99 protein-coding genes (1 of these 99 cut by a window edge) are annotated in these 101,106 nt (G+C 71.6%); 21 read left to right on the top strand and 78 right to left on the bottom strand.

The window, feature by feature from the left end:
* The coding region (locus tag E6R62_RS11795; RefSeq protein WP_136213295.1) for a DUF6350 family protein at window positions 1-1,875 on the bottom strand (1,875 nt) is incomplete at its 3' end.
* Between the two features lie 119 nt (window positions 1,876-1,994).
* Here E6R62_RS11795 and E6R62_RS11790 point away from each other — a divergent pair.
* Complete coding sequence (locus E6R62_RS11790) at window positions 1,995-3,518, top strand: transcriptional regulator (RefSeq protein WP_136213294.1); 1,524 nt, start codon at window positions 1,995-1,997, stop codon at window positions 3,516-3,518.
* A 77-nt stretch (window positions 3,519-3,595) separates the two neighbouring features.
* On the opposite strand, the gene sucD is transcribed toward E6R62_RS11790, so the two are convergent.
* The 5 genes from sucD to E6R62_RS11765 form a co-directional block, all read right to left on the bottom strand.
* Entirely contained in the window at window positions 3,596-4,486 is an 891-nt protein-coding gene (sucD, locus tag E6R62_RS11785) for a succinate--CoA ligase subunit alpha (protein ID WP_136213293.1), read from the bottom strand.
* A 21-nt stretch (window positions 4,487-4,507) separates the two neighbouring features.
* Complete coding sequence (gene sucC, locus E6R62_RS11780; protein ID WP_136213292.1) at window positions 4,508-5,686, bottom strand: ADP-forming succinate--CoA ligase subunit beta; 1,179 nt, start codon at window positions 5,684-5,686, stop codon at window positions 4,508-4,510.
* Window positions 5,687-5,962: 276 nt separating this feature from the next.
* Complete coding sequence (locus E6R62_RS11775; RefSeq protein ID WP_136213316.1) at window positions 5,963-7,072, bottom strand: VWA domain-containing protein; 1,110 nt, start codon at window positions 7,070-7,072, stop codon at window positions 5,963-5,965.
* A gap of 162 nt (window positions 7,073-7,234) precedes the next feature.
* Window positions 7,235-9,562 carry a DUF5682 family protein gene (locus tag E6R62_RS11770; RefSeq protein WP_136213291.1) on the bottom strand — a complete coding sequence of 776 codons (2,328 nt, stop codon included), beginning with the start codon at window positions 9,560-9,562 and terminating at the stop codon, window positions 7,235-7,237.
* The gene (locus E6R62_RS11765; protein WP_136213290.1) at window positions 9,559-10,665 is read right to left on the bottom strand and encodes an AAA family ATPase; all 1,107 of its coding nucleotides are present in this window, start codon (window positions 10,663-10,665) and stop codon (window positions 9,559-9,561) included. The genes E6R62_RS11770 and E6R62_RS11765 overlap by 4 nt, the downstream gene beginning before the upstream one ends.
* A gap of 134 nt (window positions 10,666-10,799) precedes the next feature.
* On the opposite strand from E6R62_RS11765, the gene E6R62_RS11760 reads away from it, so the two are divergent.
* Both E6R62_RS11760 and E6R62_RS11755 read left to right on the top strand, forming a co-directional pair.
* Window positions 10,800-12,137 carry an SWIM zinc finger family protein gene (locus tag E6R62_RS11760; RefSeq protein ID WP_136213289.1) on the top strand — a complete coding sequence of 446 codons (1,338 nt, stop codon included), beginning with the start codon at window positions 10,800-10,802 and terminating at the stop codon, window positions 12,135-12,137.
* A 266-nt stretch (window positions 12,138-12,403) separates the two neighbouring features.
* On the top strand, window positions 12,404-14,053 hold the full coding sequence (locus E6R62_RS11755; protein ID WP_240801618.1) for a DUF5691 domain-containing protein: 1,650 nt from the start codon (window positions 12,404-12,406) through the stop codon (window positions 14,051-14,053).
* A gap of 245 nt (window positions 14,054-14,298) precedes the next feature.
* Here the strand turns inward: E6R62_RS11755 and E6R62_RS11745 are convergent, their stop codons facing one another.
* Window positions 14,299-14,703 carry a cobalamin B12-binding domain-containing protein gene (locus E6R62_RS11745; protein ID WP_136213288.1) on the bottom strand — a complete coding sequence of 135 codons (405 nt, stop codon included), beginning with the start codon at window positions 14,701-14,703 and terminating at the stop codon, window positions 14,299-14,301.
* Between the two features lie 243 nt (window positions 14,704-14,946).
* On the opposite strand from E6R62_RS11745, the gene E6R62_RS11740 reads away from it, so the two are divergent.
* The 3 genes from E6R62_RS11740 to E6R62_RS11730 all read left to right on the top strand — a co-directional run bounded on the left by E6R62_RS11740 (window position 14,947) and on the right by E6R62_RS11730 (window position 18,781).
* On the top strand, window positions 14,947-15,777 hold the full coding sequence (locus E6R62_RS11740; protein WP_136213287.1) for a triacylglycerol lipase: 831 nt from the start codon (window positions 14,947-14,949) through the stop codon (window positions 15,775-15,777).
* Between the two features lie 88 nt (window positions 15,778-15,865).
* Window positions 15,866-17,575 (top strand): M23 family metallopeptidase, encoded by a 1,710-nt coding sequence (locus tag E6R62_RS11735; RefSeq protein WP_136213286.1) that lies wholly within the window; start codon window positions 15,866-15,868, stop codon window positions 17,573-17,575.
* Window positions 17,576-17,689: 114 nt separating this feature from the next.
* The gene (locus E6R62_RS11730) at window positions 17,690-18,781 is read left to right on the top strand and encodes a MerR family transcriptional regulator (RefSeq protein WP_168714025.1); all 1,092 of its coding nucleotides are present in this window, start codon (window positions 17,690-17,692) and stop codon (window positions 18,779-18,781) included.
* A gap of 64 nt (window positions 18,782-18,845) precedes the next feature.
* Here the strand turns inward: E6R62_RS11730 and pcrA are convergent, their stop codons facing one another.
* Together pcrA and E6R62_RS11720 are read right to left on the bottom strand one after the other, a co-directional pair.
* Window positions 18,846-21,338, bottom strand: coding sequence for a DNA helicase PcrA (gene pcrA / locus E6R62_RS11725; RefSeq protein WP_136213285.1), 2,493 nt, complete (start codon window positions 21,336-21,338; stop codon window positions 18,846-18,848).
* A gap of 87 nt (window positions 21,339-21,425) precedes the next feature.
* A complete protein-coding gene (locus tag E6R62_RS11720; RefSeq protein ID WP_136213284.1) occupies window positions 21,426-21,764 on the bottom strand; it encodes a helix-turn-helix transcriptional regulator in 339 nt (112 codons plus the stop codon).
* Window positions 21,765-21,886: 122 nt separating this feature from the next.
* Between E6R62_RS11720 and E6R62_RS11715 the strand changes: the two genes are divergently transcribed.
* The 3 genes from E6R62_RS11715 to E6R62_RS11705 all read left to right on the top strand — a co-directional run bounded on the left by E6R62_RS11715 (window position 21,887) and on the right by E6R62_RS11705 (window position 24,334).
* Window positions 21,887-22,777: an alpha/beta fold hydrolase gene (locus E6R62_RS11715; protein WP_136213283.1), complete on the top strand. Its 891-nt coding sequence runs from the start codon at window positions 21,887-21,889 to the stop codon at window positions 22,775-22,777.
* A gap of 50 nt (window positions 22,778-22,827) precedes the next feature.
* The gene (locus tag E6R62_RS11710) at window positions 22,828-23,181 is read left to right on the top strand and encodes a hypothetical protein (protein WP_136213282.1); all 354 of its coding nucleotides are present in this window, start codon (window positions 22,828-22,830) and stop codon (window positions 23,179-23,181) included.
* A gap of 115 nt (window positions 23,182-23,296) precedes the next feature.
* Complete coding sequence (locus E6R62_RS11705; RefSeq protein WP_136213281.1) at window positions 23,297-24,334, top strand: C40 family peptidase; 1,038 nt, start codon at window positions 23,297-23,299, stop codon at window positions 24,332-24,334.
* 4 nt (window positions 24,335-24,338) lie between these two features.
* Here E6R62_RS11705 and E6R62_RS11700 read toward each other — a convergent pair whose 3' ends face one another.
* The 3 genes from E6R62_RS11700 to E6R62_RS11690 all read right to left on the bottom strand — a co-directional run bounded on the left by E6R62_RS11700 (window position 24,339) and on the right by E6R62_RS11690 (window position 27,504).
* The gene (locus E6R62_RS11700; protein ID WP_240801617.1) at window positions 24,339-25,442 is read right to left on the bottom strand and encodes an esterase family protein; all 1,104 of its coding nucleotides are present in this window, start codon (window positions 25,440-25,442) and stop codon (window positions 24,339-24,341) included.
* A gap of 86 nt (window positions 25,443-25,528) precedes the next feature.
* Window positions 25,529-26,218, bottom strand: a complete 690-nt coding sequence (locus E6R62_RS11695) for a response regulator transcription factor (RefSeq protein WP_136213279.1) — start codon at window positions 26,216-26,218, stop codon at window positions 25,529-25,531.
* Window positions 26,215-27,504 (bottom strand): ATP-binding protein, encoded by a 1,290-nt coding sequence (locus tag E6R62_RS11690; protein WP_136213278.1) that lies wholly within the window; start codon window positions 27,502-27,504, stop codon window positions 26,215-26,217. The genes E6R62_RS11695 and E6R62_RS11690 overlap by 4 nt, the downstream gene beginning before the upstream one ends.
* Before the next feature lie 131 nt (window positions 27,505-27,635).
* Between E6R62_RS11690 and E6R62_RS11685 the strand changes: the two genes are divergently transcribed.
* Together E6R62_RS11685 and E6R62_RS11680 are read left to right on the top strand one after the other, a co-directional pair.
* Window positions 27,636-28,940 (top strand): PspC domain-containing protein, encoded by a 1,305-nt coding sequence (locus E6R62_RS11685; protein WP_240801616.1) that lies wholly within the window; start codon window positions 27,636-27,638, stop codon window positions 28,938-28,940.
* Complete coding sequence (locus E6R62_RS11680) at window positions 28,927-29,151, top strand: hypothetical protein (protein ID WP_168714024.1); 225 nt, start codon at window positions 28,927-28,929, stop codon at window positions 29,149-29,151. The genes E6R62_RS11685 and E6R62_RS11680 overlap by 14 nt, the downstream gene beginning before the upstream one ends.
* Here the strand turns inward: E6R62_RS11680 and E6R62_RS11675 are convergent.
* From E6R62_RS11675 to guaA, 4 genes are all read right to left on the bottom strand, one after another.
* The gene (locus E6R62_RS11675; protein ID WP_136213313.1) at window positions 29,097-29,561 is read right to left on the bottom strand and encodes a DoxX family protein; all 465 of its coding nucleotides are present in this window, start codon (window positions 29,559-29,561) and stop codon (window positions 29,097-29,099) included. The genes E6R62_RS11680 and E6R62_RS11675 overlap by 55 nt on opposite strands.
* Before the next feature lie 72 nt (window positions 29,562-29,633).
* A complete protein-coding gene (locus E6R62_RS11670; RefSeq protein ID WP_136213275.1) occupies window positions 29,634-30,899 on the bottom strand; it encodes a hypothetical protein in 1,266 nt (421 codons plus the stop codon).
* A gap of 96 nt (window positions 30,900-30,995) precedes the next feature.
* On the bottom strand, window positions 30,996-31,859 hold the full coding sequence (locus tag E6R62_RS11665; protein ID WP_136213274.1) for a class II aldolase/adducin family protein: 864 nt from the start codon (window positions 31,857-31,859) through the stop codon (window positions 30,996-30,998).
* A 136-nt stretch (window positions 31,860-31,995) separates the two neighbouring features.
* On the bottom strand, window positions 31,996-33,582 hold the full coding sequence (gene guaA, locus E6R62_RS11660; RefSeq protein WP_136213273.1) for a glutamine-hydrolyzing GMP synthase: 1,587 nt from the start codon (window positions 33,580-33,582) through the stop codon (window positions 31,996-31,998).
* Between the two features lie 368 nt (window positions 33,583-33,950).
* On the opposite strand from guaA, the gene E6R62_RS11655 reads away from it, so the two are divergent.
* A complete protein-coding gene (locus E6R62_RS11655; protein ID WP_136213272.1) occupies window positions 33,951-34,253 on the top strand; it encodes a chorismate mutase in 303 nt (100 codons plus the stop codon).
* A gap of 280 nt (window positions 34,254-34,533) precedes the next feature.
* On the opposite strand, the gene E6R62_RS11650 is transcribed toward E6R62_RS11655, so the two are convergent.
* The 7 genes from E6R62_RS11650 to E6R62_RS11620 all read right to left on the bottom strand — a co-directional run bounded on the left by E6R62_RS11650 (window position 34,534) and on the right by E6R62_RS11620 (window position 48,816).
* A complete protein-coding gene (locus E6R62_RS11650; protein WP_136213271.1) occupies window positions 34,534-36,171 on the bottom strand; it encodes a peptidase in 1,638 nt (545 codons plus the stop codon).
* A 188-nt stretch (window positions 36,172-36,359) separates the two neighbouring features.
* On the bottom strand, window positions 36,360-38,186 hold the full coding sequence (locus tag E6R62_RS11645) for a GMC oxidoreductase (protein ID WP_136213270.1): 1,827 nt from the start codon (window positions 38,184-38,186) through the stop codon (window positions 36,360-36,362).
* A gap of 24 nt (window positions 38,187-38,210) precedes the next feature.
* On the bottom strand, window positions 38,211-39,842 hold the full coding sequence (locus E6R62_RS11640) for a succinic semialdehyde dehydrogenase (protein ID WP_136213269.1): 1,632 nt from the start codon (window positions 39,840-39,842) through the stop codon (window positions 38,211-38,213).
* A gap of 103 nt (window positions 39,843-39,945) precedes the next feature.
* Window positions 39,946-41,577 carry a serine/threonine-protein kinase gene (locus tag E6R62_RS11635; RefSeq protein WP_136213268.1) on the bottom strand — a complete coding sequence of 544 codons (1,632 nt, stop codon included), beginning with the start codon at window positions 41,575-41,577 and terminating at the stop codon, window positions 39,946-39,948.
* A gap of 124 nt (window positions 41,578-41,701) precedes the next feature.
* On the bottom strand, window positions 41,702-44,221 hold the full coding sequence (locus tag E6R62_RS11630) for a protein kinase (RefSeq protein ID WP_136213267.1): 2,520 nt from the start codon (window positions 44,219-44,221) through the stop codon (window positions 41,702-41,704).
* 126 nt (window positions 44,222-44,347) lie between these two features.
* The gene (locus tag E6R62_RS11625) at window positions 44,348-46,753 is read right to left on the bottom strand and encodes a protein kinase (protein ID WP_240801615.1); all 2,406 of its coding nucleotides are present in this window, start codon (window positions 46,751-46,753) and stop codon (window positions 44,348-44,350) included.
* Between the two features lie 356 nt (window positions 46,754-47,109).
* Window positions 47,110-48,816 carry a glycerol-3-phosphate dehydrogenase/oxidase gene (locus E6R62_RS11620; protein ID WP_136213265.1) on the bottom strand — a complete coding sequence of 569 codons (1,707 nt, stop codon included), beginning with the start codon at window positions 48,814-48,816 and terminating at the stop codon, window positions 47,110-47,112.
* A gap of 283 nt (window positions 48,817-49,099) precedes the next feature.
* On the opposite strand from E6R62_RS11620, the gene E6R62_RS11615 reads away from it, so the two are divergent.
* Complete coding sequence (locus tag E6R62_RS11615; RefSeq protein WP_136213264.1) at window positions 49,100-50,329, top strand: nucleotide sugar dehydrogenase; 1,230 nt, start codon at window positions 49,100-49,102, stop codon at window positions 50,327-50,329.
* Window positions 50,330-50,450: 121 nt separating this feature from the next.
* Here the strand turns inward: E6R62_RS11615 and E6R62_RS11610 are convergent, their stop codons facing one another.
* The 4 genes from E6R62_RS11610 to E6R62_RS11595 form a co-directional block, all read right to left on the bottom strand.
* Complete coding sequence (locus tag E6R62_RS11610) at window positions 50,451-51,575, bottom strand: GuaB3 family IMP dehydrogenase-related protein (protein WP_136213263.1); 1,125 nt, start codon at window positions 51,573-51,575, stop codon at window positions 50,451-50,453.
* 155 nt (window positions 51,576-51,730) lie between these two features.
* Window positions 51,731-53,230: an IMP dehydrogenase gene (gene guaB / locus E6R62_RS11605; protein WP_136213262.1), complete on the bottom strand. Its 1,500-nt coding sequence runs from the start codon at window positions 53,228-53,230 to the stop codon at window positions 51,731-51,733.
* A gap of 202 nt (window positions 53,231-53,432) precedes the next feature.
* Window positions 53,433-54,062, bottom strand: a complete 630-nt coding sequence (locus tag E6R62_RS11600; RefSeq protein WP_136213261.1) for a sigma-70 family RNA polymerase sigma factor — start codon at window positions 54,060-54,062, stop codon at window positions 53,433-53,435.
* 264 nt (window positions 54,063-54,326) lie between these two features.
* The gene (locus E6R62_RS11595) at window positions 54,327-54,938 is read right to left on the bottom strand and encodes a response regulator transcription factor (protein WP_003948568.1); all 612 of its coding nucleotides are present in this window, start codon (window positions 54,936-54,938) and stop codon (window positions 54,327-54,329) included.
* 376 nt (window positions 54,939-55,314) lie between these two features.
* Here E6R62_RS11595 and E6R62_RS11590 point away from each other — a divergent pair, with 376 nt between their 5' ends.
* Window positions 55,315-55,641 carry a WhiB family transcriptional regulator gene (locus E6R62_RS11590; protein WP_136213260.1) on the top strand — a complete coding sequence of 109 codons (327 nt, stop codon included), beginning with the start codon at window positions 55,315-55,317 and terminating at the stop codon, window positions 55,639-55,641.
* Between the two features lie 178 nt (window positions 55,642-55,819).
* Here E6R62_RS11590 and E6R62_RS11585 read toward each other — a convergent pair whose 3' ends face one another.
* On the bottom strand, window positions 55,820-56,728 hold the full coding sequence (locus E6R62_RS11585; protein ID WP_136213259.1) for a LysR family transcriptional regulator: 909 nt from the start codon (window positions 56,726-56,728) through the stop codon (window positions 55,820-55,822).
* A 119-nt stretch (window positions 56,729-56,847) separates the two neighbouring features.
* On the opposite strand from E6R62_RS11585, the gene E6R62_RS11580 reads away from it, so the two are divergent.
* Both E6R62_RS11580 and E6R62_RS11575 read left to right on the top strand, forming a co-directional pair.
* Window positions 56,848-57,621 carry an SDR family oxidoreductase gene (locus E6R62_RS11580; protein WP_136213258.1) on the top strand — a complete coding sequence of 258 codons (774 nt, stop codon included), beginning with the start codon at window positions 56,848-56,850 and terminating at the stop codon, window positions 57,619-57,621.
* Window positions 57,622-57,714: 93 nt separating this feature from the next.
* The gene (locus tag E6R62_RS11575; protein WP_306432424.1) at window positions 57,715-58,482 is read left to right on the top strand and encodes an ester cyclase; all 768 of its coding nucleotides are present in this window, start codon (window positions 57,715-57,717) and stop codon (window positions 58,480-58,482) included.
* A 110-nt stretch (window positions 58,483-58,592) separates the two neighbouring features.
* Here the strand turns inward: E6R62_RS11575 and groL are convergent, their stop codons facing one another.
* Together groL and groES are read right to left on the bottom strand one after the other, a co-directional pair.
* On the bottom strand, window positions 58,593-60,221 hold the full coding sequence (gene groL, locus E6R62_RS11570) for a chaperonin GroEL (RefSeq protein ID WP_136213256.1): 1,629 nt from the start codon (window positions 60,219-60,221) through the stop codon (window positions 58,593-58,595).
* Window positions 60,222-60,359: 138 nt separating this feature from the next.
* Entirely contained in the window at window positions 60,360-60,668 is a 309-nt protein-coding gene (groES, locus tag E6R62_RS11565; RefSeq protein ID WP_030230757.1) for a co-chaperone GroES, read from the bottom strand.
* Window positions 60,669-60,972: 304 nt separating this feature from the next.
* Here groES and E6R62_RS11560 point away from each other — a divergent pair, with 304 nt between their 5' ends.
* Window positions 60,973-62,376, top strand: coding sequence for an FtsW/RodA/SpoVE family cell cycle protein (locus E6R62_RS11560; RefSeq protein WP_136213255.1), 1,404 nt, complete (start codon window positions 60,973-60,975; stop codon window positions 62,374-62,376).
* A 74-nt stretch (window positions 62,377-62,450) separates the two neighbouring features.
* On the opposite strand, the gene E6R62_RS11555 is transcribed toward E6R62_RS11560, so the two are convergent.
* The 3 genes from E6R62_RS11555 to E6R62_RS11545 all read right to left on the bottom strand — a co-directional run bounded on the left by E6R62_RS11555 (window position 62,451) and on the right by E6R62_RS11545 (window position 64,750).
* The gene (locus E6R62_RS11555; RefSeq protein WP_136213254.1) at window positions 62,451-62,825 is read right to left on the bottom strand and encodes a VOC family protein; all 375 of its coding nucleotides are present in this window, start codon (window positions 62,823-62,825) and stop codon (window positions 62,451-62,453) included.
* Window positions 62,826-63,008: 183 nt separating this feature from the next.
* On the bottom strand, window positions 63,009-63,887 hold the full coding sequence (locus E6R62_RS11550) for a polysaccharide deacetylase family protein (protein ID WP_240801614.1): 879 nt from the start codon (window positions 63,885-63,887) through the stop codon (window positions 63,009-63,011).
* On the bottom strand, window positions 63,884-64,750 hold the full coding sequence (locus E6R62_RS11545) for a polysaccharide deacetylase family protein (RefSeq protein WP_240801620.1): 867 nt from the start codon (window positions 64,748-64,750) through the stop codon (window positions 63,884-63,886). Before E6R62_RS11545 ends, E6R62_RS11550 begins: the two co-directional genes overlap by 4 nt.
* Window positions 64,751-64,930: 180 nt before the next feature.
* Here E6R62_RS11545 and E6R62_RS11540 point away from each other — a divergent pair, with 180 nt between their 5' ends.
* Window positions 64,931-66,109, top strand: a complete 1,179-nt coding sequence (locus E6R62_RS11540; protein WP_240801613.1) for a methyltransferase domain-containing protein — start codon at window positions 64,931-64,933, stop codon at window positions 66,107-66,109.
* Between the two features lie 42 nt (window positions 66,110-66,151).
* On the opposite strand, the gene E6R62_RS11535 is transcribed toward E6R62_RS11540, so the two are convergent.
* Genes E6R62_RS11535 through tsaB form a run of 5 tightly spaced genes read right to left on the bottom strand, consistent with a single transcriptional unit; the run spans window position 66,152 to window position 69,487 of the window.
* Entirely contained in the window at window positions 66,152-66,784 is a 633-nt protein-coding gene (locus E6R62_RS11535; RefSeq protein ID WP_240801612.1) for a hypothetical protein, read from the bottom strand.
* Window positions 66,785-66,830: 46 nt separating this feature from the next.
* The gene (locus E6R62_RS11530; protein ID WP_240801611.1) at window positions 66,831-67,103 is read right to left on the bottom strand and encodes a hypothetical protein; all 273 of its coding nucleotides are present in this window, start codon (window positions 67,101-67,103) and stop codon (window positions 66,831-66,833) included.
* Entirely contained in the window at window positions 67,100-68,242 is a 1,143-nt protein-coding gene (tsaD, locus tag E6R62_RS11525) for a tRNA (adenosine(37)-N6)-threonylcarbamoyltransferase complex transferase subunit TsaD (protein WP_136213251.1), read from the bottom strand. The genes E6R62_RS11530 and tsaD overlap by 4 nt, the downstream gene beginning before the upstream one ends.
* Window positions 68,235-68,792 (bottom strand): ribosomal protein S18-alanine N-acetyltransferase, encoded by a 558-nt coding sequence (gene rimI / locus E6R62_RS11520; protein WP_136213309.1) that lies wholly within the window; start codon window positions 68,790-68,792, stop codon window positions 68,235-68,237. The genes tsaD and rimI overlap by 8 nt, the downstream gene beginning before the upstream one ends.
* 17 nt (window positions 68,793-68,809) lie before the next feature.
* Window positions 68,810-69,487, bottom strand: a complete 678-nt coding sequence (gene tsaB / locus E6R62_RS11515) for a tRNA (adenosine(37)-N6)-threonylcarbamoyltransferase complex dimerization subunit type 1 TsaB (protein ID WP_136213250.1) — start codon at window positions 69,485-69,487, stop codon at window positions 68,810-68,812.
* A 221-nt stretch (window positions 69,488-69,708) separates the two neighbouring features.
* On the opposite strand from tsaB, the gene E6R62_RS11510 reads away from it, so the two are divergent.
* Window positions 69,709-70,260 carry a hypothetical protein gene (locus tag E6R62_RS11510; RefSeq protein ID WP_136213249.1) on the top strand — a complete coding sequence of 184 codons (552 nt, stop codon included), beginning with the start codon at window positions 69,709-69,711 and terminating at the stop codon, window positions 70,258-70,260.
* A 79-nt stretch (window positions 70,261-70,339) separates the two neighbouring features.
* Here the strand turns inward: E6R62_RS11510 and E6R62_RS11505 are convergent, their stop codons facing one another.
* The 8 genes from E6R62_RS11505 to E6R62_RS11470 all read right to left on the bottom strand — a co-directional run bounded on the left by E6R62_RS11505 (window position 70,340) and on the right by E6R62_RS11470 (window position 78,685).
* Entirely contained in the window at window positions 70,340-70,540 is a 201-nt protein-coding gene (locus E6R62_RS11505) for a hypothetical protein (protein ID WP_136213248.1), read from the bottom strand.
* 138 nt (window positions 70,541-70,678) lie between these two features.
* A complete protein-coding gene (gene tsaE / locus E6R62_RS11500) occupies window positions 70,679-71,263 on the bottom strand; it encodes a tRNA (adenosine(37)-N6)-threonylcarbamoyltransferase complex ATPase subunit type 1 TsaE (RefSeq protein WP_136213247.1) in 585 nt (194 codons plus the stop codon).
* On the bottom strand, window positions 71,220-72,467 hold the full coding sequence (locus tag E6R62_RS11495) for an alpha/beta fold hydrolase (RefSeq protein WP_136213246.1): 1,248 nt from the start codon (window positions 72,465-72,467) through the stop codon (window positions 71,220-71,222). Before E6R62_RS11495 ends, tsaE begins: the two co-directional genes overlap by 44 nt.
* Window positions 72,468-72,517: 50 nt before the next feature.
* Window positions 72,518-73,654 carry an alanine racemase gene (gene alr, locus E6R62_RS11490; RefSeq protein ID WP_136213245.1) on the bottom strand — a complete coding sequence of 379 codons (1,137 nt, stop codon included), beginning with the start codon at window positions 73,652-73,654 and terminating at the stop codon, window positions 72,518-72,520.
* Window positions 73,655-74,002: 348 nt separating this feature from the next.
* On the bottom strand, window positions 74,003-75,391 hold the full coding sequence (locus tag E6R62_RS11485; protein ID WP_136213244.1) for an NAD(P)H-hydrate dehydratase: 1,389 nt from the start codon (window positions 75,389-75,391) through the stop codon (window positions 74,003-74,005).
* A gap of 103 nt (window positions 75,392-75,494) precedes the next feature.
* On the bottom strand, window positions 75,495-75,866 hold the full coding sequence (locus tag E6R62_RS11480; RefSeq protein ID WP_136213243.1) for a holo-ACP synthase: 372 nt from the start codon (window positions 75,864-75,866) through the stop codon (window positions 75,495-75,497).
* Window positions 75,867-75,875: 9 nt separating this feature from the next.
* The gene (glmS, locus tag E6R62_RS11475; protein WP_136213242.1) at window positions 75,876-77,726 is read right to left on the bottom strand and encodes a glutamine--fructose-6-phosphate transaminase (isomerizing); all 1,851 of its coding nucleotides are present in this window, start codon (window positions 77,724-77,726) and stop codon (window positions 75,876-75,878) included.
* A gap of 167 nt (window positions 77,727-77,893) precedes the next feature.
* Window positions 77,894-78,685 carry a hypothetical protein gene (locus E6R62_RS11470; protein WP_136213241.1) on the bottom strand — a complete coding sequence of 264 codons (792 nt, stop codon included), beginning with the start codon at window positions 78,683-78,685 and terminating at the stop codon, window positions 77,894-77,896.
* A gap of 281 nt (window positions 78,686-78,966) precedes the next feature.
* Between E6R62_RS11470 and coaA the strand changes: the two genes are divergently transcribed.
* Entirely contained in the window at window positions 78,967-79,986 is a 1,020-nt protein-coding gene (gene coaA / locus E6R62_RS11465) for a type I pantothenate kinase (protein ID WP_136213240.1), read from the top strand.
* A 16-nt stretch (window positions 79,987-80,002) separates the two neighbouring features.
* The gene (locus tag E6R62_RS11460) at window positions 80,003-80,956 is read left to right on the top strand and encodes a DUF389 domain-containing protein (protein ID WP_136213239.1); all 954 of its coding nucleotides are present in this window, start codon (window positions 80,003-80,005) and stop codon (window positions 80,954-80,956) included.
* A gap of 49 nt (window positions 80,957-81,005) precedes the next feature.
* On the opposite strand, the gene glmM is transcribed toward E6R62_RS11460, so the two are convergent.
* The 32 genes from glmM to rplB all read right to left on the bottom strand — a co-directional run.
* Complete coding sequence (glmM, locus tag E6R62_RS11455) at window positions 81,006-82,364, bottom strand: phosphoglucosamine mutase (protein ID WP_136213238.1); 1,359 nt, start codon at window positions 82,362-82,364, stop codon at window positions 81,006-81,008.
* 136 nt (window positions 82,365-82,500) lie between these two features.
* Window positions 82,501-83,022, bottom strand: a complete 522-nt coding sequence (gene rpsI / locus E6R62_RS11450; RefSeq protein WP_053682604.1) for a 30S ribosomal protein S9 — start codon at window positions 83,020-83,022, stop codon at window positions 82,501-82,503.
* Between the two features lie 42 nt (window positions 83,023-83,064).
* The gene (gene rplM / locus E6R62_RS11445; RefSeq protein ID WP_136213237.1) at window positions 83,065-83,508 is read right to left on the bottom strand and encodes a 50S ribosomal protein L13; all 444 of its coding nucleotides are present in this window, start codon (window positions 83,506-83,508) and stop codon (window positions 83,065-83,067) included.
* Window positions 83,509-83,743: 235 nt separating this feature from the next.
* Complete coding sequence (locus E6R62_RS11440; RefSeq protein WP_240801610.1) at window positions 83,744-85,042, bottom strand: glycosyltransferase family 87 protein; 1,299 nt, start codon at window positions 85,040-85,042, stop codon at window positions 83,744-83,746.
* Window positions 85,043-85,078: 36 nt separating this feature from the next.
* Window positions 85,079-86,707 carry an ABC-F family ATP-binding cassette domain-containing protein gene (locus E6R62_RS11435; protein WP_136213236.1) on the bottom strand — a complete coding sequence of 543 codons (1,629 nt, stop codon included), beginning with the start codon at window positions 86,705-86,707 and terminating at the stop codon, window positions 85,079-85,081.
* 44 nt (window positions 86,708-86,751) lie between these two features.
* On the bottom strand, window positions 86,752-87,603 hold the full coding sequence (truA, locus tag E6R62_RS11430; protein ID WP_136213235.1) for a tRNA pseudouridine(38-40) synthase TruA: 852 nt from the start codon (window positions 87,601-87,603) through the stop codon (window positions 86,752-86,754).
* A 109-nt stretch (window positions 87,604-87,712) separates the two neighbouring features.
* Window positions 87,713-88,180: a 50S ribosomal protein L17 gene (gene rplQ / locus E6R62_RS11425; protein WP_030298228.1), complete on the bottom strand. Its 468-nt coding sequence runs from the start codon at window positions 88,178-88,180 to the stop codon at window positions 87,713-87,715.
* 89 nt (window positions 88,181-88,269) lie between these two features.
* Window positions 88,270-89,292, bottom strand: a complete 1,023-nt coding sequence (locus E6R62_RS11420; protein ID WP_007265920.1) for a DNA-directed RNA polymerase subunit alpha — start codon at window positions 89,290-89,292, stop codon at window positions 88,270-88,272.
* Window positions 89,293-89,487: 195 nt separating this feature from the next.
* Complete coding sequence (gene rpsK / locus E6R62_RS11415) at window positions 89,488-89,892, bottom strand: 30S ribosomal protein S11 (protein ID WP_003956432.1); 405 nt, start codon at window positions 89,890-89,892, stop codon at window positions 89,488-89,490.
* 54 nt (window positions 89,893-89,946) lie between these two features.
* Entirely contained in the window at window positions 89,947-90,327 is a 381-nt protein-coding gene (gene rpsM, locus E6R62_RS11410; protein ID WP_030710357.1) for a 30S ribosomal protein S13, read from the bottom strand.
* A gap of 199 nt (window positions 90,328-90,526) precedes the next feature.
* Window positions 90,527-90,640 carry a 50S ribosomal protein L36 gene (rpmJ, locus tag E6R62_RS11405; RefSeq protein WP_003956441.1) on the bottom strand — a complete coding sequence of 38 codons (114 nt, stop codon included), beginning with the start codon at window positions 90,638-90,640 and terminating at the stop codon, window positions 90,527-90,529.
* Window positions 90,641-90,713: 73 nt separating this feature from the next.
* Entirely contained in the window at window positions 90,714-90,935 is a 222-nt protein-coding gene (infA, locus tag E6R62_RS11400) for a translation initiation factor IF-1 (protein WP_003956442.1), read from the bottom strand.
* A gap of 179 nt (window positions 90,936-91,114) precedes the next feature.
* A complete protein-coding gene (map, locus tag E6R62_RS11395) occupies window positions 91,115-91,951 on the bottom strand; it encodes a type I methionyl aminopeptidase (protein ID WP_136213234.1) in 837 nt (278 codons plus the stop codon).
* Between the two features lie 91 nt (window positions 91,952-92,042).
* Window positions 92,043-92,690 (bottom strand): adenylate kinase, encoded by a 648-nt coding sequence (locus tag E6R62_RS11390; RefSeq protein WP_136213233.1) that lies wholly within the window; start codon window positions 92,688-92,690, stop codon window positions 92,043-92,045.
* Window positions 92,690-94,003 (bottom strand): preprotein translocase subunit SecY, encoded by a 1,314-nt coding sequence (gene secY, locus E6R62_RS11385; RefSeq protein WP_136213232.1) that lies wholly within the window; start codon window positions 94,001-94,003, stop codon window positions 92,690-92,692. Before secY ends, E6R62_RS11390 begins: the two co-directional genes overlap by 1 nt.
* Window positions 94,004-94,188: 185 nt before the next feature.
* On the bottom strand, window positions 94,189-94,644 hold the full coding sequence (rplO, locus tag E6R62_RS11380) for a 50S ribosomal protein L15 (protein WP_030154704.1): 456 nt from the start codon (window positions 94,642-94,644) through the stop codon (window positions 94,189-94,191).
* A gap of 2 nt (window positions 94,645-94,646) precedes the next feature.
* Entirely contained in the window at window positions 94,647-94,829 is a 183-nt protein-coding gene (gene rpmD / locus E6R62_RS11375; RefSeq protein WP_053682614.1) for a 50S ribosomal protein L30, read from the bottom strand.
* On the bottom strand, window positions 94,829-95,431 hold the full coding sequence (gene rpsE, locus E6R62_RS11370) for a 30S ribosomal protein S5 (protein ID WP_136213231.1): 603 nt from the start codon (window positions 95,429-95,431) through the stop codon (window positions 94,829-94,831). Before rpsE ends, rpmD begins: the two co-directional genes overlap by 1 nt.
* 45 nt (window positions 95,432-95,476) lie before the next feature.
* Complete coding sequence (gene rplR / locus E6R62_RS11365; RefSeq protein ID WP_030026334.1) at window positions 95,477-95,860, bottom strand: 50S ribosomal protein L18; 384 nt, start codon at window positions 95,858-95,860, stop codon at window positions 95,477-95,479.
* Between the two features lie 2 nt (window positions 95,861-95,862).
* The gene (gene rplF / locus E6R62_RS11360; protein WP_136213230.1) at window positions 95,863-96,402 is read right to left on the bottom strand and encodes a 50S ribosomal protein L6; all 540 of its coding nucleotides are present in this window, start codon (window positions 96,400-96,402) and stop codon (window positions 95,863-95,865) included.
* A gap of 20 nt (window positions 96,403-96,422) precedes the next feature.
* Window positions 96,423-96,821, bottom strand: coding sequence for a 30S ribosomal protein S8 (rpsH, locus tag E6R62_RS11355; RefSeq protein ID WP_007265911.1), 399 nt, complete (start codon window positions 96,819-96,821; stop codon window positions 96,423-96,425).
* Between the two features lie 222 nt (window positions 96,822-97,043).
* Complete coding sequence (locus E6R62_RS11345; RefSeq protein ID WP_003956452.1) at window positions 97,044-97,229, bottom strand: type Z 30S ribosomal protein S14; 186 nt, start codon at window positions 97,227-97,229, stop codon at window positions 97,044-97,046.
* 5 nt (window positions 97,230-97,234) lie between these two features.
* Window positions 97,235-97,786, bottom strand: coding sequence for a 50S ribosomal protein L5 (gene rplE / locus E6R62_RS11340; protein WP_030298216.1), 552 nt, complete (start codon window positions 97,784-97,786; stop codon window positions 97,235-97,237).
* Window positions 97,786-98,109 (bottom strand): 50S ribosomal protein L24, encoded by a 324-nt coding sequence (gene rplX / locus E6R62_RS11335; RefSeq protein WP_136213229.1) that lies wholly within the window; start codon window positions 98,107-98,109, stop codon window positions 97,786-97,788. Before rplX ends, rplE begins: the two co-directional genes overlap by 1 nt.
* A gap of 2 nt (window positions 98,110-98,111) precedes the next feature.
* Window positions 98,112-98,480 carry a 50S ribosomal protein L14 gene (rplN, locus tag E6R62_RS11330; protein ID WP_003956455.1) on the bottom strand — a complete coding sequence of 123 codons (369 nt, stop codon included), beginning with the start codon at window positions 98,478-98,480 and terminating at the stop codon, window positions 98,112-98,114.
* Between the two features lie 130 nt (window positions 98,481-98,610).
* The gene (gene rpsQ, locus E6R62_RS11325) at window positions 98,611-98,892 is read right to left on the bottom strand and encodes a 30S ribosomal protein S17 (protein WP_053682619.1); all 282 of its coding nucleotides are present in this window, start codon (window positions 98,890-98,892) and stop codon (window positions 98,611-98,613) included.
* On the bottom strand, window positions 98,892-99,116 hold the full coding sequence (rpmC, locus tag E6R62_RS11320) for a 50S ribosomal protein L29 (RefSeq protein WP_008739703.1): 225 nt from the start codon (window positions 99,114-99,116) through the stop codon (window positions 98,892-98,894). The genes rpsQ and rpmC overlap by 1 nt, the downstream gene beginning before the upstream one ends.
* The gene (gene rplP, locus E6R62_RS11315; protein WP_030026326.1) at window positions 99,116-99,535 is read right to left on the bottom strand and encodes a 50S ribosomal protein L16; all 420 of its coding nucleotides are present in this window, start codon (window positions 99,533-99,535) and stop codon (window positions 99,116-99,118) included. Before rplP ends, rpmC begins: the two co-directional genes overlap by 1 nt.
* A gap of 5 nt (window positions 99,536-99,540) precedes the next feature.
* Window positions 99,541-100,380: a 30S ribosomal protein S3 gene (gene rpsC / locus E6R62_RS11310; protein ID WP_007265905.1), complete on the bottom strand. Its 840-nt coding sequence runs from the start codon at window positions 100,378-100,380 to the stop codon at window positions 99,541-99,543.
* Window positions 100,380-100,727: a 50S ribosomal protein L22 gene (rplV, locus tag E6R62_RS11305; RefSeq protein ID WP_136213228.1), complete on the bottom strand. Its 348-nt coding sequence runs from the start codon at window positions 100,725-100,727 to the stop codon at window positions 100,380-100,382. Before rplV ends, rpsC begins: the two co-directional genes overlap by 1 nt.
* Window positions 100,728-100,770: 43 nt before the next feature.
* Window positions 100,771-101,052 carry a 30S ribosomal protein S19 gene (rpsS, locus tag E6R62_RS11300; RefSeq protein ID WP_043230274.1) on the bottom strand — a complete coding sequence of 94 codons (282 nt, stop codon included), beginning with the start codon at window positions 101,050-101,052 and terminating at the stop codon, window positions 100,771-100,773.
* A gap of 12 nt (window positions 101,053-101,064) precedes the next feature.
* Window positions 101,065-101,106 carry the final stretch of a 50S ribosomal protein L2 gene (gene rplB / locus E6R62_RS11295; RefSeq protein WP_136213227.1) on the bottom strand. Its footprint extends 795 nt past the window's final position, so the window shows 42 of its 837 coding nt (coding positions 796-837); its start codon lies beyond the right edge, outside the window; its stop codon occupies window positions 101,065-101,067.

The raw sequence follows: 101,106 nt of genomic DNA, 5'->3' as shown, positions 1-101,106 counted from the left end.
GGGAAGCACAACCGGCCCCGGGACGACCGCCTGCGACGCCCCCGGCACCAGCTCCGCCGCCACGACCGGCACGCCGGACACCACCGACACGCCGGACCCACCGGGAACGGCCGCCACGGGTGGCTCCGACGGAGCGTCGGGGATGGGAAGCACAACCGGCCCCGGGACGACCGCCTGCGACGCCCCCGGCACCAGCTCCGCCGCCACGACCGGCACGCCGGACACCACCGACACGCCGGACCCACCGGGAACGGCCGCCACGGGTGGCTCCGACGGAGCGTCGGGGACGGGAAGCACAACCGGCCCCGGGACGACCGCCTGCGACGCCCCGTCAGCGACCGCGCCCGGCTCGACGGCATCGGGCTCGACGGCACCCGGCCCGGGGGCACCCGGCCCGCCGACACCCGGCTCCGCCAAGGGGGGCCCGGCCTCCCCCGGCTCCGCCCCACGCGACTCGGCCGCGACCGGCTCGACCGCACCCGCGCCCCCCGTCGGCGAAGCCACCATCGGGACGGCCGCCTCCTTCAACACCGCCCACCGCAGCTCCCGTACGCCCGAGTCGTGCCACTCGTCCGCCACGTGCACCGCCCGCGCCCCCCTCACCGGCCGGACCCGCCACCCGTGCACCGCCACGGCCACCGGGACCGCCAGCACCGCCGCCCACACCACCGCCGCGCCCCCCACCTGCCACCACACCGGCCCGAACCGCACCAGCTCCCGCGACCCCAGCGGCCCGGCCGACACCGCGGTGAGCCCCGCCATCAGCACCCCGCACACCACCGCCCCCAGCGCCGCGGTCCACGCCGTCTCCCCGTACGAGACCTCCCGCGCCCGCCGCACCGCGAACCATCCCACCGCCAGCCCCGCCACCACCGGCACGGCAAGGGCCGCCCACGTCAGCGGAGTCCCCGGCCCCACCCCCGGCATGGCCTCCAGCAGCGGGAACCTCGGCAGCGCCGCGTGTGATCCGACGGAGCCGAGCGGTGTCACCGTCGCCCCCGCGCCCAGCGCGAAGCCCGGCCCCAGACCGTACGCGGCGCCCCACACCATCGCGTTCGGCACGAGCGTCACCGCCAACAGCAGCACCGCGAACCTCCCCGACCACACCCCGGTCAGCCCCAGGAACGACCCCCGCACCTCCGCCCCGTGCCACACCAGCGACGCCCCGACCAGCAGCACGCCGCCGCCCAGCAACACCAGCGCTCCCGCCGCGCCCGAGCGCAGCGCCAGCTCGTAGCGGGGGCGCGCGATGGCCCTCCGCACGCCCCCCGCCAGCCGCGCCGGCACCCATCCGGGGAACTCCCCGAGCGGCCTCCCCCGTGCCGCCCACACCCCGCCGGCGGCGGCCAGTACGGCGACCAGCGGCACGTGCCACGCCGCGCTCAGCGGGTCGGCCGGCATCGGGCCGCCTGAGGCGTACACCGTCGCCAGCGCCCCGACGCCGAGGTACCCGCAGGTCACGGCCGAGAACACGACACCGGCCGGCAACACCTCGTCATCGCCTTGTCCGTCACCCTGGGCGCTGCCCAACCGCGCGGCCCGCCGCACCAACAGCACCGGCAGCGCCACCAAGAGGAGCGGCGTCACCCCGACGGGCGAGGGCACTCCCGACAGCGTCTCGTAGCGCACGAGTTCGGTCCCGTGGGCGAGCAGCCACAACCCCGCCGCGAGGTGCAGCGCACCACCGGGGCCGCTGTCGGGATAGGGGGAGCTGATCCACAGCACGATCACGAGCACGGCCAGGAAGCCGAGCCCCAGTCCTGCGGCCACCGCGCCGCCGAACACACACGCGGCGGCCGCGGGCGAGCGGCGGCGCCGTACGGCGGCAGGCGGGACGGTCGGCAACGAGGTACCGCGTTCGGTCACTTGGGTCACCCCGCCATGGTGCCAACGACACGCGCTATGGGCGGGTAACAGGCGAATGTCCGTGGTGTCGCTCAATATACGTTTATGTACTTTTTCGCGCAGAGCTACCGGGTCGCGGGGAGAGTGGCATGACACAAGGCGACGGAACGACCTCCTCCCCGGACGAGGCCGACCTCCCCTCCCCCCAGGAACGCCGAAGGCTGCGCGAATCCGCCGAACTGACGCACGGTGAGGTGGCGGCGGCGGTGGGGGTCAGTCCTGCCACGGTCCGCTCGTGGGAGTCGGGCCGGACGCAGCCGCGCGGCCGCAAACGCAAGGCGTACGCCCGGTTCATCACCCGGCTCGCGGCGGCCGGACCCACCGACGGGCCCGAGGACGGAGCCGAGGCGTCCGAGGGCGCGAAGGCCGCCGCTCCCGCCGCCGTACGGGTCTCCCCCGCGCCCGCGCGGCCGATCAGCTCACGCAAACGGCCCAAGGCGGCGGCGAAACGGGCCGCGAAGCCGCCGGCCGACTCCTCGCGCCACGAGAGCAGGACCGGCGGCGGGACCGGCGCGGACCACACCCCGCCTCCCCCGGAACACGAAGCCGACCCGCAGCCGCGACCCGAGCCGCAACCCGAACCGGCGGCCGATCCCGCGCCCGTCGCCGGCACCGACACCGACACCGACACCGACGCGCCGACCGTAGAGGCCGATACGCCGACCGCCGCAGCCGACGCACCCCCCGCCGAGCCGCCCGCCCCGGACCCGCCCGCCCCGGACCCAGCCGGCGCCGAAGCCGCAGCCGAAGCCCCGGCCGAGGCTCCGGCCGAGGTGGAAGACCCCGTCGACCCGGGTCCTTTGACTCCCGCTCAGGCCTTCGACGCCCTGCACTCCTACGCCGCCCCGGCCCTCGTCCGTCAGGCGTACCTCCTCACCGGCCGCCGCTCCCTCGCCCTGGAGGCCGTCGACAAGGCGTTCCTCCAGGCCTGGGCACGCTGGCCCGAGGTCGCCACCGACCCGGACCCGGTGGGGTGGGTGCGCGCGGTCGCGTACGAGTACGCCCTCTCGCCCTGGCACCGGTTCCGCAGGGCCTTCCGCCACCCCGACAAGGCCCCCGCCGAACCCGCCGACCGGATCACGATGGACGCGCTGCTCGCGCTGCCCACCGCGTACCGCCGTGCCGTCCTGCTCTACGACGGCGTCGGCCTCGACCTGCCCGACACGGCCGCGGAGATCGAGGCGTCGACCCCCACGACCGGGCTGCGCCTCCTGAACGCGCACGCCGAGCTCACCGCCCGACTCCCCGAACTGGACGGTCTGCCGCCCGCCCGCCGCTCGGCCCGGCTGCGCGAACGCATGGGCTCGGTCCGCCCGGCCGTCTGCCTCGACCCCCGCCCGGCAGCGGCCGTACGCACCTCCTGTGAGCGCCGCTCCCGGGCGCTGAGCCGGGCGGCGCTCGGGCTGACGGCGGTGATCGCGGTCGCGACGGCGTACACGGCGACCACGTCCCCGAGCCAGTACATCGCCCCGATCGCACCGGGTACGAGCGTGTCTGGGGTGCCCCCGCTCAGCGGACCACAACGGTTCACCGAGCGGAGCAAGGAACTGCACGACCGGCTCCATTCGGACCCGGCGGCCGGTCCGGCCCGCCTCGCCCCGAAGATCGAGTGACGCGGCGGCGGACACGGACAACGGGCGTGGCCCGCACCCCGGAGGGTGCGGGCCACGCCCGTGCTTACGGTGACTGCCTACTGCGCGGCGTTCAGGATCTCGCGCGCCAGCTTGGCCGTCTCGGTCGGCGTCTTGCCGACCTTCACGCCCGCGGCCTCAAGGGCCTCCTTCTTGGCCTGTGCGGTGCCGGAAGAACCGGAGACGATGGCGCCGGCGTGACCCATGGTCTTGCCCTCGGGGGCGGTGAAGCCCGCGACGTAGCCGACGACCGGCTTGGTGACGTTCTTCGCGATGAAGTCCGCCGCACGCTCCTCGGCGTCGCCGCCGATCTCGCCGATCATGACGATGAGGTCGGTCTCGGGGTCCGCCTCGAACGCCGCGAGGGCGTCGATGTGCGTGGTGCCGATGACCGGGTCGCCACCGATGCCGACGGCGGAGGAGAAGCCGATGTCACGGAGCTCGTACATCATCTGGTAGGTCAGCGTGCCGGACTTCGACACCAGACCGATGCGTCCGGGCTTGGTGATGTCGCCCGGGATGATGCCGGCGTTGGACTGGCCGGGGGTGATCAGACCCGGGCAGTTCGGGCCGATGATGCGGGTCTTGTTGCCCTTGGCGGTCGCGTACGCCCAGAAGGCGGCGGAGTCGTGCACCGCGATGCCCTCGGTGATGACGACGGCCAGCGGGATCTCGGCGTCGATGGCCTCGACGACGGCGGCCTTGGCGAAGGCCGGCGGGACGAAGAGGACGGAGACGTTGGCGCCCGTCTTCTCCATCGCCTCGGCGACCGAGCCGAAGACCGGGACCTCGGTGCCGTCGAAGTCGACGGTGGTGCCGGCCTTGCGCGGGTTCACGCCGCCGACGATGTTGGTGCCGTCAGCCAGCATCAGCTTGGTGTGCTTCATGCCCGTGGCACCGGTCATGCCCTGGACGATGACCTTGCTGTCCTTGTTGAGGAAGATAGCCATGTGAGTCTTTGACCTCTGCCCTTACTTCGCAGCCGCGAGCTCGGCGGCCTTGTCGGCCGCGCCGTCCATGGTGTCCACGCGCTGCACCAGCGGGTGGTTGGCGTCCGAGAGGATCTTGCGACCCAGCTCGGCGTTGTTGCCGTCGAGACGGACGACGAGCGGCTTGGTGACCGCCTCGCCCTTCTCCTCCAGCAGGGCCAGCGCCTGGACGATGCCGTTGGCGACCTCGTCGCACGCGGTGATGCCACCGAAGACGTTGACGAAGACGGACTTGACGTCCGGGTCGCCGAGGATGATCTCGAGACCGTTGGCCATGACGGCGGCGGAGGCGCCACCGCCGATGTCCAGGAAGTTGGCGGGCTTGACGCCGCCGCGGTTCTCGCCGGCGTAGGCGACGACGTCGAGGGTGCTCATGACGAGACCCGCGCCGTTGCCGATGATGCCGACCTCACCGTCGAGCTTGACGTAGTTGAGGTTCTTCGCCTTGGCGGCGGCCTCCAGCGGGTTCGCGGCCGCGTGGTCCACGAACTCCTCGTGGCCCGGCTGGCGGAACTCGGCGTTCTCGTCGAGCGAGACCTTGCCGTCGAGCGCGATGACGTCGCCGTTGGCGACCTTCGCGAGCGGGTTGACCTCGACGAGGAGCGCGTCCTCGGCGATGAAGGTCTGCCACAGGGTCACGAGGACCTCGGCGACCTTCTCGGCGACCTCGGACGGGAACTTCGCCTGGGCGACGATCTCGCGGGCCTTCTCGATGGTCACGCCCTCGTTGGCGTTGACCGGGACCTTCGCGAGGGCCTCGGGGGTCTTCTCCGCGACCTCCTCGATGTCCATGCCGCCCTGCACCGAGGCCATGGCCAGGAAGGTGCGGTTGGTGCGGTCGAGGAGGTACGAGACGTAGTACTCCTCCAGGATCTCGGGAGCGGTCTCGGCGATCATCACCTTGTGGACCGTGTGGCCCTTGATGTCCATGCCGAGGATGTCCGTCGCCCGGGCGACTGCCTCGTCCGGGGTGGCGGCGAGCTTGACGCCGCCGGCCTTGCCTCGGCCGCCGACCTTCACCTGCGCCTTGACGACCGACTTGCCGCCCAGCCGCTCGGTGGCCTCGCGAGCCGCCTCAGGCGTGTCGATCACTTCACCGGCCAGCACCGGTACACCGTGCTTGGCGAAGAGGTCCCTCGCCTGGTACTCGAACAGGTCCACGCGCGTCCGTCCCTTGTCTTCAAAGATTCGCAGTGATTCGCGGTTGTCTGCTATCTGCGTGGGCGTGCCGCGGAGGGCAACGTGACGGCGCTGTCACAAGGAAGGCGCACACGGTGACCGTGGACGCGGCATGTCCGTCTCGCAGGTTATCCCCGTGGGACGTGCGTCCCTAAATCGCGGCTCCCACCTGAGCGGTGATACCTGTCACAGATCGCCTCACGGTTGAGCTGCGCGTTCGTACGATCCGCCGAGTTCCGGTCGGGGCCGGCGGGGCGCTCACGGCACGGGCAGCGGCCTCTTCTCCAGCGCCGCCGCCATCACGTCGGGGAAGAGGTCCGGGGTGCAGGCGAAGGCGGGCGCGCCGAGCGCGGCCAGGGCCGCGGCGTGTTCCCGGTCGTAGGCGGGGGCGCCTTCGTCGGAGAGGGCGAGCAGGGTCACGAACTCGACTCCGGCGCCCTTCATCGCGGCCACCCGCTTGAGCATCCCCTCGCGTATGCCGCCCTCGTAGAGATCACTGATCAGGACCACGACGGTGTCGGCCGGTCGGGTGATCTTGGACTGGCAGTAGGCGAGGGCCCGGTTGATGTCGGTGCCGCCGCCGAGTTGGGTGCCGAAGAGCACGTCGACGGGGTCGTCGAGCTGGTCGGTGAGGTCGACCACCGCCGTGTCGAACACCACGAGCCGGGTGGCGATCGCGCGCATCGAGGCGAGGACCGCGCCGAAGACGGAGGCGTAGACGACGGAGGCCGCCATCGAACCCGACTGGTCGATGCAGAGGATGACCTCCTTCTTCACCGACTGCGCCGCCCGGCCGTATCCGATCAGCCGCTCGGGGACGACCGTGCGGTACTCGGGCAGGTAGTTCTTGAGGTTGGCGCGGATGGTGCGGTCCCAGTCGATGTCCCGGTGGCGGGGGCGGCTCACCCGGGCGGAGCGGTCGAGGGCTCCGGTGAGGGTGGCGCGGGTTCGGGCGGCGAGGCGCTTCTCCAACTGTTCGACGACCTTCGCCACCACGACGCGGGCGGTCTCGCGGGTCGTCTGCGGCATGGCCTTGTTGAGGGAGAGCAGGGTGCCGACGAGATGGACGTCCGGTTCCACCGCCTCCAGCATCTCCGGCTCCAGCAGCAGGGCGGACAGGCCGAGCCGCTCGATGGCGTCGCGCTGCATGACCTGCACCACGGAGCCGGGGAAGTACGTCCTGATGTCGCCGAGCCAGCGGGCGACCTGCGGCGCGGACCCGCCGAGCCCGGCCGAGCGCTCCCCCGCCTTCCTGCGCGCACCGCCGCCGCTGCGGCCGTAGAGCGCCGTGAGCGCGGCGTCCATCTCCGCGTCCCGCCCGGAGAGCGCGTGTCCGGTGCCCTCGCCGTCTCCTCCGCCTAGCACCATCCGCCACCGCCGCAGCCGCTCCCCCGCGTCCGCCGGCCGCCCCGCACTGATCTCCACCTGTCCGTCCCCCTCGTTCCTTGTCCCGTGCCGTGTGTCCCGTTGTCGCACTGCCCCACCCCTCGGCTCTCACCGCCGACCCCCTCCGTCCGGCGGCGCCGGGCGTCAGCCGGCGCCCACCGCCGCCCCGATCGCCCCGGTCGCCTCCGCCGCCCTGGCGAGCAGCACGCGGACCAGGTCCGCCGCCGCGTCCGCGCGGACGGGGTCCAGCTCCGGCCCGAAACCCTCGGGCGCCGAGCCGGGTCCGGTCGGCCGGCGCGCCCCATCGGACGGTCCCCGCCGGACCAGTTCGCCGAGGGCACGCTTCACGCCCGGCTCGTACGCCCCGAACGTCCGGCGCAGCAGGGGCAGTACGTCGATGAAGGCGTTCGCCGGCACCGACACCAGCCAGGTGTCGATCAGGCCCAGCAGCCGTTCGTCGTGGACCAGCAGGGTGCCGCCGCCCGCGCTGCCGCCGACGAAGCCCTCGATCCAGCCGGCCGCGTCGGCGGGAATGGCCGCCGGGGACAGCGCGAGCCCCATCAGCCGGGCGGTCTCCTCGGGCGGGAGGCGGCCGTCGTCCAGCAGCAGGCGGGCGGACCGACCCCGGATCAGCCCGGGCACGGTGTCCCGGCCGGCCAGCGTCCGCAGCACCGCCGACCAGCGCTCGCGCAGCCCCTCGTCGGCGTCGGCCAGCAGGGCGATCGCCCCGTGGACGGCGTCGACGTGCCCGCGCAGCTCCGCCGCGGCGTCGGCGTCCAGCCCGGCCGCACAGGCGGCCGGCAGGGCCACGCATATCCGCTCCGCGAGCCCGGCGGCGACAGTGCCGAGCGCCTCGGCGTCGGTGCCGCGTACGTCCCCGTACCGCAGCGAGCGGGCCAGCGCCGGCAGCGCTTTGGCGAGGCGCGCCACATCGGTGTCCAGAGCGGCACGGTCGGCGAGGGCGCGCAGTACGGCGGGCAACGCCTCGGACAGCCCGGCGAGCAGGCACCGTTCGGCGAGGGCGGTGACCTCGCCCAGTTCCCCGGCGTCCGCTGCGAGGGCCTCGGCGCGGGCGGTGGCCGCCCCCAGGACGGTCGTGCCCCAGATCCCGGCCTCCGCGACCCGCACGGACAGCTCCGGTTCCCAGCGCAGCCGCCAGGTCTCGCGGAAGGTGCCGGTGCCGGCGCGGGAGGCGGCGGGTATCCCCCAGTCGATGCCGAGCAGCCGCAGCCGGTGCAGGAGCAGGGACTTGGCCCCGTCGGTGTCCTTGCGCAGGTCCAGCTCCAGCTCGCGTTCCTGCGCCTCGACCTTGAGGCGCAGGGACCGCTGTCTGCGGGTGAGGTCCCGTTGGAGGGGTACCACGGGCGCCGCGTCGGGGACTTCGCCCAGCACGTCCCCGACCACCAGACGGTCGTGGATGAGGGCGAGCGGTACGTCGGAGCCGTCGCACATGACCGCCCGGACCGCCTCCAGGGTTTCGGTGAGGCCGGCAACGGGTCGCCCCCGCACGGCGGCGAGGGTCTGCGCCAGCCGGACCGCCTCGATGACGTGGGCGGAGGAGACCTGTCGGTCCTCCTCCCGGAGCAGGCCCGCGACCTTCGTCAGCCAGCGCTCGACGGGCCGGTCGCGGGCGGTGAAGAGGTGCGCGTACCAGCCGGGCGAGGTGATGCCGGCGCCGTAGCCCGCGGCGCGGGTGAGCCGGCGGTGGGTCCAGGGCACCCAGGTGGTCTCCACCTTGATCCTGGGCAGTCCGCCGAGCAGCGCCTTGTCGGCGGTGGCCGTGGTCGGGGCGCGCAGGGCCGGGACGTGCCATGCCCCGCAGACCACGGCGTAGTCGTCGCCGAACTCGCGGCGCGCGGCCCGCATGCGCTGCCGCATGTACGCCTCGCGCACCAGGTCGCGGTGGTTGGCGCAGCCGTACTCCTCGCGCAGCGCCCCCATCGCCTCGCCGAGTGCGCCGAACACGGCCAGGGGGTCTTCCCGTACGGCGTCCCGGTGCTCGACGGCGTCCTCCCACCAGCGCTCGGGGTCGTCGTACCCGGCGCTCTCGGCCAGCACGGCGAGCGGGTCGATCCGGACGGCTTCGTCCCGCGCCCCCTCGTCCCGCGCCTCCTCGTCGCGCGCCCCCTCGTCAGGCGTCGCGGCCAGCGAGTGCGCGGCGGGGAGGTCGATGAACCGGACGGGTACCCCCCGGTCCTGGGCCCAACGGATGGCGACCCATTCGGGGGAGAACCCGGCCAGCGGCCAGAAGGCGGCCCGGCCCGGATCGTCGGCCGCGTGGGCGAGCAGGGCGACGGGCGGCCGCATGCTCGGGTCGGCGGTGAGCGGCAACAGCGCGTCGCCTTCCGGCGGCCCTTCTATGAGCACCGCCGACGGCCCGGCTTCGTCCAAAGCGGCCCGCACGGCGCGGGCGGAGCCCGGTCCGTGGTGCCGGACCCCCAGCAGGAGGGGGCCCTCGGCCCGGGGGTTCATACCGTCACCTCCCGGCAGGCGCGGTAGAAGTCCTTCCAACCCTCCCGCTCGCGGACGACGGCTTCGAGGTACTCCTGCCAGACCACCCGGTCGGCGGCCGGGTCGCGGACGACTGCGCCGAGGATGCCGGCTGCCACGTCGGAGGGGCGCAGGACGCCGTCCCCGAAGTGGGCGGCCAGGGCCAGGCCGCCGGTGACCACCGAGATGGCCTCGGCGGTGGACAGCGTGCCGCTGGGCGACTTGACCTTGGTGCGACCGTCGCCGGTGACGCCGTCGCGCAGCTCGCGGAAGACGGTGACGACGCGGCGGATCTCCTCCAGCCCCTCGGGCGCGGCTGGCAGGTCGAGGGCGCGCCCCAACTGGTCGACGCGGCGGGCGACGATGTCGACCTCGGCGTCGGCGGTGGCGGGCAGCGGCAGCACCACGGTGTTGAAGCGGCGGCGCAGCGCGCTGGAGAGCTCGTTGACCCCGCGGTCGCGGTCGTTGGCGGTGGCGATGAGGTTGAAGCCGCGCACGGCCTGCACCTCCTGCCCGAGCTCCGGTATGGGGAGCGTCTTCTCGGACAGGACGGTGATGAGGGTGTCCTGGACATCGGCGGGGATGCGGGTGAGTTCCTCGACGCGGGCGGTCATGCCGTCGGCCATGGCGCGCATGACGGGGCTGGGGACGAGCGCATCACGGCTCGGGCCGTGGGCGAGGAGGCGGGCGTAGTCCCAGCCGTAGCGGATGGCCTCCTCGGGTGTGCCGGCGGTGCCTTGGACGAGGAGGGTGGAGTCCCCGCTGACCGCTGCGGCGAGGTGTTCGGACACCCAGGTCTTGGCGGTGCCGGGGACTCCGAGGAGGAGGAGGGCGCGGTCGGTGGCCAGGGTGGTGACGGCGACCTCGACGATGCGGCGCGGTCCGACGTACTTGGGTGTGATCACCGTGCCGTCGTCCAGCGTGCCGCCGAGCAGGTAGGTGGCGACGGCCCACGGGGAGAGCTTCCAGCGGGTGGGGCGGGGCCGGTCGTCGGCGGCCGCCAAGGCTTTCAGTTCGTGCGCGAAGGCGTCTTCGGCATGCGGTCGCAGTGCCTCTGCGCGGTGTTCGGTCCCGGTCGTGACCATGGTCCCCCTCCAATGCTCGGCAGCCGCTCCCGACTGCTGACACCACGGTGCACCACGGCACTGACAACGCCCCTAGCTCACAACGTCGTTGCAGGTCAGAGCGATTGTCAGTGGGGGTCTCTACGGTGGGACACATGACTGAGCAGGGGGTTCGCTGGACGGTGGAACAGGTGCTGGCCCTGGCTCCTGACGAAGCGTCGCGCAAGGCGGGAGGCAAGCTGGGTGGGGCGGGTCCGTGGTCGCAGACCGGAGGTTCCGCTTCCGGTGCGGTGTGGGGGTTGTGCAAGGGCAGCGGCAGGACGCCGTACCGGACGGTCGTGGACCTGAGGGGCCCGGCGTACAAGTGCTCCTGCCCGAGCCGGAAGTTCCCGTGCAAGCACGCGCTGGGGCTGCTGTTGCTCTGGGCGGTGGAAGGGGTGGGCGATCCGGCGCGGGCGCCGGAGTGGGCCGGCGAGTGGCTGGCCGAGCGGGCGGCGAAGGCGGCCCGGCCGGCGGTCGCGAAGCCGGTGGACGAGGAGGCGGCGAGGAAGCGCGCCGAGCGACGGGCGGCCCGCATCGCGGCGGGGGTCGGCGAGCTGGAACAGCGGCTGGCGGATCTGCTGCGGGGCGGACTGGCCGGCCAGGAGCAGGCGGGGTACGCGCCGTGGGAGGAGACGGCGGCCCGCATGGTCGACGCGCAGGCACCGGGACTGGCCTCCCGGGTAAGGGAGTTGGGGACAATACCCGGTTGCGGCCCCGGCTGGCCCGCCCGGATGCTTGAGGAGTTCGCGCTGCTGCACCTGCTCGACCGGGCCTGGCTGGGGGTTTCGGGACTGCCGGAGCAGTTGGCCGCGACGGTACGGACCCGGGTGGGACTCCCGCCTTCGGCGGAGGGCGAAGCCGTACGGGACCGCTGGCTCGTACTGGCCCAGTACGACTCGGTGTCCCCGGACGGCCGGCTCACCACCCGCCGGGTGTGGCTGCGCGGGCTGGTGAGCGGGCGGCCGGCCCTGGTGCTGGACTTCGGACCGCCCGGGCGGCTTCCGGGGCCGGCGCTGCCGGTCGGACTGGTCCTGGAGGCGGAAGCCCGCTTCCGGCCCGGTTCGGCGGGGCTGCGGGCGGATCTCGGAGACCGGGGCGCGGCCGCGGTGCCGGACGGTCGGGCACCGGTCGGGGTGAGTCCGCAGGCGGCTCTGGAGGCGTACGGGGCCGCCCTGCGGGAGGACCCCTGGCTGGAGTCGTGGCCAGTGGTGCTGGGGCCGGTGGTGCCGATACCCGGTGAGCAGGGTTGGCGGTTGGCGGACCCGGAGGGGACGGCGGCGCTTCCGGTACCGCTCGCGGGGCCGGGGAGCAGATCCCGATCGGGGTTGTGGCAGCTCGCCGCGCTCTCGGGCGGGGGTCCGGTGACGGTGTTCGGGGAGGTCGGCCACCGGGGGTTCAAGCCCCTGACGGTCTGGCATCCGGACTCCGCGGAACCGGTGGCCCTGGTCTGACGGGGCCGGCGGACTGCGGGCTGCGGGCTGCGGGCTGCGGGCTGCGAGGAGGCAAGGGGCGATCGACGCGGGGGAGCGTCGGCGCCGGGGAGGGACCGGCGGCGCGGGGGCGCCGTCGTGCGGGATCGAGAAAGCCGGGGGGCTTTGATGAACGACAACCACGCCAGCTGACAAGCGTTTTGAGGCGACATTTCACCATACTGCTCCGGTCCCGTGGAGGGGGCGGGACCGGAGCACCGCACGGCACACCACGAGGGAGGGGTCCGATGAAGACGGCTGGGGCGGCGCACGCCGCACACCCGGCGCCGGCGGGAGACACGGCGGAGGGGACGGCGTACGCCGACTGGGACGAACTGGTGGCCACGGCGCTGCTCGGCACCGAGCGGCGCCGGGGCGGCTCGCCGGAGGCGTTGCTGGACGAGGCGGCCGTACAGACCCTGCGGCGCCGGGCCGGTCTGCGGCCGGCGCCCGTACGGGCCGGGGAGCGCCCGGAGTCGGCGCCGCGCGATCCGCGTCCGGAGCCGCCGGAAGCGGCCCGGCGGCGCCTCGCGCAACTCTTGGCGGGCCGTGCGCGGGCGGGTGGGTCGGGCGGGCGGCGGGCGGCCGCTCCGGACCTGACGGAGCTGCTCCCGCAGTGGCTGGCCGCGGCCGTCCGGCACGGGTACCGCGCTCCGGCGGCGCTGGTCCCGGCACTGCTGGACGCGGCGAAGGCCCGCACCGATCTGCGACCGCTCGCGCTGACCTTGGCCGGGAGCCGGGGGCTGTGGCTGGCCCGGCTGAACCCGGACTGGCGGTTCGCGCTGCGCGGTGGGACCGGCGGCAGCCTGGAGCTGCCCGACCCGCAGGACCGCGAAGGGGTGGAACGACTGTGGGAGGAGGGCTTGTTCGCCGAGCGGGTGGCTCTCCTGGGCGCCGTCCGGGCCCACGATCCGGCCGCCGCGACCCGGCTGCTCGAAACGACCTGGAGCACCGAACGGGCCGAGGACCGGCTGATGTTCCTGGACTCGTTGAGAGTGGGGCTGTCGGACGCGGACGAGCCGTTCCTGGAGACGGCCCTGGGCGACCGCAGCCGCAACGTCCGGGCGACGGCCGCCGAACTGCTGTCGGCCCTGACCGGTTCGGCGTTGGCGGGGCGGATGGCGGAGCGGGCGTTGGCCTGTGTCGGTCCGGAGGGGATCGTCCCCCCGGCGGAGTGCGACGCGGGGATGCTGCGGGACGGCGTGGTGAAACGGCCCCCCGCGGGGCGCGGTGAGCGGGCCTGGTGGCTGGGGCAGCTGGTGGAGGCGGCTCCGCTGTCCTGTTGGCGGGAGCGGTTCGGGGGGCTCGACCCGGCCGGGATCGTGGCCCGGCCCGTCGGTGACGGCTGGGCGAAGGAACTGCATGCCGCGTGGTGCCGGGCCGCGGTGCGACAGCGTGACGCGCGGTGGTCGAAGGCACTGCTCGGCTCGGCCTCCGCCCCGCCGGCGGCCGGACCGGGCACCGCGTCCCTCGCGGAACGGGCCAAGCTGCTGTCCGTACTGCCGGACGGGGAGCGGGCGCGGTGGGTGGCGGAGTTCGTACGGGCGCACGGGCTGTCGGAGGCGTTCCAACTGCTCGGGGTGTGCGTCGTGCCGTGGGCGGGGGTGCTGGGCCGGGCGGTGGTGGACGCGTTGGCCGCGGCCCGGGAGGCGGGCGGCTACCCGTGGAGCTTCAGCGGGGTGATGGGCCTGGCGGAACGCTGCCTCGACCCGGCGGACGCGGGGCGGCTGGAAGCCCTGACCAGAGCCCCGGCGGACCACGCGGCCCCCTCGACCCCATCGAACCCCGTCGAGCCGGCAGCGGGCGCGGGGGCGTACTGGGAGGAAGCCTTCCAGCGCCTGGCCTCCACCCTCCACCTCCGCGCCGCCATGCTCGCGGAGCTCATACCGCCCGCCTGAGCGGCCGACCACCGGGCCGAGGCCCCCTGCCGACCACCGGGCCGGGGCCCCCTGCCGGCCACGGGGGCGGTCGGGGGCGTCCGGGGCTCCGGGATCAGGGCTCCAGGGCCAGGGAGCATGGCTCCGGGGCGCGGGGGCGCGGGGGCTCCGGGGCGCGGGGGCGCGGGGGCGCCGGGGCGCGGGGGCGCGGGGGCGCGGGGGCGCCGGGGATCAGGGCGCCAGGGCCAGGGGTCGGGGCTCCGGGGTCAGGGGCGGCGGATGTTCGCGTTGACCCAGTCCACGATGGCCGTGGTCGTGGCACCCGGGGTGAAGATCTCCGCCACGCCCTTCTCCTTGAGCGGGGCGATGTCGTCCTCCGGGATGATGCCCCCGCCGAAGACCTTGATGTCCTCCGCGTCCCGGTCCCTCAACAGTTCCAGCACGCGCACGAACAGCGTGTTGTGGGCGCCCGACAGGATCGAGAGGCCGATCGCGTCCGCGTCCTCCTGGATCGCGGTGTCCACGATCTGCTCGGGGGTCTGGTGCAGTCCCGTGTAGATGACTTCCATGCCCGCGTCCCGCAGCGCACGGGCGATCACCTTGGCCCCGCGGTCGTGGCCGTCGAGACCCGGCTTGGCCACCACCACACGGATCGGACCGGTCACACCCATCGCACTGCCTCCCGAGTGAACGAACGTTAAGTACAGCATCGCGCACCAGCCCGTTTCGCGGTCAAGCAGGAGGGGGAAATCACACGTGGGAGCGTGGAGCCACCGCCAATGGTTCACCGCCCCCGCCAGTGATTCACGGGGGAGCGACACCGAGTCGTCCCGCCACCGTGCCGCCAGCCGCACGGCACGGAGGCGGGGCACGTCGGCAATACGGCCGCATTCCCAAGAGGCCCGGAGGCCGCCATGGGGCTGTCGATCACGCCGATTTCCACACCCTTACCGCTCTCCGTCTCGCAGTCGGCGGCGGCCCTTCGGGCGGCCGTCCTCGAGGCGGTGGTACTGACCGGGCACCTGTTCCTGTACCCCACCGGGGTGCTCGCGGAACGGCTCGCCGTCGATCCGGCCGCCGGGGCGACGGGGCAGCGCCCGCCGGTGCTGCTGCTGCACGGCTTCACCGACAACCGTTCCGTCTTCGTCCTCCTGCGCCGCGCACTCGCGGCGGACGGCATGCGGCGGGTGGAGACGTACAACTACTCGCCCTTCACCCGCGACCTCCGCGCCACCGCCGGGCACCTGGCCCGCCGCGTCGAGGAGCTGTGCGAGCGCAGCGGACAGGAGCGAATCGACCTCGTCGGGCACAGCCTCGGCGGCCTGGTCGCCCGGTACTACCTCCAGCGGCTCGGCGGTGACGCCCGGGTGCGCACCCTCGTCACGCTCGGCACCCCGCACTCCGGCACCAGCGTGGCGCCCTTCATGGACGCCCACCCGCTGGTCCGCCAGATGCGGCCGGGCTCCGAGGTGATGCGGGAATTGGACGCACCGGCACCGGGCTGCCGCACCCGCTGCGTGGCCTTCTGGAGCGAATTCGACGCGCTGATGACGCCGCCGGGGACGGCCCGCCTCGACCACCCCGACCTGATCGCCGAGAACGTGCTGGTCACCGGCATCGGCCACCTCGCGCTCCCCGTCCATCCCACGGTTATCGGCGCCATCCGACGCACCCTGGACGGACCTCTCGCGCGGCCGTCGCAGTCCCCCGCCCAGGAAACCGAAGTGCGCCGCCTCGCCCTCTGAGGTAGTGGCAACCCCGGACGACCAAGAGTCGAACGAATATCGAACTCAAGGCCAAGGCTCGGTGTGTACGGGACCGAAAGACAGCCGAATGCCCGGTTCCCCAGAGGTCGAAACCCTCCGAAGATTGTCGTCTCCAGTAACCGCCGGGTACAGTCGCGCCACTGCTCTCCTCCGGGGAACCTCCGATTCCCCGGCCACCCAGGCCCCCACTGCCGAGGCGAAAGAGAAGTTGGTGAACGACCGCCCCACGTCGGGCCAGTACCCCGAAAACGGGTACGACGGCCTCTCCACCACCACTTTCGCTGGTGACCAGGCCTACGTTTCCTATGAAACGCAGGGCCAGGGTTACAACTACGCCGACTCCGCCGGGTACGACACCTACGGCGGGTACCAGTCGACCGGCACTTACGACGCCACCGCCTGGGCCGGACAGGAGAGTTACCTCTCCTCGGTCCCCCACCAGGCCGTGTCCGAGGACACCACGGGCCAGTGGGACGCGAGCGCCTGGACCGACGCCAACTCCGCCGCGTACCAGCAGACTTCCTTCGGCTACGACGCGACGGGCGCCGAACAGCCCGCCGACCGGACCGCGCAGTGGAACACCTTCCCCGCGTACGGACAGCAGGACACCGGCACGTACGACGCCACCGCCTGGAACACGGGCCACTCGGACGGCGGTTACGACACCACCTCGCACCAGGACTCGGCGCACACCGGTTACGAGAGCTACGCGTACGAGCCGACCAGCGTCGTCCCGATGGTCGTGCCGCATGACGCCCCCTCGGGCGCCCCCGACCTCCACGCCGCCGACCTCCACGCCGCCGAGACCGCCGTCTTCGAGACCATTTCGGACGACGACATTCCGGAACCCCCGGCCACGGTGCACGCCATGGCCACCCAGACGATGCCGGTCGTGCCCGCGGAGCCGCGCGCCTCACGCCGCGCCGGCAGCACCAAGCCCGGCAACACGGCCAACTCGAAGACTTCCACCTCCAAGACCTCCGACTCCAAGGGGTCCAACTCCAAGACCTCCGGCGGCAAGACGGCCGGCGGCAGCAGCCGGCGCCGCACCCCTGCGAAGCGTTCCGCCCTCCTGACCGTCGCCGTGCCCTCGGCTTGCGTCATGGGCGTCGCCGGAGTCGCGGCCGCCTCGGTCGGCGGGCTCGGCGGCACCGACAAGCCGGCCAACGACACCACGACGATGGCCGCCGCCGACCCGGCCTCGGTGAAACCCGTCGCGGCGAACAACAAGTTGGACACCCAGCTCACCGCCCTGAGCGCGGACGCCGGTGACTTCGCGGACCGCGCGAGCCGCACCCAGGAACGCCTCGACCTGAAGCAGCGCCAGGAAGACGAGAAGAAGAAGCGCGCCGAGGAGGCGGCGGCCAAGGAGGCCGCCCGCCCCAAATTCGCGCTCCCTGTCGCGCAGCACGGTCTCAGCGCCGGTTTCGGGCAGGCCGGCGGCATGTGGATGTCCGTGCACACCGGCATCGACTTCCCGGTCTCCTACGGCACCCCGGTCATGTCCGCCACCGACGGCACCGTCCGCACACAGTGGAACAGCGCCTACGGGAACATGGCCATAGTGACCTCCCCCGACGGCACCGAGACCTGGTACTGCCACCTCAGCAGCACCAAGATCCGCTCCGGCAAGGTCAAGGCCGGTGACGTCATCGCCTACTCCGGCAACTCCGGCAACTCCACCGGCCCGCACCTGCACTTCGAGGTACGCCCCGGAGCCGGCTCCCCGATCGACCCCCAGGCGTGGCTGCGCAACCACGGCCTCGACCCGACGTAGGCCCGTCCGTCCCGGCCTCCCGCGCCCTCCCGTTCCCCACCCGGCCCGCCGTCGGCATGCGCTGTTGACCCTCGACTTGGTGGAGGGCCCAGAGTGACGGGTGTGGAGAGCGAGATGCGCAGTATCGGCGAGATGGCCCGGGACAGTGGACTGGGCGTGAGCGCCCTGCGGTTCTACGACAGGGCCGGCGTACTGGTCCCGGCCTGGGTGGATCCGGCGAGCGGATACCGCTGGTACGGCCCGCGGCAGCTGGAGGAGGCCGGATTGCTGGCCCTGCTGCGCCGGACCGGTATGCCGTTGGCGGACATCCGTCTGGTGCTGGCCGGATGGTCCGGCAGGGACACCGGGTTGGTCCGGCAGTTGCTCCAAGCGCATCTGCGCCGTCTCGAACTGGGGCTGTCCGATGCCCGCGGCGCGTTCTCCACGATCCGAGCGCTACTTGAGGACAGGGAGAATCCCATGGCAGTACCGCGCACGACGGCCGTCCGACTGACCGTCTCCGCACCGGACCTGGCCGCCGCGCTCGACGCGGTCCGTTTCGCCGCGGGCGCCGACCCGGAGCTGCCGATGCTCGGCGGCGTCCTGTTCGACATCGAGGGCGACGAGCTCCGTGTCGTGGCCACCGACCGGTACCGGATGGCTGTCGCGCGAGCCGCCACCGTCGGACACGGCGGGCCCAGGGCGCAGGTCACGGTGCCGTCCCCGCTCGTCGACGCGATGCGGGCACTGCTCGGTGACGACGCGCCCGCCCGGCTCACGGTGGACGGCGACCGCGCGCTCCTGGAGACGGAGGGCCGTGAGGCGGCCGGGCAGTGCCTCGGTCACGACTTCCCCGACTACCGTCGCCTGGTTCGACTGCCGGCGGGGCGCCGCGCCCTCGTCGATGTCGCGGCCCTCCGGGAGGCGGTGGTGAGCGGACCGGTCCGGTCGGACGCCGTGCGGGAGCAGGACGGCGTGCCGTGTGACCTGAGTGTGCTCAAGGTGTCCGCCGACGGTGCCGTGACCGTCTGCGAGGACGGCGAGGACGGTCACGACGACTGCGACCACGTCGCCGTCAACCGCGATTTCCTCCTGGACGCCCTCGCCGCCGGAGCCCGGGACCGGTTGGTTCTGGAGTTCGGCGCCCCGACGGCGCCCGTGGCGATCCGCCGGACCGACAGCGAGGACACCTTCTCGCTCCTGATGCCCGTCCGACTGGAGAACTGACCCCTCGGGGGGGCTCGGGCGGCCGCGGTCCCCGGGTCCGGGGTCCGGGGTCCGGGGTCCGGGACTACAGCTTCTGCACCGGCGCGTAGCGCAGGAGCAGCCGCTTCGGCTTGTCGTCCCCGAAGTCGATGGTGGCCTGCGCGTCCGCGCCCGCCCCCCGGACCTCCATGACGGTGCCCAGACCGAACTGGTCGTGGGTGACCCGGTCGCCGACGGTCAGCGCGATGACCGGCTTGTCGGCGGCCCGGCGCGTCGCGAAGCCCGACGGGCCCGACCTCGTGCGCGACGAGGACAAGAACGCCTCGGGCGAGGTCCCGAACGCGGCCTTGCCGCCGCCCGAACCGCGCATGGGACCGGCCGGCTTCTGGGACGCGCCCGTCCGCTTCCACTGCAGGTACTCCGCCGGGATCTCCTCCAGGAAGCGTGACGGCGGGTTGTACGAGGGGGTGCCCCACGCGCTGCGCATCGAGGAGCGGGTCAGGTAGAGCCGCTCGCGCGCTCGGGTGATGCCGACGTACGCGAGGCGCCGCTCCTCCTCCAGTTCCTTGGTCTGCCCGAGCGCGCGCATGTGCGGGAAGACCCCGTCCTCCATGCCGGTCAGGAAGACGACCGGGAACTCCAGGCCCTTCGCCGTGTGCAGGGTCATCAGCGTGATGACCCCGCTGCCTTCGGTGTCCTCGTCCGGGATCTGGTCGGAGTCGGCGACGAGCGCGACCTGCTCCAGGAACTCGGCCAGGGTGCCGGGGCTCTCCTCGTCCCGGGCCTGCTCGAATTCGAGTGCCACTGCCGCGAGTTCCTGGAGGTTCTCGATCCGCGTCTCGTCCTGCGGGTCGGTGGAGGCCTGGAGTTCGGCGAGGTAGCCCGTGCGCTCCAGGACCGCTTCCAGCACCACCGCGGGGCCCGCGCCGGATTCGACGATCGTGCGCAGTTCCTCCATCAGCGCGTTGAACCGCTTGACGGCGTTGGTGGAGCGGGCGGCCATGCCGAAGGCCTCGTCGACCCGGCGCAACGCCTGTGGGAAGGTGATCTTCTCGCGCATCGCGAGGGCGTCGATCATCGCTTCCGCCCGCTCGCCGATACCGCGCTTGGGGACGTTGAGGATGCGCCGCAGGGGGACGTTGTCCTCGGGGTTCGCCAGTACGCGCAGGTACGCGAGGACGTCGCGGACCTCCTTGCGCTCGTAGAAGCGGACGCCGCCGACCACCTTGTAGGGGAGGCCGACGCGGATGAAGATCTCCTCGAACACGCGGGACTGCGCGTTGGTCCGGTAGAAGATCGCGACATCACCCGCCTTGGCGTCGCCGGCGTCCGTCAACCGGTCGATCTCGTCGGCGACGAACTGGGCCTCGTCGTGCTCGGTGTCCGCGACGTACCCGGTGATCACCGCGCCGGTGCCGGCCTCGGTCCACAGGTTCTTGGCGCGGCGGTTCTCGTTGCGCTCGATGACCGCGTTGGCCGCGGAGAGGATCGTCTGGGTGGAGCGGTAGTTCTGCTCCAGCAGGATCGTCGTCGCGTCGGGGTAGTCCTCCTCGAACTGGAGGATGTTGCGGATCGTCGCGCCGCGGAAGGCGTAGATCGACTGGTCGGCGTCGCCCACGACACACAGCTCGGCGGGCGCCAGGTCCGGGTAGCCGGTGCCGACCAGTTCGCGCACCAGCGTGTACTGGGCGTGGTTGGTGTCCTGGTACTCGTCCACCAGCACGTGGCGGAAGCGGCGCCGGTAGTGCTCGGCGACGTCCGGGAACGCCTGGAGCAGGTGCACGGTGGTCATGATGATGTCGTCGAAGTCGAGCGCGTTGGCCTCGCGCAGCCGTCCCTGGTACATGGCGTACGCCTGCGCGAGCGTCTTCTCGAAACCTCCCCCGGACTCCGTCTGGGAGGTGCCCCCAGTGGCCTGGGCGGCGAAGGCCTCCTCGTCGATGAGCTCGTTCTTCAGGTTCGAGATCTTCGCGTTGAACGCCTTCGGCGGGAACTTCTTCGGGTCGAGGTCCAGGTCCCGGCAGACGAGCGCCATCAGGCGCTTGGAGTCGGCCGCGTCGTAGATCGAGAACGAGGAGGTGAATCCGAGCCGTTTCGACTCGCGGCGCAGGATGCGGACGCACGCGCTGTGGAAGGTGGAGACCCACATGGCGTTGGCGCGCGGGCCGACGAGGCCTTCGACGCGCTCCTTCATCTCGCCGGCGGCCTTGTTGGTGAAGGTGATCGCCAGGATCTGGCCGGGGTGGACGCCGCGGGCGGCCAGCAGGTGGCCGATGCGGTGGGTCAGCACCCGGGTCTTGCCGGAGCCGGCGCCGGCCACGATGAGCAGCGGCGAGCCCGCGTGCACCACGGCGGCGCGCTGCTCCGTGTTCAGCCCGTCCAGGAGCGCCGCCGGGTCGATGACGGGCTTGGGCGCCCCGTTGCGGTAGTAGGCGTCCCCGCTCATGGGTGCGTCGAACCGGCCGCCGAAGAGGTCGTCCGCGCCCGGCTCGGGGGCGGGGTGGTCCTCGGGCGGCGGGGGAACCTCGTCGGAGGGGGAGAGGTCCGCCAGGAAGCTGTCGTCAAAGAGGCTGCTCATCGCTTTCCGAGTCTAGGGGGCGGGACCGACAGCCGGTCCCGGCCCGGGAAATATCACAGACCCCGCCCATGGCCGACGGGCGGCGCCTCAGCGCAGTACGAGCGCCAGCAACCCCGGGAAGCGCCGTTCGAGGTCGTCGCGGCGCAGCGTGAGGTACTGGCGCCGGCCCTCGGGGCGCTGGCAGATCACGCCGCTCTCGCGCAGCGTCCGCAGGTGGTGGGTGACGGAGGAGCGGGGCAGGTCCGGGACGACCTCGCCGCAGAACGCCTCCTCGCCGGAGGCGAGCTTGCGGACGATCTCCAGTCGGGCGGGGTGCCCGAGTGCCGCGAGGACCTCGGCCAGGTCGAGGGCGTCGGTGTCGCCGCGGGAGGCGTCGGCGTCGCAGGAGGGGTCGGCGTCGGGGTGGGCGGGTTCGGCTGCGGCCATGGCCCCACTGTACGCAAATCCGGTACGGACATTGACCGACCGTACGAAGATCCCGTACGGTCGCCGACACAGCGGTCGTACGAAATGTTCGTACGGAGCCGTTCCGACCGGAGGACTCCCCCATGCCCACCCCCGCACCCCTGGACGACGCCGCCCTCGCCGCCTCCCTCGACGGCGGGTTCACCAGCCACCACGCCGACGTCAACGGCACCCGGCTGCACTACGTCGACGGCGGCGCGGGCCGGCCCCTCGTGCTCCTCGGCGGCTGGCCGCAGACCTGGTGGCAGTGGCACAAGGTGATGCCCGCCCTCGCCCGCACCCACCGCGTCATCGCGGTGGACCTGCGCGGGATGGGCGGCTCCGCCAAGCCCGAGGGCGGCTACGACAAGAAGACGCTCGCCGCCGACGTCCACGCCCTGCTCGCCCACCTCGGGATCGGGCGCGCCCACCTCGTGGGCCACGACATCGGCGCGATGGTCGCGTACGCCCACGCCGCCAACCACCCCGGCGCGACCGACCGGATCGCCCTGCTCGACGTCTCCCACCCCGACCCCGGCTGGTACGAGGGCACGCTCCTCCCCCGGCCCGGCCGGTTCCACAAGTGGTGGTTCGCCTTCAACCAGGTCGAGGACCTGCCCGAACAGCTCCTCGCCGGCCGCTACCACCACCTGCTCGACTGGCTCTTCGCCCGCGCCACCGCGGACCCCGCCGCCGTCGACGCCCACTCCCGGGCGGTCTACGCCCGCGCGTACGACTCCCCCGAGGCGATCCGGGCGTCCAACGACTGGTACCGCGCCTTCCCCCAGGACATCGAGGACCTCGCCGGCTACCCGCCCGTGACCGCCCCGCTGCTCGCCCTCGGCGGCGAGTTCAGCAACTACGACCTGCTGACGGAGGCGGTGCCGCCGCTGGGCACCGACACCCGGGTGGTCCGCGTCGACAAGAGCGGCCACTACCTCCCCGAGGAGCGGCCGGAGGTCGTCGTCGAGGAGCTGCTCCGCTTCCTCGGCTGACGCCCGACCTGGCCACGGGCCGCCGCCGGCCGCCCCGTACGCTCGACGCCATGGACGTACTGATCAGCGTTTTCCTCGGCCTGCACATCATCGGCATAGCCTCGCTCCTCGGCGGCTTCCTCACCCAGATGAAGGCGATGGGCGCCGGCACCGCCCGCTTCGTGCCGGCGATGCTGCACGGCGCGCTGACGATGCTGGTCACCGGTGTGCTGCTGGTGGGATTCCGCGAGATGGACGGCGGCACCGTCGACAACATCAAGATCGGTGTGAAGCTCGCGGTCCTCTTCGTCGTCCTGGCGCTCGTCTACGTCAAGCGGGACGAGGAGCGGGTGGACAAGGCGCTGTTCGGCGCGGTCGGCGGTCTGACCATGGCCAATATCTTTATCGCCGTCCTCTGGCACTGATCGTTCAGCACCACTGATCGTTCAACAACGGTCAGTTGGGGGCATCTCGTCATCTCCCCGTTACCTCCAGGCTTAGCGTCCTCCCCCAAGACCGACGGAAGGACGTGAGGCCCCCGTGGCCAGTCATCGAAAGCCCAGGCAGCGCCCGTTCTCGGGCGGCCCCGCACGCGCCGCCGCCACCACCCTCGCCCTCGCGGGCGCTGCCACCGCCACCGCCTTCGAAGGCACCTCCCAGGCCGAACCCCGCCAGACGCCCGCGCAGGTCAAGGCCGAGGTGGACCGGCTCTACCAGGACGCCGAAGCGGCCACCGAGCGGTACAACGGGGCGAAGGAGAAGGCCGACGAGGCCGAGCGCGCGCTGTCCGGCCTGCGCGACGAGGCCGCCCGCAGGGCCGACCGGCTGGGCGCGGCCCGCAGCACGCTCGGCGCGCTCGCGGCGAGCCAGTACCGCAGCGGTGGGCTGGGTCCCGCCGTCCAACTGGCGATGTCGGGCAACCCGCAGGAGTACCTGGAACGGGCCGCGTTCCTCACCCGGACCGGGGACCGCACGGCCTCTCAGGTGGCCGCCGTGCGCCGGGGGCTCGACGAGGCCGACCGGCTGCGGGACCGGGCGTCGGGGACGCTCACGGAGCTGCGGGCGCGGCAGGACGAACTCGCCGCCGCCAAGGCAGCCGTCGAGGGCAAGCTGAGCGCCGCCAAGCGCCTGCTGGACAAGCTCACCGCCGAGGAACGGGCCGCCTACGAGGCGCAGTCACCGGCCGGGACCGGCACACGGGGCCCGGTGCCGGCCCCGGCCGGGGACGGGAGCCGCGCCGCCCGCGCGGTGGCGTTCGCGTACGGGGCGATCGGCAAGCCGTACGTGTGGGGCGCCACCGGGCCGGGCTCCTTCGACTGCTCCGGCCTGGCCCAGGCCGCCTGGGGCGCGGCCGGCGTCTCGCTGCCCCGCACCACCTACACCCAGATCAACGCCGGACAGCGGGTCTCCCGCGACGGGCTGGCCCCGGGCGACCTGGTGTTCTTCTACTCCGGCATCACGCACGTCGGCCTCTACATCGGCGACGGCAAGATGATCCACGCCCCCCACCCCGGGGCGACGGTCCGCATCGCGCCGATCGACTCGATGCCCTGGGCCGGCGCCGCCCGCCCCGCCTGAGGCGCTACGGCGCCTTGACCGTCTTGCTCAACCAGTCGAAGGTCTGCGGGATCTGCTTGGACCACGAGTCGAGGTTGTGCCCGCCGGTCACCCGCTCCGCGTGCACCACGGTCGGGCTCTTCGCGATCGCCTTGAGGTCCATGCCGGACAGGTAGCCGTCCTGTTCGGCCCCCGACAGCCACAGGGAGACCGGCGGCGGCGCGGGCGCGGCCGTCAGCACGTTCTTCAGGTTGTGGGTGCGGCGCAGCTCCGGGTCCTTCGCGACCAGCGACGAGGGTTCCTGGCCGGGGTCGTTGTAGCCGGACAGGGAGACGGCCGCGCTGTACCGGTCGGGGTGGTTGATCGCCAGCTTGGCGGCGCAGTACGCGCCGGCCGAGTACCCGGCCACTCCCCAGGTGCGGGCCTCCGGCGTGACCCGGAAGTTGTCGGTGACCATCTTGCGGACGTCCACGCTGAACCAGCTGTCGGCGTTGACCTTGCCGGGGATGTTCGCGCAGCCGGTGTCGGCGTTGCCGAGCAGCATGGCGCGCGGCGAGACCAGGACGAACGGCTTTACCTTGCCGCTCTTCATCAGCGGTTCCAGCACCTCGTGCGCCTTCAGGCCCTGGAACCAGGACTTGCCCGTCCCGGGTATGCCCGGGATCAGCTCGACCACGGGGAACTTCTTGTCCTTGAAGGCGGGGTCGTCGTACTGCGGCGGCAGCCACACCATGACGTCGCCCTTGACCCCGGAGACCTTGCCGTCGAGCTCGGTCTTCCTGACCCGGCCGCCGAGTCCCTCGACCGGCTGGAAGTCCTGGCGCACCTTCGGCTCGGCTTCGACCTTCTTGCCGCCGAGTCCGTCCGCCCCGAGGTCGGGGGCGGCGGTGACATAACTTCCGGTGCCGAGCAGATCGCCCCACGAGGCGTAGAAGGTCTCCTGCCGGTTCACCGCGACGAACACCAACGCGACCGCCGTGACCTGGGCGAAGGCCACCATCAGGGCGCGCGTGGCGACGCGTACGACGAGCGGGCCGCGCGCCCTGCCCCACAGGAGCAGCGGCAGCAGTACGGCGAGGACGGTCAGGGCGATCGCCGTGGCGAACAGGGGGGTGCCGGTCAAGCTCATCACGTGTGCCAAGAGGCACGGCGGACGCACCGGGGTTCCCGTCCCCCGGTGCGTCGTTGATCACAGCCGGTGCGGCGGGGAGCCCGTCACACCAGGCGGCGGGCCGTCGCCCAGCGGGTCAGCTCGTGCCGGTTGGAGAGCTGGAGCTTGCGCAGGACGGCGGAGACGTGCGACTCGACCGTCTTGACGGAGATGAACAGCTGCTTGGCGATCTCCTTGTAGGCGTAGCCGCGCGCGATCAGCCGCAGCACCTCGCGCTCGCGCTGGGTGAGCCGGTCCAGGTCCTCGTCAACCGGCGGCGCGTCCGTCGAGGCGAACGCGTCGAGCACGAATCCCGCCAGCCGGGGGGAGAACACCGCGTCGCCGTCCTGCACCCGGAACACGGAGTCGACGAGGTCGCCGCCGGTGATGGTCTTGGTGACGTAACCGCGGGCGCCACCCCGGATGACGCCGATGACGTCCTCGGCGGCGTCCGACACCGACAGGGCGAGGAAGCGGACCGGGTTCTCGGCCGCCGCCATCAGCGGGGCGCAGCGCCGCAGCACCTCCACCCCGCCGCCGCCGGGCAGGTGCACGTCGAGGAGGACCACCTCGGGGCGGGTCGCGGTGATGACGGTGACGGCCTGGTCCACGTCGGCCGCCTCGCCGACGACCTCCACCCCGGTCCGGGCGGTGTCGCCGATCTCGGCCTGTACGCCGGTGCGGAACATCCGGTGGTCGTCGACGAGCACCACCCGGACGTTCCTGCTCTGCCGCGCCCCACTGTCCTCGGTCATGCCGCCCTCTCCATCTCCAGCTCGACTTCCGTGCCGCCGTCGGGCGCGGACCGCAGCCGCGCGGTCCCGCCGTTGCGCCGCATCCGGCCGATGATCGATTCTCGTACGCCCATGCGGTCGTCCGGTACCGCGTCGATGTCGAAGCCCGGTCCGCGGTCGCGGACGGACACGAACACCGTGCGGCCCTCGACTTCCGCGTAGACCTGTACGGGCCCGCCGTCGCCACCGTACTTGGCGGCGTTGACCATCGCCTCGCGCGCGGCCTGGATCTGGGCGGCCAGCTTCTCGTCGAGGGGGCAGTCGCCGACGACGACGACCTCGATGGGCACGCCGTGGTGGTCCTCCACGTCGGCGGCGGTCTTCTTCACGGCCTCCGCGAGGGTGGTGGGTTCCTCGGCCTCGTCCTTGCCGGTCCCCTCGGGCTTGTACAGCCAGTTCCGCAGCTCGCGTTCCTGGGCGCGCGCGAGGCGGCGCACCTCCCCCACGTCCTCTGCGTTGCGCTGGATCAGGGTCAGGGTGTGCAGCACCGAGTCGTGGACGTGCGCGGCGACTTCGGCCCGTTCCTGGGCCCGGATGCGCATCAGGCGCTCCTCGGAGAGGTCCTGGGTCAGCCGGATCAGCCAGGGGCCGGCGAGCAGGGCGACGCCGACGAGGACGGCGAGCGTGGCCGTGAGGACGTTGCCCAGCTGGGCGGCGGAGCCCCGTACGACGATGAAGACGGTCAGGCCGACCCCGACCAGCACGACCCCGGCGAGCGCCCGGCCGACTTGGAGCAGACGCCTTTGGCGTCCGGCGGCGGCGCTCCAGTGGGCGCGCCGGGCGTTGTCGGCCTGCCGCCACACCAGGACGACGCCGGCGCCGACCAGCAGGGTGGGCCAGACGTAGCGGCCGTTGGAGCCGCCGACCCGGAGCTGGGAGAAGTAGATGGCGGCGCCGACGCACAGCGCGATCAGGGCGGTGATCTGCCCCTTGTCCGGTTTGCGCAGCCGCCGGGTGCCGTCCGCCAGGGTCTCGAAGTAGGAGCGGTGGCCGGTGCGGCCGCCCACGCCGAGCGGTACGAACACCCAGAACGCGGCGTACAGCAGCACGCCGAGACCGTCGCCCCACATGAACATGGCGAGGAACACGAGCCGGACCCAGATCACGGGCAGCCCGAGGTGCCCGGCGAGTCCGCGTGCGACGCCGCCGAGCATCCGGCCGTCGGCGCTGCGGTAGAGCTTGCGGTGCGGGGCGTCCTCGGGGTCCTTCGGCGCGTTGGGGAGGCGGGGGACGGCGGCTACGGGCATGTCACCGATGGTCACACGCCCGGCGGCCCGGGGTCATCAGGGCGTTCCCCCAGTTCGATGCGGGGGATATCAGGGTTGTCCCAGGGTCGGGCCGGATGTCACGGGCCCGGACGGCCCGTCACCATGGACGCATGACCGAAGTGCACGACTCCCCGCCGGCAGCTTCCGGGGCCCCCGCCCCGGAGGGCCGCCCGGCGCTGCGCCGCAGCAAGCGCGACAAGGTCCTCGCGGGCGTGTGCGGCGGTCTCGGCCGGTATTTCGACCTGGACCCGGTGGTCTTCCGCATCGTCCTCGGCGTCCTCGCGGTCACCGGGGGCGTCGGCCTGATCTTCTACGGGTTCGCCTGGCTGTTGCTCCCGGCGGAGGGCGAGGAGGACTCCGAGGCGAAGAAGCTGCTCACGGGCCGGGTGGAGGGGGCGACCCTGGCGGCGCTGTTCGCGGCGCTGGTGGGCTGCGCGCTGTTCCTGTCGATGCTGGACAACGGCGGCCTGGGCGTCTTCTCCATCCTGGTCGTCCTGGCGCTCGGCGGGGCCGCGTACTGGTCCCGGCGGCACCGCGCCTCTGCCCCGCCGGAGCCGGCTTCGCCCGAGGCTCCGCGCAGCGCCGCGCACCGGCCGGTGCCGCCGCCGGAGACGCAGGCGCCGCCCGTGCCCGGCAGCCCTTCGTGGTGGCGGGACCCGCTGGTCAAGGACGGCACCACCGGCCCCGTCGGGTCGACGGGCTATCTGTGGGGGCCGGACGACGGCGCCGGCCCGAGCGGCCCGACCCCGGTGGCCCCGGCGCCCGCCGCCAAGGCGGCGCCCTCGGGCGGGATCGGCGGCAGGGTGTTCGTCCTGGCCCTGCTGGTGGGCGGCAGCGCCTGTGCGTCGGTGTGGCGGGGAAGCACCCTCTCGCACGCCCTCCAGGTCGGTCTGGCCGCCGCGCTGGTGGTCTTCGGGCTGGGCCTCGCCGTCAGCTCCGTCAAGGGCCGCACCGGCTTCGGCACGATCCTGCTGTCCCTGCTCACGGCCGGGCTGCTGGCGGGGGCGGCGGTACTGCCCCGTGACGTCGGCACGGACTGGCACGACGTGCTGTGGCGGCCGGCGGCGGTTACCGACGTACGGCCGCGGTACTCCTCGGGGACGGGGCTCGCCACCTTGGACCTGAGCCGGCTGGACGTCACGAAGGGCAGCACCCTGACCGTCCGGGCGTCGATCGAGGCGGGCCGGCTCAAGGTGGTCGTGCCCCGCGAGGTCACCGCGCGGACCGACGTCTCGATCCGGGTGGGGGACATCCGGATGCCGGGCGAGACGAGCCGGGACGTGCGGATCGAGAGCGGTGGCGAAACGCGGCGGGTGACCCTGCCGCCGGCCGCCGGCACCGAGGCCGGCGGGACGATCGAGCTGCACCTGGACGCGGGTGTGGGACAGGTGGAGGTGGCCCGTGCGGCGTCATGAGTTCCTGCCGGGACGGCTGATCGCCGGCCTGGTCCTGCTGGCGGGCGGTGTCCTCTACCTGCTCGACGCGACCGGTGAGACGGACGCGCCGTGGTACGCCGTGGTCCCGCTGACGATCGGCGGTTTCGCCCTCGCGGCGCTGGCGGGGCTGGTGACCTACGCCGTACGCCGGGACCGGCGCGAGCGCAGCAGCCCGTCCAGCGACAGGTAGGGCGCCCCGGCGAGGATCAGCGGGAGCCAGGCCATCAGGTAGGCCAGGTCGTTGCCGTAGTAGTACGGGGAGACGGCCCAGGAGACCGTGAGCCACAGGCTGAGCGAGATCAGCGCGCCGCCGGTGGCCGCGATCCGGGTCAGCAGCCCGGCGAGGACGCCGAGACCGACGAGCAGTTCACCGACCGCGAGGGCCACGGCGAAGCCGACGGGGGCCTTGAGGGCCAGGTCGACCAGGGCGGGAACCGCCGAGGTGTCCCGTACGCCGTGCATCAGCTCGCCGATGGAACCGGGGCCGGAGGCGGACAGGAACGCGGAGTCGGTCAGCTTGTCCAGACCCGCGTAGACGAAGGTGACGCCGAGGAAGATCCTCAGCGGGAGGAGCGCGTACCGGGCGGTGCGATCCCGCAGGCCGGCACCGGCCTCGGGAGGGACGTCGGCCGCAGAGACATCAGTTCGGTTCACTCCCCCTGTGTACCCGCTTCATTCGGCCACGTCGACGGCGCAGCGGTTGGATTCCACCCCCGCGGCGGTGACGACCTGGATCTCGACCCGGCCCGGTTCCACTTCCGCGGGCACGGGCACCGTCAGCGCGGTGTCCGACGGGTTGGTGAAGCCGCCCGCCACCGGCACCAGCGGCACGTGGACGTGCACGGCCCCGATCCGCACCACCAGACGGGCCAGCATCTCCGGCGTCTGCGCCCCGGGCGGCACGAACCCGACGCCCCGGATCTCGATGTCGTCGCCGGGGCGGACGGCGGCGTCCAGGTCCCCGGGCTCCCGTCTGCGCACCACCGACAGCACCAGCGGCCGGCTGCCCTCCGCGTATTTCGCCGCGAGGTACACCGCCGCCGACAGCGCGACCAGCAGGGTCAGCGCCCACGGCAGTCGCGGCAGCCGGTCGGGGAAGCGGGCCAGCGACACCGCCGCGAAGGCCAGCACCACCGTGGAGACCAGCACGTACTGGGCGTCGGGGAAACTGCCCCGCCCGGCGTCGTCGGTGAGCAGGTCCGCCCCACTGGGGTGGTCCGCGGGCAGCTTCTGCAGCCTCTGGCCCATGATCCGTACGGAGACCACCCGGCGCACCAGCACCGCGACGCCCGAGGTCAGGGCGAGCACCGCCAGCAGCGGAAGCGCCCGCCCCAGCGCCAGCCCCGCGTACAGGGCCTGGCGTTCCGGTCCGGGCGATGAGGCGGCCAGGCGCAGCGCCGGCAGCAGCGCGGCGAAGGCGGTCAGTACCAGCCAGGCGACGGGCACCGCCTTGGATGTGGACAGCCGGTTGTCCTCGCCGACCAGTGGGGCCAGCAGCCCGCCGCGCAGCGACTGCGCCCGGGCGGCGACGGTCAGCAGCCCGGCCAGCATCAGCGCGGCCAGCAGTCCGGCGGTGCGGGTGGTGGACCAGCCGGTGCCGAGGGCGGTGCCGATCTGGACCACCAGCAGCACCCCGGCGGCGATCCACAGGGTGAGGACGGCCCGTCGGGAGAGCAGGTACAGCCATGAGTGGCCGGCCTCGCGGCCCCGGTCGGCGACGGTGCGCGCGGACAGGGTCAGCTCGTCGGAGACCCACTGCCGCGACGCGCCGGCGGAGCGGGCCACCGCGGCGGGCAGGCCCTGCCCGGCGGCGAACTCCTCCCGCTTCTCCAGGAACGCGGCCACCGCGCGGCGGTGGCCCTCCCGTGCGCCGTGCGGGCAGTCGTCGCAGGTGCAGGTGCCGCCGTGGGTACTTCGGGGGATCTCTTGGACAGCCACGTGCGTGCCCGCCTCTCTGAAACTCCGGTGCGATGCCAGCGAATTGTGCACCACTGCGGCACTGCTCCGGATTGCGCACGATGTCAGAGCAGGTGATTAACCGTTCATGATGTTGACGTCACCCGTCCGGCCGCCCTCCCCGCCCTGTGACCGGGGTCCCCGCGCCACCGTCTGCCACAGCGGCTGGTAGCTCACCCAGGCGGCCAGGTCCGTCCCGAACCGCTCCCGCGTCGCAACCGCGGCGCGGTGATCCACGGGCACCGGTTTCCCGGCCGCCCGGGCGATCAGTTGGACCCGCGCCGCCCGCTCGGCGGCGATGAACCACCAGGCCGCCGCGTCCACCGAGCCGCCGACCGTCAACAGCCCGTCGTTGCGCAGGACCAGCGCCTTGTACGGGCCGAGCGCGCGGGCGATCCGCCGGGGGTCCTGCGGCTCCGCGTACTCGTCGAGGAGGGCGTGATCCCGGTAGAACACGCAGGCCTCGCGGGAGACCGGGGCCAGCAGCTCGCCGAGCGCGGCCAGCGCCCTGCCGTAGGGGGCCTGCACGCGCACCACCGCCACCGCCTCGGGGCGCGCCCGGTGTACCGCGGCGTGCACGGCGAAGGCCAGCTGGTTGACCCGCCGGGACCCCTGGAGCACCCGTCCGTCCCCGTCGACCAGCAGCAGGTCGGCGGCGGTCAGGGAGGCGAAGGCCCGGCCGAAGGGGTTCACCCAGTAGCCGTCCTCGAACTCGGGGTCGCGGGCGGTGAGGTGCCCGCCGACCCCGTCCTCGTAGCCGAGCCGCGCGAACAGCCGCAGCGTCCCGGCGAGCCGTTCCCGGCGGTGGGCGCGCTCCTGCGCCGGGTCCGCGTGCACGGGCGGCAGCTCGAAGCACAGCCGCTCGGCGGGCACGGGTTCGGGCCCCGACGCGAGGGCGGACACCGGGTCGGGCGCGGGTTCGGGCACGGGTCGTTCGGCCATGGCCCTCCTTCGGTCGCGGCGCGGGGTACCGGCTCCGGTCGCGGCGCAAGGTACCGGCGGGCTCCCCAAGAGGCCATACACGCGACGAAGCCGCCGCTCCCGGTGGGGGCGGCGGCTTCGTCGGAGCGGGTGGGGATCACTCCCACTCGATGGTGCCCGGCGGCTTGCTGGTGCAGTCCAGGACGACGCGGTTCACGTCCGCCACCTCGTTGGTGATGCGGGTCGAGATCCGGGCGAGCACCTCGTACGGCATGCGCGTCCAGTCCGCGGTCATCGCGTCCTCGGACGAGACGGGACGCAGCACGATCGGGTGGCCGTAGGTGCGGCCGTCACCCTGGACGCCCACGCTGCGCACGTCCGCGAGCAGGACGACCGGGCACTGCCAGATCTCCCGGTCCAGGCCGGCGGCGGTGAGCTCCTCGCGGGCGATGGCGTCGGCCTCGCGCAGCAGGTCCAGGCGCTCCTTGGTGACCTCGCCGACGATGCGGATGCCGAGGCCGGGGCCCGGGAAGGGCTGGCGGTGGACGATCTCGTCCGGCAGGCCGAGCTCCTGGCCGACCATCCGGACCTCGTCCTTGAACAGCTGGCGCAGCGGCTCGACGAGCTCGAACTCGATGTCGTCGGGGAGGCCGCCCACGTTGTGGTGCGACTTGATGTTGGCGGTGCCGGTGCCGCCGCCGGACTCGACGACGTCCGGGTACAGGGTGCCCTGGACCAGGAAGGCCACGTCCGCGCCGCCCTCGGCGATGATCTCCGCCTGGGCCTGCTCGAAGACGCGGATGAACTCGCGGCCGATGATCTTCCGCTTGGTCTCGGGGTCGGAGACGCCCGCGAGCGCGTTCAGGAAGCGCTCCTGCGCGTCGACGACCTTCAGCTGGACGCCGGTCGCGGCGACGAAGTCCTTCTCGACCTGCTCGGTCTCGCCCTTGCGCATCAGGCCGTGGTCGACGTACACGCAGGTCAGCTGCGAGCCGATGGCCTTCTGGACGAGGGCGGCGGCGACGGCGGAGTCCACGCCACCGGAGAGGCCGCAGATCGCGCGCTTGTCGCCGACCTGCTCGCGGATGGCGGCGACCTGCTCCTCGACGATGTTGCCGGTGGTCCAGGTCGGCTTGAGGCCCGCGCCGCGGTAGAGGAAGTGCTCCAGCACCAGCTGGCCGTGCGTGGAGTGCATGACCTCGGGGTGGTACTGCACGCCGTACAGCTTCTTCTCGTCGTTCTCGAACGCGGCGACGGGCACCACGTCGGTCGAGGCGGTGACGGAGAAGCCCTCGGGGGCGGCGGAGCAGGCGTCGCCGTGCGACATCCACACCGACTGGTTCTCGGGGGTGCCCTCGAAGAGGGTGGAGCCGGCCTTGGAGACGGCGAGCGGGGTGCGGCCGTACTCGCGGGCGCCGGTGTTGTCGACCTGCCCGCCGAGGGTGGTCGCCATCAGCTGGAAGCCGTAGCACATGCCGAAGACGGGGACCCCGGCCTCGAAGATCGCGCGGTCGAGCTGCGGGGCGCCCTCTTCGTAGACGGAGGACGGGCCGCCGGACAGGATGATCGCCTTGGGGTCCTTGGCCAGCATCTCGGCCACGGGCATGGTGCTGGGCACGATCTCGCTGTAGACCCGTGCCTCGCGGACGCGGCGGGCGATGAGCTGGGCGTACTGTGCGCCGAAGTCGACGACGAGAACCGTGTCCGGGGCGCTGTCGTGGGCGGCGGAGGGTGCTTCTGGCACGGGGGCGGCCTTCCGGCGGAGAAAAGGTGGCTGTTTTGTCGATTCTAACGGCGGCGGCACCCCCTGCTTTGTCGTACCTTCCGAGGACCGGCGTCCGTGACGGAGGGCGACGCCCCGCTCACCGGAGGGCGGGACCTGCCCGTCTCACCATCCGGGCGGGTTTGGCCCCGAACGGGACGGATGGCGATAATCCCTTCCATGCGCAAGCAGCTGAGCTTCCTCTTTACCTATGGCACCGGCCGGTCCGGTCGCCATGGGTCATCGTGATGCTCGCTTGAGCCGCTGACTTCCCAGAGCGCCCCGGTCCGACAGGACCGGGGCGCTCCTGCGTTTCCGCTCCTGACGGCACGACCCACAGGAGAACCGCCATGAGCACGATGACCACCACCACGACCGGCAGCACCACGACCGGCGCCGTGATCACCACCCCCGAGCGGCTGATCGCCGACTCCCGCGAGCGCATCGACGCCATCGACGACCGGATCATCGGTCTGATCCAGGAGCGGATGGCCGTCTCGACGGTCATCCAGGAGGCCCGGATCGGCTCCGGTGGCCGCCGGGTGCACCTGTCCCGCGAGATGGAGGTGCTCTCCCATTGGGGCGATGCCCTCGGCAAGCCCGGCACGGCCCTCGCCATGACCCTGCTGGAGCTGTGCCGCGGCCGGGTGTGAGGCCGTTGGGCCCCGGCGGGCGGCTGTTCGTCACCCGTCCGGAGTGTGACCGGCGCCGCCGGGCCGTCGTTGATGCCGGTGTCCGCGCCGGCCAGGCGCGGGCCGGTACCACCACGTGTGACTGCGCGGGAGCGATGAGACGTACCGCCCGACGGGTGTGCGTCGTGGGACCCCGCTCCCGCGCGTGACCGGACGGCAGGGGACAGCGGCCCGGTCACCCAGAGGAACGGCCGGCCCCGGGGGACGCCCCGGGGCCGGCCGTTCCGTCGTGCGCGAAGCGCTAGGCGCGCGCGCCCCGCCGGCGGACCGCCACGTACAGCGCGCCGCCCGCCGCGACCAACGCCGCGGCGCCGATCGCCAGCGGACCGACCGTGCTGCCGGTGGACGCCAGGTTGCCGCCCTGCGCGGTCGTGCCCGTACCGGCGCCGGAGGCACTCGCGGTGGGCGAGGCGCTCGCCGACGCGCTCACGGACGGGGACGGGGAGGGGCTGCCGCTCGTCGACGGGCCGGGGGTCGGGCCCGTGCCCGTGCCGCCCTTGGCGTTGATGACGACGGCCGCGGTGTTGTTGGCCGCGTTCGGGTCGAAGGCGTGCGGGCGCGGCGCGCTCGCGCCCCAGTCGCCGACGGTGACGGAGCCCTTGGCGTCCTCCACCACCTTCTCCACCTTCAGGTCGAAGGGGTAGACCACCTTCTCGTTCTCGCCGATCCGGTTGCCGAGCGCGCACTCGTAGCGCGGCGCACCGAGCTGCTCGACGCGCTTGGTGCCGTCCGTGTCGACGGCGAGGCACTCCTGCGGCTTGCGGGTGACCTTCGCGCCCTCGGGGACCACGACGACCGTGCGGGCCGCCGAGTCGGCCGGGCGCGCGGCGCGGATCCAGGCCGGACCCTTGTTCTCGAAGGTGAAAGCGGTGGTGAGGGTGTCGCCCTTCTTGCCCTTGAGGGACACCGGACTCGTCGCGAAGTCGGCGGTGTTCCGGGTGTGGAAGACGAACTCGCGCCGGTTGTCGCCGGGGTTCAGGTCCGTCGCGCGCAGCGCGGGCGCGGCCGGCGCGCTCTTGACGGGGGTCGCGGTCAGCTTCCGGCCGGTCGTCGCCCTGCTGCTCCACGACGTTGCCTTCGGCTCGTCACCGGCCGGGTGGATGCCGTAGACCAGCGTGTCGTCGTAGGCGTGCCGGGTGGCCTCGATGTGCAGCGGGCTGTCGCCGGCCAGCTCGTAGACCGCGCCGGGGACGAAGTCGCCCTCGACGGAGCAGAGCACCGTGGTCAGGTCGCCGGCGGCGCGGGTGCGGCAGTTGTCGTACGTCTCGACGAGCTCCATGCCGCGCGTGGTGCCCAGCTCCAGCACGACGCCGTGTGCGGCCTGCGTGCCCGCGTTGGCGAACACCAGCGGCATCGGCTGGGTCTCGCCCGGCGTGAGGTCCTTCTTGAGGCTCATCTCCCGCATCACCAGGTCGGGGCCGCCGACGCTGACCTTGGTGGTGAGCGCGGTGACGGTGGCGCCGGGGACCTTGCCCGTCACAGTGATCTCGCCGGTCGCGCCGTTCGCGGCGCCCTTGGCGGCGGCCACGTCCAGTTCGAGGTCGACGGGCAGGCCGACGTAGGCGCACTCCAGCGCGCCGTCCTTCTCGACGCACTGGTGCGAGGGGCCGCCGGTGTGCTCGCGGACGGTCGCGACGCCGGCGACCTTGCTCAGGTCGACCCTGAACAAGCCCGTGAAGGAAGCGCCGGGGGTGGCGGGCCCGTCGAGGCCGATGCTCAGCCGCTGCTCCCTGGCGGAGCCGCCTTCCACGGGCAGCGGGAGGTCGAGGGCGGCGGGGCCGATGAGGGGAAAGACGGGTTCCGCGGCGTTCGCGGGGACGGTGGCCGTGCCCAGGGCCACCAGGCCGCACGCGGCCAGCAGGGAGATGCGCTTTCTCATGTCCCCCTTGACCCCCGAACGCGCGACGCAGTTGCCCGCTCCACCGTGTGATGGACGCCACAGCCCCCGTGTGGGGATTCCGCTACAACCTTCTGCGTCGGCCACCGGTCACTCATGTGTGTAAGGCGGGCACCGCGCTCGGAGGGGGAGCGCGGTGCCCGCCGCCCACGTACGGGCCCCCCGTACCGTCAGTTCCCTGATTCCGCTTGCCTCGCGGGAATCTCGGGCACCGCGAGGAACGGCAGCCTCAGCGCGCCGAACGCCTCCTTCGGGACGGTCGGGGCGACCGGTTCCACCGCGGCGAGACGGACGTATCCGGCGCCTTGCGCGGGCCGCGGGTCCGGCTCGCCCTTGTTGGGCCAGTACGACATCGCCCGCTCCGCCTGCGCCGTGATCGTCAGCGACGGATTGACGCCGAGGTTCGCGGAGACCGCCGCCCCATCGACCACCGAGATGCCCGGATGGCCGTACAGCCGGTGGTAGGGGTCGACGACGCCTTCCTCGCGGGACGCGCCGATCGGGCAGCCGCCGAGGAAGTGCGCGGTCAGCGGGGTGCCCATCAGTTCGCCGACGTTGCTGCCGGGGAAGCCGTTGATCTCCTCGGCCAGCAGGGTCGCGGCCTCGGTGGCCTCCGCGATCTGCACCGGGTTGGGGGCGCCGTGGCCCTGGCGGGCCGTCAACAGCCCCTTGCCGAGGCCGGCGGGCTTGCGGTAGGTGGTGAGGGAGTTGTCCAGGGACTGCATGACCAGGCCGATGATGGTCCGCTCCGACCAGCGCCGGTTGGAGAGCGAGCGCAGCAGTTGCACGGGGTGGGTGGCGGTCCGCGCGAACCAGGCCCGTACCCGGTGCGTGTGGTGGGGCACCTGGAGGATGGTCAGGAACCCCATGGCGTTGGAGCCCTTGCCGTACCGGACGGGCTCGATGTGGGTGTCCGCGTTGGGGTGCACGGACGAGGTGATCGCGACTCCCTTGGTGAAGTCGGCCCGGGCGGCGGCGCCGTGGCGCCTGCGGTAGCGGCGGTCGTCGGTCTGGGCGCCGACCAGGCCTTCGGAGTTGGTCCGGGTCAGATCGCCGAGCCGGTCCGAGATCCCGGGCAGTTCGCCGCGGTCCTTCATGGCGTGCAGCAGGGTCTGGGTGCCGTACGTGCCCGCCGCGACGACCACGTACCGGGCGCGCAGGACCTTGGCTTCGCCCTTGCCGCTCCCGCGGCGCCGGTCGGTGGGGACGGTGCGTACGCGGTGGCCGCCGTCGGGGTGTTCGGAGAGCGCGGTGACGGTGGTCATGGGGTGGATGACGGCGCCCGCGCGTTCCGCGAGGTGGAGGTAGTTCTCGGTGAGCGTGTTCTTGGCGCCGTGGCGGCAGCCGGTCATGCACTCGCCGCATTCGGTGCAGGCCCTGCGGGCGGGGCCGGCGCCGCCGAAGTAGGGGTCGGGCGCCTCCTCACCGGGCCGGACCCTGCCGCTGCCGCTGCCCCCGGCGTCCGCGCCGTCGCCGAAGAAGACGCCGACCGGGGCCATGTGGAAGGAGTCCCCGACGCCCATCTTCTCTGCGACGGCCTTGAGGTGGACGTCGGAGGGGGTCATCGTCGGGTTGAGCCGTACGCCGAGCATCCGCTTGGCCTGGTCGTAGTACGGGGCGAGTTCCGCGCGCCAGTCGGTGATCGACGCCCACTGCCGGTCCTCGAAGAAGGCGGTGGGCGGCACGTACAGGGTGTTGGCGTAGTTGAGGGAACCGCCGCCCACCCCGGCGCCCGCGAGCACCATCACGTTGCCGAGCAGGTGGATGCGCTGGATGCCGTACAGCCCGAGCGCCGGGGCCCACAGGTAGTTGCGCAGGTCCCAGCTCGTGCGGGGCAGCTCCTCGCGGGTGAAGCGGCGCCCGGCCTCCAGGACGCCGACGCGGTAACCCTTCTCGGTGAGGCGCAGTGCCGAGACCGACCCCCCGAAGCCCGATCCGATGACGATGACGTCGTAGTCGTATTCGCTGTCGTGGTCGCTGTCGTGGTCGTACGACACTGCCGTGCCTCCCGGTCGGTGCTGCTAGCGCAGGTGGAGAGCCTTCATGATCTTGAGGCTGCGGGTCATGAACGCGGCGTACTTCTCGTCGTCCATGCCCAGCGAGGGAGCCATCGGCAGCAGCCGCTGGTGGGCGACGGTCTGCGCCTCGGTGTACTTGAGGATGCCCTCGGAGCCGTGGCGGCGGCCGAGGCCGGATTCCTTCATTCCGCCCATGGGCGACTGGGCGCTGCCGTACGCCGGCGCGTAGCCCTCGTTGATGTTGACGGTGCCGGTGCGCAGGCGGGCGGCGACGGCGTGGCCGCGGCGGGCGTCCTTGGTCCAGACGCTGGAGTTGAGCCCGTACGGGGTCGCGTTGGCCAGGGCGACGGCCTCGTCCTCGTCGGTGAACCGGTAGACGCAGACGACGGGGCCGAAGGTCTCCTCCCCGCACACCGCCATCGGGGCGTCCACGCCGTCGAGGATGGTCGGCTCGTAGAAGAGCGGGCCGATGTCGGGGCGGGCCACCCCGCCCGCGACGAGTGTGGCGCCCTTGGCGACGGCCTCGTCCACGTGTCGTCGCACGGTCTCCAGTTGGCGTTCGCCGACGAGCGAGCCCATGTCGGCGCCGTACGCGAGGGAGTTGCCGAGCCGCATCGCCTTCGTGCGGGCGGCGAAACGCTCGACGAACGCGTCGGCGACGGAGGCGTGGACGTAGATCCGCTCGATGGAGATGCACAGCTGGCCCGCGGAGGAGAAGCAGGCGCGGACGGCGCCGGCGGCGGCCTTCTCCACGTCGGCGTCGTGCAGGACGAGCATGGCGTTCTTGCCGCCGAGCTCCAGGCTGACACCGACGAGACGGGCCGCCGCGCCTTGGGCGACCTCGCGGCCGGTACGGGTGGAGCCGGTGAAGGAGACGTAGTCGGCGTGGCGGACCACCTCGGGGCCGACCACGGGGCCCTCGCCGAGAACGATCTGGAACACCTCGGCCGGCAGGCCCGCCTCGATCAGCAGGTCACGGGCCCACAGCGCGGTGAGCGCGGTCTCCGTGTCGGGCTTCATGACGAGGGCGTTGCCCGCGACGAAGGCGGGCAGCGCGTCGCCGACGGACAGTTCGAGGGGATAGTTCCAGGGGGCGATCTGACCGACGACGCCGCGCGGCTGGCGCAGCTCGGTGACCTTGGTCAGCGTGGGCATCGCCCCGGTGTGGCCCTTGGGCCGCAGGTAGGACGCGGCCTTGCGGCCGTAGTGGCGGGCGCCGACGGCGACGGCCTGGACCTCCTCGTGGGCGTGCAGGCGGGCCTTGCCGGTCTCCAGCTGGATGAGGTCGAGCACCTCGGCCTGCCGTTCCAGGACGAGGTCGTGGAAGCGGAGCAGGACGGCCGCGCGCCGCCGTACGGGGACGGCCGCCCAGGCGCCCTGGGCGGCCCTCGCCCGGTCGAAGGCCGTCGCCACGTCCTCGGGGGTGGCTTCGGGCAGGTCCGCCAGCTTGGCCCCGGTGAAGGGCGAGTGGTTGGCGGTGCGACCGGAGCCGATCACCCCGCGGGTCAGCCGGGCGACCAGGTCGGGGGTCACCACCTCGGCCGCGGTGCGGGCACCGGCCGGGGCGGCGGCCACGGGGTTGGTGGGCCGGGGTGCGGAGCGGAGGGGGGCGGCGGGGGCCTGCGAGTCCGTCATGGCGGTGAGCGTATGCCGCCCCGGAGGCTTTGGGTACCCGTCGGTAACCGGATTTTGCCATTTCTGCCAGTGTCCGCTGGCAGGATGACCGGCCGGCGCCGGTTCAGCCCGCCTTGGGGGCGGGCTGCCAGCCGCTGAGCACCGTGTCGAACTGCTGCCGGGTCGTCGCCCAGTCGGACGCCGGCCCCGACATGTACACCGCGTACTCGGCGTTCTCGGGCGTGACGTACATCTGCTCGATGGCCCTGCGCGGTCCGGCCTGCGCGCCCTTCTCGGTCCAGCTGAAGTCCCACAGGGCCGCCCGGGTGGTGTCCCGGAAGGTGTTCCCGTGCAGGTCGTGGCGCTTGTAGTCGGTCCGCTCGCGCAACTGCTTCTCCAGGTCGAGCAGGTGCGTGTACGGGTTCTCGTAGTCCGGGGTCTTGTCGACGGCGATCCGGATGAAGTGCCGGCCGCCGTCCGGCGTGTAGTCGATCTGGTCGCCGTCCATCCGGCGCGACCAGTCGTTCGGGACGAAGAGCGAGAAACCGGCCGGGTCGACGACCTTCTTCCAACCGGACGGCGGGGCGACGGCATCGTTGTCGTCGTCCTGCTTCCCGTCCGGCGCGCTCGCGGTCTTGTCGGAGCCGGCGCCCTCGTCGGTGTCCTGCGTGAGCTTGAGGACGCCGAAGACCCCGCCGCCGCCGATCAGCGCCGCCACCAGGGCGACGATCGCGGCGCGCCGGACACGGCCCGGCACCGGATTGCCGGGCGGGGTACCCGGACCGGGCGGCGGCTGTTCGGCGAGGTGCGCCGTCCGCGCCTCGGGCGCCGACCCGTCGGCGCGGTCCGGCCGGGCCTCCTGCGCGGGGGCCAGCTCGTCGGGGGTCACCGCGCGCGTGGGCACGTAGGCCTGGGCCGACCTCGGCTCCCGACCCTCCATCGCCTCCAGCAGCATCCGCTCGGCCTCCTGCGCCGACGGCCGCTCGGCTGGGTCCTTGCGCAGCAGGGCGGTGATGACGGGGCCCAGCGCACCGGACTGGCGCGGCGCGGGCGGCTCGTCGTTGACCACGGCCTGGAGGCTGGAGATCGGCGAGGTACGGCGGAAGGGCGAACGGGCCTCCACGGCCGTATACAGGGTGGCGCCCAGCGACCACAGGTCGGAGGCCGGGTCGGGCGCCCCTCCCGTGACCCGCTCGGGCGCCAGGTAGTCGATGGAGCCGACCAGTTCGCCGGTGCGCGTGATCGAGGTGTCGCCCTCGATCGCCGCGATGCCGAAGTCGGTGAGCAGGACCCTGCCGTCCTTGGCGAGCAGTACGTTGCCCGGCTTGACGTCCCGGTGCAGGACGCCGACCGCGTGCGCCGCGCGCAGGGCGCCCAGGACGTGCAGTCCGATCCTGGCCGCCTCACGGGGCTCGATCCGGCCCGCCGCCTTGGCGGCCTCGGCCAACGAGGGACCGTCGATGTACTCCATGACGATCCAGGGCCGGTCGTCGTGCTCCAGTACGTCGTGGACGGTGACCACCGCCGGATGCTGGATCCGGGCGGCGGCCCGGGCCTCCTTCTGCGTCCGGGCGTGCAGGACGTCCCGGTCCGCCTGCGCCACGTACAGACCCGCCGTCAGTTCCTTGACGGCGACCGTCCGGTGCAGCAACTCGTCGTGCGCGCGCCACACCTTGCCCATGCCGCCGCTGCCGATCGGCTCGACGAGCCGGTACCGGCTCGCGAGCACCGCGCCCGCGCCTGTCTGCTGTTCCACTGAACCCCGCCACTCTGTGCACTTCGGGCCAGATTACGGAGCCCCGGGCGATGCTCGCACCGCGCGGGGGCGGTGAGACAGCACTGTGACGGAATCGCCGTACTGACTGTCAGTCATTCCGCCGTCAACCCCCGGTTCGGTAACTGGCCGTGGCCTTGTCGAAGACCTCGGTCACCTTGCCCTCCTCGTCCTGCGGACCCGTCACCAGCAGGACGTGGTAGCTGCCTCCGAGCGCGACGACGAAGTTGCGCGCGACGACGGACCGGCCGGCGGAATCGATCCACGTGTACCGGCCGGTGGCCCGCAACTGGTTGCCCACCTTCGTCGTCTTCACGTCACCGCCGCTCGCCCAGGTGGAGGAGCGGTACGGGGACAGTTCCGGCTCCTTGTCCTTCTGGTATGTCGCCGGGTCGGGGCCGCCCTCCACCTTGTCCCGGCCCGGCACGACGGTCAGGGTGAACTGGCCGTCGGTGTAACGGACCTGACCCGCCTCGTTGATCCCGCGTCGCTCCCAGCCCTGGGGTACGGCGATCTCGAAGTGCTCCGGGTCCTGCTGCGTCGTGTAACCGGGCGGCGCGGGGGCCGTGGTCTGTGGGGCCGGCTTGGACTCGGGGCTGCCCGACGGCGTCCCGGCACCCGCCTTGGGCGGGGTCTGGCTCGGCACGGGCGTCGTGGGCGCGCCCGGGGCGGCCCGCGGGGGCTCCGTCGTCCCGGGATCGGCGGAGCGGGGCATGAACAGCAGCGCGTACGCCACCGCCGCGGCGAGGACCGCGAGGATCGCGACCAGCAGGGTCCGCCCCAGGGAGCGCGGGGCGCGGGCGGTGACGGCGCTGCGGTGGCGGCCGTGCACGTCACCGCGTCTGCGGACGACGGGCAGCCGCGCCGGGTCCGGTTCGGGCATCGGCGGCATCCCGAAACCGGCGTCCGGCTCGGGCGCGGAGCGGATCAGGGACCGCAGCCAGCCGCGCAGTTCCTCGAAGTCGGGCCGCTCCGTGGGGTCCTGGCGCAGCAGTGACTCCACGATCGGACGCAGCGGTCCGCACTCCTCGGCGAAGGCGGGCGGCTCCGCGCACACCATCTCGACCAGTTCGGCGACGCTGTCCTCGGGGTACGGGGCGTGCCCCTGGACGGCGCGGTACAGCAGTGCGCCGAGCGCCCACAGGTCGGTGGCGGGGCCGACGGGCGGGGCCAGTTGCCAGTGACCGTGCACGGGACCGGCCTGTTCGGGCGCCCACCGTTCGGTGACGGCGCCGACGACGGCCATCCGGGTCTGCCGCGCCCGTTCGGCGTCGAGGCCGGTGCGCGGGCCGCCGGCCCAGCCGGCGGCGGGCACGGGCGCTGCGGCGGGCTCGGGCGCGGTGGGCACCGGCGCCGTTTCCGCGTCCTCGGCCTGGTGGTAACCCTGGGGCAGGGCGAGTTGCGCGGGCAGGGCGGGTCGGACCGGGGGCAGTTCGACGGGCCCCGCCTGCGGCTCGGGCGCGCGCTCGGATCCCGGGTCGGGGCGGCGGCGCGGGGTGGCGCCGTGCCAGGGCGCGCCGGCCGCGTCGTCCGGACCGCCGTACGGGTACGCGTAGCCCTGCGGCAGGTTGGAGCCCCCGTTCGAACCCGCGGGCAGCGCTTCGGGCCGGGCTTGCGGCAGTGGCTCCGGCGAAGCGGCGCCGGCGGCCCGGCGCTCCTCGACGACCCGGGCGGCGGCGGCCCGCGCCCCGGCCCGGTAGGCGGCGATCGTCCCGGCGCGGGCGGCGGCCTGCCGGTCGGGGCCGTCCTGCGACAGGCCCTCGGGGTCCCCGTCCGGTCGGATGTGGTCGGAGTACCGGGGCCCGGTGTCGTACCCGGGCGCGACCAGCGGTGCGTAGACGGGCCTGTACGGCTCGGCCTCGGGGGCGTGGGGGTCCGCCTCGGGCTCGGCCGCGTACGGCTCCGCCTCGGGCGCGTACGGCTCCGCCTCGTGGCCGGTCGCGTACGGCTCGACCTCGGGGCGGTAGGGCTCGTCGCCGCGCGGCCCGCTGTGCCCCGTGTCCCGGCCCGCGGCGCCACCGTCACCGACGGCGACGGCGCCGCCGTCGGAATCGTCGGGCACCGGGTCGTACCCGCACAGGGCCTCCTCGGCGGCGCCCGCCGCCAGGCCCGTCAGGACGACCCGCCCGTCCTCGCATATCAACACGGTCCGGACGGTGATGTTCCGGTGGGTCCAACCGTGGGCGTGCAGCACCCGCAGCGCGGTCAGCACGTCGGAGGCCACCTCCGCCGCCCGGTAGGGGCTCAGCGGCTCATCGGCGATCAGCGCCGCCAGCGGCCTCGCCGGGACCAGTTCGCTCACTATCCACAGCGACCCGCCCTCGGCGAACACGTCGAAGACCTGGTCCAGCCTCGGATGGTCCGGCACCGACGCCGCCGCCTGCGCGGCGGCGATCGCCCGGCGCACCGCGGGAAGTTCCCCGGCCGGGCGCCGCCCGGGCACCGGCCCGCGCGTACCGTCGAGCAGTTCCGCGTCCACGACCTCCGGCAACGGCACCTGCCGTACCAGGACTTCCTGACCGCTGCGCGTGTCGAAGGCGCGCGTCTCGACCAGTTCGTACTCGTCCGACGGCGGCAGCGGCAGACGGTAGCGGTCCGCCAGGATCCGCCCCGCGTAGTCCTCCACTCCGCCTCCCCCGAGTGCGCCGGGTCCCCTTTGGTCCCCGCGGACACGATACGTCGCCGGGGGCGCCCGCGTCCCGGGCCTGGCGAGGCCCGCCCCCGGTCGGGGTCGTCGGGGGTCGTCGGGCGGTCAGCCCAGGATCTGGAAGGTCTGGAACGCCGTGTCGCGCAGCTGAGTGCACTCCGGGCCGTCCCACTGGTCGGAGGGGCAGGTGATCATGATGGCGTAGCCGTGTTTGGCGTCGGCCCTGAAGCCCCGGTCGAGCACCCGGACCCGGGTGCCCTGCTGATTGCGTTCGAACTCCCAGTCGGCGACGGTCGGGTAGCCGCGGTAGTCGACGGTGTCGATCCGGACCTGGTGGTAGCCGTTGCTGCTGCCCGCGACGGCCGGGGCCAGCGCGACCCAGGCGAGTCGGGCGTCCTTGCCCGGACTGTTGGTGAAGTCGACCTGGATGCTCGGGAGTCCGCCGTTGCGGCTGAAGATCCCACCGGAGTCCTGGCCGGCGGTGCCGGTCTGGTGGAACCCCTCGGGCATGGCCATGGAGAAGTGGAACCGCAGGTCCGTCACCTGAGCGTAGCCGGCGGGCAGTGCGCCGCCCGGCGAGCCCGGCGTGGCCCCCTGACCCTGACTCTGGCCCTGCCCCTGACCCTGGCCGGGATCGGTCGCCGGGTTGCTCGCCGCGCCGCCCGGGGATGTGCTCGGGGTCGGCGTCGGGGTGACGGCCGTCGAACCGCCCGCCGACGCGCGGGGGCTCGGCGTCCGGGAGGCGGACGGCTGCGGGCCGCCCTTGCCCTCGTTCTTGTGGCCGGTCGCGTCGTCGTCACTGAAGGCGTAGGCGATCAGCGAGCCGACCAGCGCGAGCACGACCACCAGCCCGGCTATCGCCAGGGCTATGGTGCGGGGCGCCATCACATCGGTCAGCGGTGCCACGATCTTCGCGGGCCGGGCGGGCGGGGCCTCGGCGGCCGAAGCCGCTGCCGCCTCGGCGGCGGCGGCCTTGCGGGCCGCCTTCAGCGCGGCGCGGGCCCGTTCGCGCTGCTCCCGCTCGCGCCGCTCGCGTTCCTTCTTCTCCGCCTTGGCCGCGGCGGCCTCCGCCGCCCTGGCCGCCTTCTCGGCCTTCTCCGCCTTCTCGGCGGCGGCCTTGTCCGCCGTCGCCTTGTCCGCCGCCGCCTGGGCGTCGGCCAGGGATATCGCCCGGGTCTCCTCGACCGCCGGGGGCAGCACCTCCGTGGCGGGCTCGGGCTCGGGGGCGTCGATGACGGCGGTGAGCATGGCCCGCGCGCCCACCTCGTCGAGCCGCTGGGCGGGGTCCTTGACCAGCAGGCCGTAGATCACCTCGGTGAGCGGCCCGGCGTTCTTCGGCGGGTCCACCTGTTCGGTCATCACGGCCGTGAGGGTGGCGAGCGCGGAGCCCTTGTCGTAGGGGGGCACGCCCTCGACCGAGGCGTACAGCAGACCGCCGAGCGACCACATGTCGGCGGGCGGTCCGGGCTTGTAGCCGCGCGCGCGTTCGGGGGAGATGTAGGAGGGGGCGCCGACGAGCATGCCGGTGGAGGTGATGGAGGGGTCCCCCTCGACCTGGGCGATGCCGAAGTCGGTGAGGACGACGCGGCCGTTGTCGGCCATGAGCACGTTGGACGGCTTCACGTCGCGGTGCAGGATGCCCTGGCGGTGGGCGGCGCTCAACACGTCGAGCACGGCGAGCCCCACCTCGGCCGCCCGGCGGGGGGTCAGGGCGCCGCGCTCGCGGATGAACTCCGCCAGCGAGGGGCCCTCGATGAGCTCCATGACGATCCACGGCCGGGCGTCCTCGTCCACGACGTCGTAGACGGTGACGGCGCCGCCACTGCGGATACGGGCGATGGCCTTGGCCTCGCGGAGGGTACGGGTGATGAGTCGGCGCTTTTCGTCCTCGTCGACCCCGTTGCCGAAGCGGAGTTCCTTGACGGCGACCGTCCGGCCGAGGACCTCGTCCTCGGCGCGCCACACGGTCCCCATCCCGCCCTTGCCGAGCACGGCGCCCAACCGGTACCGCCCGGCCAGCAATCGGCCCCGGTCCCTGCCCGCCCGCTTCGCCTCGTCCGCGTCCGCCGCGCCGTGGGCGGACTCGGCGTCAATCGCCTTTCCGGGAACGCCCTTGCCCGGCCGCGCCTCGTCCCGACCCTGCTTGCCCGGGTCCGCCTTCGCACGCCGCGACTTCGCGTCCGCCTCCGCCGGCCCACCGTCAGGGGCCTCCACGGGCTCCGCCGGGCCCGACACCGGCTTCACGACACCGGCGTCCCCGGGCGTGGCCTCGTCCGGGGACGCCTTGGCATTCTTCGACTCGGCGTCGACCGCCTTCACGGGCTTCGCTTCCACGGCATCACCGGGCACGGCGTCATCGGGAACGGCGTCCTCGGGCGCGGCGTCATCGGACGCGGCCCGGCCCGGACGCGCCCCGTCCGGGGCCGCCTTGCGCAAGTCCGCCTTCGCACCCCGCGGCGCGTCGTCCGCCGGCTCGACGTGCGCCGACTCACCGTCAGCCGCATCCGCCACGGGCGACTCCTCCGCCGCGGCCGACTCCTCCGCCGCGGGCCTGCGCGCAGCCGGGACCGCCTTCACGGGCTTGGCCTTGCCCGAACCCGCCTTCGCATCGGACCCCGCCTCGGCCGCACCCCGATTCGCAACGGCAGCATTCCCGGCGGCAGCGTCCCCGGCGGCAACGCCACCGGCAGGCGATTCGGTGTGTTCCGGCTTCGACATGCGTCCCCTCTGCGATCGTGCAGCCTGCCCCGGCTGCCCCGGCAGCCGCCGGGGGGCACGGTAAACCGCCCCGGCAGAAACCTCATTGTTGCTCACTCCGCAACGGACGGACGCCCCGGGTCCGCGGTTCCCCTCTCCGCATCCCGGAGTTACAACGGAACGATGTCGGGCGCCCCGAGCCGCGCCGCGTCCGCCGTCTGGTCGTCAGGCTGACGCTGCGATTCCCGCTCGGCCTCCACCCTCTTCTCGTAGTGCTCGACCTCCTTCTCGATCTGCTGCTTGTCCCATCCCAGAACCGGAGCCATCAACTCCGCGCACTCCCGCGCCGATCGCGTCCCCCGGTCGAACGTCTCGATCGAGATCCGTGTCCGCCGCGTCAGTACGTCGTCCAGGTGCCGCGCCCCCTCGTGCGAGGCGGCGTACACCACTTCTGCCCGCAGATAGTCGTCCGCACCCGACAACGGCTCCCCCAAACCCGGGTCGGTCGCGATCAGGTCGAGCAGCTCCTCCGTCAGCGAGCCGTACCGGTTCAACAGGTGCTCCACCCGCACCACGTGCAAGCCCGTCCGCGCGGCGATCCGGGCCCGGGCGTTCCACAGCGCCCGGTACCCCTCCGCTCCCATCAGCGGTACGTCCTCCGTCACGCAGTCGGCCACGCGCTGGTCCAGCCCGTGCACGGCCTCGTCCACCGCGTCCTTCGCCATGACCCGGTACGTCGTGTACTTGCCGCCCGCGACCACCACCAGTCCGGGCACCGGGTGCGCGACCGTGTGTTCGCGCGAGAGCTTGCTCGTCGCGTCGGACTCGCCCGCCAGCAGGGGCCGCAGGCCCGCGTACACTCCCTCGACGTCGTCCCGGGTCAGCGGCACCGCCAGCACCGAGTTCACGTGCTCCAGCAGGTAGTCGATGTCGGCGCTCGACGCCGCCGGATGCGCCTTGTCGAGGTCCCAGTCGGTGTCGGTGGTCCCCACGATCCAGTGCCGCCCCCACGGGATGACGAACAGCACGGACTTCTCGGTCCGCAGGATCAGCCCGGTGGACGAGTTGATCCGGTCCTTCGGTACGACCAGATGGATGCCCTTCGAGGCGCGGACGTGGAACTGGCCGCGCTCCCCGATCAGCGCCTGGGTGTCGTCCGTCCACACCCCCGTCGCGTTGACGATCTGCTTGGCGCGGATCTCGTACTCGCCGCCGCCCTCGACGTCCCGCACCCGCGCGCCGACCACCCGTTCGCCCTCGCGCAGGAACCCGATGACCCTCGCCCCGTTGGCGCAGTGCGCCCCGTACACGGCGGCGGTCCGGACGAGGGTCGTCACGTACCGGGCGTCGTCCATCTGGGCGTCGTAGTACTGCAGGGCCCCCACCAGCGCGTCCTTGCGCAGGGCCGGCGCGACCCGCAGCGCGTGGCTACGCGAGAGGTGCCGGTGGGTCGGCAGCCCCCGCCCGTGTCCGCTGGACACCGACATCGCGTCGTAGAGGGCCACGCCCGAGCCCGCGTAGAAGCGCTCCCAGGCCTTGTGCTGGAGCGGGTAGAGGAACGGGACGGGCTTGACCAGGTGCGGGGCCAGCCGCCCCAGCAGCAGGCCACGCTCCTTCAGTGCCTCGCGCACGAGCGCGAAGTCGAGCATCTCCAGATACCTGAGGCCGCCGTGGATCAGTTTGCTCGACCTGCTCGACGTGCCGGCGGCCCAGTCCCTGGCCTCCACCAGCCCGGTCGACAGGCCCCTGGTCACGGCGTCGAGCGCGGTTCCGGCGCCGACCACCCCCGCGCCGACCACCAGCACGTCCAGTTCGCGTTCGGCCATTGCGGCGAGTGCCTCGGCGCGCTGCGCCGGTCCCAGTGTCGCTGTCCTCACGGCTGCCTCCCGTTGGTGCGGGCGAACCCGCTCGATGCGGGCGTACCCGCCTGCCGCGGGCGTACCCGCACACATCCCCGTTCTCGATTCTCACCGGCCGGTTCCGACTCGGCCACCGCCTGTGGACAACACAACGGTAGCCAAACCCCCGGAATGCGACATTTCTGTCATATATATGCCTAGTCTGACATTGCGCCGGCTTCGATCATCCACGGACCGGATCATCCACGGACTTGCGCGCCCAGCCCGCTCATGTAAGGGAAGGGAAGGGACGGCTACCCCCATGCCCGCAGATCTCGCCGTCATCGGACTAGGCCACCTCGGCCTCCCCCTCGCCCAGGCGGCCGTCGCCGCCGGAATCGAGACAGTCGGCTACGACAGCGGTCCGGCCACGGACAGCACCCTCACCGCCGCCGAGATCCGCCGCATGTCGGCGGCCGGCTTCCGGATCACCACCAATCCCGCCGAGCTGGGCCGGGTCCGCACCGCCGTCATCTGCGCCCCCACCCAGCTCGGCGCCGACCGGGCACTCGACCTCTCCGCCGTCGGCGAGGCCGGCCACACGCTCGCCGCCCGGCTACGGCCCCACACCACCGTCATCCTCGAATCCGCGGCCCATCCGGGTGTCACCGAGGACTACCTGCGCCCGATCCTCGAAGCGGGCTCCGGGCTGCGCGCCGGCCGCGATTTCCACCTGGCGTACTCCCCCAGCCGGCTCGACCCGGGCAACCGCACCCACGGCATCGCCAACACCCCCAAGGTCATCGGCGGTCTCACCCCCGCCTGCACCGAGTCGGCGCACGCCTTCTACGCCCGCATCACGGAGAAGGTGGTCCGCGCCCGGGGTCTGCGCGAGGCCGAGACCGTGCAGCTGCTGGAGACCAACTACCGGCACGTCAACATCGCCCTGATGAACGAGATGGCGGTCCTCTGCCACGACATCGGCGTCGACCTCTGGGACGTCATCCGGTGCGCCGAGACGAAGCCGTACGGGTACCAGGCCTTCCGCCCCGGCCCCGGCGTCGGCGGCCACGGCGTCCCCCTGGACCCCACCTACCTCCCCCACACCACCCGCACCCCGGGCCACCCGCTGCGCATGGTGGGTCTGGCGCAGGAGATCAACACCCGGATGCCGCAGTACGTCATCCAGCGCTCCGCCACCCTGCTGAACGAGCACGGCAAGTCCGCCCGCGGCGCCCGCGTGCTACTGCTCGGCGTGACGTACAAGCCCGACCTCGCGGACCAGGAAGGCTCCCCGGCCCCGGAGATCGCCAGCCGGCTCATCGACCTCGGCGCACTGGTCAGCTACCACGATCCGTACATCTCGGGCTGGCGCGTCCGGGACCGACCGGTCCCCCGCGCCGAATCGTTGTACGAGGCCGCGGCCAACGCCGACCTGACGATCCTGCTCCAGCACCACCGCACCTACGACCTCCAAGGCCTCGCGGTGAAGGCCCAGTTGCTCCTCGACACGCGCGGCGCCAGCCCCCCCGGCGCCGCCCACCGACTCTGACCTGCCGGGGGTTCCAGGTCGGCCGCGAGACCGCGGCCTGAGCGGGCCCGTCGGGCGTACGCAGGAGGGCCGGCGCCCCCGTCCCCGGGGTGCCGGCCCTCCTGCGTACGTACGGAAAGCGTCAGCGGCTGTGCTGGGAGTCCGCGACCGTGACCTCGACCCGCTGGAACTCCTTGAGCTCGCTGTAGCCGGTCGTGGCCATCGAGCGGCGCAGCGCGCCGAAGATGTTCATCGAGCCGTCCGGGGTGTGCGACGGGCCGGTGAGGATCTCCTCGGTGGTGCCCACCGTACCGAGGTCGACCTTCTTGCCGCGCGGCACGTCCTCGTGGACGGCCTCCATGCCCCAGTGGTTGCCCTTGCCGGGCGCGTCCGTGGCACGGGCCAGCGGGGAGCCCATCATCACGGCGTCCGCGCCGCAGGCGACGGCCTTCGGGATGTCCCCGGACCAGCCCACGCCACCGTCGGCGATGACGTGCACGTAGCGGCCGCCGGACTCGTCCATGTAGTCGCGGCGGGCCGCGGCCACGTCCGCGACGGCGGTGGCCATCGGGACCTGGATGCCGAGCACGTTGCGCGTGGTGTGCGCGGCGCCGCCGCCGAAGCCGACCAGGACGCCCGCGGCGCCGGTGCGCATCAGGTGCAGGGCCGCCGTGTAGGTGGCGCAGCCGCCCACGATGACGGGCACGTCGAGCTCGTAGATGAACTGCTTGAGGTTCAGCGGCTCGGCGGCGCCGGAGACGTGCTCCGCCGACACGGTGGTGCCGCGGATCACGAAGATGTCCACGCCTGCCTCGACGACGGCCTTGGAGAACTCGGCGGTGCGCTGCGGGGAGAGCGCGGCGGCGGTGACCACACCGGAGTCGCGCACCTCCTTGATGCGCTGCCGGATCAGGTCCGCCTGGATCGGCGCGGAGTAGATCTCCTGGAGTCGGCGGGTCGCGGACGTCTCGTCCAGCTCCGCGATCTCGTCCAGCAGCGGCTGCGGGTCCTCGTAGCGGGTCCACAGGCCTTCGAGGTTCAGCACGCCGAGGCCGCCGAGCTCGCCGATGCGGATGGCGGTCTGCGGGGAGACCACGGAGTCCATGGGGGCGGCCAGGAAGGGGAGCTCGAAGCGGTACGCATCGATCTGCCAGGCGATCGAGACCTCCTTCGGGTCCCGCGTACGCCGGCTCGGGACGATGGCGATGTCGTCGAACGCGTACGCCCTGCGGCCGCGCTTGCCGCGCCCGATCTCGATCTCAGTCACGTGTGGTGGCCTTTCCTCTGGGTCTGCCCGTCCAGTATCCCCGAACCCCGGGGGGCCGCGTTCCGGTGACCGCTGTACGGACGCATGACGGCGTGCGGGCACATGCCGAAGGGGCGGCCCCGCCGTGCGCGGGTCCGCCCCTTTCCCGGAACCGATCAGCCCTTGCGGGAGTAGTTCGGCGCCTCGACCGTCATCTGGATGTCGTGCGGGTGGCTCTCCTTGAGCCCCGCCGAGGTGATCCGCACGAAGCGGCCCCGGTCCTGGAGCTCGGGGACGGTGCGACCGCCGACGTAGAACATCGACTGGCGCAGGCCGCCGACCAGCTGGTGCACGACCGCCGACAGCGGGCCGCGGTAGGGGACCTGGCCCTCGATACCCTCGGGGATCAGCTTGTCGTCGCCGCCGACGCCCTCCTGGAAGTAGCGGTCCTTGGAGAAGGAGCGCTGGTCGCCACGGGACTGCATCGCGCCGAGCGAACCCATGCCGCGGTACGACTTGAACTGCTTGCCGTTGATGAAGAGCAGCTCGCCCGGGGACTCCTCACAGCCCGCGAGGAGCGAACCGAGCATCACGGTGTCGGCGCCGGCGACGAGCGCCTTGGCGATGTCACCGGAGTACTGGAGGCCACCGTCGCCGATGACCGGGACGCCCGCGGCCTTCGCGGCGAGCGCGGCCTCGTAGATGGCGGTGACCTGCGGGACGCCGATGCCGGCGACGACACGGGTGGTGCAGATGGAGCCGGGGCCGACACCGACCTTGATGCCGTCACAGCCGGCGTCGATGAGCGCCTGGGCGCCGTCGCGGGTGGCGACGTTGCCGCCGATGACGTCCACGCCGGAGTTCGACTTGATCTTGGCGACCATGTCGCCGACCAGGCGGGAGTGGCCGTGGGCGGTGTCGACGACGATGAAGTCGGCGCCCGCCTCGATCAGGGCCTGGGCGCGCTCGTACGCGTCGCCGGCGACGCCGACGGCCGCGCCGACGAGCAGCCGGCCGTCCTTGTCCTTCGCGGCGTTCGGGTACTTCTCCGCCTTGACGAAGTCCTTGACGGTGATGAGGCCCTTGAGGATGCCCGCGTCGTCGACGAGCGGCAGCTTCTCGATCTTGTGGCGGCGCAGCAGCTCCATGGCGTCGACGCCGGAGATGCCGACCTTGCCCGTGACCAGCGGCATCGGGGTCATGACCTCGCGCACCTGGCGGCTGCGGTCCGACTCGAAGGCCATGTCGCGGTTGGTGACGATGCCCAGCAGCTTGCCGGCCGCGTCGGTGACCGGGACGCCGGAGATGCGGAACTTCGCGCAGAGCTGGTCGGCCTCGCCCAGCGTCGCGTCGGGGTGCACCGTGATCGGGTCGGTGACCATGCCCGACTCGGAGCGCTTGACCAGGTCGACCTGGTTGGCCTGGTCCGCGATGGACAGGTTGCGGTGCAGCACGCCGACGCCGCCCTGGCGGGCCATCGCGATGGCCATGCGGGCCTCGGTGACCTTGTCCATGGCCGCGGAGAGCAGCGGGACGTTCACCCGGACGTTGCGGGAGATGAGGGAAGAGGTGTCGATCTGCTCCGGCGCCATGTCCGACGCGCCCGGCAGCAGCAGGACGTCGTCGTAGGTCAGTCCGAGCGTGGCGAATTTGTCGGGCACTCCGTCGGCGGTCATGACACCTTCCCAATGGTCTTGCTCAGCGCGGATGTCCATGCTAACGGGATCGCGAGGCGTCTCATTCCACTACCAAGGTCAACCGACACTTTCGTCGGTTCCTACGACGGATGGTGGAACGACGACGACACGCGACGACCGGCCCGACGATCAGCTCGCGACGGGCGACGACCGTCTCGGCCACGCGCGACGACCGGCCAGGCTACTGCTCGGCGAGGGCCCGCAACCGGCTGAGCGCCCGGTGCTGCGCCACCCGGACGGCACCGGGCGACATGCCGAGCATCTGCCCGGTCTCCTCGGCGGTCAACCCGACCGCGACCCGCAGGACGAGCAGCTCGCGCTGGTTCTCCGGGAGGTTGGCCAGGAGCTTCTTGGCCCAGGCGGCGTCGCTGCTGAGCAGCGCCCGCTCCTCGGGCCCCAACGAGTCGTCGGGTCGTTCCGGCATCTCGTCGGACGGGACGGCCGTGCTCCCCGGGTGCCGCATGGCGGCCCGTTGCAGGTCGGCGACCTTGTGCGCGGCGATGGCGAAGACGAACGCCTCGAAGGGGCGGCCTGTGTCGCGGTAACGGGGCAGAGCCATCAGGACGGCGACGCAGACCTCCTGCGCGAGGTCCTCCACGAAGTGACGAGCGTCACCCGGCAGCCGCGACAGTCGCGTGCGGCAGTACCGGATGGCGAGCGGGTGCACGAAGGCGAGCAGGTCGTGGGTGGCCTGCTCGTCGCCCTCCACCGCCCGGCGTACGAGCGCGCTGACAGCCCCGGCACCGCCGCCTTTGGCGGCGTCCGTAGGGCTCGTGGCCGCGGGTGACCCCTGGGCCTCGTCGTCGCGCATCGATCCATGGTGCCTTGGCGCGGGACCGTTCGCGGCATCGCGGCCCTGGTTGTGCGTCGAAGCGTTATGAGCGGGTGCGCCGGAACTCATGGTGTGCGCCCTCCCCTCCGCTCGGCCCGAATGATCCCTGAGGCCACATCTTCGAAAATGCGGCACACCCTCAAGGATGCGGCATCGCGCCCGAAGCGACACGTCCCCCGGATTGTGCCCCGCCAACCCCCGCTTGCGCACCGGGTACGGCGGGACACTCTGGGTGGTCCGCGATCAGCGGACGAGGCCCCAGCGGAACCCCAGTGCCACGGCGTGCGCACGGTCCGAGGCGCCGAGCTTCTTGAAGAGCCTGCGGGCGTGCGTCTTGACCGTGTCCTCGGAGAGGAAGAGCTCGCGCCCGATCTCCGCGTTGGAACGGCCGTGGCTCATGCCCTCCAGCACCTGGATCTCCCGCGCGGTGAGCGTGGGCGCGGCGCCCATCTCGGCCGAGCGGAGCCGGCGCGGGGCCAGTCGCCAGGTCGGGTCGGCGAGCGCCTGGGTGACCGTGGCCCGCAGCTCGGCGCGCGAGGCGTCCTTGTGCAGGTAGCCACGGGCTCCGGCGGCGACCGCGAGGGCCACGCCGTCCAGGTCCTCGGCGACCGTCAGCATGATGATGCGGGCGCCCGGGTCGGCCGAGAGCAGCCGGCGAACCGTCTCCACACCGCCGAGGCCCGGCATCCGGACATCCATCAGAATGAGATCGGAGCGGTCGGCACCCCAGCGGCGGAGGACTTCCTCGCCGTTGGCAGCCGTCGTCACACGCTCGACGCCGGGCACGGTGGCAACCGCGCGACGGAGCGCCTCTCGGGCAAGCGGGGAGTCGTCGCAGACGAGGACGGAAGTCATGACCGCCCTCCGCAGCTGATGCGCGTCACCTTGAGCCTCCAGGCTGGTACGTATCGTCACCTGTGCGGTCGATGCCCCCGGACACCTGTCCGAGGACTTCTTGGTTCAACCGCCTTCGCACTCTCAACGATGGTCACTCGAAAGAGTTACGGGTCGGACGGACACCTTCGGCACTCTACGTGAGGACGCGATCACGGCGCAGGAGCCACGAGCCCCCCGTCCTCCATCTGGAGCTATGCCCTATTTGGCGGCTTTCCTTCCGTTTGCCATGTGTCTGAGGCTAGATTCCCAATGAGTCATATTTACATCTACTACGACTGTAGATGTGGAGACATGGATCCCATTCGCCTCAGTACCGGCACCAAGAGGACTACCCATGGCAGATTTCTCCCGGCTCCCCGGACCGAACGCCGACCTCTGGGACTGGCAGCTACTGGCTGCCTGCCGCGGGGTCGACAGCTCCCTCTTCTTCCACCCGGAGGGCGAGCGGGGCGCGGCCAGGAGCGCGCGCGAGGCCTCGGCTAAAGAGGTCTGCATGCGCTGTCCGGTGCGCGCGGAATGCGCCGCGCACGCACTCGCCGTCCGTGAGCCCTACGGGGTGTGGGGCGGCCTCACCGAAGACGAGCGCGAGGAGTTGATGGGTCGCGCCCGGCACCGACTGATCCCCGCGTCGAGCGCGACCGGCCCGGCCGCTCCGCACTGACCGCCGCTCCCCGCACCGTCTGAAGGAACGTTTCCTCATTCCGCAGGCGGATCATCCGAAGATCGCCCCGGAACCCCCTGCGACGAACGCCCGAACCCCTTCCACGGAAACCGCGACGCGGCGCACGCCCGGGCGTGTCGCACCCGCCCCGGGCCGTGTCGTGCGTGGAGCGGTGCCGTCACGCCCCCATGGACGCGGCGGCCCGCTCCAGTTCCACCAGGGTCGCGGCCACCGCCGGCACCCGCGCCAGGTCGGGCAGGGTCAGCGCGACGACCTCCCGCTCGACGGCCGGTTCCACGACCACGGTGCTGACCCCCTTGGCCCGTACGGACTCCACCGCGAGCTCCGGCAGCACCGCCACCCCCAACCCCGCCCCGACCAGGCCGACCACCGCCGGATAGTCGTCGGTCGCGAAGTCGATGCGCGGGGTGAACCCCGCGTCCTCGCACACCTCCACCAGATGGCGGCGGCAGCGGGGGCAGCCCGCGATCCACGGCTCCCCGGCCAACTCGGCCATGCCCACGCGTTCGGCCCCGGCCAGCCGGTGCGCCCGCGGGACCAGCCCCACGAGCCGGTCGGTCAACAGGGGCCGCACCACCAGGTCCTCCCACTCGGCGGCGGACCCGGCCGAGCCCCCGTACCGGAAGGCCAGCGCCAGATCGCAGTCGCCCTCGCGCAGCATCTCCACCGAGCGCGGCGGCTCGGCCTCCACCAGCGAGATCCGGGTGCCGGGATGCTCGGCGCGCATGGCGGCCAGCGCGGTGGGGACCAGGGTGGAGCTGCCGCTGGGGAACGACACCAGGCGCACCCGCCCCGCGCGCAGCCCGGCGATCGCCGCGACCTCCTCCTCGGCGGCGGTCAGCCCGGCCAGGATGCCGGCGGCGTGGCGGACCAGCGCCTCGCCGGCCTGGGTGAGCCGCATCTCGCGGCCGGTCCGGATGAGCAGCGGGGTACCAGCCGACTGCTCCAGTGCCTTCATCTGCTGGGAGACGGCCGGTTGGGTGCAGCCCAGTTCGCGGGCGGCGGCGGAAAAGGACCCGGTCCCGGCGACGGCGCGCAGGACCCGTAGATGACGTGCCTCGATCACCCTTCGAGCATAAGCCCTCCTTTGACCGGGGAGGAGATGCCCATGGCTCGCTTTGGGACTGCCCGCCCAGGCCGGGACCTGTAGGCGAACCCGGCTCCGAATAAAGCTAGGTTGCGCCTATGACGACTGCGTTGATTACGGGATCCACGGCGGGCATCGGCGCCGCCTTCGCCCGGCGGCTCGCCGCCCAGGGACACAACCTGGTGCTGGTGGCGCGGGACACGGAACGCTTGGGCGAGCAGGCCACCGAACTGCACGACCGGCACGGCATCGAGGCCGAGGTACTGATGGCCGACCTGTCCACGGAGAAGGGCATCGCCGCGGTCGAGGCGCGCCTCGGCGACCGCACCCACCCGGTGGACCTGCTGGTCAACAACGCGGGCTTCGGCAACAAGGGCCGCTACCTCCAGGTGTCCATGGCGGACGAGCTGACGATGTTGAAGGTGCACATCGAAGCGGTGCTGCGGCTGACTTCGGCGGCGGCCGAGTCGATGCGTTCGCGGGGGCGCGGGGGCGTGATCAACGTGGCCTCGGTCGCCGCCTTCGTACCGCGCGGGACCTACGGGGCGAGCAAGGCCTGGGTCGTGCAGTTCACCCAGGGCGCGGCGAAGGACCTGGCCGGGAGCGGGGTGCGGATGATGGCGCTGTGCCCGGGGTTCGTACGGACCGAGTTCCACCAGCGGGCCGGGATGGGAACCGACAACATCCCGGGCTGGATGTGGCTCGACGCCGACAAGCTGGTGGCGGCGGCGCTGGCCGACCTCGCGCGCGGCAAGACCGTCTCCATCCCCGACCCCCGGTACAAGGCGCTGATGGGCGTGGTGAAGCTGACGCCGCGCGGGCTCCTGGGCGGGGTGTCCTCGCGTACGGGCCGCAAGTACGGCCCCCAGTAGTCGCCCCGAGAGCTGCGCCGACCGGGGCAATCCTCCCTAAACTGGACGTATCCCATCCACCCCGGGAGGCGACGCGCGATGACTTTCGTTCAGGTGATTGATTACGAAACCAAGCGGTTCGAGGAGATGAACGCGCTCATCGACCGCTGGGCGGAGCAGGCGAGCGGCCGACGGACGGTCACCCACACGATGATCGGCCGGGACCGCGACGCGAAGACGCACTACGTCGACCTCGTCGAATTCCCCTCCTACGAGGAGGCGATGAGGAACTCTCAGCTTCCGGAGACGGACCGGATGTTCCAGGAGATGGTGGCCCTCTGCGAGGGCATGCCGAAGTTCATGAACCTGGACGTCGTCCGCGACGAGTACCTCAACAAGCTGCTCGTGAACCGGATCTTCGAGGAGCTGGCGGAGAAGGGCAACTTCGACGTCATGGAGGAATGCGTCGCGGCCGACTACATGGAACACGACATGATGCGGCAGCCGGGCACCGGCGACGGCCGAGAGGGCCTGCGCCGCAGCATGACCATGTGGCGCGACGCCTTCGACTTCACCTTCGACCTGCACCGCCAGATCGCCGAAGGCGACTGCGTCACCACCCTGTGGAACTGGACCGGACGGCACAAGGGCGACTTCATGGGAATGGCCCCGACGGGCCAGGAGGTCGCCATGTCGGGCTGCACCACCTTCCGGATCGAGAACGGCCAGATCGCGGAGGGCTGGTGGTACTACGACGCCCCCGGCCTGATGAGGCAGATGGGCACGGGCACGGGCATGGGCGCGGACATGGGCACCGGCACCGGCACCGGCACCGGCATGGGCTCGGCCTCCGGTGGCACGACCCCCGACATGGGCATGTGACGGCGGCCCCCACGGCACGGGAAAGCCCCGGTCACCACCGCTTCGCAGCGGCGGGGACCGGGGCTTTCGTCAGCCGGCCGACTTCTCGACCGAGCCTGCCCTGACGAGCGTCAGTGGCTGTGGCCGTGACCGTGGCCGTGACCGGCGTCGGCCTCTTCCTCGGCCGGCTTCTCGACGACCAGGGTCTCGGTCGTGAGCAGCAGGGAGGCGATGGAAGCGGCGTTCTCCAGCGCGGAGCGGGTGACCTTGACCGGGTCGATGACGCCGGCCTTGACCAGGTCGCCGTACTCGCCGGTCGCGGCGTTGAAGCCCTGGCCCTTGTCGAGCTCGGCGACCTTGGCGGTGATCACGTAGCCCTCGAGGCCCGCGTTCTCGGCGATCCAACGCAGCGGTTCCACCGCGGCGCGGCGGACGACCGAGACACCGGTGGCCTCGTCGCCGGTGAGGCCGAGGTTGCCCTCCAGCACCTTCACGGCGTGGACGAGGGAGGAGCCACCGCCGGAGACGATGCCCTCCTCGACCGCGGCACGGGTCGCCGAGATGGCGTCCTCAAGGCGGTGCTTCTTCTCCTTGAGCTCCACCTCGGTGGCGGCGCCGACCTTGATGACGCAGACGCCGCCGGCGAGCTTCGCCAGACGCTCCTGCAGCTTCTCGCGGTCCCAGTCGGAGTCCGTGGACTCGATCTCGGCCTTGATCTGGTTGACGCGGCCGAGGACCTCGTCGGAGCTGCCGCCACCGTCGACGATGGTGGTGTCGTCCTTGGTGATGGTCACGCGGCGCGCGGTACCCAGGACGTCGAGACCGGCCTGGTCGAGCTTGAGGCCGACCTCCTCGGCGATGACGGTGGCACCGGTGAGGGTGGCCATGTCCTGGAGCATCGCCTTGCGGCGGTCACCGAAGCCGGGGGCCTTGACGGCGACGGCGTTGAAGGTGCCACGGATCTTGTTGACGACCAGGGTCGACAGGGCCTCGCCCTCGACGTCCTCGGCGATGATCAGCAGCGGCTTGGAGGCGCCGGCCTGGATGACCTTCTCCAGCAGCGGCAGGAGGTCCTGGATGGAGGAGATCTTGCCCTGGTTGATCAGGATGTACGGGTCGTCGAGGACGGCCTCCATACGCTCCTGGTCGGAGACCATGTACGGCGAGAGGTAGCCCTTGTCGAAGGCCATGCCCTCGGTGAACTCCAGCTCCAGGCCGAAGGTGTTGGACTCCTCGACGGTGATGACACCGTCCTTGCCGACCTTGTCCATCGCCTCGGCGATGAGCTCGCCGACCTGCTGGTCCTGCGCGGAGAGCGCGGCCACGGCGGCGATGTCCGACTTGTCCTCGATCGGGCGGGCGGTCGCGAGGAGCTCCTGCGACACGGCCTTGACGGCGGCGTCGATGCCCTTCTTGAGGGCGGCCGGGGAGGCGCCGGCGGCGACGTTGCGCAGACCCTCGCGGACCAGCGCCTGGGCCAGCACGGTGGCGGTGGTGGTGCCGTCACCCGCGATGTCGTTGGTCTTGGTCGCCACCTCCTTCACGAGCTGGGCGCCCAGGTTCTCGTACGGGTCGTCCAGCTCGACCTCGCGGGCGATGGTGACACCGTCGTTGGTGATGGTGGGGGCGCCGAACTTCTTGTCGATGACGACGTTGCGGCCCTTGGGGCCGATCGTCACCTTCACCGTGTCGGCAAGCTTGTTCACACCGCGCTCAAGGGCGCGACGGGCGTCCTCATCGAACTTCAGAATCTTCGGCATGGGAGCGGTTCAGTCCTCTCGTTGCGATCCTCGGCCGCTCACCGCGACCGCCACCGCCTAGAACGAACTACGCCCCTCGCCCCCCGGCATCAGCAGGGTGACCAGGGGCGCAGCTCAAAGCAAAACTGGAGAAGTGTCTTACTTCTCGACGATCGCGAGCACGTCGCGAGCCGAGAGGACGAGGTACTCCTCGCCGCTGTACTTCACTTCGGTGCCGCCGTACTTGCTGTACAGCACGATGTCGCCGACGCTGACGTCCAGCGGGAGACGCTGGCCGTCCTCGAAGCGACCCGGACCGACCGCAAGGACGACGCCCTCCTGGGGCTTCTCCTTCGCGGTGTCCGGGATGACCAGGCCGGAGGCCGTGGTCTGCTCGGCGTCGAGCGGCTGGACCACAATGCGGTCCTCAAGCGGCTTGATGGCAACCTTGGAGCTGGCGGTCGTCACGATCCGACCTCCCCCTTCGGAGATCCGGGGTTAACTGTCTGAGGTGGCGACCAGGTCGATCCGTCGTCGCGGGTGCCGGACCTGCCTGTCGCTGTGTTGGCACTCACCAGGGGCGAGTGCCAGGTGCGAGACTATTCCGGCGATTAGCACTCGGTCAAGCGGAGTGCCAACACGCCACCCGACGGATTGCGGATCGCCCCCTTCCGGACCGCCCCGGTCGGGCCCCCAGGAACCATCGCCAGGGGTTCCTCGTCGTAGTGGATATGAAGATAAAACGCCCTAATACCGACGGCGCAGGCCTCCCGTGCGGGGACTGAGGCCGCTGACGATCGCCGGCGCCCGCCGTCGTACCGAAGCGTTGCTGCTCGTCCTCGTGATCGGCATCGCCGTTTTCGGCCACGCCGAGGCCGGTCTCGCCATGAACGGTGTGCTGCCGCCCCAGCTCACGGGCTTCACGATCAGCCTGTCGCTGCTCGCGCTGGTCGGGCACCTGGGCATCCGCCGGTTCGCGCCGTACGCCGATCCGCTGATCTTCCCGCTCGCCATGCTGCTGACCGGTCTCGGGCTCGTCCTCATCCACCGTCTGGACCAGGGGTACATCGAGCGGTACGGGTCCGACGCCAACGCGCCCGGCCAACTGATGTGGACCGTGGTCGGGGTCGCGGCCTGCCTGCTGGTGGTGGCGCTGCTGCGCGACCACAGACTGTTGCAGCGCTTCATCTACATCACGATGGCCGTGGCGCTGGTGCTGCTCATCGCCCCGGCCTTCTTTGGCGCGGACACCTACGGCGCCAAGCGCTGGATCATCCTGCTCGGGTTCTCTCTCCAGCCCGGCGAGTTCGTGAAGATCATGATCGCGGTGTTCTTCGCCGGGTACCTGGTCGTCCACCGCGACTCGCTGGCCCTGACGGGCCGCAAGTTCCTGGGCATGCGACTGCCGCCGATGCGCCAGCTCGGCCCGATCGTCACCGTGTGGATCGTGTCCCTGCTGGTGCTGGTCTTCGAACGCGACCTGGGGACGTCGCTCATCTTCTTCGGCGTCTTCGTGGTGATGCTCTACGTGGCCACGGAACGCACCAGCTGGATCGTCTGCGGCCTGGTCATGGCGGCGGGCGGCGCGTTCGTCGTGGGCTCGACGGAGCCGCACGTGAAGGCGCGCGTGGCGGCCTGGCTCAACCCCCTGTCCTACTACTGGAAGGACCGGCCTCCGGGCGTCACCTCCGATCAGTCGGCGCAGGCGCTGTTCAGCTTCGGTACCGGCGGGATCACCGGCACCGGGCTCGGCATGGGCCACCCGGAGCTCATCAAGTTCGCGGGGCGCAGCGACTTCATCCTGACGACGGTGGGCGAGGAACTCGGCCTGGCCGGCGTGATGGCGGTCCTGCTGCTCTACGCGCTCCTCGTCCAGCGGGGGCTGCGCATGGCCCTGGCGGCGCGGGACCCGTTCGGCAAACTCCTGGCGGTGGGCCTCGCGGCGGCGCTGGCGCTCCAGGTGTTCGTGGTCGCCGGCGGCGTGACGGGGCTGATCCCACTGACGGGCAAGGCCCTGCCCTTCCTGGCGAAGGGCGGCTCGTCCCTGCTGGCCAACTGGATCATGATCGCCTTGCTGCTGCGCATCAGCGACAGCGCGGAGCGCCAACGCGAGGCGGACGCCCGGGGGCCGGTGGAAACCACCATCACACCGCTGGTGCCACCGTTGAGGAGTTGAGGGGGCGGGGGCTTCGGGGGGCGGGACGGCGGGGGGCCGGCACGGGCCGGTGTCGCCCCCGCGACCACCCACTGTCAGTTGGCGCGCTCGGCCGCGCTGCGCTCCACGCAGAACTCGTTGCCTTCGGGATCGGCCAGGGTCACCCAGCCCGTCCCGTCGGGCTTGCGGTGGTCGCCGACCACCGTCGCGCCCAAGGCGAGGACGCGCTCCACCTCTTCGTCCCGCGACCGGTCCTGCGGCTGGAGGTCCATGTGCACGCGGTTCTTGACCGTCTTGGCATCGGTCACCGTCACGAAGAGCAGGTGTGCACCGGACGTCACGACCATCGCCTCGGGATCGCCGGGGAAGTCATCAGGGGCGAGCGAGCCGTCCAGGACGGCGGCCCAGAACTGCGCCAGGCGGTAGGCGTCGGAACAGTCGATGGTGATGTGTCGGATCAAGGAAGCCATGGGCGCACTATCGACCGGCCCGGCGACCGATGTCCATCGACTTTGCGCGCGGGTCCATGACCGGCCCGTGACGACGGGATAGGAATGCGAGGGGGTCGGGCCTTGGCGTGGCCGACCCTGATGTGGCCGACCCTGATTCCGCCCTGCCGACAGCCCCGAAGCCCCCGCCGACACCCCGCCCCCCTACAGGTAGTCCTCCAGGCGGGCGATCTTGAACCCCTGTTCCTGGATGCGCTGGAGCATATGCGTGGTCATCTGGGTTTCCGACTCGCCCTTGAGCTCGGCCGGGCCGCGGAAGTGGGCGAGGATGATGTCCCCGGGGCGGAGGGCGGAGCCCTCGGCGTACTGGAAGCCGGTTATCTGCATCGACACGCGCCACAGCACGACCTGCGAGATGCCGCACTCGGAGGCGGCCTTGAGGGTGTCGTCGTTGTAATTGCCGAACGGCGGGCGGAAGCGGGTCGGTTTGGTGCCGAAGCGCTTCTCCAGGCGTTCCTGCTGCCCGCATATCTCCTTCTTCTGCGCCGCGAAGCCCAGCGTGCGCAGGTTCGGATGGGTCAGGGTGTGGTTGTTTATCGTGCTGCCGCTGCCGTTGTCGCGCAGCGTCTGGAAGTGGCCGTAGTCGGACGAGGCCACGTTGTCCGTGAGGAACATGCTGATCGGCAGCTTGAGGTCGGCCGCCATCTTCAGGAACTGCGGGTCCTTCTCCGCGCCGTCGTCGAAGGTCAGGAAGACGACCTTGTCGCCCGGCGCGACGGGTATTCGGTCTATGACGGCCGGCTTGCCCGGTGCGGGCTTGGGGAGTTGCGGCTTCTGCGCGGGCTTCGGCGCGTACTGCACCGGCGTCGCGAGGCCCCACTTGCGGTAGGCCTCGTCGGCCGAGGGCGCCGGCGCGGGGGACGAGGCGGCGGTGGACGGGGAGGCCGAGGGCTTCCCCGTCTCCTGCTTGGTCTTGCGCCCCAGTCGTTCGATGGGGTCCACGCTGTTCCCGCACCCCGAGAGGGACAGCGCGAGCGCGCCGGCTGCGAGCGTTCCGGCTACCAACCGGCGCGCGTAGTTCACAAGTAGTCCTCCAGGCGAGCCACGGCGTAACCCTTGTCCGTGACGGTCTTCATGACATGACGGATCATGTCAGGCATCGTGCCCTTCCAGTCCTCCCGGCCCCGGAAGTGCGTGAGGATGATGTCACCCGGGTGGAGGTCGCGGTCCCATTCGCGCCAGTCCATGCGGTTGACGAACGCCTCGGCGTTCCACAGCGGGACCGCCTTGATGCCGCAGGACTTGGCCGCGCGCAGGGTGTCCTGGTTGTAGTTGCCGTAGGGCGGCCGGAAGAGCGTCGGCCGCTTGCCGAACTCCTTCTGGATGGTGTCCTGCTGCCCGCAGATCTCCTCGCGCTGCTTCTCGTAGTCGAGGGCCGGCAGGTAGCGGTGGTTGAGCGTGTGGTTGTTCAGGGTGACGCCCGCGGCCTGCATCTCCTTGAAGTACGGGTAGTTGTCCCGGACCAGGTAGTCGCTGAGGAAGGCCGTGTAGGGGATCTTGAGTTCCTTCATCATCTTGAGGAACTCGGGGTCCTTCTCGGCGCCGTCGTCGATCGTCAGGAAGACGACCTTGTCCTCGGTGGGGACCGTGGTGAAGACCGGCGGGAGGTCCTCCTGCCCCTCGACCTCGAAGCCGTCGCGGGTGGTGATCTCCGGCTTGGTCTTGGGCGCGGGCGGGGCCGTCAGCGGCGGCTTGGCCAGTTTCCACTTCTTCGCCGCGGCGATCCGGGCCTGCAGGGCGGCCTTCTGCTGCTCGGCCGGGTTCGCGAGCGCGCCCGCCGCGCCCGCCCCTTCGCCGCCCTGGCCGCCCTTGGGCTTGGTCGCGGGCGGGTCGGCGGAGCCGCATGCGGTGCCCAGCGCGGCGATCAGCAGCGCGGCGAGGGCCACCCCGTACCGGCCGAGCGGACGCGCCGCCGGCCGATGACCTTGTTGCGTCGTATTTCCCTTTTGTCGTACAGGCTGCATAGCGACGGATACTCCCAGGACACTCCCCCGGTCGCCCGGCAGACACCGCGAACGGCCTTCGACCTTCCATCGACTGGCCCACACTGGCCGACAATGGACGGCGTGACCCCCGAAGACTTCGCCGCCCTCCTCACCCCCGAGGGGCGCGCCCTCCTCGACTCGCTCCACGACTACGACCCGGCCCGGGAACTGGCCGTGGCCACCCGTCTGCGCCGCGAGCACCCGGCCGCCCTGGTGTCCGCCGCGCTCGGGCAGGCGCGGTTGCGGCAGCGGGCGGTGGCGAAGTTCGGGGCCCGGGACGCCTCCCGGATGTACTTCACCCCCGGCGGCGGCGAGATGGCCACCCGCGCCTCGGTCGCGGACTACCGCGCCGGGCGACTCGCCGCCCTCGGCGTCCGCAGCGTCGCGGACCTCTGCTGCGGCATCGGCGGGGACGCGCTGGCCCTGGCCCGGCTGGGCATCCGGGTGACGGCGGTGGACCACGACCCGCTGACGGTCGCCGTCGCCCGGGCCAACGCGGAGGCGCTGGGGCTGGCGGACCTGATCGAGGTCCGGGAGGCGGACGTGACCACCGTCGACACCGGTGGCCACGACGCCGTCTTCATCGACCCGGCGCGGCGCGGCGGACGGGGCCGGATCTTCGACCCCGAGAGCTACTCGCCGCCGCTGTCCTGGGCCGTCGCGACCGCGCGCAGCGCCCCGTACGGGGCGATCAAGATCGCCCCCGGCATCCCGCACGAGGCCGTCCCGGCGGAGGCCGAGGCCGAGTGGATCTCCGACCAGGGGGACGTGAAGGAGGCCGTGCTGTGGTTCGGGACGGAGCCCGGCAGCGTACGGGCCACCCTGCTGCCGGGGCCGCGCGCGCTGCGCACCGCCGATCCGCTGCCCGATCCCGAGGCGGGACCGGTCGGCCGGTACCTCTACGAGCCCGACGGCGCCGTGATCCGCGCGCATCTCGTCGCGGAGGTCGCCGAGCAATTGGGCGGGCGCCTCATCGACCCGACCATCGCCTACATCACCGCGGACGAGCTGCGCGCGACCCCGTACGCGACCGCGTACGAGATCACCGACGTGCTGCCGTTCGGCCTGAAGAAGCTCAAGGCGCTGCTGCGCGAGCGCGGCGTCGGCATCCTGACGGTCAAGAAGCGCGGCTCGGCGATCGAGCCGGAGGAATTGCGCAAGAAGGTCAAGCCGCAGGGACCGCACTCGGCGACGGTGATCCTGACCCGCGTCGACGGCGCTCCCTCGATGCTGATCGGGGGCCCCGCCGAGGCCCGGTGACGGGCCTCGGGCCCTGTCCGACGGGACCCGGCCGGACGGGACTCAGCCGGACAGCCCCCGGCCGGCGGGCCTGAAGGCGCGCACGGCCCAGCGGTAGTGCGCGCCGGCCTTGCCGAGGCCGAGCAGGCCGGTGATCCACAGGATCAGGCCGAGCCCCATGAAGTAGGTGATCTCGCCGTACGTCACCTGGCCCGGCCGGGCCTCCGCCGCCGTCCCGAAGGTCACCCACAGCCCGAAGACGCCGAGGGCGAAGGACGTGAGCAGCCAGGTCAGGCTGCGCCAGGGGGCGCGCACCAGGGCGTCGGCCGCCGGGTCCCGGTCGGATTCGGCCCACGCGCACAGCAGGTGGCGCATCCGCCGGTCGCGTTCGACGCCCTTGGCGAACCAGATCCCGGCGGGGACCAGTACTCCGACGCCGAGCACGCCGAAGACCAGCCCGAAGAGGGAGGAGAGCGGATCGCCGCTCTCGAACGCCATCAGCGCCATGCCGATGAAGGTCCAACCGAGGGCGAAGACGGCGGCCACGGCCCAGAGCAGCAGCAGCCGGCCCGGGCCGAGGGTGCGCCGGCCCAGCTCCCGGAGGAAGCGCGCGCGGTCGGCGCGTACGACGGACTCGTCCATCCAGTCCCGCAGGTGCGCGGGCGGCGGCGGAGGCGGCAGGTCACGACGGGACATGCACATGACCATACCGGGATCTGATACAGAGTCACTCGACGGGCGCTCAGCCGCCCGCGACCTCCACGGACTCGAACCGCCAGCGGTGCACCGCCCGGGTGATCAGGTCCGCGGCCGGCTCAGGCAGCTCGGGCAACTCCGCCGCCACGCCCTCGGCGGTCTCCCACCAGGTGACGACCAGCACCCGGTCCTGTGGTGCCCGCAGCACCTCGCGGCGCACCGGCTCCCGGGCCAGGACCTGGGAACGGGCCCACTCCAGCAGCTCGTTCCCCCGGCCCGGCACCGCCCGGGCCTCCCACATCAGCGCGACCGTGCTCACGAGTAGAGGTTGTCCTTGCTCAGCTCGTGCACGTGGTCGTGGTCGTGGCTGTGGCCGTGACCGTGTCCGGGGTCGCCTCCCGCGTCGTGGTCCTGCGTCCCCGGTACGTGCGGGTCCGTCACCGGCAGCGAGGAATCGGCCGACAGGTCCCAGTCCGAGGCCGGACGGTTCCGCTTGACCATCTCCGCGCCCAGGGCGGCCACCATCGCGCCGTTGTCCGTGCACAGCTTGGGCCGCGGCACGCGCAGGACGATCCCCGCGTCGTCGCACCGCTCCTGGGCCAGCGCCCGCAGCCGCGAGTTGGCCGCGACACCGCCGCCGATCATCAGGTGGTCGACGCCCTCGTCCTTGCAGGCGCGGATCGCCTTGCGGGTCAGCACGTCCACCACGGCCTCCTGGAAGGACGCCGCCACGTCGCGCACCGGCACCTCCTCGCCCGCCTTCCGCTTCGCCTCGATCCAGCGGGCCACCGCCGTCTTCAGGCCGGAGAAGGAGAAGTCGTACGCCGCGTCCCGCGGCCCCGTCAGCCCGCGCGGGAAGTTGATCGCCTTGGGGTCGCCCTCCCTCGCGAGCCGGTCGATGACCGGGCCGCCGGGGAAGCCCAGCTGCAACACCCGGGCGATCTTGTCGAAGGCCTCACCGGCCGCGTCGTCGATGGTCGCGCCGAGCGGCCGTACGTCGGCGGTGATGTCCGGCGCCAGCAGCAGCGAGGAGTGCCCGCCCGAAACCAGCAGCGCCATGGTCGGCTCGGGCAGCGGCCCGTGCTCCAGTTGGTCGACGCAGATGTGGGAGGCCAGGTGGTTGACCCCGTACAGGGGCTTGCCCAGCGCGTACGCGTACGCCTTGGCCGCGGAGACGCCCACCAGCAGCGCCCCCGCGAGGCCGGGGCCGGCGGTGACGGCGATGCCGTCGAGGTCGCGGGCGCTGACGCCGGCCTCCTTGAGGGCGCGGTCGATGGTCGGGACCATCGCCTCCAGGTGCGCGCGGGAGGCCACCTCGGGCACGACCCCGCCGAAGCGGGCGTGCTCGTCGACGCTGGAGGCGATCGCGTCGGCCAGCAGGGTGGTGCCGCGGACGACGCCGACGCCGGTCTCGTCGCAGGAGGTCTCGATACCGAGGACGAGCGGTTCGTCAGCCATGGGTCTCACCTTGTACGTGTACGGAGGGTGCGGAGTCTGGGGTTGTGGGGCCGGAGAGGCGCATCACGAGCGCGTCGACGTTGCCGGGCTGGTAGTAGCCGCGCCGGAAACCGATCGGCTCGAAACCGAAGCGCTCGTAGAGCTTCTGGGCGCGGGTGTTGTCCACCCGCACCTCCAGCAGCACCTCGGCGCACTCGAAGGCGGTCGCCGCGCGCAGCAGGTCCTCCAGCAGCCGGGCGCCGAGACCGCTGCCCCACTGGTCGCGGGCGACGGCGATGGTCTGTACGTCGCCCAGGTCCCCGGCGGCGGCCAGCCCGGCGTAGCCGACGATGCGGCCCGCGGCCCCCGGGGCGGCGGCGCTGCCCGACGGGCCCTCGGGCGGCCCGTCGGGCGGGCTCTCGGCCCGGCTCTCGGCGACGACGTAGCGGCGGGTGGCGTGCGGGCCGCGCGCGTGGGCGAGCTCCGACCAGAACATGCCCGCGGACCAGGCGTCCTCGGGGAACAGCTCGTGTTCCAGCTCCAGCACGGGCTCGATGTCCCACCAGCGCATCTCGCGCAGTACCGCGGTCACTGCGGGGTGACCACCTTGTAGTTCTTGGGCACCTGGGCGTCGGGCCGGCGCAGGTACAGCGGCGTGGGGGGCAGGCCCTCGGCGTTTTCGAAGGGCGCCCCGGTCGCGAGCCGTTCCGCCGCCAGGGCGGCGAGGGCCGCGGCGCTCTGGTGCTCGGGCTGCCGGGCGTCCGTGAAGACCTCCGGGTACAGCAGGGCGCCCTGGCCGACCGCGGGCAGCCCGGCGACCCGCTCGGCGATGTCGGCCGGGCGGTCCACGGCCGGGTCGCCGACGCGCGTGCGCGGGTCCTCGTACCGGGCCCAGTAGACCTCCTTGCGCCGCGCGTCGGTGGCGACGGTGAAGGGGCCCTCGATCCCGGCGGCGCCGGCGGCGTAGGCCAGGCCGTCCAGGGTGCACAGGCCGTGGACCGGGACGCCGAGGACGGCGGCGAAGGTGGAGGCGGTGACGAGGCCGACCCGCAGCCCGGTGTAGGGGCCGGGGCCGACGCCGACGACGATGCCGGTGACGGCTTCGAGCTTCACCCCGGCCTCGGCGAGGACCCTGTCGACGGAGGGCAGCAGCAGCTCCCCGTGGCGGCGGGCGTCGACCTGGTTCGATTCGGCGAGGACTGACTCGCCGTCGTGCAGGGCGACGGTGACGGCGGGCGTGGCGGTATCTACAGCGAGCAAGAGCACGCGAACAGCCTACGACTCCCCGGGCCCCGGCCCTTGCGGCCGGTCGCGGGCAACCCCGGCTGCTACCTTTCGACCGAGGCAGTCAGTGCGGTACTCGACCGGGCTTGCGGTCCCCGGCGGCCCGGCGCCCCGCGGACGACGCGGCACGGACGCGCGGCACGGAGAACCGACACACAGACCCACACGGAGAACGCGGGGAGACCGCGGAGAGGCGGAGCAAGGTGGCACGCAGCAGCTCGGGAATCGTGGCCGGGCTCACCGTCGCGGCGTTGGTCGCCGTCGCCTTCCTCGGCTACCAGGCCTCGGCCACGGCGCCCGCGCACCCTTCGAAGGCGGCCCCGCAGGCCCCCGCGCCCGCGCCGGGCCCCGCCAAGCCGGACCCGTCGAAGCCCGCCGCCGTGCCGGCGGACTCCGGGACCGGGGTACGGGTCGTGTACTCGGTGTCGCAGAAGCGGGTGTGGCTGGTGGGTGAGGACGGGCAGCAGCCGAAGTCCTTCGCGGTCATGCCGAGTACGGTCCACCCGGCGCCGGGCAGCTACCCGGTGGGCTCGCGCTCGGGCACGGTCACCGGCTCGGACGGGGTGCCGATCGAGCACGTCGTACGCTTCGCCACCACCGACGGCATCGCGATCGGCTTCAGCGCGCGCGTGGACGGCTCCGTGCCGGAGCCGGACCAGACGAAGAAGACCGGCGGCATCCGCATGTCGCGGGCGGACGGCGACGCGATGTGGGCCTTCGCGACGATCAACACCAAGGTGGTCGTCGTGCCCTGACGGGCACCCTTCATCTTTCACCCGTACGGGCGACGCTCGGTGCGGGTGACACTCCTGACGGGCAACGCGCGGAGGGACGTCAGGCCGCTTCGGAGTCCGGAGCGGCCTGTTCCTCTTCGTGGGCCCCGTCCTGGCGCTCCGGGCGTCCCGCCAGGGACGCCGGCGGCGTGGACACGGCGGCGGCGGCCGCGCAGGAGGCGAGCAGCGCCCCCATGGACACGCCCGTGCCCGACGCGCGCGCCGCTCCCGCCGCTGCGCGTGCTGCTCCTGCTGCCGACATGGCTGCCTCCTGGACCGGCCCGGGGCGCCGTACTTAGGTAGCCCTAACCGGCGCTCGGTACCATGTCACCACGAGCGTCCGCCCTCGCGCAACGTTTTCCCGACGGACTGTCGGGACGTCGGGCCGGGCGCCGGCCCGCTACGGCGCCACACGTTCCGCCAGCCCGGCCACCCCGTCCGCGGCGGCGGCCCAGCGCGTCCCGATCCCGCGCACCGACACCTCCCGTACGTCGTCGAGGACCTCCTCGTGGCCGACCGCCCGCGCGATCACCACGTGCAGCCGGTCGTCGGAGAGCTCCTCCACCTTGCCGTCGCCCCACTCGACGACGACCACGGACTCCGGCAGCGAGACGTCCAGGTCGAGGTCCTCCATCTCCTCCAGCCCCCCGCCGAGCCGGTAGGCGTCCACGTGCACCAGGGCCGGCCCGTCGCCCAGCGGCGGGTGCACACGGGCGATCACGAAGGTGGGGGAGGTGACGGCCCCGCGCACGCCGAGGCCCTCGCCGAGGCCGCGCGTCAGGGTGGTCTTGCCCGCGCCGAGCTCGCCGGTGAGCAGGACCAGGTCGCCGGGCCGCAGCAGGCCGGCGATCCGACGGCCCAGCTCGCGCATGGAGTCGGGCGAGTCGACGGTGATCAGGGTCTCGGTGACGGCGCCTTCGGCCGCGCCGGGCCCGGAGGCCTCAGGAGCCGGGGTGCGCGGCGCTTCTCGCGGTACTTCTTCCATGCGCGCCAACGTTAGTCGCTCCGGAAGTCGCTCCGGAAGTCGCTCCGGACGCCTCGGCGGACACCGCGCCGGGCGCGTCCGCGGCCGGCGCCGCCGGCACGACGCCGGTGCGCGCCAGCAGGCCGCTCAGCAGCGCGGTCACGGCCTCCGGGCGCTCCAGCATCATCAGGTGCCCGGTGTGCTCCAGGATGACCAGTTCGGCGGCCGGCAGTACGTCCTTGATGGCCACGCTGTGCTCGGGCGGGGTGATCATGTCGCGGTCACCCGCGATGACGGTCACCGGGATGTCCGAGAACCGCCGGAGCGCGACGGTCTTGTCGTGGATCTGGAAGGCCGGGTAGAACTCGGCGACCACGTCGATCGGGGTCGCCTCGATCAGCCGCTCGGCGAAGCGGGCCACACCCGGGTCGACGTCCCGGGAGCCGAACGAGTACTGCTTGATCATGCCCGCGAAGAGGTCGGCGGTGGCCCGCCGGCCCCGCTCCACGAGCTCCACCTGCGAGCCGAGCACCTTGAGCACCCCGGGGAGGAGCCGGCGTACGGCGCCCATCCCGACGGCCGGCAGTCCGTAGGTGACCTCGGACAACCGCCCGCTGGAGGTGCCGACCAGGGCCACCCCGAGCACGCGCTCCCGTACGAGGTCGGGGAACTGCTCGGCCAGCGCCATGATCGTCATACCGCCCATGGAGTGGCCGACCAGCACCAGCGGGCCCTCGGGCGTGGTGGCGTCGATCACCGCCTTGAGGTCGCGGCCGAGCTGCTCGATGGTCACCGGTTCGCCGTCGGCCTGGGCGAGGCCGCGCATGCTGCGGCCGTGGCTGCGCTGGTCCCAGTAGACGGAGCGGACCGTGTCCCGCAGGGCGGCGCGTTGGAAGTGCCAGGAGTCCTGGCCGAGGCAGTAGCCGTGGCAGAAGACGACGGTCGCGGCAGGCGGCTTCTTGCGGCGCGGCCGTCCGCGCCGGCCCGGTTCCCCGGGCGGTTCGTCGATCTCGTAGTACAGCTCGGTGCCGTCCTCGGCGCGGCAGGTGCCCTCGGCCCCGCGCAAGGACCCGTAGTCCCCGGCGGCGTCGAGGGCGAGCCGAGCCTTCCTGCGGATGCCGCGTCCCACGGTGATCCGCTCGACCGCGACGCCGGCGGCGGCGCCGGCGGCTATGACACCGATGGCCGCGCCGGCCCAGCCGGCCTTGCGCCAGTTCTCGCTCACGCGGTCGCCGTCCTCACTCGGCCGTACTCAGCAGCCGTATTCGGCCGTGGTCAGCCGTTGCGGTACACCCTGGGCACGCGGCCCCCGATACGGGTGACGATCTCATACGCGATGGTGTCCGCCGCTTGGGCCCAGTCCTCGGCGGTGGGTTCGCCCAGGTCACCCGGCCCGAAGAGGATCGCCGGATCGCCGGCGCGGACGTCGGCGCCGTCGATGTCGACCACGAACTGGTCCATGGCCACCCGGCCCGCGACCCGTCGGACCGCGCCGCCGACGAGGACGGGACCGCTGCCCGAGGCGTGGCGGGGGACGCCGTCCGCGTACCCGACGGGGATGAGGGCCAGGCGCGTCTCGCGTTCCGTCACGTAATGGTGGCCGTAGCTGACTCCGTGACCGGCGGGCACGGTCTTGACCAGCGCGACGGAGGCCCGGAGGGTCATCGCGGGGCGCAGGCCGAGCTGCCCGGGCGTGCCCAACTCGGGGGCGGGCGAGACGCCGTAGACGGCGATGCCGCAGCGCACGAGGTCGAAGTGGCTCTCGGGAAGGGTGAGCGTGGCGGGCGAGTTGGCGATGTGCCGGACCTCGGGCTCGACGCCTTCCTTCTCGGCGTAGGCCAGCATCTCGCGGAAGGCGGCGAGCTGAAGGGCGATGGAGGGGTGCCCGGGCTCGTCGGCGCAGGCGAAGTGCGACCACACGCCGGTGACGCGGACGGTGCCCTCGGCCTGCGCGGCGACGGCGGCGCCCACCAGTTCCGCCCAGTCGGCGGGCTGGCAGCCGGCCCGGCCGAGGCCGGTGTCTGCCTTGAGCTGGACGCGTGCGACCCGCCCGGCCCCGCGGGCGGCGGCCCGCACCTCGTCCAAGGCCCACATCCCGCTGACGGACACGTCCAGATCGGCCTCGATGGCCTCCCGCCAGGGTCCGCCGGGCGTCCAGAGCCAGCACATGATCCGGGCCCCGATCCCGGCGGCGCGCAGCGCGAGCGCTTCCTCGGGGGTCGCGGTGCCGAGCCAGGTCGCACCGGCGTCCAGGGCCGCACGGGCGCAGGGGACCGCGCCGTGGCCGTAGGCGTCCGACTTCACGACGGCCATGAGCTCGGCCCGGGGCGCCCGCTCGCGCAGTGCGCGCACGTTGTCCCGCACGGCGGCTAGGTCGATCTCGGCATACGCGCGCGTCGGTGTCTCGTTCATCGAGCACAGTCTCTCAGAACCCCCACCACCGGCCTTGCGCGCCGCCCATCGGCGCCTTCGGGGCGCACGAACGGACCGCGCCGGGCGGTGCGCCGCACCGTCGCGGCCGACGCCCCCTCCGGCGACCGGGAGCGGCCCGTGCGGCAAGGCCGGCCGGTGTCCCGGGCGGCCACCGGGCGGGGCCGGGCACGCGGGATGGACGCCGGTCGCGCCGACGCGGCGCCGGCGCGTCCGTGGAGCGGGCCCACGCCCGACCGCGTTGGGACGGGGGCCGGACGCGGCAGTACGGGCCTGTGGTGGCCGGTCGCCCGGCACGACAGCGGCGCCCCCGCCCCGGGCCGGCGGGCTTCAGGGGGTGCGGGTGTCGCGCCAGGCGGACGGGAGGGCCTCGGCCACCTCGTGGGCGAGGAGCGGGGCGCCGGAGGCGGCGCGCCGGGCCGCCAGGCCGTGCAGGTAGGCGGCCACCGAGGCGGCGTCCGGCGCCGACAGCCCCGCCGCCAGCAGGGAGCCCGCGAGCCCGGACAGCACGTCACCACTGCCCGCGGTGGCCAGCCAGGGGGTACCCGTCGGGTTGACCCGGACCACCCCGCCGTCGCAGACCAGCGTGGTCGAGCCCTTCAGCAGCACCGTCGCCCCGTACCGCTCCGCCAGTGCCCGTACGGCGGCCAGCCGCCCTGCCTCCACCTCCTCGCGGCGGACGCCCAGCAGCGCCGCCGCCTCGCCCGCGTGCGGGGTCAGGAGCGTCGGCGCCGTCCGGGCCCGCAGCGCCCCGGGGTCCAGCCCCCGCAGCCCGTCGGCGTCCACCAGCACCGGCACCGGGTCGGCGAGGACCTCCGGGACCCGCTCGTCCCCCAACCCGGGCCCCACCACCCAGGCCTGCACCCGGCCCCGCCCGATCAGCGTCTCCGGGTACCTGGCCAGCACCGCCTCCCCGACCGCCGCCGGGCCCACGTACCGCACCGCGCCGGCGCCGCCGCGCAGCGCCCCGGCGACGGCCAGCACCGCCGCCCCCGGGTACCGGGCCGACCCGGCCACGACCCCGACCACGCCCCGCCGGTACTTGTCACTGGCCGGGCCCGGCTCCGGCAGCAGCGCCGCCACATCGGCGTGCTGCAAGGCCTCGGCGTCCGCAGCGGGGAGGGTGAGGCCGATGTCCACCAGCCGCACCGCGCCGGCCCGCGAGGCCCCCGGGTCGATCAGCAGCCCCGGCTTGTACGCCCCGAACGTCACCGTGACGTCGGCCCGTACCGCCGCCCCCGCCACCTCGCCCGTGTCCGCGTCCACCCCGCTCGGCAGGTCCGCGGCCACCACCACAGCGCCCGGCGGAATCCGCTCCGCCAACGCCGCGCCGGCGGGCCGCAGTCCACCGCGACCGCCGATCCCGAGCAGTCCGTCCACCACCAGGTCCGCCCGCCCGGGCACGGCCGGGGCCACCCGGCCGCCCGCACGCAGGAGGGCGGCCAGTCCGCCCGGGTGCACCCGCTCGGGGTCCATCGGCACGGCCGTGACGCCGGCGCCGCGCCGGGCGAGCCGCGCGCCCGCGTACAGCGCGTCGCCGCCGTTGTCCCCCGGACCGACCAGCAGCACGATCCGCGCGCCGTACACCCTCGGCAGCAGCCCGGCGCACACGGCGGCCAGTCCGGCCGCCGCCCGCCGCATCAAGGCGCCCTCCGGCAGCCGTGCCATCAGCTCGCGCTCGGCGGCCCGTACGGTCTCCACGCTGTAAGCAGTACGCATGCCACCACCCTGCCCGAAAAGCCGCCCCGGACGACGGGAAGACCGCGGCGACGACGACGGCGCCGAGGACAGCGCGGCGACGCGGCGCGGAGGACCGGGCGGTCTATCCCTCGGCGATGACCACGGCGGAGGCCACCCCCGCGTCATGGCTCAGCGAGACGTGCCACGACTTCACGCCGAGCGCCACCGCCCGCGCCTCCACCGTCCCGGATACCCGCACGCGCGGCTGTCCGGTCTCCTCGACGTACACCTCGGCGTCGGTCCACAGCATCCCGCCGGGCGCGCCGAGCGCCTTGGCGAGCGCCTCCTTGGCGGCGAACCGGGCGGCGAGCGAGGCGGTTCCGCGCCGCTCGCCGCTCGGCAGGGTCAATTCGGCGTCGACGAAGAGCCGTTGCGCCAGGTGCGGCGTCCGCTCCAGGGCGGCGCCGAACCGCTCGATCTCGGCAACGTCAATCCCCACACCGATGATCCCCACACCAGACCCCTACTCGACCGTGACCGACTTGGCGAGGTTACGCGGCTGGTCCACCTCGTTGCCCCGCGCGGTCGCCAGCTCGCACGCGAACACCTGCAACGGCACGGTCGCCACCAGGGGTTGGAGCAGTGTCGGCGTGGCCGGGATGCGGATCAGGTGGTCCGCGTACGGGACGACCGCCTCGTCACCCTCCTCGGCGATCACGATCGTGCGCGCGCCGCGGGCGCGGATCTCCTGGATATTGGACACGATCTTGTCGTGCAGCACCGAACGCCCGCGCGGCGACGGCACCACGACCACCACGGGCAGGTCATCCTCGATCAGCGCGATCGGCCCGTGCTTCAGCTCGCCCGCCGCGAAGCCCTCCGCGTGCATGTACGCCAGCTCCTTGAGCTTGAGCGCGCCCTCCAGCGCCACCGGGTACCCGACGTGGCGTCCGAGGAACAGCACGGTGTCCTTGTCGGCGAGCGACCGCGCCAGCGCCCGTACCGGCTCCATGGTCTCCAGCACCGTGTCCACCGCCGCGGCGATGTCCGACAGTTCACGGATGACCGCCCGGATCTCGTCGCCCCACTTCGTGCCCCGGACCTGCCCGAGGTACAGCGCGACGAGATAGCAGGCGACCAGCTGCGTCAGGAACGCCTTGGTCGAGGCGACGGCCACCTCCGGACCGGCGTGGGTGTAGAGCACGGCGTCCGATTCGCGCGGGATCGTCGACCCGTTCGTGTTGCAGACGGCCAGCACCTTGGCGCCCTGCTCGCGCGCGTGCCTGAGCGCCATCAGGGTGTCCATGGTCTCGCCGGACTGCGAGATCGCGATCACCAGCGTCCGCTGGTCCAGGATCGGGTCGCGGTAACGGAACTCGCTGGCCAGTTCCGTCTCGCAGGGGATGCGGGTCCAGTGCTCGATGGCCAACTTCGCGATCATGCCCGCGTGGTACGCCGTACCGCACGCCACGATCACGACCTTGTCGACCTCGCGGAGCACCGAGGCGGGGATGCGCACCTCGTCCAGGGTCAGCGAGCCGCTCCCGTCGATCCTGCCCAGGAGGGTGTCGGCGACGGCCTTCGGCTGCTCGGCGATCTCCTTGAGCATGAAGTAGTCGTATCCCCCCTTCTCGGCCGCCGAGGCGTCCCAGTCCACGTGGTACGCCCGCACCGTCGCGGCCGAACCGTCGAAGTTGGTCACCGTGACCCCTTCGCGGCGGAGTTCGACCACCTGGTCCTGTCCCAGCTCGATCGCGGACCGCGTGTGGGCGATGAACGCGGCCACGTCCGAGGCGAGGAAGTTCTCGCCCTCCCCGACGCCCACCACCAAGGGGGAGTTCCGGCGCGCCCCGACGACCACGTCGGGCGCGTCCGCGTGCACCGCGACCAGCGTGAACGCGCCCTCCAACCGCCGGCAGACCCGTCGCATGGCCTCCGCCAGGTCCCCCGGGACGACGTCGAACTGCTCGGCGAGCAGGTGCGCCACGACCTCGGTGTCCGTCTCGGACTCCAGCTTGTGCCCGCGCTCGGTCAGCTCGGCGCGCAGCGCGGCGAAGTTCTCGATGATCCCGTTGTGCACGACCGCCACGCGCCCCGAATTGTCGAGGTGCGGGTGGGCGTTGACGTCGGTGGGGCCGCCGTGGGTCGCCCACCGGGTGTGCCCGAGGCCCGTGGACCCGGCGGGCAGCGGATGCCCGACCAGTTCCTTCTCCAGGTTGACCAGCTTGCCGGCCTTCTTGACCGTGTCCAGGCCCCCGTCCGCGAGCACGGCGACACCCGCCGAGTCGTAGCCGCGGTACTCCAGCCGCTTGAGTCCGGCGATGACCACATCGAGCGCCGACTGCGCTCCCACGTAACCCACAATTCCGCACATAGGGCGCAGGGTACGCCGTGGTCGGCCTCCTGCCCCGTACCCGGACCAGACGAAAACCCCGCCCCGGCGAATGTGCCGGAGCGGGGTTGACGCCCATCTGAGGGCAAGTCAGTCGATCGGCGGACCAAAGGTCGTCCGCCCGGCCGGTCCCGGATGGTCCCGGCCGGTCAGAGCTTCTTCGCCTGCGCGTCCACGACGGCCTTCGGCTGCTCGGCGTCGCCGCTCAGGCTGAGCGCGGTGAAGGTCGCGAGGGTACTGCCCTTGCGCAGGACGACCACGTGGGTCACGTTCTTGTCGCCGTCCCCCAGGTCCATCACGGTGACGAAGGAGACCGTCTCGTCGCCGGCGGGCAGCCCGGTGTCGGCCTTGACGCTCTCGATGGCCGTCCTCTCCCCCGCCTGCGTCACCGAGAAGCCGCCGGCGCACGCCTCGACGCCCGCCTTGACGGCGCCGAAGGCCTCCTCGGCGCCCTTGCCGTCGTAGGAGACCAGCGCGACCGACGTGGCCGTCGTCTTGAGGGCGGCCACGGCCGCGTCCGCCTTCTCCTGCGGGCCCGCGCCCTGGGCCGCCGCCCGGGGCTTCCCGCTCGCGACGACGCGGGCGACCCCGGCGGACGCGCCGATCGACTGCATGCCCTCGGCCTGGGCCAGCGGCTTGCAAGGGGCCTTGTCGGTCTCGATCGGGTCGTCCTGCGCCGCGCTGTCCGCCACCGGCTCCAGCCGGTGGTCGGGCAGGTCCGCCTCGGTCACCAGCAGCCTGCCCAGCTCGTCGGCCGTCCTGCCCCTGGGGCCCGCCGGAGCGGCGCTCGAAGCGACGGCGGACGACCGGGCGGCGGACGGCTCGGCGCCGGCCTTGAAGGTGGCGTCCCCCGCCTTGGCCGACCCGCAGGCCGTGGCCAGCAGCGCCAGGGACACGGCCGAAGCGGTCAGGACGGCACGACGGACAAGCACGGTACGCACGAAAGATCTCCCCCGGAACAAGAAAACACACAGAGGCAGCCCCGGGCAGTGCCCCCGGTCACGGGCGCGCACCGGAGCTGCGGCGATCAGCAATGTACGGGGGGAACCCCGCCCGGACGATCCGGTTTTCACAGACCGTCGCCAATCGTGATCGCCGCGAGACCGACACGACACTCGAATCGATACCCGGCCCCGCATCGCCTCCGGCGCGGGGCCCCGGCCGCTCCTCACGTGACCGACCACACCACCCATAAGCGACCGCCAGCCCCGACAATGGCTGTGTGATCACTTCGCCGCCACGAAGCACGCCCGGCCGCGGGGCGGAGCGCGCCGGCCACCGCCGTCCCGCCGAGGCCTCCCCCTACGTCGACCTCACCCGGGCCGAGTGGAGCGCCCTTCGCGAGCGCACCCCCCTCCCGCTCACCGCCGACGAGGTCGAACGGCTCCGCGGCCTGGGCGACGTCATCGACCTCGACGAGGTCCGCGACGTCTACCTCCCGCTCTCCCGCCTGCTGAACCTCTACGTCGGTGCCACCAGCAACCTCCGCGGCACCCTCAACACCTTCCTGGGCGACGCCGGCAACGGCCACGGCGCCCAGCAGGGGACCCCCTTCGTCATAGGGGTCGCCGGTTCCGTCGCCGTCGGCAAGTCCACCGTCGCCCGTCTGCTCCAGGCCCTGCTCGCCCGCTGGCCCGAGCACCCCCGCGTCGAGCTCGTCACCACCGACGGGTTCCTGTACCCGATGAAGGAACTCCAGCGCCGCGGCCTGACCGCCCGCAAGGGTTTCCCCGAGTCGTACGACCGCCGCGCGCTCACCCGTTTCGTGGCCGACATCAAGGCGGGCAAGGACGAGGTCACCGCCCCCGTCTACTCCCACCTGATCTACGACATCGTCCCCGACGAGCGGCTCGTCGTCCGCCGCCCGGACATCCTCATCGTGGAGGGGCTCAACGTCCTCCAGCCGGCCCTGCCGGGCAAGGACGGCCGGACCAGGGTGGGCCTCGCCGACTACTTCGACTTCAGCGTGTACGTCGACGCGCGCCCCGAGGACATCGAGCGCTGGTACCTCAACCGGTTCCGGAAGCTGCGCGAGACCGCGTTCCAGAATCCTTTCTCCTACTTCCGCAAGTACACGCAGGTCTCAGAGGAGGAGGCCCTGGAGTACGCGCAGACGATGTGGCGGACCATCAACAAGCCCAACCTGATGGAGAACGTGGCCCCGACCCGCGGGCGCGCCACCCTCGTCGTGCGCAAGGGCCCGGACCACAAGGTGCAGAAGCTCAGCCTGCGCAAACTGTGAAAGCTACTGTTCGGGCATGCTGCACCTGCGGATGATCACCCCGCCCGACCGGACGCACTCCGTCCTCCGCCTCGTCGAGGGGACCGTCGGCACCACTCATCTGGTGGTGCTGACCGGAGCGGCCCTCGTCCCCGCCGGTGACGTCGTCATGTGCGACGTCGCGCGCGAGGCGGGCGACGAGCTGCTCCGCGGACTGCGCGAGCTGGGCATCGACAAGGACGGCTCGATCGCCGTCGAGGACATCGACCTCACGCTCTCGGCGAGCGCCGACCGGGCCGAGGAGGAGGCCCCCGGGGAGGCCGCCGACGCCGTGCTGTGGGAGCAGCTGACCGAGGCGACCCAGGAGGAGTCGACCCTCTCGGTCACCTACGTCGCCTTCATGATCGTCGCGACGCTGATCGCCGCCTGCGGCGTGGTGCTGGACAACGCCATCCTGATCGTGGGCGCGATGGCCGTCGGCCCCGAGTTCGGCCCGCTCGCCGGTGTCTGTACGAGCCTGGTCCGCAGGGCCCCCAAGTCGGCCGCGCGCTCGTTGGTGGCCCTGCTGGCCGGTTTCGCGGCGGCGATGGCCGCGACCACCCTGTTCAGCCTGGCGATGAACGCGCTGGGCCTGTTCCAGCGGTCCATGCTGGAGAACCCGCGCCCGAACACCAGCTTCATCTGGCAGCCGGACTCGTTCTCCTTCACGGTCGCCCTGCTCGCCGGGGTGGCCGGCGTGCTGTCGCTGACCTCCGCGAAGTCCGGCGCGCTGGTCGGCGTGGCCATCTCGGTGACCACCGTCCCGGCGGCCGCCAACGCCGCCGTGGCCCTCGGCTACGGCGAGGTGGGCCAGATGTGGGGTTCGGCGGAGCAACTGCTGCTGAACCTGGGCGGGATCATGCTGGCCGGCACCCTGACCCTCTACGCGCAGAAGCTGCTGTGGAGCGGCAGGCACGGCCGCTCGGACCGCACCCCGCCCGCGACCGGCTGAGCCCCGCCAACCCCGGACGGGGCGACGGGGCTCGGGCCGGGCCGTAGCCCTAGCCGAGCGCCGCCTTCACCACGTCCGCCAGGCGTCCGGCGACCGCGCGGGCCTGCTCGATGTCGGCGGCCTCCACCATCACCCGTACGAGCGGCTCCGTACCGGAGGGACGCAGCAGCACCCGCCCGGTGGCGCCCAGCTCGCGCTCCGCCTCGCCCACCGCGGTCGCCAGCTCGCCCGAGGTGGCCACGCGGGACTTGTCCACGTCGGGCACGTTGATCAGCACCTGCGGCAGTCGCTGCATCACGCCCGCCAGCTCCGCCAGCGAGCGCCCGGTGGCCGCGACGCGGGCCGCGAGCAGCAGCCCGGTCAGGGTGCCGTCGCCGGTGGTCGCGTGGTCGAGGATGATCACGTGGCCGGACTGCTCGCCGCCCAGGGCGTAGCCGTGCTCCTTCATCGACTCCAGCACGTAGCGGTCGCCGACCCCGGTCTGCACGACCTGGATGCCCTCGGCCTCCATGGCCAGCTTGAATCCCAGGTTCGACATGACGGTGCCGACCACGGTGTTCTCGCGCAGCTGTCCCGCCTCGCGCATGGCCAGCGCCAGCACCGCGAGGATCTGGTCGCCGTCGACCTCCGCGCCGGAGGCGTCCACGGCCAGGCAGCGGTCGGCGTCGCCGTCGTGCGCGATGCCGAAGTCGGCCCCGTGCTCGACCACGGCCTGCTTCAGCAGACCGAGGTGGGTCGAGCCGCAGCCGTCGTTGATGTTCAGGCCGTCGGGCCCGGCGCCGATCGTGACGACCTCCGCGCCGGCCCGGGCGAAGGCCTCGGGGGAGACGTAGGCGGCAGCGCCGTGGGCCTCGTCGAGGACGATCTTGAGGCCGTCCAGGCGGTTGGGCAGGGCCCCGATGAGGTGGGCGACGTACTTCTCGAAGCCCTCGGTGTAGTCCGAGACCCGGCCGACGCCCGCGCCGGTGGGACGGTCCCAGGGAGCGCCGGTGCGGTGCTCGTCGTAGACGGACTCGATCCGGTCCTCCAGCTCGTCGGCCAGCTTGTGGCCGCCGCGCGCGAAGAACTTGATGCCGTTGTCGGGCATCGCGTTGTGGCTGGCGGAGAGCATCACGCCGAGGTCGGCGCCCAGCGCACCGGTGAGATACGCCACCGCCGGGGTGGGCAGCACACCGACGCGCAGGACGTCCACACCCGCGCTCGCGAGGCCCGCGACGACCGCGGCCTCCAGGAACTCGCCGGACGCGCGGGGGTCGCGGCCGACCACGGCGGTCGCCCGATGGCCCGCGAAGGTGCCGGCCTCGGCCAGTACGTGCGCGGCCGCCACGGAGAGACCGAGCGCCAGCTCGGCCGTCAGATCCGCGTTGGCGACGCCTCGTACACCGTCCGTCCCGAAGAGTCGTCCCACTGTTGTCCTCCCGAGTTCAAGCTTCGCTTAGTACCGCTGTGTGACAGGTATGTGCCGCTTGTGGCGGTAAACGAACCGCCCCGACAGCACAGAGAGTGCTGCCGGGGCGGTTTCGTTGCAGAACAGCAGGCGCAGATTAACGCTTGCTGTACTGCGGAGCCTTGCGGGCCTTCTTGAGACCGGCCTTCTTGCGCTCGACCGCACGGTCGTCGCGGGAGAGGAAGCCGGCCTTCTTCAGCGCCGGGCGGTTGTTGTCGACGTCCGCCTCGTTCAGCGCGCGGGCCACACCGAGGCGCAGGGCGCCGGCCTGGCCGGAGACGCCGCCACCCGAGATGCGGGCGATGACGTCGTAGCGGTTGTCGAGCTCAAGGAGCTTGAACGGCTCGTTGACTTCCTGCTGGTGCACCTTGTTGGGGAAGTAGTCCTCAAGGGTGCGACCGTTGATCTTCCACTTGCCGGTGCCCGGGACGATCCGGACGCGGGCGATGGCGTTCTTGCGACGGCCCAGGCCGGCGGCCGGCTGGGGGTCGCCGAAGCGGCCGGCAAGGGACTCGGAGGTGTAGTCGCCCTCGACGACGACCTCGGACTCGCTGGTGTACTCCTCGACGTTGCCCTCGAACTCTTCGACGGGGGTCGTCTCGGCGGTGGTCTCGGCCACGATGCTCCTCAGAATTTTCTACGTCTTAGGGGGTGGCCGGAACTACTGCGCGACCTGGGTGATCTCGAACGGCACCGGCTGCTGGGCAGCGTGGGGGTGCTGGTCGCCCGAGTAGACCTTCAGCTTCGAGAGCATCTGACGGCCCAGGGTGTTCTTGGGGAGCATGCCCTTGACGGCCTTCTCGACGGCCTTCTCCGGGTTGTTCGCCAGGAGGTCGTCGTAACGCACGGAACGCAGACCACCCGGGAAGCCGGAGTGGCGGTACGCCATCTTCTGGGACGCCTTGTTGCCGGACAGGTGGACCTTGTCGGCGTTGACGATGATGACGAAGTCGCCCATGTCCATGTGGGGGGCGTAAGTCGGCTTGTGCTTGCCGCGCAGGAGGGCTGCGGCCTGGGTCGCCAGACGGCCGAGGACAACGTCCTGGGCGTCAATGACGAGCCACTGGCGCGAGATGTCGCCGGGCTTGGGGCTGAACGTACGCACGCGTATGCCTTCGCTTCTTCAGTGGTGGGTCATCCCCAGGGCGTGAGCCCGCGAGGAAAGGTCCTGACAAAGGTCACCACGGACGATCACGACAGCCCTGCTCCACTACGGGGACGCAACCCGTGTGAACCGCTGGTCATCGGCCCGGTGGACCGGCGTAAGGCCCTTTCACGTGAGAATGAGCAAGCCAATACGCATAACAAACCAGCAGAGTACCCAAGAGGACCCGTACGGGTCAAAACGCGGTCCGCGATGCCGATTCTGCAGGCGTCGCGGCGCACTCCGGTTCGGTCCTGGGTGGGGACCCCGCAGTTGTTACTGGAGCAAGGGTAACCCGAACCGGGCGCAGCGCTCGACCCGCCAACATGAACGCGAGCCCGCACAGGGTGGCGCAGTCCTTGAACGCGCGCCGCTTGTGGGCCAGCTCCGAGGGCCACGGCACCAGCGCCACCTGGGGCGTCAGGGCCAGCCAGAACCAGGGCGAGCGGGGCATCGAGCCCGGCCGCACCGCCGAGGCCAGCAGCAGCGGAAGCACCACCAGCAGGTAGTGGTCGAAGGACGGCCGCGATACCAGGAATGCGGCGAGCATCACCATGCAGGCCGTCTCCGCGAGCCTCAGCTCTCCCCCGTCCGCGTCCCCCGGACCGTCCGTACGCCTCCACCGCCGCCAGGCCGCGACCAACCCGCCCAGCGCCCCGGCCGCCGTCAACAGCACCGCGACCGGCTCCGGCACCCCCAGCCGCGGCAGCACCGCGATCGGCGAGGCGTCCCAGGGCAGCGCGTACGCGTCCTGCCCCTTGAGCAGGAACGGCAGCGTCTTGGTGAGGAACAGCGTCGGGCTCGGCATCATCAGCGCCCCCAGCAGCGAGACGCCGAGCGGCACCAGCACGGCCACGGCCAGCCCCCGCCACTGCCGGGCCAGTACGAAGAGCAGCCCGATCGGCACCAGCATGGGCTTGCACGCGATGGCCAGCCCCACCACCAGCCCGGCCGCCGCCCAGGACCGACGCCGGGCGAACAGCAGCGCCACGGGCAACGCGGCCGCCGAGATGGCGGTCCAGTTGCCGATCAGCACGAGGTTCACGTACGGCTTGTAGGCCAGGGCCAGCGCGGCGAACCCGCCGATCGCGAGGCGGGAGCGCGGCGGCACGGCGAACAACCGCAGGGCGGCCCACCAGCCGACCGCCAGCAGGGCTGACATCGCCGGCGGGAGCAACCAGCGCAGCACCGGCTGCGGCAGCAGCGCCTCGGGGACGGCCATGATCACGGCGCTCGGGAGATAGAGGAACCGCTTGTCCTCGTACGGGGACCCGCCCGCCAGCAGCGTCCGGGCCGCCTTGACCACGAAGGCGTTGTCCGTGCCCCAGTTCTCCCGCAGGCTGGTGGAGACCGCGATGCCGAGCACCACGGCCAACGCCACCGCGTGCCAGGGCCCCGACGCCGGCCGCAGCAGCCAGACCACCAGCCGGTGCCCGAACGCGGGATCCCGTACGGTTTCCCATCCCCTGAGCAAGGTGCCAGGCCGCAGCCGCACAACGCCTCCAGATCACCGCTCGGGGGCGGTCTCCCCCTAGCGCTCGCGCTCGACCCTACGTTCGTCCCAGACCGGTTCCAGAGTCTCTCGTACAACACCGTCCGAACCGAAGACCAAGTAACGGTCAAATGTGCGGGCGAACCAACGGTCGTGCGTGACGCACAGCACAGTGCCGTCGTACGCCTCCAAGCCGTCCTGCAGCGCCTCCGCCGACTCCAGGTCGAGGTTGTCGGTCGGCTCGTCCAGCAGCAGCGCCGTGGTGCCGGCCAGTTCCAGCAACAGGATCTGGAAACGCGCCTGCTGCCCGCCCGAGAGCTTCTCGAACGGCTGCTCCGCCTGCCGCTCCAGCTCGTAGCGGCGCAGGGCCCCCATCGCCTGGCCCAGGGGCTTGGCCGCCTCCGTCCACAGGATGTCGACGAGCGTGCGGCCGAACAGCTCCGGATGGGCGTGCGTCTGCGCGAAGTGGCCGGGAACCACCCGGGCGCCCAGCTTCCAGTCACCGGTGTGCTTGACGGCCTCGCCCGCGAGCAGCCGCAGGAAGTGCGACTTGCCGGAGCCGTTCGAGCCCAGCACCGCGACCCGCTCCCCGTAGAAGACCTCCAGCGAGAACGGCTTCATCAGGCCGGTCAGCTCCAGGTTCTCCACCGTCAGCGCGCGCACGCCCGTACGGCCTCCCTTGAGCCGCATCGTGATGTCCTGCTCCCGCGGCGGCTCCGGCGGCGGGCCGGCCTCCTCGAACTTCTGGAAGCGGGTCTGCATCGCCCGGTAGCGCGAGGCCATGTCGGGGCTGCTCGCGGCCTGGTTGCGCAGCCGCAGCACCAGCGCCTTCAGCCGGGCATGCTCCTCGTCCCAGCGCCGCTTGAGCTCCTCGAACCGGGCGAAGCGCTCCTTGCGGGCCTCGTGGTAGGTGCCGAAACCCGCGCCGTGCACCCAGACGTCGGAGCCCATCGGGCTCGCCTCCAGGCTGATGATCTTCTGGGCGGCCTGGGTCAGCAGCTCCCGGTCGTGGCTGATGAACAGCACCGTCTTGCGGGTGGTCCGCAGCTGCTCCTCCAGCCACCGCTTGCCCGGCACGTCGAGGTAGTTGTCCGGCTCGTCGAGCAGCAGCACCTCGTCCGGCCCGCGCAGCAGCGCCTCCAGGACGAGCCGCTTCTGCTCACCGCCCGACAGCGTGCGCACCTCGCGGAACTGGGCGGAGTCGTACGGGATGCCCAGCGCGGCCATGGTGCAGACGTCCCACAGGGTCTCCGCCTCGTAGCCCTGGACGTCGGCCCAGTCGCTGAGCGCCTGCGCGTACGCCATCTGGGCGGCCTCGTCGTCCACGGTCATGATCAGGTGCTCGGCCCGGTCCACGGCCCCCGCCGCCTCCCGGATCCGCGGCTGGGCCACCGACACCAACAGGTCGCGGACGGTCGTCTCGTCCCGCACCGAACCCACGAACTGTGACATCACCCCGAGGCCGCCGCTGACGGTGACCGACCCGCCGTGCGGCTGGAGCTCGCCCGAGATCAGCTTCAGCAGGGTGGTCTTGCCGGCCCCGTTCGCCCCCACCAGGGCGACGACCGACCCCTCCCCCACGCGGAAGGAGACGTCGGGGAGCAGCACCCGCCCGTCGGGAAGGTAGTACTCCAGGTGGCTGGCTTCGAAATGTCCCATGGGGCGCATTGTCCAGGCCGGGCCGCGATCCGCCCAAATGGATTAGCGGGCGCTCAGCAGCAGCCGGCTCCCGGCAGGGTGCGCATGTTGCGCGCTTCCTTGCTGCGGGCCGCCAGGAGCTCGTCGGCCGGGTAGCCGACCTCTTCCAGGGTCAGCCCGTGGGGCTTGACCACGTGCACCGAGGAGTCCCGTACAGCAGCCCGCAGGACCTCACCGGGCCAGCTCACGGGCCGGTGCCCGTCGCCCACGTGCAGCAGCGCGCCGACCAGCGAGCGGACCATGTTGTGGCAGAACGCGTCGGCGCGCACCGTCGCGGTGACGATCCCGTCGTCGGCCCGCTCCCAGCTGAGCTGCTGGAGCGTACGGATGGTCGTGGCGCCCTCGCGCTTCTTGCAGTACGCGGCGAAGTCGTGTTCCCCGAGCAGCGCGGCGGAGGCCTCGTTCATGGCGGCCACGTCGAGCGGCCACTGGTGCCACAGGACGTGCCCGCGGCGCAGCGGGTCCACCCCGGCCTGGTGGTCGCCCACGCGGTAGGCGTAGCGCCGCCAGACGGCCGAGAAACGCGCGTTGAAGCCCTCGGGCGCCCGCTCGGCCCGCCATACCCGGATGTCGTGCGGCAGCCGTCCGGCGAGGCGGCGCAGCAGCTTGTCGTGGTGTTCGGCCCACACCTCCTCGGCCAGGTCGAACTGGGCGACCTGCCCGCGTGCGTGCACGCCGGCGTCGGTCCGCCCGGCGACCGTCAGCTCGACCGGCTCCTTGAGCCGCATCACGGTCCGCAGGGCGCTCTCCAGCTCCCCCTGCACGGTCCGCAGCGTGCGCTGCTTCGCCCAGCCGGAGAAGTCCTTGCCGTCGTAGCTCAGGTCCAGCCGTACCCGGACGTGCCCGGGCTCCACCTCGTCACTCACGTGAGTGATCCTCTCAGCTGCGTCTTTCGAACGAATGCAGAACGGGCCCGCCCCGGGAAGGGGCGGGCCCGTTCAGAGCCGATCAAGCAAGCTCGATCCCGGAACGGGATCAGGCCTCCTTGGTCTCCTCGGCGGCGGGAGCCTCGGCCACGGCCTCGGCGTCCTTCGCGGCACGCTTGGTGGCGGCCTCGGCCTCACCGGTGGCCTGCTGCGCGACCGTCAGGGCCTCGACCAGCTCGATGACCGCCATCGGGGCGTTGTCGCCACGACGGTTGCCGATCTTGGTGATGCGCGTGTAACCACCGGGGCGGTTCTCGTAGCGCGGGGCGATCTCGGTGAACAGCGTGTGCACGATGCTCTTGTCCGTGATCGTCTGCAGCACCAGGCGACGGTTGTGGATGTCGCCCTTCTTGGCCTTGGTGACCAGACGCTCGGCGTAGGGACGCAGGCGGCGGGCCTTGGCCTCGGTGGTGGTGATGCGGCCGTGCTCGAAGAGCGCCTTCGCGAGGTTCGCGAGGAGGTGCTTCTCGTGCGCGGCGCTGCCGCCCAGGCGGGCACCCTTTGCGGGACGCGGCATGGTGTTACTCCTTCATATCTGCACCGGCCGTGTCAGGTACCGGTGTCAGTTCCCCCGGAGCGGATGCCCCGGGAAAGTTCTGGTGGTGCTCAGTACTGCTCGGTCTCCACGAAACCGGCGTCCGCGTCGTCGTCGGCGCCGAAGGCGTCGGCGGCGGCGGTCGGGTCGAATCCGGGCGGGCTGTCCTTGAGGGCCAGGCCCATGCCGGCCAGCTTCGCCTTGACCTCGTCGATCGACTTCGCACCGAAGTTGCGGATGTCGAGCAGGTCCGCCTCGGAGCGGGCGACGAGCTCACCCACGGAGTGGATGCCCTCGCGCTTGAGGCAGTTGTAGGACCGAACGGTGAGCTCCAGCTCCTCGATCGGCAGCGCCAGGTCGGCGGCCAGGGCGGCGTCCGTGGGGGACGGGCCCATGTCGATGCCCTCGGCGTCGATGTTGAGCTCGCGCGCCAGACCGAACAGCTCGACCAGGGTCTTGCCGGCGGACGCCATGGCGTCACGCGGGCGCATGGCCTGCTTGGTCTCGACGTCGACGATCAGCTTGTCGAAGTCGGTGCGCTGCTCGACTCGGGTCGCCTCGACCTTGTAGGTGACCTTGAGGACCGGGCTGTAGATCGAGTCGACCGGGATGCGGCCGATCTCCTGGCCCAGCTGCTTGTTCTGGACGGCGGAGACGTAGCCGCGACCGCGCTCGACGGTCAGCTCCATCTCCAGCTTGCCCTTGCCGTTGAGCGTGGCGAGGACCAGGTCCGGGTTGTGCACCTCGACACCGGCCGGGGGCGCGATGTCGGCAGCGGTGACCAGGCCGGGACCCTGCTTGCGCAGGTACATCACGACCGGCTCGTCGTGCTCCGAGGAGACGACCAGCTGCTTGATGTTCAGGATGATGTCGGTGACGTCTTCCTTGACGCCCGGCACGGTGGTGAACTCGTGCAGGACGCCGTCCACGCGGATGCTGGTGACGGCGGCACCCGGGATCGAGGACAGGAGCGTACGGCGCAGGGAGTTGCCGAGGGTGTAGCCGAAGCCCGGCTCCAGCGGCTCGATCACGAACCGCGAGCGGTACTCGTCGACGACCTCTTCGGTCAGCGAAGGACGCTGAGCGATAAGCATGTCTTTGTTCCTTCAGTCGTGGACGCCCACTATTTGACGCCCGACAGGTACTGCTGGCTACTGCAAGGGTACGGGCGGCACGGCCCCCGAAGGGGTCGTACCGCCCGGACACTCAAGGACGCACAGGCATCGCTGCGTCAGACGCGTCGGCGCGGATCACCCCCGCTACGGCGGGGACGGCACCGACGCGCCGGATCAGACGCGGCGGCGCTTCGGCGGACGGCAGCCGTTGTGCGGGGTGGGGGTGACGTCCTGGATCGAGCCGACCTCCAGGCCGGTGGCCTGGAGGGAGCGGATCGCGGTCTCGCGGCCGGAGCCCGGACCCTTGACGAAGACGTCGACCTTGCGCATGCCGTGCTCCTGCGCGCGGCGGGCGGCCGACTCGGCGGCCATCTGCGCGGCGAAGGGGGTGGACTTGCGCGAGCCCTTGAAGCCGACGTGGCCGGCGGAGGCCCAGGAGATCACGTTGCCCGAGGGGTCCGTGATCGAGACGATGGTGTTGTTGAACGTGCTCTTGATGTGGGCGTGCCCGTGAGCGACGTTCTTCTTTTCCTTGCGGCGCACCTTCTTGGCAGCGCCCTGACGACCCTTGGGGGGCATCTAAATCTCCTACGGGAGGTGGTCGGTCCTACAGCGCAAGACCGCTGAACAGGACTACTTCTTGCCCGGCTTCTTCTTACCGGCGATCGCGCGACGCGGGCCCTTGCGGGTACGCGCGTTCGTGCTGGTGCGCTGACCGTGCACCGGCAGGCCACGACGGTGGCGGATGCCCTGGTAGCACTGGATCTCGACCTTGCGACGGATGTCGGCCTGGATCTCGCGGCGGAGGTCACCCTCGGTACGGAGGTTGGCGTCCACGTACTCGCGGATCTTGACCAGGTCCTCTTCGGCCAGGTCACGAACGCGGGTGTTCGGGTTCACGCCGGTGGAGGCGAGGATCTCCTTGGACCGGGTGCGCCCGATACCGAAGACGTAGGTGAGTGCGATCTCCACACGCTTTTCGCGCGGGATGTCAACACCGGAAACGCGTGCCATTCAATGGCTCCTGTGTGTTCGGGGGTCTTCCGCAGAACCGTTCCCGACCGCCGACCACTCCTGATGGGTGGTGGTACGTCCGGGTCCCCGGCCCCCGCCGGAGGTGCCGCCGGCCCCGTTCGGGGCTGGGCGGGTTCTGCGTATGTACGTTTTCTTACGTCGCGCGAAGAACTGCGGAAGGCAGGTCGGTCGGCGTGCTTCAGCCCTGGCGCTGCTTGTGGCGCAGGTTGTCGCAGATGACCATGACCCGACCGTGACGGCGGATCACCTTGCACTTGTCGCAGATCTTCTTGACGCTCGGCTTGACCTTCATGTTGGTGAGGTTCTCCGGGTCAGTGCCACCACCCGCGCCGGAACGGACGTCCGGTCGGGAGTGAGGACAAGATCTACTTGTATCGGTAGACGATCCGGCCACGCGTCAGGTCGTACGGAGACAGCTCCACGACAACCCGGTCATCAGGGAGGATGCGGATGTAGTGCATGCGCATCTTGCCGCTGATGTGCGCGAGGACCTTGTGACCGTTCTGCAGTTCCACCTTGAACATCGCGTTCGGGAGGGACTCGATCACGGTGCCCTCGATCTCGATGGCACCTTGCTTCTTGGCCACGCTTCGCCCTTCGAATCGGCTACCTTGATCAGCTCCACGCTCCACATGAAGACATGCGGATGCAAAGGAGCCGACGAGTCAGTCTACGTCAGGGCACCCAGAAAGACGAATCCGGAAAGTTTGCCCCACACACTAGATCACCAATCCCGGACGCCTCGCCCGGGACCGGTGGTACGCGGCTAGCCCAGCGGGTCGGGGGCCGTGGTGACCCCGTATTCCGCCAGCTTCGCCTTGCCGCAGTCCGGGCTGGTCAGCACGATCGGGCCGGCCTCGGTCAGGGCGATGGAGTGCTCCCAGTGCGAGGACCAGGTGCCGTCCGTGGTGATGACCGTCCAGTCGTCCGCCAGGACCTCCGTCTGGGCGGTGCCCAGCGAGACCATCGGCTCGATCGCCAGGCACACGCCCGGGACCAGCTTGATCCCCTTGCCCCGCTTGCGCGAGACGTAGTTCAGCAGGTGGGGGTCCATGTGCATCTCGGAACCGATGCCGTGGCCGCCGTAGTCCTCGATGATCCCGTACTTGCCGGTCGCCGGCCGCGGCTGGCGGCGGATGTAGCCCTCGATCGCCTTGGAGATGTCCACCAGGCGGTTGCCGAGCTTCATCGCGGCGATACCCGCCCACATCGACTCCTCGGTCACCCGGGAGAGCTCGACGAGCTCCGGGGCGTGACCGGTGCCCACGAACGCGGTGTACGCAGCGTCGCCGTGCCAGCCGTCCACGATCGCGCCCGCGTCGATCGAGATGATGTCGCCGTCCTTGAGGACCGTCTTGTCGTCCGGGATGCCGTGCACGACGACCTCGTTCACGGACGTACAGATCGTCGCGGGGAAGCCGCCGTAACCGAGGAAGTTGGACTTGGCGCCGGCGTCGGCGATGACCTTGCGGGCCACCATGTCCAGGTCCCGGGTCGTGGCGCCCGGCACGGCCGCCTCACGGGTCGCCGCGTGGATCGCGGCGACGACCAGCCCCGCCTCGCGCATCTTCGCGATCTGCTCGGGCGTCTTGAGCTGCACCATGGAACGGCCTTCCACCTTCAGAAATCGGATTTCTCAACAGTACGGCCGCGGTGCCTCTCGGACACCGCGGCCGTACCTGCACGTCGTGGGACTACTTCTTCAGGGCATCCATCGCGCGTCGCGTGACGTCCGCGACCTCACCGAGGGCGGGGATGGTCGACACGAGGCCCTGGGCCTTGTAGTAGTCGATGATCGGCTCGGTCTCGGCGTGGTAGACCGCCAGCCGGTTGCGGACCGTGTCCTCGGAGTCGTCCCCGCGCTGGTACAGCTCCCCGCCGCAGTGGTCGCAGACGCCGTCGGTCTTCGGCGGCGCGTACGTGACGTGGAAGACGTGCGCGGAGTCCTTGCGGCAGGTCCGGCGGCCGGCGATGCGCTTGACGACCTCGTCCTCCTCGACCTCCAGGTCGAGGACGGCGTCGAGGCCGAGGCCCGCGGTCTCGAGGATCTCGTCGAGCGCCTCGGCCTGCGAGAGGTTGCGCGGGAAGCCGTCGAGCAGGAAGCCGTTGGCGGCGTCGGGCTGCTCCATCCGGTCCTTGGCCATCCCGATGGTGACCGAGTCCGGTACGAGCTCACCGGCGTCCATGTACGACTTCGCGCTCTTGCCGAGCTCGGTGCCCTGGCTGATGTTGGCGCGGAACAGGTCACCCGTGGAGATGTGCGGGATCGACAGGTTCTTGGCGAGGAACGCGGCCTGTGTTCCCTTGCCGGCGCCGGGGGGCCCGACGAGGACGATACGCATCAGCGGAGGAACCCTTCGTAATTACGCTGCTGGAGCTGGCTCTCGATCTGCTTCACGGTTTCCAGACCCACACCCACGATGATGAGGATGCTCGTCCCGCCGAACGGGAAGTTCTGGTTCGCTCCGAAGCCCGCCAACGCCATTGTCGGCACGAGAGCGATCAGACCCAGGTACAGCGACCCCGGCCAGGTGATGCGGTTGAGTACGTAGCTCAGGTACTCGGCGGTAGGCCGGCCGGCGCGGATGCCCGGGATGAACCCACCATACTTCTTCATGTTGTCTGCAACTTCCTCGGGGTTGAACGAGATCGCCACGTAGAAGAACGCGAAGAAGACGATCAGGAGGAAGTAGGCCGCGATGTAGTAAGGGTGGTCGCCCTTGACGAAGTGCTTCTGGATCCAGGTCGCCCAGCTCGCCGTCGAGCCGCTGAACTGCACGACCAGCGCCGGGATGTACAGCAACGACGAGGCGAAGATGACCGGGATGACACCGGCCTGGTTGACCTTCAGCGGGATGTAGGTCGAGGTCCCGCCGTACGCGCGGCGCCCGATCATGCGCTTCGCGTACTGGACCGGAATCCTGCGCTGCGCCTGCTCGACGAAGACCACCAGGGCCACCATCGCGAGACCGACGAGGATCACCACGCCGAACTCGACCCATCCATCAGCGATCTTGCCCTGGAGCTTGATCTGCCACATGGCGCCGATGAAGCCGGCCGCGATCGAGATGAACATCAGGATCGACATGCCGTTGCCGATGCCGCGGTCGGTGATGAGCTCGCCGAGCCACATCACGACACAGGTGCCGGCGGTCATGGTGAGCACCATCGTGATCATGGTGAAGATCGAGCGGTCCGAGACGATCTCGGTGCGGAGCTGGCAGGAGCCGAACAGCGCACCCGTCTTGGCGGTGGCCACCAGACCCGTGCCCTGGAGGATCGCGAGCGCGACCGTCAGGTAACGCGTGTACTGGGTGATCTTCGCCGTGCCGGACTGACCCTCTTTTTTGAGGTTCTCCAGCTTCGGGATGACCACGGTCAGCAGCTGCAGGATGATGCTCGCCGTGATGTACGGCATGATTCCGAGCGCGAAGATCGTGATCTGCAGCAGTGCGCCACCGCTGAACATGTTGACGAGGCCGAACAGGCTGTTGCCGGTCCCTGCCTGGTCCACACAGAACTGGACGTTCTTGTAGTTCACGCCGGGGACCGGGATGTGGGACCCGAGGCGGAACAGCACGATGATGGCGAGCGTGAAGAGCAGCTTCTTGCGCAGGTCGGGCGTCTTGAACGCCCGGGCGAACGCGGTGAGCACGGTGCCTCCTGCGACCCCCGCGCTACTGCGTCAGAGGTGACGGTCTGAGGGATCGACGAATACGTACAAGCAAAGGTGCAGCCACCTTACCGGCGACTGCGCCCCCCGTGGAACGACCAACCGGGGATGCCCCATATGTGAGGCATCCCCGGTCGGGTTTTAGCTATTCGTCACGTGCGTTCGTCTTAGACGAGCTCGGTGACGGTGCCGCCGGCAGCGGCAATCTTCTCCTTGGCGGAAGCGGAGACGGCGTCAACCGAAACCGTCAGCGCCACGGAGATCTCGCCCTGGCCCAGGACCTTGACGAGGCTGTTCTTGCGAACCGCGCCCTTGGCGACCAGGTCGGCCACCGTGACCTCTCCACCCTCGGGGTAGAGAGCGCCGAGCTTGTCCAGGTTGACCACCTGGAACTCGGTGCGGAACGGGTTCTTGAAGCCCTTGAGCTTCGGCAGACGCATGTGGAGGGGCATCTGCCCACCCTCGAAGCGCTGCGGGATCTGGTAACGGGCCTTCTGGCCCTTCGTACCACGACCGGCCGTCTTACCCTTCGACGCCTCACCACGACCGACACGGGTCTTCGCGGTCTTGGCGCCGGGGGCGGGACGGAGGTTGTGGGCCTTCAGCGGGCTGTTCTCAGCCATGATTAGTCAACCTCCTCAACCGTCACGAGGTGGCGGACGGTCTGCACCATTCCGCGGAACTCGGGGCGGTCCTCCTTGACGACCACGTCGTTCAGGCGCTTGAGCCCGAGCGAACGCAGAGTGTCGCGGTGGTTCTGCTTGCTGCCGATGTACGACTTCGTCTGCGTGATCTTGAGGCGGGCCATCAGACACCCGCCCCAGCACGTGCACGAAGCAGGGCCGCGGGGGCGACGTCCTCGAGGGGCAGACCACGGCGAGCCGCGATCTCCTCGGGACGCTGCAGGCCCTGGAGGGCCGCCACGGTCGCGTGCACGATGTTGATCGCGTTCGAAGAGCCGAGCGACTTCGACAGGATGTCGTGTACGCCGGCGCACTCCAGCACGGCACGCACCGGACCACCGGCGATAACGCCGGTACCCGGGGAAGCCGGCTTGAGCATGACGACGCCCGCGGCCTTCTCGCCCTGAATCGGGTGAGGGATGGTGCCCTGGATGCGCGGAACCTTGAAGAAGTTCTTCTTGGCTTCCTCGACACCCTTGGCGATGGCCGCGGGAACTTCCTTGGCCTTGCCGTAACCGACACCTACGGTGCCGTCACCGTCGCCCACCACGACCAGCGCGGTGAAGCTGAAGCGGCGACCACCCTTGACAACCTTGGCGACGCGGTTGATCGCGACAACGCGCTCAACGTAAGCGGTCTTCTCGGCGGCAGGGCCACCGTCGCGACCCTTCCGGTCCCGCCGCTCGCCGCCACCGGCACCGCTTCCGCGGCGCTGGGGTCCAGCCATTGGATTACCTCTCTCTGTTACGTCCGTGAGTCCCGGAACCGGGGCTTAGAACTTCAGCCCGGCTTCGCGGGCGGCGTCAGCCAGAGCGGCAATGCGCCCGGCGTATCGGTTGCCACCGCGGTCGAACACGACGGTCTCGACACCCGCGGCCTTGGCACGCTCGGCGACGAGCGCGCCGACAGCCTGGGCCTGGGCGCTCTTGTCGCCTTCGCCACCGCGGATCGAAGCGTCCAGGGTCGACGCGGACGCCAGGGTGTGACCCTGGAGGTCGTCGATGACCTGAGCAACGATGTTGCGGTTGGAACGCGTCACGACGAGGCGCGGACGCTCCGCCGTACCCGAGACGTTCTTGCGGATGCGGATGTGGCGGCGAGCCTTGGCAGCGCGCTTGTACGCGTCGCCCTTGGCGATCTTCACACCGTATGCCATGGCTACTTACCAGCCTTTCCGACCTTGCGGCGGATGACTTCGCCGGCGTACTTGACACCCTTGGCCTTGTACGGGTCGGGCTTCCGCAGCTTGCGGATGTTGGCGGCGACCTCGCCGACCTTCTGCTTGTCGATGCCCTCGACCGTGAACTTGGTGGGCGACTCGACCTTGAAGGAGATGCCCTCGGGCGCCTCGATCAGGATCGGGTGGCTGTAGCCAAGCTGGAACTCCAGGTCGGAGCCCTTCGCGGCGACGCGGTAACCAACACCGCTGATTTCGAGAGCCTTGACGTATCCCGTGGTCACACCGGTGATCATGTTCGCCACCAGCGTGCGGGACAGGCCGTGCAGGGCCTTGTTCTGACGCTCGTCGTTCGGACGGACGACGTTCAGGACGCCGTCCTCACCCTTGACGACGGCGATGGGCGCAGCGACGGTGTGCGAGAGGGAACCCTTGGGGCCCTTCACCGCGACCGTGCGGCCATCGATGGTGACGTCCACACCGGCGGGAACCTGGATGGGGAGCTTGCCGATTCGCGACATTGCTTTTCCTCCGTTCCCGACTACCAGACGTAGGCGAGGACTTCCCCACCTACGCCCTTCTTGCCTGCCTGCTGGCCGGTGAGGAGACCGTGGGACGTGGAGATGATCGCCACGCCCAGGCCGCCGAGCACCTTCGGCAGGTTGGTGGACTTCGCGTACACGCGCAGACCGGGCTTCGAGATCCGCTTGATGCCCGCGATGGAGCGCTCACGGTTCGGCCCGAACTTCAGCTCGAGGACGAGGTTCTTGCCGACCTCGGCGTCCTCGACCTTCCAGCCGGTGATGAAACCCTCCTGCTTGAGGATCTCTGCGATGTGCGACTTGATCTTGCTGTGCGGCATCACGACGGTGTCGTGGTACGCCGAGTTAGCGTTACGCAGACGCGTGAGCATGTCTGCGATCGGGTCAGTCATGGTCATGAAGTGGCCTTCGGCCTCTCTCGCCGGGGTTTCCTGTATGCGCCATCCCTCTCCCCACTCAGTGGCGGGACGGGTGCGGTGCGGGGACCTACGGCGTAGTAAGTCGTTATGGGCGGCGGACGCCCAACCACACAAGCCTAAGGCATGCGCGGCCGGGCATCCGCCGACCAGATGCTTACCGAGAGTGCCTGGAACTTCCCAAGTCCTTGCGGACCTGCGGAATTACCAGGAGCTCTTGGTCACGCCCGGCAGCTCGCCACGGTGAGCCATCTCACGAAGGCACACGCGGCACAGGCCGAACTTGCGGTACACGGAGTGGGGACGACCGCAGCGCTGGCAGCGGGTGTACGCACGCACACCGAACTTGGGCTTGCGGGCAGCCTTCGCGATGAGAGCCTTCTTCGCCATCTCGCTTACGCCTCCTTGAAGGGGAAGCCGAGGTGACGAAGGAGGGCACGGCCCTCGTCGTCGTTGGTCGCCGTGGTGACCACGGTGATGTCCATACCCCGGGTACGGTCGATCTTGTCCTGGTCGATCTCGTGGAACATGACCTGCTCCGTGAGACCGAAGGTGTAGTTGCCACGGCCGTCGAACTGCTTCGGCGACAGACCGCGGAAGTCACGGATACGCGGCAGCGCGAGCGACAGCGTACGGTCCAGGAACTCCCACATGCGGTCACCACGGAGGGTGACGTGGCAGCCGATCGGCTGACCCTCACGCAGCTTGAACTGCGCGATGGACTTGCGGGCCTTCGTGACGGCCGGCTTCTGACCGGTGATCGTCGTCAGGTCGCGGATGGCGCCGTCGATCAGCTTGGAGTCGCGGGCGGCGTCGCCCACACCCATGTTGACCACGATCTTCACGAGGCCGGGGATCTGCATGACGTTCTCGTAGGAGAACTCCTCACGCAGCTTGCCCGCGATGTCCTCGCGGTACTTCGTCTTGAGACGCGGAGTGGTAGCCATCAGATGTCCTCACCCGTCCGCTTGGCAACGCGGATCTTGTTGCCCTCGTCGTCGAAGCGGTAGCCGACGCGGGTGACGACCTTCTGGCCGTCCTTCTCCACGACCAGCTGAACGTTGCTGACGTGGACCGGCGCCTCGGTGATCACGATGCCACCGGTCTGCGAACCACCAGCGGTCTGACCGGCCTTGGTGTGCTTCTTGACCCGGTTGACACCCTCGACGAGGACGCGGTTCTCGCTGGGCATGGCCGCGATGACCTTGCCCTGCTTGCCCTTGTCCTTACCGGTGATGACCTGAACCAGGTCGCCCTTCTTGATCTTCATGCTTACAGCACCTCCGGCGCGAGCGAGATGATCTTCATGAACTTCTTCTCGCGCAGCTCACGGCCCACGGGGCCGAAGATACGGGTGCCGCGAGGGTCGCCGTCGTTCTTGAGAATGACAGCGGCGTTCTCGTCGAAGCGGATGTACGAGCCGTCCTGGCGGCGGCGCTCCTTGACGGTGCGAACGATGACCGCCTTGACGACGTCACCCTTCTTCACGTTGCCACCGGGGATCGCGTCCTTGACGGTGGCGACGATGACGTCACCGATGCCCGCGTAGCGGCGACCGGAGCCACCGAGAACACGGATGCAAAGGATTTCCTTGGCACCAGTGTTGTCGGCGACACGCAGTCGCGACTCCTGCTGGATCACGTCTATCTCCTGATTGTCTGCCGGTTCCCGGCGAGGGGTCGTTACCGGAGCCCCTCGCCGAGCCTGGCGGAACTGACCTGAGGGAAACCCCCCAGGCTATGTCTGGCGGAACTCGCTTGCGCGAGGTTCCTTACTTGGCCTTCTCGAGGATCTCGACGATGCGCCAGCGCTTGCTCGCCGACAGCGGACGCGTCTCCATGATGAGGACGCGGTCGCCGACGCCGGCAGCGTTCTGCTCGTCGTGAGCCTTGAGCTTGTTCGTACGGCGGATGACCTTGCCGTACAGGGCGTGCTTCACGCGGTCCTCGACGGCGACGACGACGGTCTTGTCCATCTTGTCGCTGACGACGAGACCCTCACGGGTCTTGCGGAAGCCGCGGTCCTGGGTCTCAGTCACATTCTTCTCGCTCATCAGGCGCTCTCCACCGTCTCGATGCCGAGCTCGCGCTCGTGCATCAGGGTGTAGATCCGGGCGATGTCCTTACGGACGGACTTGAGCCGGCCGTTGTTCTCCAGCTGGCCCGTGGCAGCCTGGAAGCGCAGCTTGAACAGCTCTTCCTTGGCCTCGCGCAGCTTGCCAACGAGCTCCTCGTTGCCGAGCTCACGCAGCTCGGACGCCTTGGTTCCCGTCGCCATCACGACTCACCTGCCTCGCGCCGAACAATCCGGCACTTCATCGGAAGCTTGTGAGCAGCGCGGGTGAGCGCCTCACGAGCAATCTTCTCGTTCGGGTAGGACAGCTCGAACATGACCCGACCCGGGTGCACGTTCGCGATCCACCACTCGGGAGAACCCTTACCGGAACCCATGCGGGTCTCGGCGGGCTTCTTCGTCAGCGGACGGTCCGGGTAGATGTTGATCCAGACCTTGCCACCACGCTTGATGTGGCGGGTCATCGCGATACGAGCCGCCTCGATCTGGCGGTTCGTCACGTACGCCGGGGTCAGCGCCTGGATGCCGTACTCGCCGAACGAGACCTCAGTACCGCCCTTGGCCATACCACGGCGCTTCGGGTGGTGCTGCTTGCGGTGCTTGACCCTACGAGGGATCAGCATGTCGGTCAGGCCTCCGTTCCGGTGCTCTCGGCCGGAGCGGCGGCGGGAGCGTCGGCCTTGGGGGCCTCGGCACCAGCAGCCTGCTGCGGCTTGCGGCCACCACGGCCGCCGCGCTCGCCACCACGGCCACCACGGCCGGCGGGACGGTCGCCAGCGCCGGCACCACGGGCCGGGCGGTTACCCGCACGGGCCGCGGCGTTCTCGGCGCGAACCTCGGCGATGTTCTTGACGTCGCCCTTGTAGATCCAGACCTTCACACCGATACGGCCGAAGGTGGTCTTGGCCTCGAAGAAGCCGTAGTCCACGTTCGCGCGCAGCGTGTGCAGCGGCACACGACCCTCGCGGTAGAACTCGGAGCGGGACATCTCGGCGCCGCCGAGACGGCCGCCACACTGGATCTTGATGCCCTTGGCGCCGGCCTTCATCGTGCCCTGCATGCTCTTACGCATGGCGCGACGGAAGGAGACGCGGGAGGAGAGCTGCTCGGCAACGGCCTGGGCAACCAGCTGAGCGTCGAGCTCGGGGTTCTTGACCTCGAGGATGTTCAGCTGGACCTGCTTGCCCGTGAGCTTCTCGAGGTCACCGCGGATGCGGTCGGCCTCGGCGCCACGGCGGCCGATGACGATGCCCGGACGAGCGGTGTGGATGTCCACACGCACGCGGTCACGGGTGCGCTCGATCTCAACCTTCGAGATGCCGGCGCGCTCCATGCCGGACGTCATCATCCGACGGATGGCGACGTCTTCCTTGACGTAGTCCTTGTACAGCTTGTCGGCGTACCAACGCGACTTGAAGTCGGTGGTGATGCCGAGCCGGAACCCGTGCGGGTTTACCTTCTGGCCCATTACCGGGAACCTTCCTTGCTGCTGACGACCACGGTGATGTGGCTGGTCCGCTTGCGGATCCGGTAGGCACGGCCCTGGGCGCGCGGACGGAACCGCTTCAGGGTCGGACCCTCGTCCACGAACGCCTCGCTGATGAACAGCGAAGAAGCGTCCGGGTGGTTGTAGTTGTGTGCGGCGTTGGCAATGGCGCTGTCCAGCACCTTGCCGACCGGCACGCTCGCGGCCTGCGGGGCGAAACGCAGGACCGCCTGAGCCTCCGTGGCATCCATGCCACGGATAAGGTCCACCACGCGGCGGGCCTTCATGGGCGTGACGCGGATGTACCGCGCCTGGGCCCTGGCTTCCATGGTTGTCCCTTCGGTGTAAGTCATAGTCGTTACCACCCCGCCTTTAGCGGCGCTTCGACTTCCGGTCGTCCTTGACGTGGCCGCGGAAGGTGCGAGTCGGCGAGAACTCGCCGAGCTTGTGGCCGACCATCGACTCGGTGACGAACACCGGGACGTGGGTCTTGCCGTTGTGCACCGCGATGGTGTGACCCAGCATGGCCGGGATGATCATCGAGCGACGGGACCAGGTCTTGATGACGTTCTTGGTACCAGCTTCGTTCTGAGCGTCCACCTTCTTGATGAGGTGTCCGTCGACGAAGGGTCCCTTCTTGAGACTGCGCGGCATCTAAACCCGCTCCTAGCGCTTCTTGTTCGTCTTGCGGCGGCGGACGATGTACTT

Source organism: Streptomyces sp. A1136, from assembly GCF_004795055.1.
Classification (GTDB): Bacteria; Actinomycetota; Actinomycetes; order Streptomycetales; family Streptomycetaceae; genus Streptomyces.
Note: the sequence above shows the minus strand (reverse complement) of the source record. Positions and strands in the feature narration are given on the sequence as shown.

Excerpts from the sequence above, each read along its gene's own strand:
- E6R62_RS11790 (WP_136213294.1), top strand. The coding sequence starts at position 1,995 with ATGACACAAGGCGACGGAACGACCTCCTCCCCGGACGAGGCCGACCTC.
- sucD (WP_136213293.1), bottom strand. The coding sequence starts at position 4,486 with ATGGCTATCTTCCTCAACAAGGACAGCAAGGTCATCGTCCAGGGCATG.
- E6R62_RS11775 (WP_136213316.1), bottom strand. The coding sequence starts at position 7,072 with ATGGTGCTAGGCGGAGGAGACGGCGAGGGCACCGGACACGCGCTCTCC.
- E6R62_RS11770 (WP_136213291.1), bottom strand. The coding sequence starts at position 9,562 with ATGAACCCCCGGGCCGAGGGCCCCCTCCTGCTGGGGGTCCGGCACCAC.
- E6R62_RS11765 (WP_136213290.1), bottom strand. The coding sequence starts at position 10,665 with ATGGTCACGACCGGGACCGAACACCGCGCAGAGGCACTGCGACCGCAT.
- E6R62_RS11760 (WP_136213289.1), top strand. The coding sequence starts at position 10,800 with ATGACTGAGCAGGGGGTTCGCTGGACGGTGGAACAGGTGCTGGCCCTG.
- E6R62_RS11755 (WP_240801618.1), top strand. The coding sequence starts at position 12,404 with ATGAAGACGGCTGGGGCGGCGCACGCCGCACACCCGGCGCCGGCGGGA.
- E6R62_RS11745 (WP_136213288.1), bottom strand. The coding sequence starts at position 14,703 with ATGGGTGTGACCGGTCCGATCCGTGTGGTGGTGGCCAAGCCGGGTCTC.
- E6R62_RS11740 (WP_136213287.1), top strand. The coding sequence starts at position 14,947 with ATGGGGCTGTCGATCACGCCGATTTCCACACCCTTACCGCTCTCCGTC.
- E6R62_RS11735 (WP_136213286.1), top strand. The coding sequence starts at position 15,866 with ATGCCCGGTTCCCCAGAGGTCGAAACCCTCCGAAGATTGTCGTCTCCA.
- E6R62_RS11730 (WP_168714025.1), top strand. The coding sequence starts at position 17,690 with ATGCGCAGTATCGGCGAGATGGCCCGGGACAGTGGACTGGGCGTGAGC.
- pcrA (WP_136213285.1), bottom strand. The coding sequence starts at position 21,338 with ATGAGCAGCCTCTTTGACGACAGCTTCCTGGCGGACCTCTCCCCCTCC.
- E6R62_RS11720 (WP_136213284.1), bottom strand. The coding sequence starts at position 21,764 with ATGGCCGCAGCCGAACCCGCCCACCCCGACGCCGACCCCTCCTGCGAC.
- E6R62_RS11715 (WP_136213283.1), top strand. The coding sequence starts at position 21,887 with ATGCCCACCCCCGCACCCCTGGACGACGCCGCCCTCGCCGCCTCCCTC.
- E6R62_RS11710 (WP_136213282.1), top strand. The coding sequence starts at position 22,828 with ATGGACGTACTGATCAGCGTTTTCCTCGGCCTGCACATCATCGGCATA.
- E6R62_RS11700 (WP_240801617.1), bottom strand. The coding sequence starts at position 25,442 with ATGAGCTTGACCGGCACCCCCCTGTTCGCCACGGCGATCGCCCTGACC.
- E6R62_RS11695 (WP_136213279.1), bottom strand. The coding sequence starts at position 26,218 with ATGACCGAGGACAGTGGGGCGCGGCAGAGCAGGAACGTCCGGGTGGTG.
- E6R62_RS11690 (WP_136213278.1), bottom strand. The coding sequence starts at position 27,504 with ATGCCCGTAGCCGCCGTCCCCCGCCTCCCCAACGCGCCGAAGGACCCC.
- E6R62_RS11685 (WP_240801616.1), top strand. The coding sequence starts at position 27,636 with ATGACCGAAGTGCACGACTCCCCGCCGGCAGCTTCCGGGGCCCCCGCC.
- E6R62_RS11665 (WP_136213274.1), bottom strand. The coding sequence starts at position 31,859 with ATGGCCGAACGACCCGTGCCCGAACCCGCGCCCGACCCGGTGTCCGCC.
- E6R62_RS11655 (WP_136213272.1), top strand. The coding sequence starts at position 33,951 with ATGAGCACGATGACCACCACCACGACCGGCAGCACCACGACCGGCGCC.
- E6R62_RS11650 (WP_136213271.1), bottom strand. The coding sequence starts at position 36,171 with ATGAGAAAGCGCATCTCCCTGCTGGCCGCGTGCGGCCTGGTGGCCCTG.
- E6R62_RS11640 (WP_136213269.1), bottom strand. The coding sequence starts at position 39,842 with ATGACGGACTCGCAGGCCCCCGCCGCCCCCCTCCGCTCCGCACCCCGG.
- E6R62_RS11615 (WP_136213264.1), top strand. The coding sequence starts at position 49,100 with ATGCCCGCAGATCTCGCCGTCATCGGACTAGGCCACCTCGGCCTCCCC.
- guaB (WP_136213262.1), bottom strand. The coding sequence starts at position 53,230 with ATGACCGCCGACGGAGTGCCCGACAAATTCGCCACGCTCGGACTGACC.
- E6R62_RS11600 (WP_136213261.1), bottom strand. The coding sequence starts at position 54,062 with ATGCGCGACGACGAGGCCCAGGGGTCACCCGCGGCCACGAGCCCTACG.
- E6R62_RS11595 (WP_003948568.1), bottom strand. The coding sequence starts at position 54,938 with ATGACTTCCGTCCTCGTCTGCGACGACTCCCCGCTTGCCCGAGAGGCG.
- E6R62_RS11590 (WP_136213260.1), top strand. The coding sequence starts at position 55,315 with ATGGCAGATTTCTCCCGGCTCCCCGGACCGAACGCCGACCTCTGGGAC.
- E6R62_RS11580 (WP_136213258.1), top strand. The coding sequence starts at position 56,848 with ATGACGACTGCGTTGATTACGGGATCCACGGCGGGCATCGGCGCCGCC.
- groL (WP_136213256.1), bottom strand. The coding sequence starts at position 60,221 with ATGCCGAAGATTCTGAAGTTCGATGAGGACGCCCGTCGCGCCCTTGAG.
- E6R62_RS11555 (WP_136213254.1), bottom strand. The coding sequence starts at position 62,825 with ATGGCTTCCTTGATCCGACACATCACCATCGACTGTTCCGACGCCTAC.
- E6R62_RS11535 (WP_240801612.1), bottom strand. The coding sequence starts at position 66,784 with ATGTCCCGTCGTGACCTGCCGCCTCCGCCGCCGCCCGCGCACCTGCGG.
- tsaD (WP_136213251.1), bottom strand. The coding sequence starts at position 68,242 with ATGGCTGACGAACCGCTCGTCCTCGGTATCGAGACCTCCTGCGACGAG.
- rimI (WP_136213309.1), bottom strand. The coding sequence starts at position 68,792 with ATGCGCTGGTGGGACATCGAGCCCGTGCTGGAGCTGGAACACGAGCTG.
- E6R62_RS11505 (WP_136213248.1), bottom strand. The coding sequence starts at position 70,540 with ATGTCGGCAGCAGGAGCAGCACGCGCAGCGGCGGGAGCGGCGCGCGCG.
- tsaE (WP_136213247.1), bottom strand. The coding sequence starts at position 71,263 with ATGGAAGAAGTACCGCGAGAAGCGCCGCGCACCCCGGCTCCTGAGGCC.
- alr (WP_136213245.1), bottom strand. The coding sequence starts at position 73,654 with ATGAACGAGACACCGACGCGCGCGTATGCCGAGATCGACCTAGCCGCC.
- E6R62_RS11485 (WP_136213244.1), bottom strand. The coding sequence starts at position 75,391 with ATGCGTACTGCTTACAGCGTGGAGACCGTACGGGCCGCCGAGCGCGAG.
- glmS (WP_136213242.1), bottom strand. The coding sequence starts at position 77,726 with ATGTGCGGAATTGTGGGTTACGTGGGAGCGCAGTCGGCGCTCGATGTG.
- E6R62_RS11460 (WP_136213239.1), top strand. The coding sequence starts at position 80,003 with ATGCTGCACCTGCGGATGATCACCCCGCCCGACCGGACGCACTCCGTC.
- E6R62_RS11435 (WP_136213236.1), bottom strand. The coding sequence starts at position 86,707 with ATGCGCCCCATGGGACATTTCGAAGCCAGCCACCTGGAGTACTACCTT.
- rplQ (WP_030298228.1), bottom strand. The coding sequence starts at position 88,180 with ATGCCGCGTCCCGCAAAGGGTGCCCGCCTGGGCGGCAGCGCCGCGCAC.
- E6R62_RS11420 (WP_007265920.1), bottom strand. The coding sequence starts at position 89,292 with ATGCTTATCGCTCAGCGTCCTTCGCTGACCGAAGAGGTCGTCGACGAG.
- rpsK (WP_003956432.1), bottom strand. The coding sequence starts at position 89,892 with ATGCCCCCCAAGGGTCGTCAGGGCGCTGCCAAGAAGGTGCGCCGCAAG.
- rpsM (WP_030710357.1), bottom strand. The coding sequence starts at position 90,327 with ATGGCACGCGTTTCCGGTGTTGACATCCCGCGCGAAAAGCGTGTGGAG.
- rpmJ (WP_003956441.1), bottom strand. The coding sequence starts at position 90,640 with ATGAAGGTCAAGCCGAGCGTCAAGAAGATCTGCGACAAGTGCAAGGTG.
- map (WP_136213234.1), bottom strand. The coding sequence starts at position 91,951 with ATGGTGCAGCTCAAGACGCCCGAGCAGATCGCGAAGATGCGCGAGGCG.
- E6R62_RS11390 (WP_136213233.1), bottom strand. The coding sequence starts at position 92,690 with ATGCGTATCGTCCTCGTCGGGCCCCCCGGCGCCGGCAAGGGAACACAG.
- rplO (WP_030154704.1), bottom strand. The coding sequence starts at position 94,644 with ATGGCTGAGAACAGCCCGCTGAAGGCCCACAACCTCCGTCCCGCCCCC.
- rpmD (WP_053682614.1), bottom strand. The coding sequence starts at position 94,829 with ATGGCCCGCCTCAAGATCACGCAGACGAAGTCGTACATCGGCAGCAAG.
- rpsE (WP_136213231.1), bottom strand. The coding sequence starts at position 95,431 with ATGGCTGGACCCCAGCGCCGCGGAAGCGGTGCCGGTGGCGGCGAGCGG.
- rplR (WP_030026334.1), bottom strand. The coding sequence starts at position 95,860 with ATGGCATACGGTGTGAAGATCGCCAAGGGCGACGCGTACAAGCGCGCT.
- rplF (WP_136213230.1), bottom strand. The coding sequence starts at position 96,402 with ATGTCGCGAATCGGCAAGCTCCCCATCCAGGTTCCCGCCGGTGTGGAC.
- rpsH (WP_007265911.1), bottom strand. The coding sequence starts at position 96,821 with ATGACCATGACTGACCCGATCGCAGACATGCTCACGCGTCTGCGTAAC.
- E6R62_RS11345 (WP_003956452.1), bottom strand. The coding sequence starts at position 97,229 with ATGGCGAAGAAGGCTCTCATCGCGAAGGCTGCCCGCAAGCCCAAGTTC.
- rplE (WP_030298216.1), bottom strand. The coding sequence starts at position 97,786 with ATGGCTACCACTCCGCGTCTCAAGACGAAGTACCGCGAGGACATCGCG.
- rplX (WP_136213229.1), bottom strand. The coding sequence starts at position 98,109 with ATGAAGATCAAGAAGGGCGACCTGGTTCAGGTCATCACCGGTAAGGAC.
- rpsQ (WP_053682619.1), bottom strand. The coding sequence starts at position 98,892 with ATGAGCGAGAAGAATGTGACTGAGACCCAGGACCGCGGCTTCCGCAAG.
- rpmC (WP_008739703.1), bottom strand. The coding sequence starts at position 99,116 with ATGGCGACGGGAACCAAGGCGTCCGAGCTGCGTGAGCTCGGCAACGAG.
- rplP (WP_030026326.1), bottom strand. The coding sequence starts at position 99,535 with ATGCTGATCCCTCGTAGGGTCAAGCACCGCAAGCAGCACCACCCGAAG.
- rpsC (WP_007265905.1), bottom strand. The coding sequence starts at position 100,380 with ATGGGCCAGAAGGTAAACCCGCACGGGTTCCGGCTCGGCATCACCACC.
- rplV (WP_136213228.1), bottom strand. The coding sequence starts at position 100,727 with ATGGAAGCCAGGGCCCAGGCGCGGTACATCCGCGTCACGCCCATGAAG.
- rpsS (WP_043230274.1), bottom strand. The coding sequence starts at position 101,052 with ATGCCGCGCAGTCTCAAGAAGGGACCCTTCGTCGACGGACACCTCATC.